The organism is Croceicoccus hydrothermalis, from assembly GCF_022378335.1.
In the GTDB taxonomy this organism is placed as follows: Bacteria; Pseudomonadota; Alphaproteobacteria; order Sphingomonadales; family Sphingomonadaceae; genus Croceicoccus; species Croceicoccus hydrothermalis.
The window spans coordinates 283,534-398,876 of record NZ_JAIQCI010000003.1 but is presented as its reverse complement, the minus strand read 5'-3'; the positions used below and the strand labels follow the sequence as shown (position 1 = coordinate 398,876).

At 65.7% G+C, this 115,343-nt stretch carries 98 protein-coding genes and 3 tRNA genes (2 of these 101 only partly in view); 47 read left to right on the top strand and 54 right to left on the bottom strand.

The features are described from left to right. Both gltB and K4G67_RS03935 read right to left on the bottom strand, forming a co-directional pair. A protein-coding gene (gltB, locus tag K4G67_RS03940; RefSeq protein WP_239805068.1) for a glutamate synthase large subunit crosses the window boundary here: on the bottom strand, positions 1 to 432 show its start. The gene continues 4,215 nt to the left of window position 1, outside the view; the window shows 432 of its 4,647 coding nt (coding positions 1-432); the start codon lies at positions 430 to 432; its stop codon lies beyond the left edge, outside the window. A 230-nt stretch (positions 433 to 662) separates the two neighbouring features. Then, positions 663 to 1,907 (bottom strand): polyhydroxyalkanoate depolymerase, encoded by a 1,245-nt coding sequence (locus tag K4G67_RS03935; RefSeq protein ID WP_239805067.1) that lies wholly within the window; start codon positions 1,905 to 1,907, stop codon positions 663 to 665. Positions 1,908 to 2,117: 210 nt separating this feature from the next. On the opposite strand from K4G67_RS03935, the gene K4G67_RS03930 reads away from it, so the two are divergent. The 8 genes from K4G67_RS03930 to ribA all read left to right on the top strand — a co-directional run bounded on the left by K4G67_RS03930 (position 2,118) and on the right by ribA (position 10,395). After that, positions 2,118 to 3,920: an ABC transporter transmembrane domain-containing protein gene (locus tag K4G67_RS03930; RefSeq protein ID WP_275588715.1), complete on the top strand. Its 1,803-nt coding sequence runs from the start codon at positions 2,118 to 2,120 to the stop codon at positions 3,918 to 3,920. A 160-nt stretch (positions 3,921 to 4,080) separates the two neighbouring features. Further along, on the top strand, positions 4,081 to 6,267 hold the full coding sequence (locus K4G67_RS03925; RefSeq protein WP_239805066.1) for a M13 family metallopeptidase: 2,187 nt from the start codon (positions 4,081 to 4,083) through the stop codon (positions 6,265 to 6,267). 171 nt (positions 6,268 to 6,438) lie between these two features. Then, positions 6,439 to 6,690, top strand: coding sequence for a GlsB/YeaQ/YmgE family stress response membrane protein (locus K4G67_RS03920; RefSeq protein ID WP_239805065.1), 252 nt, complete (start codon positions 6,439 to 6,441; stop codon positions 6,688 to 6,690). 105 nt (positions 6,691 to 6,795) lie between these two features. Continuing rightward, the gene (locus K4G67_RS03915) at positions 6,796 to 7,110 is read left to right on the top strand and encodes a hypothetical protein (RefSeq protein ID WP_202082727.1); all 315 of its coding nucleotides are present in this window, start codon (positions 6,796 to 6,798) and stop codon (positions 7,108 to 7,110) included. A 186-nt stretch (positions 7,111 to 7,296) separates the two neighbouring features. Continuing rightward, positions 7,297 to 7,464: a 50S ribosomal protein L33 gene (gene rpmG, locus K4G67_RS03910; protein ID WP_066764720.1), complete on the top strand. Its 168-nt coding sequence runs from the start codon at positions 7,297 to 7,299 to the stop codon at positions 7,462 to 7,464. 93 nt (positions 7,465 to 7,557) lie between these two features. Next, on the top strand, positions 7,558 to 8,214 hold the full coding sequence (locus K4G67_RS03905; protein ID WP_239805064.1) for a LolA family protein: 657 nt from the start codon (positions 7,558 to 7,560) through the stop codon (positions 8,212 to 8,214). A gap of 295 nt (positions 8,215 to 8,509) precedes the next feature. Beyond that, positions 8,510 to 9,304 (top strand): exodeoxyribonuclease III, encoded by a 795-nt coding sequence (xth, locus tag K4G67_RS03900; protein ID WP_239805063.1) that lies wholly within the window; start codon positions 8,510 to 8,512, stop codon positions 9,302 to 9,304. Positions 9,305 to 9,315: 11 nt separating this feature from the next. After that, positions 9,316 to 10,395: a GTP cyclohydrolase II gene (ribA, locus tag K4G67_RS03895; RefSeq protein ID WP_239805062.1), complete on the top strand. Its 1,080-nt coding sequence runs from the start codon at positions 9,316 to 9,318 to the stop codon at positions 10,393 to 10,395. Positions 10,396 to 10,401: 6 nt separating this feature from the next. On the opposite strand, the gene recQ is transcribed toward ribA, so the two are convergent. From recQ to K4G67_RS03870, 5 genes are read right to left on the bottom strand one after another with little or no spacing between them, the layout of a single operon-like run. Next, the gene (gene recQ / locus K4G67_RS03890; protein ID WP_239805061.1) at positions 10,402 to 12,183 is read right to left on the bottom strand and encodes a DNA helicase RecQ; all 1,782 of its coding nucleotides are present in this window, start codon (positions 12,181 to 12,183) and stop codon (positions 10,402 to 10,404) included. 5 nt (positions 12,184 to 12,188) lie between these two features. Next, positions 12,189 to 14,816, bottom strand: coding sequence for a methionine synthase (gene metH / locus K4G67_RS03885; RefSeq protein ID WP_239805060.1), 2,628 nt, complete (start codon positions 14,814 to 14,816; stop codon positions 12,189 to 12,191). 18 nt (positions 14,817 to 14,834) lie between these two features. Beyond that, a complete protein-coding gene (locus K4G67_RS03880; RefSeq protein ID WP_239805059.1) occupies positions 14,835 to 15,896 on the bottom strand; it encodes a homocysteine S-methyltransferase family protein in 1,062 nt (353 codons plus the stop codon). Continuing rightward, positions 15,893 to 16,840, bottom strand: coding sequence for a methylenetetrahydrofolate reductase [NAD(P)H] (gene metF / locus K4G67_RS03875; RefSeq protein WP_239805058.1), 948 nt, complete (start codon positions 16,838 to 16,840; stop codon positions 15,893 to 15,895). Before metF ends, K4G67_RS03880 begins: the two co-directional genes overlap by 4 nt. Then, positions 16,837 to 17,889: an ArsR/SmtB family transcription factor gene (locus K4G67_RS03870; protein WP_239805057.1), complete on the bottom strand. Its 1,053-nt coding sequence runs from the start codon at positions 17,887 to 17,889 to the stop codon at positions 16,837 to 16,839. The genes metF and K4G67_RS03870 overlap by 4 nt, the downstream gene beginning before the upstream one ends. A 108-nt stretch (positions 17,890 to 17,997) precedes the next feature. On the opposite strand from K4G67_RS03870, the gene K4G67_RS03865 reads away from it, so the two are divergent. Continuing rightward, positions 17,998 to 18,309 (top strand): hypothetical protein, encoded by a 312-nt coding sequence (locus K4G67_RS03865; protein ID WP_239805056.1) that lies wholly within the window; start codon positions 17,998 to 18,000, stop codon positions 18,307 to 18,309. Between the two features lie 10 nt (positions 18,310 to 18,319). Then, on the top strand, positions 18,320 to 18,526 hold the full coding sequence (locus tag K4G67_RS03860) for a hypothetical protein (protein WP_239805055.1): 207 nt from the start codon (positions 18,320 to 18,322) through the stop codon (positions 18,524 to 18,526). Here the strand turns inward: K4G67_RS03860 and arfB are convergent. The 8 genes from arfB to K4G67_RS03820 form a co-directional block, all read right to left on the bottom strand. Next, positions 18,523 to 18,939, bottom strand: coding sequence for an alternative ribosome rescue aminoacyl-tRNA hydrolase ArfB (gene arfB / locus K4G67_RS03855; RefSeq protein WP_202082746.1), 417 nt, complete (start codon positions 18,937 to 18,939; stop codon positions 18,523 to 18,525). The two genes, K4G67_RS03860 and arfB, sit on opposite strands and share 4 nt — an antisense overlap. Then, positions 18,936 to 19,634 (bottom strand): RluA family pseudouridine synthase, encoded by a 699-nt coding sequence (locus K4G67_RS03850; RefSeq protein ID WP_239805054.1) that lies wholly within the window; start codon positions 19,632 to 19,634, stop codon positions 18,936 to 18,938. The genes arfB and K4G67_RS03850 overlap by 4 nt, the downstream gene beginning before the upstream one ends. Further along, positions 19,631 to 20,842 carry a pyridoxal phosphate-dependent aminotransferase gene (locus K4G67_RS03845; RefSeq protein WP_239805053.1) on the bottom strand — a complete coding sequence of 404 codons (1,212 nt, stop codon included), beginning with the start codon at positions 20,840 to 20,842 and terminating at the stop codon, positions 19,631 to 19,633. Before K4G67_RS03845 ends, K4G67_RS03850 begins: the two co-directional genes overlap by 4 nt. Continuing rightward, positions 20,839 to 22,620, bottom strand: a complete 1,782-nt coding sequence (pabB, locus tag K4G67_RS03840; protein ID WP_239805052.1) for an aminodeoxychorismate synthase component I — start codon at positions 22,618 to 22,620, stop codon at positions 20,839 to 20,841. The genes K4G67_RS03845 and pabB overlap by 4 nt, the downstream gene beginning before the upstream one ends. Positions 22,621 to 22,675: 55 nt before the next feature. Next, complete coding sequence (locus tag K4G67_RS03835; RefSeq protein WP_239805051.1) at positions 22,676 to 24,100, bottom strand: sensor histidine kinase; 1,425 nt, start codon at positions 24,098 to 24,100, stop codon at positions 22,676 to 22,678. 4 nt (positions 24,101 to 24,104) lie between these two features. Beyond that, on the bottom strand, positions 24,105 to 24,842 hold the full coding sequence (locus tag K4G67_RS03830) for a response regulator (protein ID WP_239805050.1): 738 nt from the start codon (positions 24,840 to 24,842) through the stop codon (positions 24,105 to 24,107). Between the two features lie 39 nt (positions 24,843 to 24,881). Continuing rightward, on the bottom strand, positions 24,882 to 25,415 hold the full coding sequence (locus tag K4G67_RS03825; protein WP_239805049.1) for an EF-hand domain-containing protein: 534 nt from the start codon (positions 25,413 to 25,415) through the stop codon (positions 24,882 to 24,884). Between the two features lie 222 nt (positions 25,416 to 25,637). Next, entirely contained in the window at positions 25,638 to 27,452 is a 1,815-nt protein-coding gene (locus K4G67_RS03820) for an aminopeptidase P family protein (protein WP_239805048.1), read from the bottom strand. Positions 27,453 to 27,650: 198 nt separating this feature from the next. Between K4G67_RS03820 and K4G67_RS03815 the strand changes: the two genes are divergently transcribed. The 3 genes from K4G67_RS03815 to K4G67_RS03805 are packed head-to-tail and all read left to right on the top strand — an operon-like array spanning position 27,651 to position 30,660. Further along, complete coding sequence (locus tag K4G67_RS03815) at positions 27,651 to 29,744, top strand: S9 family peptidase (RefSeq protein ID WP_239805047.1); 2,094 nt, start codon at positions 27,651 to 27,653, stop codon at positions 29,742 to 29,744. Beyond that, positions 29,744 to 30,241 (top strand): DUF2939 domain-containing protein, encoded by a 498-nt coding sequence (locus tag K4G67_RS03810; protein WP_239805046.1) that lies wholly within the window; start codon positions 29,744 to 29,746, stop codon positions 30,239 to 30,241. Before K4G67_RS03815 ends, K4G67_RS03810 begins: the two co-directional genes overlap by 1 nt. After that, a complete protein-coding gene (locus K4G67_RS03805; protein ID WP_239805045.1) occupies positions 30,238 to 30,660 on the top strand; it encodes an acyl-CoA thioesterase in 423 nt (140 codons plus the stop codon). Before K4G67_RS03810 ends, K4G67_RS03805 begins: the two co-directional genes overlap by 4 nt. Here K4G67_RS03805 and K4G67_RS03800 read toward each other — a convergent pair. Then, positions 30,657 to 32,480, bottom strand: coding sequence for a GGDEF domain-containing protein (locus K4G67_RS03800; RefSeq protein WP_239805044.1), 1,824 nt, complete (start codon positions 32,478 to 32,480; stop codon positions 30,657 to 30,659). The two genes, K4G67_RS03805 and K4G67_RS03800, sit on opposite strands and share 4 nt — an antisense overlap. Before the next feature lie 71 nt (positions 32,481 to 32,551). Continuing rightward, entirely contained in the window at positions 32,552 to 33,667 is a 1,116-nt protein-coding gene (gene ald / locus K4G67_RS03795) for an alanine dehydrogenase (protein WP_239805043.1), read from the bottom strand. 140 nt (positions 33,668 to 33,807) lie between these two features. Between ald and K4G67_RS03790 the strand changes: the two genes are divergently transcribed. Further along, entirely contained in the window at positions 33,808 to 34,278 is a 471-nt protein-coding gene (locus tag K4G67_RS03790) for an Lrp/AsnC family transcriptional regulator (RefSeq protein ID WP_239805042.1), read from the top strand. Here K4G67_RS03790 and K4G67_RS03785 read toward each other — a convergent pair. Further along, positions 34,275 to 36,644, bottom strand: a complete 2,370-nt coding sequence (locus tag K4G67_RS03785; RefSeq protein ID WP_239805041.1) for a DNA translocase FtsK — start codon at positions 36,642 to 36,644, stop codon at positions 34,275 to 34,277. The genes K4G67_RS03790 and K4G67_RS03785 overlap by 4 nt on opposite strands. Before the next feature lie 67 nt (positions 36,645 to 36,711). After that, a complete protein-coding gene (locus K4G67_RS03780; protein ID WP_338026388.1) occupies positions 36,712 to 37,296 on the bottom strand; it encodes a thiamine phosphate synthase in 585 nt (194 codons plus the stop codon). A 40-nt stretch (positions 37,297 to 37,336) separates the two neighbouring features. Between K4G67_RS03780 and K4G67_RS03775 the strand changes: the two genes are divergently transcribed. Both K4G67_RS03775 and K4G67_RS03770 read left to right on the top strand, forming a co-directional pair. Continuing rightward, complete coding sequence (locus K4G67_RS03775; protein ID WP_239805039.1) at positions 37,337 to 37,990, top strand: YggS family pyridoxal phosphate-dependent enzyme; 654 nt, start codon at positions 37,337 to 37,339, stop codon at positions 37,988 to 37,990. A gap of 71 nt (positions 37,991 to 38,061) precedes the next feature. After that, positions 38,062 to 38,355: a GNAT family N-acetyltransferase gene (locus K4G67_RS03770; RefSeq protein ID WP_239805038.1), complete on the top strand. Its 294-nt coding sequence runs from the start codon at positions 38,062 to 38,064 to the stop codon at positions 38,353 to 38,355. Positions 38,356 to 38,428: 73 nt separating this feature from the next. On the opposite strand, the gene K4G67_RS03765 is transcribed toward K4G67_RS03770, so the two are convergent. Further along, positions 38,429 to 38,503: transfer RNA gene (locus tag K4G67_RS03765), tRNA-Thr, on the bottom strand. Positions 38,504 to 38,618: 115 nt separating this feature from the next. Between K4G67_RS03765 and K4G67_RS03760 the strand changes: the two genes are divergently transcribed. The 4 genes from K4G67_RS03760 to K4G67_RS03745 all read left to right on the top strand — a co-directional run bounded on the left by K4G67_RS03760 (position 38,619) and on the right by K4G67_RS03745 (position 42,442). Next, positions 38,619 to 38,807 carry a hypothetical protein gene (locus tag K4G67_RS03760; RefSeq protein ID WP_239805037.1) on the top strand — a complete coding sequence of 63 codons (189 nt, stop codon included), beginning with the start codon at positions 38,619 to 38,621 and terminating at the stop codon, positions 38,805 to 38,807. A gap of 88 nt (positions 38,808 to 38,895) precedes the next feature. Next, positions 38,896 to 40,797: a M1 family metallopeptidase gene (locus K4G67_RS03755; RefSeq protein ID WP_239805036.1), complete on the top strand. Its 1,902-nt coding sequence runs from the start codon at positions 38,896 to 38,898 to the stop codon at positions 40,795 to 40,797. Positions 40,798 to 40,916: 119 nt separating this feature from the next. Then, complete coding sequence (locus tag K4G67_RS03750) at positions 40,917 to 41,951, top strand: serine hydrolase (protein ID WP_239805035.1); 1,035 nt, start codon at positions 40,917 to 40,919, stop codon at positions 41,949 to 41,951. Beyond that, positions 41,948 to 42,442 (top strand): gluconokinase, encoded by a 495-nt coding sequence (locus K4G67_RS03745; RefSeq protein ID WP_239805034.1) that lies wholly within the window; start codon positions 41,948 to 41,950, stop codon positions 42,440 to 42,442. Before K4G67_RS03750 ends, K4G67_RS03745 begins: the two co-directional genes overlap by 4 nt. Positions 42,443 to 42,557: 115 nt before the next feature. Here the strand turns inward: K4G67_RS03745 and K4G67_RS03740 are convergent, their stop codons facing one another. Then, the gene (locus K4G67_RS03740) at positions 42,558 to 42,830 is read right to left on the bottom strand and encodes a hypothetical protein (RefSeq protein ID WP_239805033.1); all 273 of its coding nucleotides are present in this window, start codon (positions 42,828 to 42,830) and stop codon (positions 42,558 to 42,560) included. A gap of 265 nt (positions 42,831 to 43,095) precedes the next feature. Here K4G67_RS03740 and polA point away from each other — a divergent pair, with 265 nt between their 5' ends. The 3 genes from polA to K4G67_RS03725 are packed head-to-tail and all read left to right on the top strand — an operon-like array spanning position 43,096 to position 48,498. Continuing rightward, positions 43,096 to 45,978 carry a DNA polymerase I gene (polA, locus tag K4G67_RS03735; protein WP_239805032.1) on the top strand — a complete coding sequence of 961 codons (2,883 nt, stop codon included), beginning with the start codon at positions 43,096 to 43,098 and terminating at the stop codon, positions 45,976 to 45,978. 30 nt (positions 45,979 to 46,008) lie between these two features. Further along, entirely contained in the window at positions 46,009 to 47,325 is a 1,317-nt protein-coding gene (locus K4G67_RS03730; protein ID WP_239805031.1) for a sensor histidine kinase, read from the top strand. Positions 47,326 to 47,352: 27 nt separating this feature from the next. Further along, positions 47,353 to 48,498 carry a mechanosensitive ion channel family protein gene (locus tag K4G67_RS03725; RefSeq protein WP_239805030.1) on the top strand — a complete coding sequence of 382 codons (1,146 nt, stop codon included), beginning with the start codon at positions 47,353 to 47,355 and terminating at the stop codon, positions 48,496 to 48,498. A gap of 42 nt (positions 48,499 to 48,540) precedes the next feature. On the opposite strand, the gene K4G67_RS03720 is transcribed toward K4G67_RS03725, so the two are convergent. Both K4G67_RS03720 and K4G67_RS03715 read right to left on the bottom strand, forming a co-directional pair. Continuing rightward, positions 48,541 to 50,850 carry a CDC48 family AAA ATPase gene (locus K4G67_RS03720; protein WP_239805029.1) on the bottom strand — a complete coding sequence of 770 codons (2,310 nt, stop codon included), beginning with the start codon at positions 50,848 to 50,850 and terminating at the stop codon, positions 48,541 to 48,543. Between the two features lie 395 nt (positions 50,851 to 51,245). Beyond that, positions 51,246 to 51,707: a hypothetical protein gene (locus K4G67_RS03715; protein WP_239805028.1), complete on the bottom strand. Its 462-nt coding sequence runs from the start codon at positions 51,705 to 51,707 to the stop codon at positions 51,246 to 51,248. Positions 51,708 to 51,808: 101 nt separating this feature from the next. Between K4G67_RS03715 and K4G67_RS03710 the strand changes: the two genes are divergently transcribed. Genes K4G67_RS03710 through K4G67_RS03700 form a run of 3 tightly spaced genes read left to right on the top strand, consistent with a single transcriptional unit; the run spans position 51,809 to position 55,451 of the window. Further along, a complete protein-coding gene (locus K4G67_RS03710) occupies positions 51,809 to 53,548 on the top strand; it encodes a M28 family metallopeptidase (protein WP_420829983.1) in 1,740 nt (579 codons plus the stop codon). 11 nt (positions 53,549 to 53,559) lie between these two features. Continuing rightward, positions 53,560 to 54,549 (top strand): agmatine deiminase family protein, encoded by a 990-nt coding sequence (locus K4G67_RS03705; protein ID WP_239805027.1) that lies wholly within the window; start codon positions 53,560 to 53,562, stop codon positions 54,547 to 54,549. Positions 54,550 to 54,560: 11 nt separating this feature from the next. Beyond that, positions 54,561 to 55,451, top strand: coding sequence for an HpcH/HpaI aldolase/citrate lyase family protein (locus K4G67_RS03700; protein ID WP_239805026.1), 891 nt, complete (start codon positions 54,561 to 54,563; stop codon positions 55,449 to 55,451). Positions 55,452 to 55,479: 28 nt separating this feature from the next. On the opposite strand, the gene K4G67_RS03695 is transcribed toward K4G67_RS03700, so the two are convergent. From K4G67_RS03695 to K4G67_RS03665, 7 genes are all read right to left on the bottom strand, one after another. Beyond that, on the bottom strand, positions 55,480 to 56,019 hold the full coding sequence (locus tag K4G67_RS03695; RefSeq protein ID WP_239805025.1) for a hypothetical protein: 540 nt from the start codon (positions 56,017 to 56,019) through the stop codon (positions 55,480 to 55,482). Further along, complete coding sequence (locus tag K4G67_RS03690; RefSeq protein WP_239805099.1) at positions 56,012 to 58,552, bottom strand: HWE histidine kinase domain-containing protein; 2,541 nt, start codon at positions 58,550 to 58,552, stop codon at positions 56,012 to 56,014. Before K4G67_RS03690 ends, K4G67_RS03695 begins: the two co-directional genes overlap by 8 nt. 5 nt (positions 58,553 to 58,557) lie before the next feature. Further along, positions 58,558 to 59,241, bottom strand: coding sequence for a biliverdin-producing heme oxygenase (locus K4G67_RS03685; RefSeq protein WP_239805024.1), 684 nt, complete (start codon positions 59,239 to 59,241; stop codon positions 58,558 to 58,560). After that, on the bottom strand, positions 59,238 to 59,645 hold the full coding sequence (locus tag K4G67_RS03680) for a baeRF12 domain-containing protein (RefSeq protein ID WP_239805023.1): 408 nt from the start codon (positions 59,643 to 59,645) through the stop codon (positions 59,238 to 59,240). Before K4G67_RS03680 ends, K4G67_RS03685 begins: the two co-directional genes overlap by 4 nt. A 178-nt stretch (positions 59,646 to 59,823) precedes the next feature. Next, on the bottom strand, positions 59,824 to 61,488 hold the full coding sequence (gene groL, locus K4G67_RS03675; RefSeq protein WP_239805022.1) for a chaperonin GroEL: 1,665 nt from the start codon (positions 61,486 to 61,488) through the stop codon (positions 59,824 to 59,826). Between the two features lie 54 nt (positions 61,489 to 61,542). Next, positions 61,543 to 61,830 (bottom strand): co-chaperone GroES, encoded by a 288-nt coding sequence (gene groES / locus K4G67_RS03670; RefSeq protein ID WP_239805021.1) that lies wholly within the window; start codon positions 61,828 to 61,830, stop codon positions 61,543 to 61,545. A 188-nt stretch (positions 61,831 to 62,018) separates the two neighbouring features. Next, positions 62,019 to 63,404, bottom strand: a complete 1,386-nt coding sequence (locus tag K4G67_RS03665; RefSeq protein WP_239805020.1) for an MATE family efflux transporter — start codon at positions 63,402 to 63,404, stop codon at positions 62,019 to 62,021. Between the two features lie 159 nt (positions 63,405 to 63,563). Here K4G67_RS03665 and K4G67_RS03660 point away from each other — a divergent pair, with 159 nt between their 5' ends. Next, the gene (locus K4G67_RS03660) at positions 63,564 to 64,124 is read left to right on the top strand and encodes an acyloxyacyl hydrolase (protein WP_239805019.1); all 561 of its coding nucleotides are present in this window, start codon (positions 63,564 to 63,566) and stop codon (positions 64,122 to 64,124) included. A 30-nt stretch (positions 64,125 to 64,154) separates the two neighbouring features. Here the strand turns inward: K4G67_RS03660 and K4G67_RS03655 are convergent, their stop codons facing one another. The 4 genes from K4G67_RS03655 to K4G67_RS03640 all read right to left on the bottom strand — a co-directional run bounded on the left by K4G67_RS03655 (position 64,155) and on the right by K4G67_RS03640 (position 66,971). Next, positions 64,155 to 64,784 (bottom strand): glutathione S-transferase family protein, encoded by a 630-nt coding sequence (locus K4G67_RS03655; RefSeq protein WP_239805098.1) that lies wholly within the window; start codon positions 64,782 to 64,784, stop codon positions 64,155 to 64,157. Between the two features lie 217 nt (positions 64,785 to 65,001). Beyond that, positions 65,002 to 65,376: a 50S ribosomal protein L7/L12 gene (rplL, locus tag K4G67_RS03650; protein ID WP_202082810.1), complete on the bottom strand. Its 375-nt coding sequence runs from the start codon at positions 65,374 to 65,376 to the stop codon at positions 65,002 to 65,004. A 70-nt stretch (positions 65,377 to 65,446) separates the two neighbouring features. Next, entirely contained in the window at positions 65,447 to 65,962 is a 516-nt protein-coding gene (gene rplJ / locus K4G67_RS03645) for a 50S ribosomal protein L10 (RefSeq protein ID WP_202082812.1), read from the bottom strand. Between the two features lie 286 nt (positions 65,963 to 66,248). Further along, positions 66,249 to 66,971 carry a hypothetical protein gene (locus K4G67_RS03640; protein WP_239805018.1) on the bottom strand — a complete coding sequence of 241 codons (723 nt, stop codon included), beginning with the start codon at positions 66,969 to 66,971 and terminating at the stop codon, positions 66,249 to 66,251. Between the two features lie 368 nt (positions 66,972 to 67,339). On the opposite strand from K4G67_RS03640, the gene rpoB reads away from it, so the two are divergent. The 5 genes from rpoB to gltX all read left to right on the top strand — a co-directional run bounded on the left by rpoB (position 67,340) and on the right by gltX (position 78,204). Next, a complete protein-coding gene (rpoB, locus tag K4G67_RS03635; protein WP_239805017.1) occupies positions 67,340 to 71,545 on the top strand; it encodes a DNA-directed RNA polymerase subunit beta in 4,206 nt (1,401 codons plus the stop codon). Between the two features lie 99 nt (positions 71,546 to 71,644). Continuing rightward, on the top strand, positions 71,645 to 75,985 hold the full coding sequence (gene rpoC / locus K4G67_RS03630; protein WP_239805016.1) for a DNA-directed RNA polymerase subunit beta': 4,341 nt from the start codon (positions 71,645 to 71,647) through the stop codon (positions 75,983 to 75,985). A gap of 106 nt (positions 75,986 to 76,091) precedes the next feature. Next, entirely contained in the window at positions 76,092 to 76,343 is a 252-nt protein-coding gene (locus K4G67_RS03625; RefSeq protein WP_239805015.1) for a hypothetical protein, read from the top strand. 43 nt (positions 76,344 to 76,386) lie between these two features. Next, the gene (locus tag K4G67_RS03620) at positions 76,387 to 76,842 is read left to right on the top strand and encodes a hypothetical protein (protein WP_239805014.1); all 456 of its coding nucleotides are present in this window, start codon (positions 76,387 to 76,389) and stop codon (positions 76,840 to 76,842) included. A 27-nt stretch (positions 76,843 to 76,869) separates the two neighbouring features. Then, entirely contained in the window at positions 76,870 to 78,204 is a 1,335-nt protein-coding gene (gltX, locus tag K4G67_RS03615) for a glutamate--tRNA ligase (protein ID WP_239805013.1), read from the top strand. 15 nt (positions 78,205 to 78,219) lie between these two features. On the opposite strand, the gene K4G67_RS03610 is transcribed toward gltX, so the two are convergent. Continuing rightward, a complete protein-coding gene (locus K4G67_RS03610) occupies positions 78,220 to 80,961 on the bottom strand; it encodes a [protein-PII] uridylyltransferase (protein WP_239805012.1) in 2,742 nt (913 codons plus the stop codon). Between the two features lie 245 nt (positions 80,962 to 81,206). Here K4G67_RS03610 and lgt point away from each other — a divergent pair, with 245 nt between their 5' ends. The 10 genes from lgt (at position 81,207) to K4G67_RS03560 (ending at position 91,875) form a co-directional block, all read left to right on the top strand. Next, the gene (lgt, locus tag K4G67_RS03605) at positions 81,207 to 82,106 is read left to right on the top strand and encodes a prolipoprotein diacylglyceryl transferase (RefSeq protein ID WP_239805097.1); all 900 of its coding nucleotides are present in this window, start codon (positions 81,207 to 81,209) and stop codon (positions 82,104 to 82,106) included. A gap of 1 nt (position 82,107) precedes the next feature. Further along, positions 82,108 to 83,181, top strand: a complete 1,074-nt coding sequence (locus K4G67_RS03600; protein ID WP_239805011.1) for a class I SAM-dependent methyltransferase — start codon at positions 82,108 to 82,110, stop codon at positions 83,179 to 83,181. A 210-nt stretch (positions 83,182 to 83,391) separates the two neighbouring features. After that, entirely contained in the window at positions 83,392 to 83,976 is a 585-nt protein-coding gene (gene petA, locus K4G67_RS03595) for a ubiquinol-cytochrome c reductase iron-sulfur subunit (protein ID WP_239805010.1), read from the top strand. A 12-nt stretch (positions 83,977 to 83,988) separates the two neighbouring features. Continuing rightward, positions 83,989 to 85,311, top strand: a complete 1,323-nt coding sequence (locus K4G67_RS03590; RefSeq protein ID WP_239805009.1) for a cytochrome b — start codon at positions 83,989 to 83,991, stop codon at positions 85,309 to 85,311. Between the two features lie 30 nt (positions 85,312 to 85,341). Next, positions 85,342 to 86,196 carry a cytochrome c1 gene (locus K4G67_RS03585; RefSeq protein ID WP_239805008.1) on the top strand — a complete coding sequence of 285 codons (855 nt, stop codon included), beginning with the start codon at positions 85,342 to 85,344 and terminating at the stop codon, positions 86,194 to 86,196. 120 nt (positions 86,197 to 86,316) lie between these two features. Then, positions 86,317 to 87,042 carry a guanitoxin biosynthesis heme-dependent pre-guanitoxin N-hydroxylase GntA gene (gene gntA / locus K4G67_RS03580; RefSeq protein ID WP_239805007.1) on the top strand — a complete coding sequence of 242 codons (726 nt, stop codon included), beginning with the start codon at positions 86,317 to 86,319 and terminating at the stop codon, positions 87,040 to 87,042. Next, positions 87,039 to 87,629 carry a DUF1989 domain-containing protein gene (locus K4G67_RS03575; RefSeq protein ID WP_239805006.1) on the top strand — a complete coding sequence of 197 codons (591 nt, stop codon included), beginning with the start codon at positions 87,039 to 87,041 and terminating at the stop codon, positions 87,627 to 87,629. Before gntA ends, K4G67_RS03575 begins: the two co-directional genes overlap by 4 nt. A 48-nt stretch (positions 87,630 to 87,677) precedes the next feature. Then, complete coding sequence (locus K4G67_RS03570) at positions 87,678 to 89,762, top strand: TonB-dependent receptor plug domain-containing protein (RefSeq protein WP_239805005.1); 2,085 nt, start codon at positions 87,678 to 87,680, stop codon at positions 89,760 to 89,762. 100 nt (positions 89,763 to 89,862) lie between these two features. Then, positions 89,863 to 89,936, top strand: a tRNA-Gly gene (locus K4G67_RS03565). Positions 89,937 to 90,708: 772 nt separating this feature from the next. Continuing rightward, positions 90,709 to 91,875, top strand: coding sequence for a nucleotide sugar dehydrogenase (locus K4G67_RS03560; RefSeq protein ID WP_239805004.1), 1,167 nt, complete (start codon positions 90,709 to 90,711; stop codon positions 91,873 to 91,875). 8 nt (positions 91,876 to 91,883) lie between these two features. Here K4G67_RS03560 and acs read toward each other — a convergent pair whose 3' ends face one another. Further along, the gene (gene acs, locus K4G67_RS03555) at positions 91,884 to 93,848 is read right to left on the bottom strand and encodes an acetate--CoA ligase (protein WP_239805003.1); all 1,965 of its coding nucleotides are present in this window, start codon (positions 93,846 to 93,848) and stop codon (positions 91,884 to 91,886) included. Positions 93,849 to 93,960: 112 nt separating this feature from the next. Next, positions 93,961 to 94,035: transfer RNA gene (locus tag K4G67_RS03550), tRNA-Gly, on the bottom strand. A 180-nt stretch (positions 94,036 to 94,215) separates the two neighbouring features. Here K4G67_RS03550 and K4G67_RS03545 point away from each other — a divergent pair. Together K4G67_RS03545 and K4G67_RS03540 are read left to right on the top strand one after the other, a co-directional pair. After that, positions 94,216 to 95,136 (top strand): tetratricopeptide repeat protein, encoded by a 921-nt coding sequence (locus K4G67_RS03545; protein ID WP_239805002.1) that lies wholly within the window; start codon positions 94,216 to 94,218, stop codon positions 95,134 to 95,136. A 4-nt stretch (positions 95,137 to 95,140) separates the two neighbouring features. Next, on the top strand, positions 95,141 to 95,764 hold the full coding sequence (locus K4G67_RS03540; RefSeq protein WP_239805001.1) for an LON peptidase substrate-binding domain-containing protein: 624 nt from the start codon (positions 95,141 to 95,143) through the stop codon (positions 95,762 to 95,764). Between the two features lie 28 nt (positions 95,765 to 95,792). Here K4G67_RS03540 and K4G67_RS03535 read toward each other — a convergent pair whose 3' ends face one another. From K4G67_RS03535 to K4G67_RS03475, 13 genes are all read right to left on the bottom strand, one after another. Beyond that, complete coding sequence (locus K4G67_RS03535) at positions 95,793 to 96,413, bottom strand: MarC family protein (RefSeq protein ID WP_202082848.1); 621 nt, start codon at positions 96,411 to 96,413, stop codon at positions 95,793 to 95,795. A gap of 7 nt (positions 96,414 to 96,420) precedes the next feature. Next, entirely contained in the window at positions 96,421 to 97,152 is a 732-nt protein-coding gene (locus K4G67_RS03530; protein ID WP_239805000.1) for a Cif family virulence factor, read from the bottom strand. Further along, positions 97,152 to 98,036, bottom strand: a complete 885-nt coding sequence (gene folD, locus K4G67_RS03525; RefSeq protein ID WP_420829982.1) for a bifunctional methylenetetrahydrofolate dehydrogenase/methenyltetrahydrofolate cyclohydrolase FolD — start codon at positions 98,034 to 98,036, stop codon at positions 97,152 to 97,154. The genes K4G67_RS03530 and folD overlap by 1 nt, the downstream gene beginning before the upstream one ends. A gap of 4 nt (positions 98,037 to 98,040) precedes the next feature. After that, positions 98,041 to 98,334, bottom strand: a complete 294-nt coding sequence (locus K4G67_RS03520) for a YggT family protein (RefSeq protein ID WP_239804998.1) — start codon at positions 98,332 to 98,334, stop codon at positions 98,041 to 98,043. Positions 98,335 to 98,443: 109 nt separating this feature from the next. Beyond that, positions 98,444 to 98,962 (bottom strand): hypothetical protein, encoded by a 519-nt coding sequence (locus K4G67_RS03515; protein WP_239804997.1) that lies wholly within the window; start codon positions 98,960 to 98,962, stop codon positions 98,444 to 98,446. Next, positions 98,959 to 99,873: an acetylglutamate kinase gene (argB, locus tag K4G67_RS03510; RefSeq protein WP_202082857.1), complete on the bottom strand. Its 915-nt coding sequence runs from the start codon at positions 99,871 to 99,873 to the stop codon at positions 98,959 to 98,961. The genes K4G67_RS03515 and argB overlap by 4 nt, the downstream gene beginning before the upstream one ends. Before the next feature lie 36 nt (positions 99,874 to 99,909). Beyond that, entirely contained in the window at positions 99,910 to 100,890 is a 981-nt protein-coding gene (locus K4G67_RS03505; RefSeq protein WP_239804996.1) for a bile acid:sodium symporter family protein, read from the bottom strand. Between the two features lie 30 nt (positions 100,891 to 100,920). Next, entirely contained in the window at positions 100,921 to 103,707 is a 2,787-nt protein-coding gene (locus K4G67_RS03500) for a phosphoenolpyruvate carboxylase (RefSeq protein ID WP_239804995.1), read from the bottom strand. Further along, positions 103,704 to 104,318 (bottom strand): bifunctional 4-hydroxy-2-oxoglutarate aldolase/2-dehydro-3-deoxy-phosphogluconate aldolase, encoded by a 615-nt coding sequence (eda, locus tag K4G67_RS03495; protein WP_239804994.1) that lies wholly within the window; start codon positions 104,316 to 104,318, stop codon positions 103,704 to 103,706. Before eda ends, K4G67_RS03500 begins: the two co-directional genes overlap by 4 nt. Before the next feature lie 66 nt (positions 104,319 to 104,384). Then, on the bottom strand, positions 104,385 to 106,214 hold the full coding sequence (edd, locus tag K4G67_RS03490; protein ID WP_239804993.1) for a phosphogluconate dehydratase: 1,830 nt from the start codon (positions 106,212 to 106,214) through the stop codon (positions 104,385 to 104,387). Between the two features lie 126 nt (positions 106,215 to 106,340). Further along, the gene (gene zwf / locus K4G67_RS03485) at positions 106,341 to 107,813 is read right to left on the bottom strand and encodes a glucose-6-phosphate dehydrogenase (protein WP_239804992.1); all 1,473 of its coding nucleotides are present in this window, start codon (positions 107,811 to 107,813) and stop codon (positions 106,341 to 106,343) included. A gap of 105 nt (positions 107,814 to 107,918) precedes the next feature. Next, on the bottom strand, positions 107,919 to 108,719 hold the full coding sequence (locus K4G67_RS03480; protein WP_239804991.1) for a transglutaminase-like domain-containing protein: 801 nt from the start codon (positions 108,717 to 108,719) through the stop codon (positions 107,919 to 107,921). Positions 108,720 to 108,822: 103 nt separating this feature from the next. Continuing rightward, positions 108,823 to 110,196 (bottom strand): lipopolysaccharide biosynthesis protein, encoded by a 1,374-nt coding sequence (locus K4G67_RS03475; RefSeq protein WP_239804990.1) that lies wholly within the window; start codon positions 110,194 to 110,196, stop codon positions 108,823 to 108,825. Positions 110,197 to 110,357: 161 nt separating this feature from the next. On the opposite strand from K4G67_RS03475, the gene K4G67_RS03470 reads away from it, so the two are divergent. Further along, the gene (locus K4G67_RS03470) at positions 110,358 to 111,341 is read left to right on the top strand and encodes a diacylglycerol/lipid kinase family protein (RefSeq protein ID WP_239804989.1); all 984 of its coding nucleotides are present in this window, start codon (positions 110,358 to 110,360) and stop codon (positions 111,339 to 111,341) included. Continuing rightward, entirely contained in the window at positions 111,338 to 112,279 is a 942-nt protein-coding gene (locus K4G67_RS03465) for a hypothetical protein (RefSeq protein WP_239804988.1), read from the top strand. Before K4G67_RS03470 ends, K4G67_RS03465 begins: the two co-directional genes overlap by 4 nt. On the opposite strand, the gene K4G67_RS03460 is transcribed toward K4G67_RS03465, so the two are convergent. The 4 genes from K4G67_RS03460 to K4G67_RS03445 all read right to left on the bottom strand — a co-directional run bounded on the left by K4G67_RS03460 (position 112,252) and on the right by K4G67_RS03445 (position 115,041). Next, positions 112,252 to 112,677, bottom strand: a complete 426-nt coding sequence (locus K4G67_RS03460) for a hypothetical protein (protein WP_239804987.1) — start codon at positions 112,675 to 112,677, stop codon at positions 112,252 to 112,254. The genes K4G67_RS03465 and K4G67_RS03460 overlap by 28 nt on opposite strands. Before the next feature lie 48 nt (positions 112,678 to 112,725). Continuing rightward, positions 112,726 to 113,289, bottom strand: coding sequence for a DUF924 family protein (locus K4G67_RS03455; protein ID WP_239805096.1), 564 nt, complete (start codon positions 113,287 to 113,289; stop codon positions 112,726 to 112,728). Positions 113,290 to 113,300: 11 nt separating this feature from the next. After that, the gene (tldD, locus tag K4G67_RS03450) at positions 113,301 to 114,725 is read right to left on the bottom strand and encodes a metalloprotease TldD (RefSeq protein ID WP_239804986.1); all 1,425 of its coding nucleotides are present in this window, start codon (positions 114,723 to 114,725) and stop codon (positions 113,301 to 113,303) included. Positions 114,726 to 114,795: 70 nt separating this feature from the next. Then, positions 114,796 to 115,041, bottom strand: coding sequence for a zinc-finger domain-containing protein (locus tag K4G67_RS03445; protein ID WP_239804985.1), 246 nt, complete (start codon positions 115,039 to 115,041; stop codon positions 114,796 to 114,798). A 119-nt stretch (positions 115,042 to 115,160) separates the two neighbouring features. On the opposite strand from K4G67_RS03445, the gene K4G67_RS03440 reads away from it, so the two are divergent. Then, positions 115,161 to 115,343, top strand: the start of a protein-coding gene (locus K4G67_RS03440; protein ID WP_239804984.1) for an ABC transporter ATP-binding protein. It continues 756 nt past the right edge of the window; 183 of the gene's 939 nt are visible here — the first part of the coding sequence; it begins with the start codon at positions 115,161 to 115,163; its stop codon lies off the right edge, out of view.

The window sequence follows — 115,343 nt, the reverse complement described above, 5'->3', positions numbered from 1 at the left end:
CGGCATCTCCTCGAGCACCGTCTTGCCCAGCCCGTCGAGCGTGGTGGGCACATCGCGCCAGCCGATCAGCGTCTGGCCTTCCTTCGCGATGAACTTTTCGAAATTGGCGATGGTGAAATCACGGGACGGCTCGTCGCGCGGCAGGAAGCACATCGCAACCGCATATTGCCCGAGCGGCGGCAGCGTCAGCCCCGCCCCCTCGGCCCAGCGGCGATAGAGCGTATCGGGCATCTGGATTAGAAGACCCGCGCCATCGCCCAGCAGCGGGTCGGCCCCGACCGCACCGCGATGATCCAGGTTTTCCAGAATGGTCAGGCCCTGTTTAATGATCGCGTTCGATTTTTCGCCTTTGATATGAGCAACGAAGCCCACGCCACATGCGTCATGTTCGTTACGCGAATCGTAGAGGCCTTGAACCGGCGGAAAACCCATAGTCACCTATCCTGTCGGAACCCGGGCCTGATTGCCCGGAAATCAGGCGCAACAAACCGACCCGCCTCGAAAGGCAGCGAAAAGTTGCGCGTTCAGCCCCCTTTGGCGAAAGGAAACTGTTTTTGCAACTATCCGACGCGGGTTTTTCGGCAAGACGCGACGCATCTGCGGCAAATTTTTCGCAGATGCGGCACGATCTGCCGGGTGGCGCGCGTGCGAATCGCCGGGCGTCAGGCGACCGCCTTCAGCGATTTACGTCCGTTCGCGGCGATCCACTCCTCGACGATGGGCGCGATCTGGCCGCGCCATTTCGAGCCGTTGAAGATGCCGTAATGCCCGACGCCGGGATGCATGTGATACTTGCGCTTTTCCTCCGGCAGGTTGTTCACCATGTCGAGTGCGGCCTTCGTCTGGCCGATGCCGGAAATGTCGTCGCGCTCGCCCTCGATGCACAGGATGGCGGTGTCGGTGACCGCGTCGAAATCGATTCGCTCGCCCCGATGGGTAAGCAGGCCGCGCGGGAGCAGGTGTTCCTGAAACACGGCATCGACGGTCGAGATGTAGAATTCCGCCGTCATGTCGCACACCGACAGATATTCGTCGTAGAAATCCTTGGTCGCATCGGCGCTTTCGCCGTCGCCTGCCACCAGATGCTTGAACATGCCGTAATGGCTCATGATGTGGTTGCCGAGGTTCATCGACATGAAGCCGGCAAGCTGAAGAAAGCCGGGATAGACCTTGCGTCCGGCGCCCGCATACTGGGCCGGGACGGTCGCGATCAAATTCTGACGGAACCAGGCGAGCGGGCGTTTCGTCGCCATTTCGTTCACCTCGGTCACGCCTTCGCGGGTGTCGATGGGGCCGCCCATCATGGTCAGCGTGGCGGGGCGGGCGGGGTTGCCGTCCTTGGCCATGATCGCGGTCGCGGCAAAGGCGGGGACCGAAGGCTGACACACGGCCATGACATGGGTGCCCGGCCCGATATGTTCGAGGAATTCGATGACATAGTCGATATAATCGTCGAGATCGAAGCGCCCCTCCGACAATGGCACGAGCTTCGCATCGGTCCAGTCGGTGATATACACCTCGGCGCTTTCGATCATGCGTTCGACCGTCCCGCGCAGCAGCGTGGCGTAGTGCCCGCTCATCGGCGCGACGATGAGAAGTCTGGGCGCATCCTTGGGCAGCCCTTCGCGGCGGAACTGCTTCAGATTGCCGAACGGCTTGTGCAGCACGTCCGATTCGACGACCGGATAGTCCTTGCCGTCCACTTCCACGGTGTCGAGGCCGAATTCCGGTTTCCCGCGTGAGCGTGCGGCATGGGAAAACACCTCGAGCGCGCTGGCCGCGGACGGTCCGAAACCGTTATACCCCCAGGGATTGCGCGGATTTCCGAGCATTTGCGCCGCGACCGACGCGGCCGCGCTCGCCGAGGACAGAAAGGCGCGTTGCAGTTCGTAGAATTGATACAGCACCGTAAAAGTCTCCTGAAATTAAGCGGCGAGGGCGCGGGGAAAAGCAGCGCGCCTTCTCGATATTGCAATGCAGCACGGTCCATTTGGCTCCCGCAAGGGATATATACAAGTGTGCCGGGATGACGCGGCGATGATGCGCCGCCGCGCGCAACGAAAGAATAAGGCGCGCATACGGCTTCACCCGCCCTCCCGCTTGGGCTAGGGGGCGGCATGGCAAGCTCAAAGACCAGGGCCTCGCGCCTGCGTGGCGGTTCCACACCATCGAACGAACGTCCGCCGGCGGATACTCTGTCCCCGCTTTCGCTGCTGCTCGGCATGGCGCGGCAATATCCCGGCCGGCTCGCGGCCGCGATTGCCGCGCTGAGCGTGACGGCGGCGGCGACACTGGCTATCCCCTCGGGTTTCAAGCTGGTGATCGACCGCGGTTTTTCGGGCGATGGCGACATTGCGCGCTGGTTCGAATATCTGCTCGTCATCGTGGTGGTGCTGGCCATCGGCACGGCATTGCGCTTTTACTACGTGTCGTGGCTCGGCGAACGGATCGTCGCCGATCTGCGCGTGCGGGTGCAGGACAATCTGCTCTCGTTGCCGCCCAGCTTTTTCGAGGAAAACAGCCCGGCCGAGATTTCGTCGCGCATGACGTCGGACACCGCCATTATCGAGCAGGTCGTCGGCAGCACCGTATCGGTCGCGCTGCGCAACGTGCTCATGGCGGTGGGCGGCACGATCTATCTGTTCGCGCTGACGCCGGAACTGACGGCGGGATTGTTCATCCTCATCCCCATCGTCATCGTGCCGATCGTGTGGTTCGGGCGGCGGGTGCGCAATCTTTCCCGGTCGAGCCAGGACCGCATCGCCGATGTCGGCGCCATGGTGTCCGAAGTGCTGGGCGCGATGAAGATCGTGCAGGGATTCAACCAGGAAGACCGCGAACGCGCGCGTTTTGCCGGCGCCGTCGACCGCAGTTTCCAGACCGCGCGCCGCCGCATCATCATCCGTTCGATCATGACCGGCCTCGTGATCTTCCTCATCTTCACCGCGCTGACGCTGCTCATGTGGAAGGGCGCCTCCGACGTGGCGGCGGGGCGCATTACGGGCGGCACCATCGCCGCCTTCGTCATCACCGCCGGGCTGGTGGCGGGCGCGTTCGGCTCGCTGACCGAGGTGTACGGCAACCTTCTGCGCGCGGCGGGCGCGGCGCAGCGGCTGGGCGAATTGCTGGCCGCGCGTCCCGCCATCGCCGCGCCCGCCCGTCCGCAGGCGCTCCCCGATCCGCCGCGCGGAGCGATCGCGTTTCGCGACGTGACCTTCCGCTATCCCACCCGGCCCGATGCCGCCGCGCTCGAGGATTTCTCGCTCGTGGTGGAGCCGGGCGAGACGGTCGCCATCGTCGGCCCGTCGGGCGCGGGCAAGTCGACCCTGTTTCAGCTCGTCGCGCGCTTCTACGATCCGCAGGCAGGCAGCGTGCGCGTCGACGGGGTGGAGCTGACCCGTGCGAACCCGGCGGAGGTACGCCGCCGCATCGCGCTGGTCCCGCAGGAAAGTACGCTGTTTGCCGCCAGCGCGCGCGACAATCTGCGCTATGGCCGCTGGGATGCGAGCGATGCGGAGATTGCCGACGCGGTCGAGGCTGCCAATGCCGCGGAGTTCCTCGCCGCTCTGCCGCAGGGGCTGGACACGCAGCTGGGCGAGGGCGGCGCGCGCCTGTCCGGCGGTCAGCGGCAGCGCATCGCGATTGCCCGCGCGCTTTTGCGCGATGCGCCGATCCTGCTCCTCGACGAGGCGACGAGCGCACTCGATGCCGAGAGCGAGCGCCTGGTGCAGGGCGCGCTGGACGAGCTGATGCAGGGGCGCACGACGCTGGTCATCGCGCACCGGCTCGCCACCGTGCGCGCCGCCGACCGCATCATCGTCATGGACGGGGGCCGCATCGTCGAGGAAGGCACGCACGACAGCCTCAGCGCGTCGAGCGGGCTCTACGCCCATCTTGCCGGCCTGCAATTCGACAGTTGAGACCGGCAATTCAGCAGGCTTTCATTCCGCGCCTGTTAAAGGTAGCATTTGAAACCGGATTTCGCCGGCCGGCGCATCATGCGCCGCGTCCGGCACAGGGCGTTTGCCCAATGCAACGCAGGGCTTTCGCCCGATGAAAGAGGATCGAATCTTCATGAGAATGTCAAAACTCGCACTGTCCCTGTCCGCCGCCGCGGCCGCGCTGACCGCGCATGTGCCGGCGTTTGCCCACGGGACCGACGGCCACGACCATGCGAATGGCCACGGCGCCCACGCGCATGTCATGCAGGATGCCGCGACGGGCGAAGGGGCGGCCGACGATACGCCGACGATGAATTTCGGCAGCTGGGGCATCGACCCGAGCCAGATCGACACCACCATCGATCCGGGCGACGATTTCTACGCCTACATGAATCGCAAATGGATGCAGGCGAACACGATTCCCTCGGATCGTTCGCGCTTCGGCTCGTTCGACCTGCTCGCCGTGCAGGCGGAGAAGGACCTGCGCACGATCGTCACCGACATGGCGGCGCAGGGCGGCTCGCTCGACACGCCGGAGGGGCGCGTGGCGGCGGCCTATGCGGCCTATCTCGATACCGACACGATCAATGCGAAGGGGCTGGCGCCTGCGCGCCCCTATCTCGACGCGATCTATGGCGCGGGCGATCTTGCGGGGCTGATGCGGCTGTTCGGGACGCCGGGCTATCCCGCGCCGCTGGGCCTTGGTGTCACGACCGATTCCAAGAACCCGGATCAGTATATTCCCATCCTCGCCGTGGGCGGGCAGGGGCTTCCCGATCGCGATTACTACCTCAAGGATACCGAGAAGAACCTCGAAATCCGGGCGAAATATCGCGAATATCTGACCTTCCTCGCAAGCCAGCTTGGCTATGCGGACCCCGGCGCCACCGCCGATGCGGTCTATGCGCTGGAACGCCGGTTCGCGATGGCGGACTGGAACAATGCGTTGTCGCGCAACCGCAACCTGACCTATAACCGCCTGTCGCGCGACGAGTTGATGGCGCTGGCGGGCGATGCGCCGCTGGCCGCGATGCTGGATGCATCGGGCATCGACACGGATCAGTTCTGGGTCTATCACGTGACGCCCACGGCGGAGGAAATCGCGCAATACGGTCTCACCGATGCCGATCTGGCGAAACTTGGCGGCGGGGTGGAGCAGCAGCTCGAAATCCTGTCCGAAACCGACATGGCGACGTTGCAGGCATGGGCCGCGCTCCATCTCATCGACAATCGCGCCTCCGTCCTTCCCGAGGCGATCGACAATGCGAGCTTCGAATTCTACGGCAAGACGCTTCAGGGCACGCCCGAGCAGCAGGCCCGGTGGAAGCGCGCGCTGTCCGCGACCGAGGGGATGATGGGCGAGACGCTCGGCAAGGAATTCGTGTCGCGCCATTTCCCGCCGGAAAACAAGGCGAGCATGGACCAGCTCGTCGCCAACCTGCGCAAGGCGATGGCCGTCAATCTCGAAGATCTCGACTGGATGGGTGCCGAAACGCGCAAGGAAGCGGTGGCCAAGCTCAACGCCTTCACGCCCAAGATTGGTTACCCCGACGAATTCGAGACCTATGACGGCATGGACATCGTGAAGGGCGATGCATTTGCCAATGCGATGGCGTCGGATCGCTGGCACTGGAACGACATGGTGTCGAAGCTGGGGCAGCCGGTCGATCGCGGCGAATGGCACATGACGCCGCAGACGGTGAACGCCTATTACAACCCCACCATGAACGAAATCGTGTTCCCCGCCGCCATCCTGCAGCCGCCGTTCTTCAACGCGGGGGCCGCCGATGCGGTGAACTATGGCGCGATCGGCGCGGTCATCGGCCACGAAATGGGCCATGGCTTCGACGATCAGGGCGCAAAGTCGGATGGTGAGGGCGTGCTGCGCAACTGGTGGACCGAGAAGGATCTCGCCAATTTCGAGGCGCTGACCTCCTCGCTTACCGAGCAGTACAATGCGTTCTGCCCGTTCGACGATGGCGAAACCTGCGTGAACGGGAGCCTGACGCTGGGCGAGAATATCGGCGATCTGGGCGGGCTGAGCCTTGCCTATCGCGCGTACAAGATGTCGCTGGGCGGAAAGGACGCGCCGGTCATCGACGGGCTCACCGGGGATCAGCGGTTCTTCCTCGCCTGGGCGCAGGTGTGGCGCACGTTGATGCGGGAGGAAGCGGCCCGCACCCGCATGGCCACCGACCCGCACTCGCCGAATCAGTACCGGGTGAACGGCATCGTCCGCAATTTCGACGAATGGTACGAGGCGTTCGGCGTTACGGCGGAGGATGACCTTTATCTGGCGCCGGAGGAGCGCATCCGCATCTGGTAATCCGCGGTTGGGCGCGCGCGTCGTCAAACGTGCGCGCCCTTTGGCGGACATTTGCAAACGCCGTCCGGTTCGCGCCGGACGGCGTTTTTTGTGGGTTGGAGCACACCCGCAGGAACCATGGCGCGCCTTGCCCGGTTGTAGGAGACGAACGTACAATCGAAAGAAACGACGATGGGTATCATAATCGTGATCATCGTCGGTGCCATTCTCGGCTGGCTCGCCAGCATCGTCGTGCGCACCGGCGCCAAGCAGGACGCCGCCCTCAACATGATGGTGGGCGTATCGGGTGCATTGATTCCCGCGCTGCTGTTCGCCGGGCCGGACATCGTCACGCGGTTGACCGCGGCGACCCTGCTTCTGGCCGTGGTCGGGGCGCTGGTGCTGTTGTCGACGGTGTGCATCTTTCGCCACCATCCGGCGTGAGCCGGCTGAGCCGCGCCATCCGGCGCGGGTGGATCAGGAACCGAAACACCGCGCCCGCGCTATAGAGACAAAGCCCATCTCCCTATTTGCCCCGGAGCCTTTCCCATGACCACTACCCCCGCCCAGATCGCCACCGGCAAGCGCGACATGGAAGATGTCGTCGTCGGACGGTTTCGCTCGATGGGCGCCACCAACCCTGCCACCGCCGTCGATATCGTGCCGGCCGACCCGGTCGAGGCGGACCGTTTCGACCGGCTGCGTGCGCAGGGCGTGATTCGCGGGTCGGGCGGCGGCTTTTTCCTCGACGAATCGGCGCTCGCCGAATTGCGGACACAGCGCAAGGGCGCGCTTTACGGCGGGCTTGGCGGGGTGGCCGTGATCGGCGGATTGCTGACCTGGCTGCTGCGCCGCGGGCGTTGAGCCTTACCAAAGCTTGACTTATCGACCGGCCTGCCGCAAAGGCGCAGGCATTCGGGGCGGCGCTGAGATACAGTGCCGCCTCGCCTGCTTTATCCGACGCGAATCGGATGGCGGGGCATTTATCGAAGACCGAAACTGAGCGTATCCGGGCCGACCGGCGCGCGAAGCAATTTTTAGGATAGCGCCATGGCGAAGCCCGCAACCGTCAAGATCCGGCTGGTTTCCACCGCCGACACCGGCTTTTTCTACGTCACGAAGAAAAACCCGCGCAACATGACCGAAAAGATGGTTCAGCGTAAGTATGACCCGGTCGTGCGCAAGCATGTCGAGTTCAAGGAAGCCAAGATCAAGTGATCGCGGCTTTCCCGCAATAGTTGCGGGAACGCATGTCCTCTGCATGGTTTTCGGTTCACGGCGCGTTCAATGCCGCAATGTGAAAAGACCGATATGATGACCATGAAAACAAAACTCTCCGGGATCGCTCGTGCCATGGGTGCGGGCGCTCTCATGCTTTCGGTGCCTGCCACGGTTGCCGTGACCCCCGCGGTCGCCGCGACCGGCGATCTCGACCGGGCGGTGTCGGCCCTGCGCGCGATACAGACGATGCAGGCCGATTTCACGCAGGTGGGCCGCGGCGGACAGAGCGTCGGCGGGACGATGACCCTGAAACGTCCGGGCAAGATCCGGTTTCAGTATCAGAAGGGCGTCCCCATGCTGATCGTGTCGGACGGGTCGCGTCTGACCATGCTCGACTACGAAGTTCGCCAGAAGCAGGTGTGGCCCGTCGCCAACAGCCCGCTTGGCGCGCTGCTCGATCCCGGCAAGGATGTCGCGCGTTACGGGCAGATCATGCCGAGCGGCAATCCCAACGTCACCAGCGTCAAGGTGAAGGATCCCAAGCACCCCGAATATGGCGCGATCACGCTGATCTTTCGCAAGAAGTCGGGCGCGCCGGGCGGCATGGAGCTCGCCAGCTGGGTCGCGGTCGATGCGCAGAACAACGTGACGAAGGTGTTTCTCGACAATCACCGTTACGGCATGGCGGTTAGCGATTCGATGTTCCGGTACAAGGACGTCACCCCCGCCGCGCGCCGGGGCCGTTAAAAATAGGTCCGGAAACGGCGACAATCCGTGTCTCGCTGGCGCCGGGCCGAAAAGATCGGAATTTTTGTTCAGCAATCCGACAGCGAATTCCCCCTAGAACGGCAAAGACAAGACGGGCGGTCCACCGGGTTTCCCCCCTGTTGCCCAGGTCCGCCGGATCGTCTTGGCAAAGCGTGACGAACGCGAAAAGGAACCCTCGTCCCATTGCCCCCGGGACGAGGGTTTTTTGCTGTTTCCCGTCATTGTGCGGTCCTGTGAACTGGACATTGCGCGCGACCGCCCTATGGCCGTGCGCATGGTAAAGATCGCCACATGGAACATCAATTCGGTGCGCCTTCGCATCGACCAGGTCACCCGTTTCCTGAAGGAAGAGCAGCCCGACGTGCTGTGTCTTCAGGAGATCAAGGTCGCCGAGAATCTCTTCCCCCATGCCCCGTTCGAGGAATTGGGCTATACCCACCGTGCCGTGCATGGTCAGAAGGGCTATCACGGCGTCGCCACGATCAGCCGCCTGCCCTTGCGCGAATTGTCGCGCCACGACTGGCAGGACAATGGCGAGGCGCGCCATCTCGGCGTGGAGGTCGGCGGCGCGGCAAAGGGGATGCTGCTCGAAAATGTCTATATCCCGGCGGGCGGGGATGTCCCCGACCGGGCGGTGAACGACAAGTTCGGGCAGAAGCTCGATTTCCTCGAACGCATGGCGCGCTGGGCCGAAACGGTCGATCGGCCGAGCATGATCGTCGGCGATTTCAATATCGCACCGCTGGAACATGACGTGTGGAGCAGCAAGTCGCTGCAGAAGGTCGTGTCGCACACCCCGGTCGAGCGCGAGGCGCTGGCCCGGTTCAAGGATGCGCATGGATGGGTCGACATCGGGCGCGAGCATGTGCCGCACGATGAAAAAAGCTACAGCTGGTGGTCCTATCGCAATCGCGACTGGAAAAAATCGAACCGGGGCCGGCGGCTCGACCATATGTGGGCGTCCCCCGAACTGGCGAAGCAGGCGACCGGGCACGAGGTCCACCTGGCCTGCCGGGACTGGGAACGGCCGTCGGATCATATCCCGCTCGTCACCCGCTTCGAATTGTGAGAGCCTGAACCATGAACGGCACCGCGTCATCCCGGCGGGCGGGGCAGGCGATCGACGCATTGCGCCACGGCTGGCCGATCCGGATCGAGGACAGGGTCACGCTGCTGCCGGCCGAAACCGGCTATGATGCAGGGGCGACCTCCCGGCTGCTGCTGATCTCTGCGGCGCGGGCGGTCACGTTGAAACTCGCGAATCAGAAGGACGCGGCGGCGCCCGATGCGCCCGCGCTCATCCGCGCGGCGGAACCGTTCGCGCTGCGCGATGCGCGCGAGCTGGCCGACCCGGCGCGCGACCTCGCCAATCCGCTGGCCGGTCCGTTTCGGGCGCAGCCTCTGGATTGGGAGGAGATCGCGGTCGCGGCGATGACGCTGGCGCGGATCGCGGGCTTGCTGCCGGCTTTCATGGTGGATCCCGCGATCCCGGGCGAAGACCTGTGTGACGAGGCCGTGCCCGTGTCGCTCGCCGATCTCGTGCAGTTTCAGGACAGCGCCCGGCTCACCGTGCAGGCCCGCGCCGCCTTGCCGACCGAGGCGGCGGACCATGCCGAGATCGTGGCCTTTCGCGCGCCGGACGACCTGCGCGAACATGTCGCACTCGTCATCGGGCGGCAGGGGGACGGGCGCTTACCGCTCGTCCGGCTGCATTCCGAATGCCTGACCGGCGATGTGCTCGGAAGCCTGAAATGCGATTGCGGGCCGCAGCTCGATGCGTCGCTGGCCGCCATGGCGGAGGAGGCGGAAAAGGGCGGCTGGGGCATACTGCTCTACCTGCGGCAGGAAGGGCGCGGCATCGGGCTGATCAACAAGCTGCGCGCCTATCGGCTCCAGGATCAGGGGTTCGATACGGTCGATGCGAACAACCGGCTGGGCCTGCCGACGGAGGCCCGCGATTTTCCGGTCGCGGCGCGCATGCTGCACCTGCTGAACGTCGATGCGGTGCGCTTGATGACGAACAATCCGGCGAAGGTCGCGGCATTGGAGGAGGTCGGCGTCACCGTCACCGAACGCGTGCCGCACCAGTTGCCCGCCAATCCGCACAATGCCCGCTATCTCGATACGAAGCGCGACCGGACGGGGCACCTGCTGCGCTAGGCCGGTTTACTGGAACCGGCGGATCACGTTGAGAAAGGCGGTGCCATAGGCGTCGAGCTTTTTCGCACCCACGCCCGGCAATTGCGACAGTTCGCCCCGGTTGGCGGGTTTCAACCCGGCCATGTCGCGCAGCACCGAATCGTGGAACACCACATAAGGCGGCACGCCTGCCTCCTCGGCCAGTTCGCGGCGGAGCGTGCGCAATTCGTCGAACAGCGGATCGCCCACCGGGTTCAACGCCTGCCCTGCGCCGCGCGCCCGGCGGCCCCGCTCCCGTTTGGGCGGCAGCACGATTTCGAGCGTCTGCTCCCCTTTCAAAAACGGCCTTGCATCGGGGCCGAGCATCAGCCCGCCATGCTCGGTCGGCAGCAACGCGCCGCGCACCTGCAACGCGCGCTGTACGGGTTTCAGGAGCGCGGCTTCCTCCCCCTCGACAATGCCGAAGACCGAAAGGCTGTCATGCGCGTTCTGGCGGCTGCGGTCGCTGGACTGTCCGGTGAGTACGCTTTCGATATAGCCGCCGCCATACATTTGCCGCGTGCGCGCCACGGCGGACAGGTATTTCTGTGCCGTGACCGTCGCATCGACCGACTTGGGCGGGTTCAGGCAATTGTCGCAATTGCCGCAATGCTGCGCCGGGTTTTCACCGAAATGGCGCAGCAAGATCGCGCGGCGGCATCCCCCCGTTTCGACCAGCGCGCCCAGGGCCGACAGCCGCGCCCGCTCGCTTTGCCGGCGGGTTTCGTCGACCTCCATGATGCGTTGATTGGCGCGGGCGAAATCGTCGGCGCCCCAGAACAGATGCGCGGTGGACGGATCGCCGTCGCGCCCTGCGCGGCCGGTTTCCTGGTAATATCCCTCGATGCTCTTGGGAAGACCGGCATGGGCGACGAAGCGCACGTCGGGCTTGTCGATGCCCATGCCGAACGCGACGGTCGCGCACATCACCATGTTTTCCGACGCGACGAAGGCGGCCTGATTGCGGCTGCGCACCTCGGGCGGCATGCCGGCGTGATAGGCGCGCACCTCGCGCCCCGGCGTGGCCAACGATTGCGCCAGCCGTTCGGTCGCGGCGCGGGTCGGTGCATAGACGATGCCCGGTCCCGGCTCCGCGTTCAGCAATTGCTGCAACTGGCGCGTCAGGCTGTCGCGCGGCGTAATGTGATAGCGGATGTTGGGCCGGTCGAAGCCGGCGACGATCATGCCATCCTCGGCAATGCCGAGCTGGGCGAGAATATCCTCCTGCGTGTGTTCGTCCGCCGTCGCGGTCAGCGCAAGCCGCGGCACATCGCCGAATTCGTTCAGCAACGGGCGCAGCAAGCGGTAATCGGGCCGGAAATCATGGCCCCATTCCGATACGCAATGCGCCTCGTCAATGGCGAAGAGGCACACGCGTGCGCTGCGCAGCATGTCACGGAAATAGGGCTGGCTCGCACGTTCGGGCGCGACGTAAAGCAGGTCGAGCGCACCATCGCGAAACCGCGCGATGGTTTCGGCGCGATTGTCATCCGCGCTGGTCAGCGTGGCGGCCCGAATGCCGACCGCTTCGGCGCTGCGCAGCTGATCGTGCATCAGCGCGATGAGCGGGCTCACCACCACGCATGTGCCCTCCAGCATCATCGCGGGCAATTGATAGGTCAGCGACTTGCCCGCGCCCGTCGGCATCACGGCCAGCGTCGATTGCCCGGACAGGACGCGCGACACCACCGCCTCCTGCCGTCCGCGAAACGCGGAAAAGCCGAAGACGTCCTTCAATCGGGCAAGGGCATCGTCAATCGTATGCGGCAATGGGTTCAGTCCAGATTGGGGCGCAGCCAGCGTGTCGCGGTCTCCATATCGACGCCGCGCCGCCGCGCATAGTCTTCAAGCTGATCCGGGCCGACGCGGGCGACGCCGAAATACTGGCTCTCGGGATGGGCGAAGTAGAACCCCGACACGGCCGATGTCGGCAACATCGCCTGGCTTTCGGTCAAAGTGATGCCGGCATTTTCCTGCGCATTCAGAAGGTCGAATAATATCGGCTTCAGGCTATGGTCCGGACAGGCGGGATAGCCGGGCGCGGGACGGATGCCGCGATATTGCTCCTTGATCAGCGCCTCGTTCGTGAACTGCTCACCCGTCGCATAGCCCCAGAGCGTCGTGCGGACATGTTGATGCAGCCGTTCGGCAAACGCCTCGGCAAACCGGTCGGCCAGCGCTTTCAGGAGAATGTCGGAATAATCGTCATGGGCCGCCTTGAACCGGGCGGAATGTTCGTCGATCCCGTGGATACCGACCGCGAAACCGCCGATAAAATCGCCATCCTCGGCAATGAAATCGGCGAGGCAGAAATTCGCCCGGCCCTTGCCACCCGGCCCTTGCGACTTCTTCACCTGTTGGCGCAGGAACGGGAGGCGCGTGCCATCGTCGAGCAGCACATCGTCGCCATCGCGGCGGCAGGGCCAGATATTGCACACCCCCCGCGCGGTGAGCCAGCCTTCCTCGACAATGCGGCGCAGCATGGCCTGCGCATCGTCATACAGCGCGCTGGCGCTGTCGCCGACGATCTCGTCCTCCAGAATGGCGGGGAAATTGCCGGCCAGCTCCCATGCGCGAAAGAACGGGGTCCAGTCGAACGTTTCGATCAGGTCGGACAGGTCCCAATTGTCGAACACGTGGAGGCCGGGCCTTGCCGGCGCGGGCGGCTTTTGCCCCATGTCGGCGGCAAATCCGTTGGCGCGTGCCTCGGCAATGGGGAGGAGCGCGCTCTGCCCCTTGTTGGCGCGGGTCACGCGCACCGCCTCGTAATCGTCCGCGGTCTTTTTGACAAAGGGATCGCGCTGCGTATCGGACAGAAGCTGCGATGCGACGCCGACCGCGCGGCTGGCGTCGAGCACGTGGATCACCGGCCCGTCATAGGCATTGTCGATGCGCAATGCGGTATGCACCTTGCTCGTCGTCGCCCCGCCGATCAGCAGCGGCATGGTCATTTCGGCCCGCTGCATCTCCTCCGCCACCGTCACCATCTCGTCCAGCGAGGGGGTGATGAGGCCCGACAGCCCGATCATGTCCGCGCCGGTTTCCTGCGCCCTGGCGATGATGTCGGGCCAGGGCACCATGACGCCCATGTCGATCACTTCGTAGCCGTTGCATTGCAGGACCACGCCGACGATATTCTTGCCGATATCGTGCACGTCGCCCTTCACCGTCGCCATGATGATGCGGCCCTTCGCCTTGGCGCCTTCTTCCTTCTCCGCCTCGATAAAAGGGATGAGATGGGCGACCGCCTTCTTCATCACGCGGGCCGATTTGACGACCTGGGGCAGGAACATCTTGCCGCTGCCGAACAGATCGCCGACGACGTTCATGCCGTCCATCAACGGCCCCTCGATCACCTCGATCGGGCGGCCGCCGGCCTCGGCGGTGGAGCTACGCATTTCCTCCGTATCGTCGACGATATGTGCGTCGATCCCCTTGACCAGCGCATGTTCGAGCCGTTTCGCCACCGGCCAGCCGCGCCATTCCGCCGCCTGCTTCTCCGCCTCGGGCGATTTGCCCTTGTAGCTTTCGGCGAGCGCGATCAGCCGCTCGGTCGGCGTTTCCTCACCCCGGGCCGGGCGGTTGAGGATCACATCCTCGCACGCCTCGCGCAGGACGGGGTCGATCTGGTCATAGACGTCGAGCTGGCCCGCATTGACGATCGCCATGTCCATGCCCGCGGGGATCGCGTGATAGAGGAAGACCGAGTGCATCGCTCGGCGCACCGTCTCGTTCCCGCGAAAGCTGAAGGAGAGGTTCGACAATCCACCGCTGATGTGCACATGTGGGCAGGCGGCGACGATCTCGCGGGTCGCCTCGATGAAATCGACGCCGTAATTGTCATGCTCCTCGATCCCTGTCGCGACGGCAAACACGTTGGGATCGAAAATGATGTCCTCCGCCGGGAAACCGATCCCGGTCAGCAGGGCATAGGCGCGCTTGCAGATTTCGACCTTGCGCGCCTTCGTATCGGCCTGGCCTTTCTCGTCGAACGCCATGACGACGACCGCCGCGCCATAATCCATACAGATGCGCGCATGGGCGAGAAACGCCTCCTCGCCTTCCTTCATCGAGATGGAATTGACGATGGGCTTGCCGGATACGCATTTCAGCCCGGCCTCGATCACCTCGAACTTGGAGCTGTCGACCATGATCGGCACGCGCGCGATGTCGGGTTCCGCCGCGATCAGTTTGAGGAAGGTGGTCATCGCCTCCACCGCGTCGAGCAGGCCTTCGTCCATGTTGACGTCGATCACCTGCGCGCCGTTTTCGACCTGGCTGCGCGCGACCTCGACCGCGGCGGGATAATCGCCCGCCATGATCAGCTTCTTGAACCGGGCCGAGCCTGTGACATTGGTGCGCTCGCCAATGTTGACGAAACGCGCGCTATTGCTGTTTGACATGTGTTTTCCGCTCGTGGCTCAACCGGCCATCACAAAGGGTTGGAGGCCCGCAAGCCGCATTTTCGTTTCGGGCGTGGGGCGTGTGCGCGGCGTCAGGCCTGCAACCGCCTTCGCCATGGCGGCGATATGCTCGGGACTGGACCCGCAACACCCGCCCAGCACGTTCACCTGCCCGCCATCCGCCCATTCGCGGACGAGGGCGGCGGTCGTGTCGGGCATCTCGTCATATTCGCCAAGCTCGTTCGGCAGGCCCGCATTGGGATAGACCATGATGAGCGTATCGGCGATCTGCGACAATGTCTTCACATGCGGGCGAAGCTGCGTCGCGCCAAAGCTGCAATTCAGCCCGACGGTGAGCGGCCGGGCATGGCGCACCGCGTACCAGAACGCCTCCACCGTATGGCCCGAAAGATTGCGCCCCGAAAGATCGGTCAGCGTCATCGACAGCATGATCGGGATTTCGCGGCTAAGTTTCCGCTCCACCTCGCGCACGGCCATGATCCCGGCCTTGGCGTTCAACGTGTCGAAGATCGTCTCGATCAGGATGAAATCCGCATTCCCGTCGATCAGTGCCTCGACCTGCTGCGCGTAGACAGCGGTGAGATAGTCGAAATCGATCTCCCGAAAACCGGGGTCGTTGACGTCGGGCGACAGGGACAATGTCTTGTTCGTCGGGCCGATCGCGCCGGCGACGAAACGAGGGCGTCCGTCGGCGGCGGCGAATTCGTCCGCGACCCGGCGGGCCAGCATCGCGCTTTGCCGGTTGATTTCGTCGACGAGGTGTTCCGCCGCGTAATCGGCCTGGCTGATGGTGTTCGCGCTGAACGTGTTGGTGCAGGCGATGTCGGCGCCCGCCTCGAAATAGGCGCGGTGGATCGATTCGGGCACGTCGGGGCGGGTGAGGGCGAGGATGTCGTTATTGCCCTTCGCATCCTTCGCGAGGGCGAGATCGCCCATGTAATCCGCCTCGACCAGCTTGCGGTTCTGAATCTGCGTGCCGAAGGCGCCGTCGGTGATGAGGATACGCTTGGCCGCCTCGGCCTCGAAGCTTTTACGGGCGGCGGAGGGGGTGATGCTCATGCGGCCTGCTCCTCCTGCTCGGCAGCGACCGGGCGGCGGCCCAGCAGGTGGCAGATGGAGTAGGACAGGTCCGCACGGTTCAAGGTGTAGAAATGGAAATCGCGCACGCCGCCTGCGTAAAGCCTGCGGCAGAATTCCGCCGCCAGCGTCGCGGCGACCAGCTTGCGCGCGCCGGGCCGTTCGTCCAGCCCTTCGAACAATCCGTCCATCCACGCCGGGATCTGCGCCCCGCACTGCGCGGCGAACTTGCGCGTCTGCGCCACGTTCGACACCGGCAATATGCCGGGGACCAGCGGCGCATCGACGCCGTCCGCCGCGAGCCGGTCCCGGAAATCGAGGAAGCATTCGGGCCGGAAGAAGAATTGCGTGATCGCCCGGTCGGCGCCGGCGTCCAGCTTGCGCTTCAGATTGTCGATATCGCTTTGCGCACTCTGCGCCTCGGGATGGGTCTCGGGGTAGGCGGCGACCGAAATCTCGAACGGGGCGATGGCCTTCAATCCGGCGACGAGATCGGCCGCGCCGGCATAGCCGCCGGGATGCGGTTCGAACCGCCCGCCCGGCGTCGTCGGATCACCGCGCAGCGCGACGATATGACGCACGCCCGCCTCCCAATATTGTTCGGCGACGCGGCGAATGTCGTCCTTGCTCGCCTCCACGCAGGTCAGATGCGCGGCGGCGGGGATGCGCGCCTCCCGGATGATGCGTTCGACCGTCGCATGGGTACGTTCGCGCGTCGATCCGCCCGCGCCATAGGTGACCGACACGAATTCGGGCGTCAGCGGGGCCAGCTTTTCCACCGCGTCCCACAGCTGCGCCTCCATCTTCTCGCTCTTCGGGGGAAAGAATTCGAAGGACACGCCAATATCGCCGGGCAGGCTGGCGAACAGGGGCACGCCATCGGCGGTGATGCAATCGGCAGGGGATGCGGAAACGGGATCGGTCATCGGGACATGGCCTTCGCTGAAAAATCGGAGGTCGGGGTCATCAGGGGCATATCATCGCGAAGCCCCGTCCAGATGCGGACGGTGAGCTCCTTGCCCGGAAGGGTACTGTCGGCCGCAGGGGTATAGCCCGCATGCGTCAAGAGCTGGTGCATCTGCGTATCCGTAAAGCCGAGCCGGGCATGGGCATGGCTTTCGCGCAATTCCTCGTGCCGGTGGGCGGCGAAATCGACGATGGCGATACGCCCGCCGGGCCGGGTGACGCGCGCCGCCTCGGCCAGGACATCCTCCGGCGCTTGCGCATAATGCAGGACGAGATGGAACAAGACCGTGTCGAACCGCGCATCGGGAAAAGGCAGCGCGCGAAAATCCCCCTGCAGCAGGGTCAGTCGCGCCGGGGAAAGATTTTGCAGCCGCGTCCGGGCGAGGCGCAGCATCTCCGGGCTCTTGTCGATGCCTGCGACATGGGCGGCGGCGGGCGCGAACAATTCGGCCATGCGCCCGGTGCCCGTGCCGACGTCGAGCAATTCGCCCAGGCTCGCCCCGTCGCCGGATGCGGCATCGTCCCTGGCGCCGACGCGCAGCAAGCGGGCGAGTTCCGCCTCCACCTCCCGTTCCGCAATGTGCAGGCTGCGCAGCGAATCCCATTCCTCGGCATGACGCTCGAAATAGCGGGCGGCGCTGGCCTCGCGCGCGGTGCGGATCGTGTCGAGGCGTTGGCGGTCGGCTGCGCATTCGGCGGCAAACGCGCTATCCTCGCGCTCCGCCGCGGCGAGGAGCCGGTCCGCCGCCGCGCGCATCGCCGCCGATTCGCCGCGCGCCGCATCGAGCGGATCGTGCAGGCGGCTGCGCAAGAAGACCCAGCTTCCCTCCTTGCGCTTTTCGGCGAGGCCGGCCTCGGTCAATATGCGGACATGGCGCGAAATGCGCGGCTGGCTTTGATCCAGCACCTCGGCCAGCTCGCCCACCGCAAGCTCCATGCGCGACAACAGCCGCAGCAGCCGCAGCCGCGTCGGATCGTCGAGTGCGCGAAGAAGATCGCCGATGGTCATGGCGTCATCATATAAAGGAAGCTTTATATGTTTGCAACGATTGCGGAGACTCAGCGCGCGCATTAGGGGAATTGCGTCACAACCCCCTATCCGTGAAGGATCGAACCCATGAAGAAACTTGTTCTTTTCGCCGGCGTAGCAAGCTTCGCCCTGTCCGCCTGCGGATCGACCGACGATGCCGACGCGCCTGCCGAGGCCGACAATGTCGAGATGCCCGCCGACGAGGTCATGATGGAGCCCGGCATGGGCGAGGATCCCGCCGTCAATCCCGCGATGGCCGACGACATGGCCGGCCCCGAACCGCGCGAGACCCCCGAAACGGTCGAAACCCCCGCCGCCGAAGCCGTCGCCGACGATGCCGCCATGGCCGCCGACGACCTGACCGCCGCGATGAACGAGGATGCGCAGGACGCACAGTAAGGTCCGCGCCATGCGACGCATCCTGCCCGCCGTGACGATCGCCGCGATGCTGGCATCGTGCGGCGGGCAGGACACCACCCCCGATCCCGCCCCGCCGCAGGACGAGGCCGCGTTCCTCGCCGATGCGGCGGCGATGCTGCCCGCCGACGAAACGCAGGATGCCCCGCCCGCCGACCCCGCCTCGGCCGATGAAACCGGCCTCGACGCGCCGGACTAGTCCCAGCCGGTGACGCGCCCGCGTTTCTCCTTGACCGCTCCGCGTTCCTTCTTCTTCTTCAATCGCTGCACCTTGCCGATGCGGTTCACGCGGGTCTTCGCGCGCGTCTTGGGCTGCCGGCGTGCCTCTTCGAGCAAATCGGTCAGCCTCTGGCGCGCATCGCTGCGGTTGGCGTCCTGCGTGCGGTGACGGCGCGCATCGATGAGCAGGTCGCCCGACTGCGTCAGACGGCTTCCCGCCAATTGCTTCAACCGGTGAAAGATCGGCGGCGGCAGGCCGAGCGCATAGATGTTGACCCGCAACTGCACCGCGGTCGCGACCTTGTTCACGTTCTGCCCGCCCGGCCCCGACGCCGTGACGAAGCGTTCCTCGGCCAAAGCGTGGGCGCGGTCGATGATCGATCCGCCGGTCACTCGGCCTCTCGCCGCGCCTCGTCGCGGGGGGGCGGTCCCGGATCGTCAAAGCCAAGATCCGCGAAGGCGCGCGGGAAGGGCGCGCGTGCCGCGATGGCGGGCTTGTTATCGCGCGGCACGGACAGCGCGGCGGCATGCAGCATCGTGCGGCGCGCGCGGGCGTCCGGCCGTCCATAGACCGGATCGCCGAGCAATGCCGCGCCCAGCCCGTGTTGTGCGTGGATGCGGATCTGATGGGTGCGGCCGGTCTCGGGCCGGAACTCGACCAGGCTCAGCCCGTCGCGCACCGCGATCCGGCGCCACCGGGTCAGCGCGGGCTTCCCCTTCTTCGCCGCGATCATGCGCCAGCCGTCCTTCTCGCTGCTGACCTTGCTCAGCGACAGGGCGATCTCGCCCTCCGCCTCGGCCAGTTCGGTGCTCACGATGCCGAGATAGGTCTTCTCCACGATCCGTTCCTCGAACGCGCGGGACAGCCGTTTCAGCGCCTTGGGATTGCGGGCGAGCAGCAGGCAGCCCGACGTATCGGTGTCGAGCCTGTGCACCGGCACCGGTTCCCGCGCGAAGCCCAGCGTCAGCGCGCCGAGCCGGTCCGCGAGCGAGGGCGCGCCATTGCGCGGCCGGTCCACCGGCAGCCCCGCCGGCTTGTCGATGATCAGCGCCTCGGCATCCTCAAACAGGATGGGAATGTCGGTCATAATGCGGCCACGGCCCTTTCCATGCGGGTGAGCGCCTCTGTGAGGCTGTCATCGTCGGCGGCGAAGCTGACCCGGAACCCCTGTATCCCGCAATGCGCCCCGCCAAATGCCGAGGCCGCCACCACCGCGACCCCATGTTCGAGCATGTGCAACGCCAGCGCATTGTCATCGGCGCAACCCTCGCCGATGAGCGGCGCGGCATCGACGAAGCAGTAAAACGCTCCGTCCGGCACCGGGGTCGACAGGCCGGGAATCGCATTGATCGCCTCCACCACCCGGTCGCGCCGCGCCCGGAAAATCGCGCGCCAGTCGGACAGGAAATCCTGCGGCCCTTCGAATGCGGCGACGGCGCCGGCCTGGCTGATCGAGCAGGGATTGCCGCTGCTGTGCGACTGGAGCCGTTCCATCGCACGGATCAGCCAGCCCGGCCCGGTCGCGACGCCGATGCGAAAGCCGGTCATCGCGTGGCTTTTCGACACGCCCGACACGGTGAGGATGCGGTCCGCCAGATCGGGGCGCAGCGCCGCGAGCGCCGCATGCGGCGTATCGCCATAGCGCAGCGGCGCGTAAATATCGTCGCTCATCACCATGATACGCGCGTGCCGGTCCAGCACGTCGGCCAGCGCGCGAAGATCGTCCGCCGTGTACACCGCGCCCGTCGGATTGCCGGGGCTGTTGAGCAGGAGCCAGCGTGTCGCCGGCGTGATCGCGTTCGCAAGCTGCTCTGCCGAAATGCGGAAACCGTCCGCGGCGGTGGTCGGCAACGGCACCACATTTGCGCCCGCGAACCGCGCGATTTCGGGATAGCTCACCCACCATGGCGCGGGAATGAGCACCTCGTCACCCGGATCGATCGTGGCGAGCAGCGCGTGGAAGATCGCCTGTTTCCCGCCCGCGCTCACCGTGACGTCGGCGGGCGTCGCGGCAATGCCGAGATCGCGCGTGAAATGCAGCGCGGCGGCCCGCTTCATCGCCGCGGTGCCGCCGACCGGCGTATATTTGGTGGCGCCTTGATCCAGCGCATCCTTCACCGCCTCCACCACATGGGCCGGGGTAGCGAAATCGGGCTCCCCCACGGAGAGCGACACGATGTCGCGCCCCTCGGACCGCATTGCGGTGGCGCGGTCGGTCATCGCGGTGGTCTGTGACGGGGCGATGCGCGCCAATGCGGCGGAGATCCGGTCCGCCGAACCCTGCGCCTGCGTCATATCAACCGCGCCCGCATCATGCCGCGAAGGGCGTTGCCAATGTGAAAACCGTGCTTCAGATCGTCGAGCGTCAATTCCGCCTCCCGTGCCACCCCTTCGTCGAGCAGTTTCTGCCGCATGACCCCCGGCAAAAGCCCGAGCGATGCAGGCGGGGTCAGCCATGCACCATCGCTTTCAACAAAGATATTGGTGAAGCTCCCCTCGGTCACGCGCCCGTCATGCCGGACGAGGACCGCCTCCTCCGCGCCGAGACCCGCCGCCGCGAACCGCGCCGCATCGTAGAAATCGCGCAGGCTGGTCTTGTACGACAGGCGCCAGTCATCCGCCTCCACCGGCAAGTCGTGGGGCATGCAGGGCACCGGCTGCGTCAGCGGGTCGGGCATGGCGCCCCCCTCCAGCGTCCAGGATCCGTCCTGCGCCAGCATCACGCGCAAACGCGCCGGTTCGCGGTGGGTAAAGCAGAACGCCTGAATGTCGTTGCGAATGGCATGGCGGTCGCAGGCAAAGCCGAGCGCATGCGCACTCTGCTTCAACCGTTCGAGATGGCGTTCGACCATCGGCACACCGATCAGCGGATCGAAATGCATCGTCTCGATCAGGTGGAAAGGCGCCAGATCCGCCGACGCGAAACGCCCCTTCACCAGGCATTCGTCCCATTCGGCCCGCGCGTCGGACCCCGCGGTAATCGCCGAGCCCACGCCCAATATCGCATCGCCGCCGGAATCGAGGCGCAAGGTGCGGATCGCCACGTTGAACGCGGCATCGCCATCGGGGTCGAGCCGCCCGACGGCCCCGCAATACACGCCCCGCGCCGCGTCCTCCTCCCGGTGGATCAGCTCCATCGCGCGGATCTTCGGCGCGCCGGTGATCGAGCCGCAGGGCATGAGCGCGCGCAACACGTCGCCGGCATCGCGGCCCGGCGCCAGGTCCGCGGTGATCGTCGTCACCATCTGATGCACGGTCGGGTAGGTTTCTATGGCGAAGGGGGCGGCGACCCGCACGCTGCCCGGCACGGCGACGCGGCTGATGTCGTTGCGCATCAGGTCGGTGATCATCAGGTTTTCGGCCCGGTCCTTTCCGCTTTGGAAAAGTGCATCGGCGAGCGCGCTGTCCTCCACCGGTGTGGCGCCGCGCGGGCGGGTGCCCTTCATCGGTTTCATCGTGACGGTGCCGTCGATGACCGCAAAGAACAGCTCGGGCGAGAAGGACAGCGTCCAGTCGGTGCCGTCGAACACGATGCCGCCGTGCCCCGCCGCCGCGCGCCCCCGGATCGCGGCATAGATAGCGAGCGGATCGCCGCGCCAGCGCCCCGACAGCGGAAAGGTCAGATTCGCCTGATAGATATCGCCGGCCTCGATCGCGTCGCGCAGCGCGGCGAAACGGCGGGCGTATTCGTCGAATTTGCACGTAGGGCGAAGCGGCGAGAGATGCGTCGGCGGCAATTCGTTTTCCGCAATGCGCGCCGCCAGCCATTGCGGCACGTCGCCCGCAGAAATCGTGTCGCAGCCCTCAAACGAAGCGAGCCAAACAAGCGGCGCATCACCTGCGCGGGTAAGCGGCGCCAGCCGCGGTTCGAGCGCGAGCCCGGCATCGTAGGCGATCTGGCCTGCGACATGGTGCCCGGCGGCAAGCGCCTCGCGCGCGGCGGCAAGCGCCGGTGCGACCTCGTCCCCGCGCCGCGCGACGAACGTCGTCCGCGGCCCGCGATAGAGCCGCGCCGGAGCGGGATTTTCCGCCAGCGGACGCGCATCGTCGAGAAGGATGAAAGCTTCGCTCATGCCGCCCCTGCATGGCGGCTGTCGCTGCGGGCGGCAAGGGCGAAGCGCTCGCGGCCTACACCGGCAGCGACAATTCCGCGCACAAACCCGTCGCCCCGCCATCATCCGCGTCGCGGTTGGCGAGGATGAGCGTGCCCCCGTGCTGCTCCGCGATCGCGCGGGCCAGCGTCAGGCCGAGGCCCGCGCCGCCGGTGCCGCGATTGCGCGACGGATCACCCCGCGCGAACGGCTCCATCATCGCGGAAATCTGGCCGTCGGGAATGCCCGGTCCCCGGTCCATGACGCGCACGATGGCGCGATTGCCGCGCCGTTCCACCGACACGTCGGCGCCGCCGGCATAGCGCACCGCATTCCCGATCAGATTGCGCAGCGCCCGGCGCAGCCATGTCGCGCGCAGCGGGAGCACGATACGCTGCGTCTCGCCCAGCTCGACCGGGTCGCCCATGTCCTCGAACTCTTCCACGACCGATACGACGAGGGCGGACAATTCCGTCGTTTCGAGCGGGTCGGACGGCCGCCCCACCCGGGCGAGCGACAGGATGTCGTCAAGCGTGCGCACGATATCCTCGATCGTGGCGGCCATGCGGGCGCGCTCGTCCTCGTCCTCCACCGATTCGATGCGGACGCGCAGCGCGGCGAGCGGCGTCTTCAGATCGTGGCCGATCGCGCCCAGCATCACGTTCTTTTCATCGAGAAGCGCGCCGATCCGCTGCTCCATCCGGTTATGCGCGATGATCAGCCGGCGCGTGTCGGTCGGGCCGGCGGGCTGCACCCGCGCGTCGGCCGACATCGCGGGGTCGCGCGAAAAATCCTCGACCCTGCCCGTCAACGCCTTCAACGGTCCGGTAATCCGGCGCAGCAGCAATGCGATCGCGCCGACCAGCACGATATAGGTCAGCACCGTCTGTAACAGCAGCAGGCGCACGAAACGCCCGGTGCGCGCAGGCGGAAGATCGCGCGCCACGATCCAGTGGCTGGCACCTGCGGGGCGCATCGCGGCGACGATCACCTGCGACCGGTCGGGCGGCGGGGAGGCGCCGAACCGGCGGCGAAGGAAATTCTGCGCCGGGGGGTCGTCGGCGAGCGGACGTTCGAAGACATCGAGCGCGGTAAAGGCAATGCCCTGCTCGCTCAGCACCTGCGCGAGGCGCTCCTGCAGATTGCCGCGCATGCGGTCCTGCGACGTGCGCGGCGAAACATTGGCCGAAACGAGCCCCATGGAGCGGCGCCCGCCTCTGCCCCGCATGCCGTGCATCGCATCGCGGCGCCCGACGCGCGCGTCGAACGCCTGCGCCCCGATCAGGCGGAAGGCCAGCGTGTGAGCGATCGAATTGTCGGCCCGCGCAACCTCCGCGCGGTAGATGATGACCGCACTGATCGCCTGACCCAAAAGCAGCGCGAGCGCGACCGCGAGCAGCATCTGCCCCTGCAGGCTGCGCGGCAATATCCGGCGCGACAGGATGGACAGCCGGCGGCGCAAGCGTTCAGCCGGATGCCGCGCGCGTTACGTCGGCGGCCAGCATGTAGCCGCCGCCCCGCACGGTCAGGATGAGCTGCGGATCGGAGCGGTCGATTTCGATCTTGCGGCGCAGGCGGCTGATGGCATTGTCGACGGCGCGGTCGAACAGATGCGCCTCGCGCCCCTGCACCATGTCGAGCAGGCGATCGCGGTCGATCACCTGTCGCGGGCGGTCGCAAAACGCCTTGAGCAGGCGGAATTCGGCCGAGGAAATCGCCACCACCGCCCCTTCGGGATCGAGCAGCCGCCGCTTGAGCGGATCGAGCCGCCACCCCTCGAAACAATAATCCGCCTCGGTTCCCGCCGGTGTCTCCGCCCGGCTCGCCCGGCGCAGGACCGAGCGGATGCGCGCGACGAGCTCGCGCGGCTCGAACGGTTTCACCACGTAATCGTCGGCCCCGATTTCGAGGCCCACGATGCGATCGGTCGCCTCCCCCCGCGCGGTGAGGAGGATGACCGGCACGCGCTGCGTCTCGACGAGATGGCGGGTGAGCGAAAGCCCGTCCTCCCCCGGCATCATGATGTCGAGCAGGACGAGATCGGCCGCCTCGGATTTCAGCATGGTACGCGCGGCGGCGGCGCTTTCGGCCTGCCGCACGGCGAAACCCTGCTTGGTCAGGTATTGGCAAAGCGGCGTGCGCAACGCCTCCTCGTCATCGACGACGAGGATCCGGTCGGGCACGGTTTCGGGCGCGTCGGCCATCAGCCGCCGCGCCCGGATCGGTATGCGGGATGTTTTGCGTCAGCCTGCATCGCCGCTCCGCTGCCGGTGCATGGCGCGCATCGCGTCACGGGCGGCCTTTCGCTCCGCTGCGGTGACGGTGCCGTCGCCATTCGCATCCATGCGGGTGAAATGGCTCTTTGCCGCGGCGCGCATTTCGGCGCGGGTGATCGCATCGTCGCCATCGGCATCGGCCATTTTCATCATGCCCAGACCCCTGCCGGCGCCGCGATGCGCCATCGGTCCGCGCTCTTCGCGCTGGCCGCGTGCGGCGAATTCGGTGCGGCTGATCTGCCCGTCATTGTCGGTGTCGAGCCGGTCGAACATGGCGTCCTGGCGGGCCTGCCGGTCGGCGGCGTCGATCGTGCCGTCGCCATTGCGGTCCATCCGGTCGAACAGGGCGAGCGCACGCGCCTCCGCCGTGGCGAGCGTCATGGGTTCCATCGCGGGACGGTCGCGGTCCTGCGGCGCGGCGCGGGCGATATCGGGGGCGGCGACGGCCACGGTGCCAAGGCCGATGACGGCGATACCCGCGGCAAGAACGGTCTTTTTCATGGTCGGTCCATCCACTTGCAAAAAGGGTGAAGCCGCGGCCAGCGCATCGGGCCTTGGGGGAGGGGACATCAGGGGAAAACCCGAATGATGCGCCGTCCGCGACTTCGTGAAACCCTTATAGCGGCCCGCCTGTCGCAGGATTATGCCAGAAGCGGTAAGAATTGTCGCAACGGGTATCAGGGGCCGGCCCGCGTTCATCTGCGCGCAAGGACCGTCGCCCGGTCACCCCTCCAGAGGCGCGCATTGCGCCGCGACCCAAGCCAGATCGCCCGCATCGTCCATCACCGATTTCGCGATTTCCAGCGTGCGGGCATGGTAATCGTCCACCCATTGCCGCTCCGCCTCGGTCAGCATGGCGACATCTATGAGCCGCCGGTCGATCGGCACGAAGGTCAGCGTCTCGAACCCCAACACGTCGAGTTCGGCGCCGGGCACGTCCTTTTTCACCGTCAGGATCAGGTTCTCGATCCGGATGCCGTATTCGCCCGCCTTGTAATAGCCCGGCTCGTTCGAGAGGATCATGCCGGCATGCAGTTCCTGCGCCGTGCCGGCCTGCCCGCCGCCGGGCTTTGCAATGCGCTGCGGCCCTTCGTGCACGCCGAGATAGCTGCCGACGCCGTGGCCGGTGCCATGCGCGTAATCGACGCCCGCCTGCCACAGATATTGCCGCGCGAACCCGTCGAGCTGGCCGCCCGTGGTGCCTTGCGGAAACAGCGCGGTGTCGATGGCGATATGCCCTTTCAGCACGCGGGTGAAACGGTCGCGCACCTCCTCATGCGGGGCGTCCGGCCCGACCCAGATGGTGCGGGTGATGTCGGTGGTGCCGCCCGGATATTGCCCGCCGCTGTCGACGAGATAGACGCTGTTCGGCTCCAGCTTGCGGTTGCTCTCCGCATTCACGCGGTAATGCGGGCTGGCGCCGTTCGGCCCGGCGCCCGATATGGTGTCGAAGCTGGTATCGCGCAGGTCGCCGCTCTGCGCGCGTTCGTTATAGAGCCTGTCCACCGCGGCAAGCTCGTCGATGTCGCCCTTTGGCGCCTCTTCGTCGAGCCATTTGAGGAAGCGGGACACCGCCCGCGTATCGCGGGCCTGCGCCTCGCGGTGGCCCTTCACCTCGGCGGCGTTCTTGATCGCCTTGGGCAGCATGATCGGATCGGTGAGCGTGACGGGCGTGGCGCCGGCAATCTCCAGCACGTCATAAATTGCCGCGACCCCGCTGTCGGGATCGACCGCGACACGCTTGCCGCCAAGCTCGTTGAGCCCGGCCTCGATCTCGTCGCGGCCGCGCAGCGTGACCTGATTGCCGAGATGTTCGCGCAGGTCACCATCGACCTTTTCGGGCGCGACGAACCATTGCGCGGTCCCGTCGTCGGCGACGATGACATAGGACAGCGCGACCGGCGTGTGGCTGACATCCGCGCCGCGTATGTTGAGCAGCCATGCAATGGAATCGAGCGCGCCGATCACCGCGGCATCGCAGCGGTTTTCCTTCAGCCAGCGGGCGACGGCCTCGCGCTTGTTCGCGCTGGTCTCGCCGGCAAGGTCGTTGGCGTAGGGCTGTGCCTTGGCCGGGGACGGTTCGGGCCGGTCCTGCCACACCGCGTCGATCGGATTGCTGTCGAGCGGGACGAGCTCGGCGCCGACCGTCTCCAGAGCCTTTTGCGTATCGACAACCCAGCCGCGCGCATGCAGCCAGGGATCGAAGCCGATGCGCGCACCCTTCGCGACATTCTTCGCCAGCCATTGCCCGTGGCTGGTCGCCGGCACGTTTTCATAGTCCCAGAACTTGCCATCGACCTGTTCGCGCACCTGGAGCGTATAGCGCCCGTCAACGAACATCGCGGCCTTGTCGCGCAGCACGATGGCGCTGCCCGCGCTTCCGCCGAACCCGGTGAGCCAAGCGAGCCGCTGGGCATAATCGCCGACATATTCGCTCATGTGCTCATCGCTGATCGGCACGACGAAGCCGTCGAGATCGCGGCGTTTCAATTCCTCGCGCAGGGCGGAGAGGCGGGCTTCGTGGGTGTGCATCAACATGGGCGTTACCTTGCAGTCGGAATATCGGGCCGAAGTTCAATCGGCGGTTTAATCGGCGGGCGCGCTTGCAGGGGCAGGGGCGCGACCATAGATGCCCAACATAGACACGCCGGCCCGCGCTTTAAAGCGCAGTCGGCACGCCGCCTGTGCGTATGAACGTCGCACTGGGCCGGATACCGCCATTGGAAAGGCATTTTCTTGACCGACACGACCCCCGCGACGCAGCCCCCCATCGCCCGGAAACAGGACGATCGCACGACCCATCACGGCATCGCGATCACCGATGAATATGCCTGGCTGCGCGATGCCGGCTATCCCAAGGTGGAGAACGCGGACATCCTCGCGCATCTCAACGAAGAGAACCGCTGGTTCGAAACGCGCATGAAACCGCATGAAACGCTGGTCGAGGATCTGTTCAGGGAGATGCGCGCCCGGATCAAGGAAGCCGACGCCTCCGTCCCGCAGAAGGATGGCGAGTGGTACTACTGGATCGAATATCTCGACGGCGCGGAATACAAGCAATGGTGGCGCAAGCCCGCCGCTGGCGGCCGCGATGGCGAGGAGGGCAAGCAGCTCATCCTCGACGAGGCGGCCCTGGCCGAGGGGCACGAATATTTCAGCCTCGGCGCCTTTTCGGTGAGCGCGGACGGCACGATGCTCGCCTATGCGACCGATACCGACGGGTCGGAACGCTATGAGGCGCGGTTCCGCGATCTTTCCACCGGCGCCGATCTGCCCGATGTCATTCCCGGCACGCTGGGGTCGCTGGTCTGGGTGAAGGGCGACAGTGGCATCGTCTATTCGCTGGCCAATGAAAACTGGCGCACGGACAATGCGCGGCTCCATTGGCTGGGCCGGCCGGTCGCGGAGGATACCGAGCTGTTCCACGAGGATGACGAGGGGTTTCGCGTCGGTTCGGGCCTTTCCGCCACCGAGGAATGGCTGATCATTGCGACGAGCGATCATGAAACGAGCGAGGCGTGGATCGTGCCCGCCGACGATCCGGAGGCCGAACCCGTGCTGATCCGCGCGCGGGAGAAAGGCGTCGAATATGATGTCGACATGCGCGGCGACACGATTTTCATCCACACCAACGACACCCACGAAAATTTCCGCCTCGCCACCGCGCCGCTGTCCGGTCCGGCCGCATGGACCACGCGGATCGAGGGGTCGGACGATTTCTACCTGACCGGTTTTGAACTGTTCCGCGATTTCTATGTGATCGAGGGGCGCCGCGACGGTCTCGACCAGATCGAGATCCGCTCCTACGACGATCCGGCGGATGTGCGGCCCATCGCCTTTCCCGAGGCCAGCTTCGTCGCCAGCCTCGGCAACAATCCCGAATATGCCGTCGATACGCTCCGCCTGTCGTATAATTCGATGGTCACGCCGGGCACCGCCTATGATTATCACCTGGCCGACCGCCGGCTGGAGGTGTTGAAGGTGCAGGAGATCCCGTCGGGCTACGATCCCTCGCAATATCGCACCGAACGCGTGACGATCACCGCGCGTGACGGGACGGAGGTTCCCGTTTCGCTCGTGATGCGAGCCGATACGCCGAAGGACGGTTCGGCCCCGCTGCATCTCTATGGCTATGGTGCCTATGGCATCGCGATCCCGCCCGGTTTTTCGACCACGCGGCTCAGCCTCGTCGATCGCGGCTTCATCTATGCCATCGCGCATATTCGCGGCGGCGACGATCTGGGCCGGCGCTGGTATCTCGATGGAAAGCTGGAGCGGCGGACCAATGCGTTTACCGATTTCGTCGATGCGGCGAACGGGCTGATCGACCTCGGCTATACGCGCAAGGGCCGGGTGACCGCATCGGGCGGGTCGGCGGGCGGCGAGCTCATGGGCGCCGTCGTCAACACCGATCCCGACATCTGGGGCGCGGTGGTGGCGCATGTGCCATTCGTCGACGTACTCAACACCATGCTCGATGCGTCCCTGCCGCTCACGCCCGGCGAGTGGCCCGAATGGGGCAACCCGATCGAGGACAAGGCCGCCTTCGAACTCATCCGCAGCTACAGCCCCTATGACAATGTCACGGCACAGAATTACCCGCCGATGCTCGTCACCGCCGGGCTGAACGACCCGCGCGTGACATACTGGGAGCCGGCGAAATGGGTCGCCCGCCTGCGCGACCGCAAGACGGATGACAATGAACTCCTGCTCAAGGTCAACATGGGCGCGGGGCACGGCGGCAAGTCGGGCCGGTTCGATTCGCTGCGCGAGGTGGCGGAGGAATTCGCCTTCATCCTGTGGCAGATGGGCATGACGAAGGCGGCGTGATGCGAAAACTTCTCGCCTTGCTGTTGGTCGCGGGGGTGCTGCTGGGCGGCTGGTACTATGCCTCGCCCCGCTATGCGCTGTACCGGCTGGAGCAGGCCGCGCGCGACGGCGATGCCGCCGCGTTGGAGGAGCAGGTCGATTTCGCCGCGCTGCGCGGCTCGCTCGTAAGCGAGCTCGATGAAGAGATCGATGCACGTGGGGGATCGCCGCTCGAACGGCTGGGCGCAAGGATCGCCGGCGTGGCGGCGGGGCCGGTGGTGGACCGGCTGGTCACGCCGGAGGGTGTTGCCCGGCTCCTGCGCGAAGGGCGCGCCGGCCCGGTCGCGATGCGTCCAGAGCGCGGCGGCGATGGCCGCGAGGCGGAAGCGCCCAACCTGCGCATTCTTCGCCGCGGTCTCGACGAATTTCGCGTGACCGGGGCGGCAACGCAGGGTGCGCCGGCGCTGATCTTTGCGCGGGATGGGCTGGGATGGACGCTGGTCGGGGTGGATCTATGAGCCGTTTTACCATGCGCTTTACCGCGCGGGCCGAACATATCGACATCATGGGCCATGTGAACAATGCCGTGTGGCTGCAATGGGTGCAGGACATCGCGGGCGCGCACTGGCACGAAATCGCCACGGCGGAGGAGAACGCGGCGGCGATCTGGCTCGTGACGCGGCACGAGATCGACTATCGCGGCAATATTGCACAAGGGGAGAGCGTCATCGCCGAAACCTGGGTGCCGGATCGCCCCGCCGGTGCGCGGTTCGATCGCATGGTGGCATTCCGGCGCGAGGCGGACGACGATGCCGCAGGCGGACGGGCGCGGCCCATCGTGTCGGCGCGCTCGACCTGGGCCATGCTGGACCGCGAAACGCGCCGCCCCATGCGCGTGCCGGCCACGCTCGCGGACCGGGTGCTGACGGCGGATTAGGCGCCGGTCGGGCCGTTGTCCTCCGCGCGGCGCCCGCGACTTGTCTGCGGATTGCGGCGATCCGCCGTGCGGCCGGGCGCCGAGAAGAATTGCATGCGTTCGCTGATCATCCGGTCGCGACCGCTGTTCTTCGCTTCGTACAAAAGCCGGTCGGCGTGGGCGTAGAGCTGCCGCATGCTCGTCCTCGTGCCCGGCGGCGTATCGACCAGTCCCATGCTCGCGGTGACGACGAGGTCGATGCCGGGCATCTGATTGGCGACGCGGATGGGAATGGCGCTGCGGATGCGTTCGCAGCGTTCCTGCATCGCATTGCCCCGCACGAGCAGGACGAATTCCTCGCCCCCCATGCGGAAGGGAAGGGCCTCGTCGTCGCTGCTCAACACCTTGGCGACTTCCTGCAGGACGCGATCGCCGGCGGAATGGCCGAAGCGGTCATTGACCTGCTTGAAGAAATCGAGGTCCAGCACCGCGAGGCCGGTAAATCCCTCGGCCCTGAGTTCGGCGAATTTCTGCTCCAGCGCGCGGCGGTTGAAGATCCCGGTGAGCGCATCGCGGTCGACGAGGCCGGACAGCATTTCGAGCCGGGAGCGGGCCTGGTCGTGATCGCGGCGCAGGATGTCGAAACGATCGACCACGCCCAGCGACGTCATCAGCACCTCGAACGCGAGGGTCAGGAAAAACAGCTGCCCGACCCATGGCGGGCTTTCGGAAAGGCCGACGCCCTTGGCGATGCGTTCGAGGCCGAGCAGCAGCAACGGGGTCCAGCCGATGATCTGAAACCACACCGCGCGCGAACCGCGGCGGCGCGCCTGCATCATGGCGGCGACGTAAACGAAGGTGAGGGGGAGGAACCCCGCGCTGAACATGGTGAGCGAAAAGGTGCGGAACATGGGCAGCGGCAGCAGGATCGTGCCCAGCACGGCAAACGTGGTCCACCCCGTGACGACGAGCGCGCGGCGCATGCCGGGGCCGAGCATGCCGGGCTCCAGAAAGCGGACCGTGAATTGCGTGCCGAGAAACGCGGCGGTCAGGAAGCTGAACGGGTAGAGGAACAACAGCACATGGATATTGGGCGTGAGGAGATAATTGCCGAGCCCGCTCGCGATCTTGATGTAGATCAGCATGCTGATGACGGCGGCACTGTGCCAGATGATGAAGGTCTTACGCAGCACGCGGTAGAACGCGAGATTGTAGATCAGCGGCACGAGCATCAGCCCGCACAGAAACGCCATCAGCAGCATGGACCCACGGCCCCGGCCGAGCGACATCGCGCCGTCGTTTTGCGCCTGTTCCAGCATCGCGTCGGATGCGATGGCCCGGTTCCACGGTTTGGTGACCGTCACGATCAAGGCGTCCGCGCCGCGCAGATCGGGCAGCGGAAGGGCAAAATTCGGCCCGTTCACGAACATGTCGATATCATCGAGCGTGTAGCGCGCAACCTCCTTCGTCCTATCGCCGTGCCGCACCGCCATCGACAGCGTATCGAAACGGGCGACGTGGCTGACGAAATGGGTGGCATGCGCCGCGGCGGCGAGGTCGTCCGAATCGAACAATATCCGGACCGGCCCGGTGACCGACCCGTGACCGACGGGTTCGCATAGCCATTCGCCCCCGTTGGTACGGGCCGTGCCGGGACCGCCCCCATCGGGACTGCCTACGCCGGGACTGGCCGCCCCGGCATCGACCGGACCGAATGCAAAACACGAAGCCCTCACCGAATCCACCGGGAGCGGATGCGCCAGCGCGAGACCCACGACGCCGATCCCGCCGGTTACCGCAGCGAGAAACGCAGAGAGAACGAATATCAGCCGAATCGACATCGGACGGGCGTATAGGACAAATTTACAGCCTTCGAGTTAACGCATTCCCCGAAAAGACCGTTAGCGGGGGATCAGCCGATAGCCTGTGAAACCGGCAAATATTCGTATCCCAGTTCTTCGGCCACGGCGCGATAGGTAACATGTCCATTATGGACGTTAATACCCTGCGCGAGATGCGGATCGGCCTTTGCCGCGGCTTTCCACCCGTCCCGCGCGATGGCGAGCGCATGGGGCAGCGTCACGTTGTTCAGCGCATAGGTGCTGGTCCGGGCGACCGCGCCGGGCATGTTCGCGACGCAGTAATGCACGATGCCGTCCACGATATAGGTCGGGTCGTCATGGGTGGTGGCATGGCTGGTTTCGAAACAGCCGCCCTGGTCGATGGCGACGTCGACGAGCACCGCGCCCGTCTTCATCGACGACAGCATGTCGCGCGTGACAAGCTTGGGCGCCGCCGCGCCGGGGATCAGCACGGCGCCGATGACGAGATCCGCCTCGCACACCGATTCGAACAGGTTCGCCTTGTTCGAAAAACGGGTCTTGGCCCGGCTTTCGAAATGATTGCCCAGCCGTTCGAGCTGCTCCGGGCTGCGGTCGAGGATGGTGACGTCGGCGCCAAGGCCGACCGCCATCTGCGCCGCGTTGAAGCCGACGACCCCGCCGCCGATTACCGCGACCTTCCCCGGCATAACGCCCGGCACCCCGCCGAGCAGCGTGCCGCGCCCGCCGTGCCGCTTTTCAAGCGCGGTGGCGCCGGCCTGGATCGACATGCGGCCGGCGACCTGGCTCATGGGTTTGAGCAGGGGGAGCTGTCCGTTCGGCCCCGTCACGGTTTCATAGGCGATGGCGGTCACGCCCGACTTGACCAGATCGGCGGTCTGCGCCGCGTCGGGCGCGAGGTGCAGATAGGTATAAAGAATCTGGTCGCCGTGCAGCTTTGCGCGTTCTTCCGCCTGCGGTTCCTTGACCTTCACCACCATGTCGCATTCGGCGAAGATCGGATCCGGTCCGTCCACGATCTTTGCGCCCGCATCGACATATTGGCGGTCGTCCGCGCCAATGCCGTTGCCCGCCCCTGTTTCGACCCAAACCTCGTGGCCCGCGGTGACGAGTTCGTGCACGCTCTCGGGCGTCAGGCCGACGCGATATTCGTGGTTCTTGATTTCGCGGGGGGTGCCGATGCGCATGGAGGGTGTCCTGTCGATGAATTGTCCTGTCCGGCCATCATACGCGGCATGGGGCGTAATGTTTCGCCTATTTCGCCTTGCTACACGGCATGAAGTGGGAATAATTCCCGTTCGGAATACAAAATACGGGAAGATCATGCATGGACCGCCACGATGTTGCCTTGATCGAAGCGCTGCAACGCGATTCATCGCGGCCCATCGCGCAGCTTGCCGAAACGCTCGGCCTCTCCGCCTCGGCATGTCACCGGCGGATCCGTGCGCTCGAATCGAGGGGGTTGATCGCGGGCTATATCGCGCGGGTGAATCCGCACGCGCTCGGCCTCGCGATCGAGGCGTTCGTCGAAATCACGCTGGTCAGCCAGAGCCGCGAGACGATGGACCGGTTCGAGACGGCCGTGGGCGATTTCGACGATATTCTCGAATGCCATCTGATGAGCGGCGCGCATGATTACCAGCTGCGCGTGGCGGCGGCCGATCTTTCCCAATACGACCGGATCCACCGCGAATGCCTGTCACGCCTGCCGGGCGTGTCGTCGATGCGGTCGAGCTTCTCCATCCGCCGGATCAAGCGGATGCGCGCCTATCCGGTCCCGGACGGGGCGGGCGGTTAAAGCACCTGCCCGTCCTTGTCGCGGTAGATTTCGCGGCGGCCGACATGGTTCGCCGGCCCGACCAGGCCGTCCTTCTCCATCCGCTCGACCCATTTGGACGCGGTGTTGTAGCCGACGCCCATCTGCCGCTGGATCCAGCTGGCGGAGACTTTCTGGGCCTCGAACACCATCTGGCACACCTGCATGTATTTGCGGTCGTCGGGATTGTCCGCCGCCCCGTCGAGATCGTCGAAGCTGAATCCGCCGCCGTCCTCCGGCTCCTCGGTGACCGAATCGACATATTCCGGCGCCCCCTGCGCGCGCCAATGATCGGCGACCGCCTCGACCTCCTCGTCCGATACGAACGGGCCGTGCACACGGGTCAGCGGTTTGGAGCTCGCCTTGTACAGCATGTCGCCCTTGCCGAGCAGCTGTTCCGCGCCCTGATCGCCGAGGATCGTGCGGCTGTCGATGCGGCTGGTGACGTGGAACGAGATGCGGGTCGGCATGTTCGCCTTGATCACGCCGGTGATGACGTCGACCGAGGGGCGCTGCGTCGCCATGATGAGATGGATGCCCGCCGCGCGCGATTTCTGGGACAGGCGCTGGATCAGCACCTCGATCTCCTTGCCCACCGTGATCATGAGATCGGCAAGCTCGTCCACGATCAGCACGATCTGCGGCAGCACCTCGTAATCGAGCTGCTCTTCCTCGAACAGTTCCTCGCCCGTTTCGGGGTCGAAGCCGGTCTGCACCCTGCGGCCGAGCGGCTTGCCCTTGGCGGCGGCGGCCTTCACCCGTTCGTTGAAGCTGGTGAGGTTGCGCGCGCCGATGCTGCTCATCATGCGATACCGGCGCTCCATCTCCTCCACCGCCCATTTCAGGGCGCGGACCGATTTGGCAGGCTCGGTGACGACGGGCGACAAAAGATGCGGAATATCGTCGTAGCTTTTGAGCTCCAGCACCTTCGGATCGATCAGGATGAGCCGGCATTCGGCGGGCGTCAGGCGATAGAGCAGCGAGAGCAGGATGCAGTTCAGCCCCACCGACTTGCCAGAACCGGTCGTGCCCGCGACCAGAAGATGCGGCATCGCGGCGAGGTCGGCGACGATGGGTTCGCCCGCGATATCCTTGCCCAGAATGATCGGCAGCATGCCCGAATGGTCGGCAAAGGCGGCGCTGGTGATCAATTCGCGAAAGGCGACCATCTGCCGGTCCGCATTGGGAAGCTCGATCCCCATGACGGTCTTGCCCGGAATGGGCGACACGCGGGCGGAAATCGCGCTCATGTTCCGGGCGATGTCGTCGGCGAGGCCGATGACGCGCGCGGCCTTCACGCCGGGGGCGGGTTCCAGCTCGTACATGGTGACGACGGGGCCGGTGCGCACGGCGGTGATCTCGCCCTTCACCTTGAAATCGTCGAGCACGTTTTCGAGCAGGCGGGCGTTGCGCTCCAACGCCATCTTGTCGAGCTTTGGCGCGCTATGCTCCGGCGGTTCGGCGAGGAGTTCGGGGCTGGGGAGCGCGAAATTGCTGTTGAAGAAATCGCCCTGGCTCGGCCGGGTGCGTATCTCGGCGGGTTTGGGCGGCGCGGTGGGGTCGGAGATTTCGGGCGCGCGGCGGGGCGGGCGCGGCGCGGCGTCGGCCTCGTCACCGGCGAAATCATCGTCGCCCGACGGGGCGGCGGGCGCGGCGCGGCGGCGCTCGGCCTTCGGTTCGGGCGCGGTATCCTCGCGCGGCGCATTGTCGCGCGCGGGGCGCAGGCGGTGCAGCATCGCGGGCAGCGTCATCAGCCCGCGCCAGTCGATCGCGAACACCCGCCCGGCAAGGACCACCCCCGCCGCGAGCGCCGCAATCGCCAGCGCCAGGATGATCCACCCCGCATAGGCCGCCCCGGCCAGCCCCGCGACCCCGGTGATCAGCATCGCGCCGCCCAGCCCAGCGATCCCGCCCATCCCCGCAGGAAGCCCGCCGACGGGATTGTCGAACACCAGCGCCATCACGGCCGACAGCAACACCATCGACAGCAGCAAAAGGCCGAGCGGCCGCCACCAGCGCGGGCGCGCGCCATCATCATCGGGGTCCGCCAATTGCCACAGCCGCCGCGCGAACACGTAGAGCAGCGGCAGCAGCAGCGCCGCGACCGGCCCGAACAGTACGAGCAGCCGTTCCGCGGCCAAGGCACCGGCCTGCCCCATCCAGTTGGCGACATCGGCGCCCGCCGCCGTGCTGGGCGAGGGGTCGGTCTGGCTATAGCTGAGCAGCGCGAGCGCCAGAAACAGCGCGAGCGCGAAGAGCGCGGCGGCCCCTGCCATTTCCAGAGTGCGGCTTACGCTGCGCTGCCATGCCGCGCGCCAGTCGGGCGCGCCCCGTGCCGTGGTCGCCATGCGGCCCCCCATTGAACGAACGATCGAACGATATCGCCGCGATTATGCGCCGCGCCGGGACTCCGCGTCAAGAAAGCGGCGCCTCCTTGCGACGAATGTGCAAAACTCGCCCCGCGGCCTGTCCGCTCAGCCCGTCGATCGCGGCCCAGCCATGCGGGACGAGCCGGCCCGCCCGCGCCGCCGTCATCCCGCCCAGGAACGCGACCGGCATCGCCGCCCGGCGCGCCAGCAACATCGCCCGCGCCGGACCAAGCGTTGCGCCGCCCGGATGCGAGCGGGTGGCGAACACGGTCGACACGAAAACCATGTCCACGCCCGCCCGCCGCGCCATGCCCAGTTCGCGCAGCGAATGCACCGTCGCCAGCCGAAGCAGGCCTTGTGCCGGGCGCAGGGCCGACGGCGGCCCGTACATCGCATCCGCCCCCCACGCCCGCGCCAGCGCCGCATCGCCCGACAGCGCCGCGACATGTCCCCGCGTGCGTGCCAGCTTCTGCAACACGCCGAACCGCCGCCGACGTTCTTCGGGTGCGAGATGATAGTGCCGGAACACGAACCCGCTGCCGCGCGGCAGGCGGCGCAGGCTGTCGGCCAATGCCGCATCGTTGCGCGCATCGGACAGCAGCCAGACGCGCGGCAGTATCCCGCGTTGCAAAGGGTTTCGCCATGTCACCCATCCGCTATAGCATTGCGGCATGACGACACCACTCACCGAAACGAAAGCGCGCATCGCCGCCGCCGCCGAACTGTCCCGCCGAAAGCCGGACGATGTCACGCTCATCGCCGTGTCCAAGACGCATCCCGTCGATGCGATCCGCCCGCTCCTTGACGCAGGCCACCGGGTGTTCGGCGAAAACCGGGTGCAGGAAGCGGCGGAGAAATGGGAGGTGCTGCGCCGCGAATACGATGGCGTGGAACTGCACCTCGTCGGGCAGTTGCAGTCGAAGAAGGCGGACGATGCCGTCGCGGTTTTCGACATGATCCATTCGCTCGACCGGGAAAGCCTCGTGAAGGCGCTGGGCAAGGCGATGGCAAAGGCGGAGCGCGAGGTGCCCTGTTTCGTGCAGGTGAACATCGGCGACGAGGATCAGAAGGGCGGCTGCGCGATTGCCGACCTGCCGGCGCTTCTCGCCATGGCGCGGGACGAAGGCGTGCCGGTCGCAGGGTTGATGTGTCTCCCGCCGCAGGGGATCGAACCGGCGCCGTTCTTTGCGCTGCTGGCCAGGCTGGCACAGGATCACGGGCTCGATGCGCTGTCCATGGGGATGAGCGCGGATTTCGAGACGGCCGTGACGCTGGGCGCGACGCATGTGCGGGTGGGGACCGCATTGTTCGGGGCGCGCGACTGAGCGGCGCGGCACAGGCCAAGCTGGAACGCTGCCCCGCCCGGTCGGTTAATCGGGCAAAGGAGCTTTGCACCATGGCCAATACCACGATTACCCACCACCCGGCCCCCGATGGCGGCGAATATCACGCCGCGGTCGAAGGCGCCGACGCGATCGGGCGCCTGACCTACAAGATGCGCGGGGAGGATGTGCGCGTCGCCGATCACACGCTGGTCCCCCCGGCGATCGGCGGGCAGGGGGTTGCCGCAAGGCTTGTCGAGGCGCTGATCACCGATGCGCAGGAGGAGAATTTCCGAATCGTGCCGCAATGCAGCTATGTCGAGGCGGCCTTTCGCAAGCACCCGGAGTGGAGCGATCTGCGCGCCTGATTCGCGAAACGTGCAATTCAGCCTGCTCCCAAGGGGCGGCCGTTTTGCCGACGATTTGCGATTCGGGGGGAAATGGTGCTGCTGGGGAGGATTGAACTCCCGACCTCGTCATTACCAATGACGCGCTCTACCACTGAGCTACAGCAGCACATACCGACTGCCGGGCCTTGTGTCCGCCCGGTGTCGAGGGCGCGCTATTGGCGGGCGGCCGCGTCATTGTCAAGGCGCTTGCGATACGCGGGCATGCTTGCCATCACAGGGGCATGAACGATGTTCCCGGTTCCGATCGCCAAAATGCCGAAGCCGAACCCCGGCCCGATACAAATTCGCGGGAGGCCGCCACGCTGTCGCGAGAGGAACGCCTCGCCGCGCAATTGCGGGCGAATCTGCGGCGCAGAAAGGCGCAATCGCGCGCCATCGACGCATCGAAGCCGCAGACGCCGCCGGACTGACCGTGCCGTGCGCGCCGCTGGCGTTATCGTTCAGCTTTTCAACATGCGGGATGCTTTAATTGCAGCGCCCATGATTTCAGGAAATTCAATGATCCGTAAAGCAACGCTTGCCCTTTCCGTCGCCGCCATCGCGATGGTGCCCGCCCTTTCCGCCCATGCACAGGACCGGCAGGCGCCCGCCCCCGTGCTGACCACGCCGGAGGCGCAGGATGCGTGGACCTATGCCGAACCGGCCGAGGCGCGGGTGAGCCATGTCTCGCTCGACCTCGTCACCGATTTCGACAATCGCCGCATTTACGGCACCGCGACGCTGGACATTACCGCCGCCGACGATGCCGATACGCTGGTGCTCGACGATGCGGGTTTGCAGATTCGCGCCGTGACCGATGGCGACGGGCAGGCATTGCCCTACGAACTCGGCGCGGCAAAGAATGTCGACGCCATGGGCGAGGCGCTGGGCCGTCCGCTCACCATCGCGATCGGCGATGCGCGGCAGGTGCGGATCGACTATGTGTCCGCGCCCGATGCAAGCGCGCTCCAATGGCTCCCGCCCGAGGCCACCGCAGGCGGCGAGAAGCCGTTCCTCTTCAGCCAGGGCCAGCCGATCAGCAACCGCAGCTGGATCCCGACGCAGGACAGCCCCGGCATCCGGCAAAGCTGGGACGCGCGCATCACGGTGCCAGAGGGGCTCGTGCCCGTGATGAGCGGCGTTCGGCAGGCCGAGGACATGCACGAATGGGGCAATGGCTGGACCAGCTATCGCTTTGTCATGGACAACCCGGTGCCGCCCTATCTCATCGCGCTGGCGGTGGGCGATCTTACCCATCGCGATCTCGGCCCACGGTCGGGCGTGTGGGCGGAGCCGTCGATGGTGGATGCCGCGGCCGAGGAATTCGGCGATGTCGAGGCGATGATCGACGCGGCGGAGGATCTTTACGGGCCGTATCGCTGGGGCCGGTACGACATGCTGCTGCTGCCGCCGTCCTTCCCCTATGGGGGCATGGAAAACCCGGTGATGACGTTCCTGACGCCGACGCTGCTGACCGGCGACCGGTCGAATACCGATGTCGTCGCGCACGAGCTGGCGCATAGCTGGTCGGGCAATCTGGTCACCAATGCGAGCTGGCGCGACAGCTGGCTCAACGAAGGGTTCACCACCTATTTCGAAAACCGCATCATGGAATCGCTCTATGGTGCGGAACGGGCGGCGATGTATGCCGATCTCGACTGGGGCGCGATGATCGCGGATATCGAGGATGCGGGCGGCATGGATGCGCCCTCGACCCGCCTGCATGGCGAACCGGGCGAAACCGCCGGGCAGCTCGATTATTTCAAGGGCAGCACCTTCCTGCGCACCGTGGAAAAGGCGGTGGGGCGTGACCGTTTCGACGCCTGGCTGCGGTCCTATTTCGACCGCTTCGCGTTTCAGCCGCAGACGAGCGCGGGATTGATCGCGGACATGCGCGCCAATCTTTTGACCGACGCGGAATTCGCGGCCATCGGGGTCGAGGACTGGATCTACGGGCCCGGCCTTCCCGACAATGCGCTGCATCCCGAATCGGAAACATTGAAAGCCGTCGATGCGCAGCTTGCCGCATTCAACGCGGGCGGGCCGGCCTCCGCGGTCGACACCGAAGGCTGGGCGACGCAGCAATGGCTGCGCTTCCTGCGCGGGATCGACCGCACACAGGATGCCGCTCGCCTTGCCGAGCTCGATGAGGCTTTGAACCTTTCGAACAGCGGCAATGCCTATGTGCAATCGGCGTGGTTCGAACTGGCCATCGCCAACCGTTACGAACCGGCGGTGCCGGCGATGCGCGCGTTCCTCGACAATGTGGGGCGGATGCTGCTCATCCGGCCGATCTATGCCGGGCTGGTGGAGCAGGGCGATTGGGGCATGGAAATCGCGCGCTCCGCCTTTGCGCAATCGCGGTCCGGCTATCACCCCATCGCCGCCAATATGGTGGAGGGGATCCTGGCCTCCGAATGACGGCATGAAACGGGCGCGGCGGGGGCTTTACCATTTCGCCGGGCCCGTTAATCTTTGGGCGCGTTAATCTTTGGCCCCGTTAATCTTTGGCCAACGCTCACCATGCTATCGGGGAAGACATGCTGGGACTGAACCTTACGAACATCCGGCGGACGGCGATATCCGCATTTGCCGCAATGGGCCTTGGCGCCGCCGGTCTCGCGATGACCGCCGGCGCCGCGCAGGCGCAGAGCTTCGAGGAATTCTTGAAGAGCGAGAACGGCGCCGTTCTCGACGGGCGCGAACGGGTCCGCGACGTGCCGCCCGCACTGCGTCAGGCGCTCTTTGCCGTGGCGCAGCCGGACAATGGCCGCATCGGTGTCGCCGCACTCGATCTCAACACCGGGGCGGAGGTTTCCATCCTGGGTGAGCAGGCCTTTCCCATGGCCAGCACGTCGAAAATCGCGATCGCGGCGACGTTCCTCGCCGGTGTGGATGCCGGGCGTTACAGCCTTCAGCATAAATACCCGTTGATGATCCCGGTCGCGTCGAAGGCATTCTCGACGCCCGTCGCCCCGGTGAAGCCGGGCATGATGCTTACCGCGCAAAGCCTGATCGAGCTGATGATCACGCGCAGCGACAACACCGCGACCGATGCGATGCTGGCCGCGGTCGGCGGGCCGAAGGCGGTGACCGCCTGGCTGCGCAGCGCCGGCATCGATCGGCAGCGTATCGACCGCGACATCGCGACGCTGGTGCGCGACGATGGCGAGTTCGATCCGGCATTGGTGGTGGATGAGCGCGACAGCACGCCGCCCGCCGAAATGGTCGAGCTTATCGCCGGACTGTATCAGGGCAAATGGCTCAGCCCCAAAAGCCGCGACGTGGTGATCGGCGCGATGACGCGCACCGTGACCGGGCGCAGCCGGATCAAGGCGGGTCTGCCCTCCGGCGTGGAATTCGGGCACAAGACCGGCACGCTCAACAATACGGCCAGCGATGTCGGTTTTGTCGAAATGCCGGACGGGCGCGTGATCGTCATGGCGATCTACGTCACCGGGCAGGGCGGCCGGGCACAGCGCAGCCAGAAGATCGCGTCCATCGCGCGCACCCTCTACAACGGATTTGCCCAAAATCGCTATGCCGGGAACGAGGCGGGCCGACGCGCCCCTTGATCCACCTGTGCATCATGGGGCCGAGCGGTTGCGGCAAGTCCACGCTCGGCCGCGCGCTTGCCGGCAGGCTTGCGGTCCCTTTCATCGAGGGGGACGATCTGCACGGGCCGGCCAATGTCGCGAAAATGGCGGCGGGTCACCCGCTCGACGATGCGGATCGGATGCCGTGGCTCCGCGCGCTGGGGCTTGCGCTCGCGGCGTCGGATGGCGCGGTGGCCAGCTGTTCCGCGCTCAAACGTGAATATCGGGACGGGTTGCGGGCGGCTTGCCCGGATGTGCGGTTCGTCCTGCCAGAGCTGACCATGGCGCAATTGCATGCGCGGATGACCGGGCGCGCGGGGCATTTCATGCCGCCGGCGCTACTGGCCGATCAATGTGCGGTGCTGGAACGGCCCGATGCGGACGAGAACGCGATCCTGGTCAAGGGCGACATGCCGGTGGAGCGGCAGGTCGAGGCCGTCCTCCGCGCGCTCGGCTTGGACCCGGAATAGGGCGCGAACAGACCGTAATCGTGCGATAGGGGCGGTGCGTGACCGGAATGCAGGCACGAAAAAGGGCGCGAGGGATATCCCTCGCGCCCCAATTCTTTACGCGAATGCGTAAGGATTAGTCGGCCTGCGCTTCGGCAACCGTCTCGTCCTGCATGTCGGCTTCGGCTTCGGCAGCAGCCTGATCGACGTCGGTGGCGACATCTTCAGCCATCATTTCGGTCTCGGTGCCCAGCTCTTCCATCTCGGCGCCAGCGGCGTCCATGTTGGCTTCGGTGTCAGCAGCCATCGAGTCAGCGGTCATTTCCGCGTTCTCTTCCGTGCCTTCCGAGCAAGCGGTCAGGGTCAGAGCGGAACCGGCGATGGCAGCGGCGAGAATGATCTTACGCATAGATATGCATCCTTATTTCGTTGAACATGGGCCGCAATGGCGGACCGCATGCGAACCGACCTTCACGGGCGGGCTCTGCAACCGTAAATAAGGGCGAAAATAAGGCAGCGCAAGCGATATTTCACGAGACGCCAGATTTTCTTAACCCCACAATGTGACGGGAATAGGGCGAGCCGTCATTTTTCGCACAGGGCGCGCGCCGCCCGGCAATGCGGTTCGCCAAGAATGGATGACCTTGCCCGCGCCCGGTGCTACTCGGGCGGGCATGAACGATCTTTCCCAAAGGGCCGGCGATGACGCGGCGGGCCGCAAACCGCATCTCTACCTTGTCGATGGCTCGGCCTATATCTTTCGCGCCTATCACCGTCTGCCGCCGCTGACCAATCCGGAGGGCACGCCGGTGGGTGCGGTCTATGGCTATACCACCATGCTGTGGAAGCTGGCGCAGGATCTCGACGAGGCGGACGGGCCGACCCATCTGGCCGTGATTCTCGACAAGGCGTCGCATTCGTTCCGCAACGATCTCTATCCCGATTACAAGGCGCATCGCCCGCCCCCGCCGGAGGATCTGAAGCCGCAATTCCCGCTCATCCGTGATGCCACGCGGGCCTTTTCGCTCGCCTGTATCGAGGAGGACGATCTGGAGGCGGACGACCTCATCGCATCCTATGCCCGCGGGGCGACGCGGCGGGGCTGGGACGTGACGATCGTGTCGTCGGACAAGGATCTGATGCAGCTTGTCGGCGCGTGTTCCGACGCGGACGACGGCGTGGAGGGCGGATGCATCGACATGCTCGACACGATGAAGAACGCGCGAATCGAAACCGCCGAGGTGGTCGAGAAATTCGGCGTGCCGCCCGAAAAGCTGGGCGATGTGCTCGCGTTGATGGGCGATGCGGTCGACAATATTCCCGGCGTGAAGGGGATCGGGCCGAAAACCGCCGAGAAGCTGATCAACGAATATGGCGACCTCGAAAGCGTGCTGGCCGCCGCGCCGGACATGAAGAAGTCCAAGATGCGCGAAAACCTGATCGAGCATAGCGAGATGGCGCGCCTGTCACGCCGTCTCGTGGCTTTGCGGGAGGATTGCGACCTGCCAACGCCGATCGAGGATTTCGCGCTTAACGGCATTCCGCCCGAACCGCTGGCGCAATTTCTCGAAACCCACGGCTTTCACAGCCTGCTGAAACGGCTGGGCAACGGGGCGGGGAGCCCGTCGCGCCCGACCGATCTCAACCCGGCGAAACCGCAGACCGCGGGCGAGAAAGCCGGTACGCGCCAGCCGCTCGCCGACATGCCGAAGCCCGATCTCGACAGCTACGAATGCGTGCAGAGCGTCGACCGGCTCGACGCGTGGATCGAGCGTGCCTTTGCCGCGCGCGCCGTCGCCATCGATACGGAAACCAGCGCGCTCGACGCAATGCGGGCGGAGTTGACGGGGATCAGCCTGGCGCTGGGCCCCAATGATGCATGCTACATCCCGCTCGGCCACGGCAGCGACGACATGTTCGAGGAACGGCCCGAGCAGATCGGCCGCGAGGTGGCGCTCGACCGGTTGCGCCCACTGCTGATCAGCGATGCAGTGCTGAAAATCGGGCAGAACATCAAATATGATCTCAACGTGCTGGCGCGGCACGGGGTTGAGGTCGCGCCCATCGACGACACGATGATCCTGTCCTTCGCGCTGGATGCCGGGCGTGGCGGGGGCGGGATCGGCAATGCGCATGGGATGGATTCGCTGTCCGAAACGCATCTCGGTCACACGACGCTGACGTTCAAGGACATCTGCGGCACGGGGAAGAAGCAGATCCCCTTCGGCGCCGTCCCGCTGGACAAGGCGACGCGCTATGCCGCCGAGGATGCCGACGTGACATGGCGCCTGCAACGCGTGTTGCGCCACCGTCTGGCCGATGAGGGCGGCACGAAAATCTACGAGAACGTCGATCGCCCGCTCGTCCCCGTGGTCGCCGCGATGGAGCGCGAGGGCGTCAAGGTGGACCGGGCCGAACTCGCCGCCATGTCGGAGGAATTCGCCGGCCAGATGGCCACGTTCGAGGCGCAGATCCACACGCTCGCCGGCGAGGAATTCGCCGTGGGCAGCCCGAAACAGCTGGGCGAGATCCTGTTCGACAAGATGGGTTTGAAGGGCGGGAAAAAGGGCAAGAGCGGGCAATATTCCACGGATCAGTCGGTGCTGGAATCGCTGGCCGGCGAGGGGGTCGAGATGGCCGCGCGCGTGCTCGACTGGCGGCAATTGTCGAAATTGCGTTCCACCTATACCGAGGCGCTGCAACAGGCGATCAACCCCGACACCGGGCGCGTGCATACCAGCTACAGCCTCGTCGGTGCGCAGACCGGGCGGCTGTCGTCGACCGATCCCAATTTGCAGAACATCCCCATCCGCACCGAAACCGGCCGCCGCATCCGGGATGCCTTCGTCGCGGAGGAGGGGCATGTCCTGCTCGCAGCCGATTACAGCCAGATTGAATTGCGCCTCGCCGCGCATATGGCCGACGTGCCCGCGTTGAAGGAAGCCTTTGCCCAAGGGCAGGACATCCACAGCCGCACGGCGGAGGAGATGTTCGGGACCGTCGACCGCGACACGCGCGCACGGGCCAAGACGATCAATTTCGCCATCCTCTACGGCATATCGCGCTGGGGCCTGGCCGGGCGGCTCGGCGTCGGACAGGACGAGGCGCAGGAGATGATCGACACCTATTTCGAACGCTTTCCGGGTATTCAGCGCTATATCGTCCACACGCTGGAGCAAGTGAGGGCGCGCGGCTATTCCGAGACATTGTTCGGGCGCAAGACGTGGTTCCCGCGAATCAATTCCAAGAACCAGGCCGAACGTTCGGGAAGCGAGCGCGCCGCCATCAACGCCCCGATACAGGGGACCAGCGCCGACATCATCAAGCGCGCGATGGTGCGAATGATGCCGGCGCTGCGCGAGGCGGGCCTGCCGCATGTGCGCATGCTGCTTCAGGTGCACGACGAGCTGGTCTTCGAGTTGCCCGAAGGCGACGTGGCCGCCGCCGCGCCCGTGATCGAGCGGGTCATGGCCGAGGCGGCGGGGCCGTCGGTCACGCTGGACGTGCCGCTGGGAGTGGATATAGGATCGGGAACGAGCTGGGGTGCCGCGCATTGACCTGCCCCGCGGGTGAAGGAGAGGGAAGCCATGACCGAGCTGGCCGTCCCGGCGCAACATAGCGACGCGCTCCTCTCGCCACGCGCGGGGAAGATCGCATCGCGCGTGGTGTTTTTGCTTGTTGCAATCGGGTTGATAGGCTCGCTCTTCCTCGTGTGGAACACGATCACGAGCGAGCGCGAGGAACGCGCGCAGGCCGAACGCACAATGCAGGTAATGGGCGCGCTGCGCGATCTCGACCGGGCGGCGCTCAACGCCGAAACGGGGCAGCGCGGCTATTTCATCACGCTCGACCGGGATTACCTCGCATCCTACGAAATGGGGCGGGCGCTCTATCCCCGCGCGCTGCGCAGATTGAAACGGCTGGTCCGTGCCGAAGGCAATGCGGAACAACGCGCCCTGCTCGCCCGGATCGACGCGCATGGCACGGCGAAGTTCGCCGAGCTCGACGAGACGGTCGGCATGATCCGCGACGGCCGCATTCTCGATGCGCAGCAGGTCATACTCTCGAAAGAGGGGATGCAGGAGATGAAAGCGCTCCGCCAGGCACTCAGCGAGATGGAGGCGAGTGAGCAGGCCATTCTTTCGCAGGCGACCGACGAGGCCGCCATCAACGAAAATCGCGTGCTGCCCCTGTTGTCCGCGCTGATGCTGGGGATCGTGGCGGCATTGGTGCTCGGCTTTGCGCAGTCGATCCGCGCGGCGCAGAGCGAGGAGCGCGCCTCGCGCGCGGAGGAACTGGCCGAGGCGAAGGACCGCGCCGACCTGCTCGCGCACGAGCTGAATCACCGGGTCAAGAATTTGTTCGCGGTCATTCTCGCCATCGTGCAGATGAGCGCGCGCGGCCAGACCGGCGCGCAGCAGACGGCGGAGATCATCGCCGCCCGCATCCGCGCCCTGCTCGACGCGCATGAGGCAACGCAGGGCGGCGACGATAGCGAGGCGGAGCTCGTCACGTTGATCGAGAAGGTGCTGGCCCCTTATCGCTCCGACGAAAATCCGGTGGATGTCACCGGCCCGCCGGTGCGGCTGACCATGCGACAGGCGACGCCGATCGGGCTCGTCCTGCACGAACTTGCCACCAATGCGGTCAAATATGGCGCCTGGTCGCAGGAGGGCGGGCGGATCGAGATCGCCTGGTCCCTGGACGACACGGGCGCGGGTGCCGACACGCGCGAACTGCATCTCAAATGGCGCGAAATCTGTCCGCAACCCGCCGAACCGGGCGAGCGGCGCGGTTTCGGCAGCATGCTGATGGAGAGCAGCGCCCGCCAGCTCGACGGCACGATCGAACGTCATTTCGACGAACGCGGCGCAGAGGTGAACATGCGTATCCCGCACGGCTGAACCCCTATATTGCATCGCAGCAAAGTCATGCGTAGCATCGCGCACATGGACTTCGAAACCATGCGCGCACCGTTTGAGAACCTGCCTCCCCATGTCGTCGAATGGGGGCTGGACATCATCCTGCTGGTGCTGGCGGTGGCGGGCGTGCTGGCGCTCCACCGGCTGGCGTTCGGCCTGCTTGGCAAGGTGGTCCGCTCCAGCCGGAGCGCTGCCGACAATCTCGTGCTCGAAAAAATGCGCAAGCCGACGCGCTACGCCGCGGTCGCGGTGGCGCTGGTATTCGTCGCGGGGGAAATTCCCGAACTCGCGCTTTTGTGGGAGGCGATCGCGGGGTTCGTGTTGCCCGCCTTGCTCGGCTGGATTGCGCTGTCGCTGTTTCATGCGCTGATCGCCGCGATGATCATGCGCACCGATATTTCGGTGGAAGACAATCTGAGTGCGCGGCGCCGACGCACGCGATTGCAGATTTTTTCGCGGCTGGGCACTGCGCTCATCGTGTTCATCACGGCGGGGCTGGTGCTGTTGTCGATTCCGGTGGTGCGGGACATTGGCGTGACGCTGGTCGCGTCGGCGGGCCTTGCCGGGCTGGCCGTGGGCGCGGCGGCGCAACCGGCGTTGAAATCACTGATCGGGGGGCTGCAACTCGCCCTGACAGAGCCGATCCGCATTGGCGATGCCGTCATCATCGGCGGCGAGTGGGGCTGGATCGAAGAGATCCGCACGACTTACGTGGTGGTGAAGGTGTGGGACGAAAGGCGGCTCGTGGTGCCGACATCCAAGTTCCTCGACGAGATTTTTCAGAACTGGACCAAGACCACCTCCCAATTGCTGGGCACGGTAATGTTCTACGTCGATCCGATGACGAAACTCGATCCGATCCGCGAAAAATTCATGGAACTGATCGAAAGCAATGCCCGATGGGACAAGCGGGTGCGGCATATGCAGGTGACCGAACTGACCCGCGACGCGATCGAGGTGCGGTTTTTGATGACGGCGAAGGATTCGCCGACCCTGTTCGACCTGCGCTGCGACATACGTGAGGCGCTGATACAATGGATCGCCGCCGAAATACCCGATGCGATCGTGCGCAACCGCCTGCTCGCCGCCGAGCCGTTGCGTATCGAAGGCGCCAGCGGCCCGCCCTCTGCCGCGGCGATGCCCTCGGCAGGATAGGGCGAAGGGGCAGTCGCGAACGACCACCCCTCACGCGCTGCCTCAATCCTCGTGCTTGTTTTCCCGGGTCGAGGTCAGCATGCCGGGAGAGATGAAACCGATGGGTCCGGTTTCCGCCGCGCGCCGTTTCAATTCGCCGCGCATCTTGGCGTATTCCTGCTCCATCTTCTGCGTCACCGTGGCGCGCGAATCCTTCAACGCCTCCCGGAAATCCTCCATCTCGACGATACGAACATCGCCCCCGTCGCGGCGGATCGCGTTAAGACCGGCCCGGCGCACCACATCCTCCAGATCGGCGCCGGTGAAACGCTCGGTTTCTCCCGCCACATGGGCGAGGTCGACATCATCGGCCAAAGGCATGTTCGCCGTGTGGATCTTGAGGATATGGAGGCGTCCCTCCTCGCTCGGCGCGCCGACATAGACCAGCTCGTCGAAACGGCCGGGACGCAGCAGCGCCGGATCGACCAGCGTTGGGCGATTGGTGGCACCGATGACGACGACCGACTGCAATTCCTCCAGCCCGTCCATTTCGGCAAGAATGGTGTTGACCACCCGGCTCGTCACCTGCGGTTCGCTGCCGCCGGATCCGCGTGCGGGCACGAGGCTGTCGATCTCGTCGATGAACACGACGCACGGGGCGACCTGCCGCGCGCGGGCGAAGAGCCGGCTGATCTGTTGCTCGCTTTCGCCGAACCATTTGGAGAGCAGGTCCGACGATTTCATCGAGATGAAATTCGCCTCCGCTTCCTTCGCGACGGCCTTGGCCAACAAGGTCTTGCCGGTGCCGGGCGGGCCGTAAAGGAGGAATCCCTGCGCCGGCCGGATGCCGAGCTGTTTGAACGCCTGCGGATTTTTGAGCGGTAGTTCCACGCCTTCGCGCAGTTTTTCCGTCGCTTCGTCCACGCCGCCGATGTCGGCCCATCCCACGGTGGGCGCCTGCACCATCACTTCGCGCATGGCGGATGGCTGCACGCGTTTGAGCGCATTGGAAAAATCGCGGCGCTCCACCGACAGATTGTCCAGCACTTCGGGCGGGATGGTCCGCGCGTCGAGATCGAGCTTGGGCATGATGCGGCGCACCGCCTCGATCGCGGCTTCGCGCGCCAGGGCGGCGAGATCGGCCCCGACAAAACCATGGGTCGTGCGGGCAAGTTCCTTGAGATCGACATCCTCGGCCAGCGGCATGCCGCGGGTGTGAATGACGATGATCTCCTCCCGCCCGGTCTGATCCGGCACGCCGACGATGATTTCCCGGTCGAACCGGCCGGGGCGGCGCAGCGCCTCGTCCAGCGCATCGGGGCGATTGGTGGCCGCGATCACGACGAGATTGGAGCGCGCCTCCAACCCGTCCATCAGCGTCAGCAATTGCGCGACAAGCCGCTTTTCCGCCTCGCCCGGCGTGTTGTTCCGCTTGGGTGCGATGGAATCCAGTTCATCGATAAAGACGATGGCGGGCGCGTTCTTCTGCGCCTCCTCGAACACCTGGCGGAGGCGCTTCTCGCTCTCGCCATAGGCGGAACCCATGATTTCCGGGCCGTTGATGGTGAAGAAATTCGCATCGCTTTCATTGGCGACCGCGCGGGCAAGGCGCGTCTTGCCCGTGCCCGGCGGACCGTGCAGCAACACCCCCTTGGGCGGATCGACGCCGAGACGCGTGAACAGTTCGGGGTAGCGCAGCGGCAGTTCGACCATTTCGCGCAGCTGGCGAATGGTTTCCTCCATCCCGCCGACATCGTCGTAATTGACCTCGGCGCGGCCATCGCGCGGCATCTCGAACTCGGCTTTCAGCTCGACCTCGGTATTTTCGTCGATATGCACGATTCCCTTGGGCGTCGTGCTGACGACCGTGAGACGGATCTGCGTGAGCGCAAAGGCAGGCGCGTTGAACATGCGCGCGATTTCGGGCGGCATGTCCTTCACCCGCTTCTGTCCGCGCGTCGCGACAAGATCGCCCGCGACGAGCGGCCGACCGAAGAAATTGCGCTTCAACGCCTGTCCCGGTCCCTGAAGCCGCATTTCCTTTTGCGCAGGCGCGAACACCACGCGGGTGGCGGGGCGCGATTCGGCTTTCTTGACCACGACATGCTCGCCCGACCCGGCCTCGGCATTGCCGCGTTCGAGCCCGTCGAGGCGGATGACGTTCAGCCCCTCATCCTCGGGGTAGGGTTGCAGAGCGCGCGCCGGCGTCGTCCGCTTGCCCGTGATTTCGATGATGTCGCCCTCTGTCACGCCAAGCGCGGCCATCGCGTCGCGCGGGATGCGGGCGATGCCGTGGCCCGATTCCTCCTGCCGTGCCGCTGCGACCTGTAATTTCACTTCGCGGGAATCGGTGCCCGCGTCTGCATCCGCCATGAAAGGCTCCTTGTCGTTGAGGGCGCATCGCGCAACGCATCGCCCATGACCCGTTTCGGGTGTCAAAGGATCAGATGGGGATGGGTTCCGCCCTTGCAATCCGCACGAGCGAGGAATCGCGTTCGGGAAATACGCCACGGGGCCAGCTATGGCGCGGCCGCATATCGGGACAAAAAAAGGCCCGGACGGACATGCCGACCGGGCCATGAAGTTTTGGGAGAGGATGCCTGTAAGGCCATTTCGAGATAGGCTAGCGGCATTCTTTGTGCAAATGCGAAATGATCCAGCAGTGTTGCAAATTATGCATACGCCAACAAAAGCAAGGTATTACACCGGAAGGGAGGCTCGTATGGTTCTGCGGCCTTCGCCAGAGCGATATGGATTGCTGCACTGCGTCAAAGGCTGTCGGTGGGGCGCGCGCACCCGGTCATGGATTCGCCATCGCGCTCGAAGGTGACGCTATAGGGGTATTCGCGGTCGGACAGCCCGTCGGTGCAGGGTTCGATACGGCCGGAAAGCGTGAAGGGCACGTCGCCGATCATACCGCTCAATTCTATCGAATCGCGTTGATCGGCGGGGGAAATTTGCTTCGCGTCCACGGTGACGCCCTCCTGATCCTCCGGCGTCATGTACCGCAGCCGCCCGTCCGTCACATGCGCCGCCCAATAGGGATCGGTGCCGATCGCGCGAAAGTTCCGGGTAAAGATCGTGGCGCTTTCGTCCGAAGGGGTCTGCGCCGGATCGGCGGCGGCGGCGGCTGGCGCGGTGGCCGCCTCTTCCGGTGCGGAGCAGGCGAAGAGCAGGGACGCGGCGATTGCGGCGAGGATCGCGATCTGGCGCGGGGCGATGGCTTTCATGACACAGGTTATAGCACCGGGTATGGCGGGGCGCGACATGCTTGCCCGGTGCGGCACGCTCTGCCACTCTTGGCCGAAGATGTATGAGGATCGGTATCGACATGGCAATGATTTCGCGGACAAACTTCGGGCACAAGGCATGGGCACGATTTGGCCTGCGGGCCGGGCAATGGGCGGCCACGACCGCGCTTGCCGCCTCGCTCGCCGCCTGCGCCACGATGGGGCGCGGATCGCCCCCCGCCATGGCCGGCAACGGCACCCCCGAAATCCCGATCGACACGATGAAGGAGGTCACGCGCACCCTCTCCAGCGACGCATTCGAAGGGCGGGCCCCCGGCACGGAGGGGGAGCGCAAGACCATCGCGCTTTTGAAGGAACGCTTTGCCGCGGCGGGCCTGCAACCGGGCAATAACGGCAGCTGGGTTCAAAAAGTGCCGCTCATCGAAATGACGGGCGCCGATTATTCGCCCATGATTGTGAAGGGCGGCGGGCAGGCCATCCGGCTTGCCCCCGGCGACGATTACGTGGCGGTCAGTTACCGCGTGACCCCCGAAACGCGGATCGAGGATAGCGAGATCGTGTTCGTGGGATACGGCATCAACGCGCCCGAAAAGGGGTGGAACGATTATGCCGGCATCGACATGACCGGCAAGACCGCGCTGATCCTCGTCAACGATCCCGATTATGATGCGGATACGCTCGACGGGCCGTTCGGCGGGCGGGCGATGACCTATTACGGGCGCTGGACCTATAAATTCGAGGAAGCCGCGCGGCAGGGCGCGACCGCCGCGCTCATCGTGCACGACACGTTCCCGGCGGCCTATGGCTGGAACGTGGTCCAATCGAGCTGGACCGGTGCGCAAGCCTATGCGCAGACCGCCGACGACGGCGCGAGCCAGACCCGGGCGAACGGCTGGGTCCAGAAGCCCATGGCGGAGCGGATCATGACCATGGCGGGGCAGGATCTCGCCGCCATGACCGCCGCGGCCAAGCGCAAGGGCTTTGCCGCCGTGCCGCTCGGCGTCACGACCAGCTTCGGTTTCGACAGCGCGATCCGGCGCTTCGAATCGAACAATGTCATCGGCGTCCTTCCGGGAAGCGAGCGCCCGGACGAGGTCGTGCTCTATACCGCGCACTGGGACCATCTGGGCCGGTGCAAGGCGGATGAAACGGGCGACGACATCTGCAACGGCGCGATCGACAATGCCACCGGCACCGCCGCGCTCGTCGCACTGGCCGAGGCGCATGTGAAGGCGGGGGCGCCCGAACGCTCCATCGCCTTCGTCGCGGTCACGGCGGAGGAATCGGGCCTTCTGGGGAGCGAATATTACGCGGCGAATCCGGTCTTCCCGCTCGACCAGACGGTGGGCGGGGTGAACATGGATGCGCTGTCGCTGGCGGGCCCTGCGAATGATGTGGTGGTCGTGGGCGGGGGCAAGTCCGAGCTCGATGCGTATCTGGACGATGCGCTCGGCGAACTGGGCCGGACGGCGACGCCCGAACCCACCCCGGAAAAGGGCTATTACTATCGCTCCGACCATTTCAGCCTCGCAAAGCGCGGTGTGCCGATGTTCTACGTCGAATCGGGCGAGGACCTGATTGAGGGTGGCACCGCGGCGGGGGCGGCGGCCGCGGCCGATTATACCGAGAACCGGTATCACGGGCCGCAGGACGAATATGATCCCGACTGGAACTGGGACGGGGCGGAGCAGGATCTGCGCCTGTTCTACCGGCTCGGTCGGTCGCTGGCGAATACCGGCGCGTGGCCGAACTGGCTCGACGGGGACGAGTTTCGCCGCATCCGCGATGAAAGCTGCGCCGCGTCGGATACCGGTTGCTGAGCCACGCCGCGATGAGGGATGACACGCACCGGATGCCGCCCGAATGGCATACGCAGGACTGGTTGTGGATCGGCTTTCCCCATGATGCGGGGGAGTGGCCGGCCGCTTTCGCCCGCGCGCAGGAGGAAATCGCCGCCTTCGCCAATGCCGTGGCCGAAAGCGGGCAGGCGGTGCGCCTGCTCGTCCGCGACGCGGCGAACGAAGCGCGCGCGCGCAGCCTGGTGTCCGGCGCCGTTACGCTGGAGCGGCGCGAATATGGCGATATATGGCTGCGCGATACGGGGCCGCTCATCGTGTCGGACGGTGCGGGCGGGCGCGGCGCGCGGCGGTTCGGCTTCGATGGCTGGGGCGGGAAATATCGGATGGCGGGCGACGAAACCGTCGGCGCGGAGCTTGCGCGCGACGCCGGGATGGAGCCGGTTGTGGCCGACTGGATCCTGGAGGGAGGGGCCATCGACACCGACGGCACCGGGCTTGTCGTCACGACGGAGCAATGCCTGCTCAACCCCAATCGCAATCCGCAATTGTCGCGCGGTGACATAGAGGACCGGCTGAACCGCGACCTCGGTTTCGAGCGTGTGCTCTGGCTCGGTGACGGGCTGCTGAACGATCATACCGATGGGCATGTGGACAATCTGGCCCGCTTTGTCGCGCCGGGGCGGCTGGCCTTGCCCGTGCCGACGGGGGCAGACGATCCCAATCGCGCGATTTACGAGGATGCGCGGGACCGCGCCCGCGCCTTCGGGCTGGACATTGCCGACGTCCCGTCGCCGGGTCTGATCAGCGACGGCGATTTCGTCGAACCGGCCAGCTACATGAATTTCTGCGTCACCACCCATCTGGTCGTCGTGCCGACCTTCGGCAGCGTCCATGATGCCGACGGGGTGGCCGCGGTTGCCGCGCTGTTCCCGGATCGCGCGACGGTCGGCCTTCCGGGCGGCGCGGTCCTTTCGGGCGGCGGTGGTTTCCACTGCGCCAGCCAGCAGATGCCCACCCCATGACGGATATGCCCATGCCACGCCCGGTTCGATCCATGCTGTTCGTGCCCGCGGACAGCGAGAAGAAGATTGCCAAATCGCAATCGGTGGGTGCCGACGCGATCATCCTCGATCTTGAGGATTCGGTTGCGCCCGCGCGCAAGGATACGGCCCGCGCGATGGCGGCCGAAGTGCTGCGCGATGCGCGCGGCGGCGGTGCGGCGGTCTGGGTGCGCATCAATCCGTTCGACAGCGAACACGCGCTCGCCGATCTGGCCGCCGTGGTGCGGGGCGGGCCGGCGGGCATCATGTTGCCCAAGGCCGCGGGGCCGGACGACCTGGTCCGCCTGTCCCATTGCCTCGACGTGCTGGAGCTTCGCGATTCGCTGGCGCCGGGCGCGATCCGGACCCTGCCGGTGGCGACGGAAACGGCGGGGGCTGCGCTGCGTCTTCCGCTCTATGCGGAGCGGGTCGTGCCGCGTCTCTTCGGGCTGACCTGGGGGGCGGAGGATTTGAGCGCGGATCTCGGTGCGGCGGGCAATCGCGGCGATGACGGGCGGCTGGCGCTGACCTATCGGACCGTGCGGGCGATGATGCTCCTTGCGGCGAAGGCAGCAGGAGTCGCCGCGATCGATGCGATCTGGCCCGATTTTCGCGATCTGGAAGGTTTGCGGGCCGATTCGCTTTCCTCCCGGCGTGAGGGGTTTGCGGGCCGGATGGCGATCCATCCCGCGCAGGTGGAACCGATCAACGAGGCCTACAGCCCGTCTGCCGACGAAATCTCCCATGCCGAGGCGGTCGTGGCAGCCTTCGATGCGGAGCCGGATGCCGGGGTCGTCGCGCTCGATGGAAAGATGCTCGACATGCCGCATCTGAAACAGGCGCGGCATATCATCGCCATGCGGGACGCCTTCGGACCGCGATAGGCGGTGCGCACGCCCCCCTTGTTAAGGATCAGTCGAACTGACGCCCGTGCAATTGCGGATTGCGCGCGACCACGCGGTTGAGCCACGCCCTGGGCTTGCGCAGGAGGCTGGACGGGTAGTCCACGTCGGCGCCCACGATCCGCGCGATCGCACCGACGAAATGGATGCAATTGCGGCGGTTGAGGTCGTATCCGTCGCCCTCGATATTGCGCCACGCATCGACTTCGCGGCGGATGCGCCAATAGGTCGCATCGTCGACCGTGATGGAGATATGCCGGTTCGTCTCCTCGACATATTTCTGCTTCTCGACATAGATCATATGCTCGACCGGCCCGCGCAGGACAGCCGGCGTGACCGATCTTGCGGTAAAGCCGTAATTCTCGTTGATCCGCTCCCCCGTGGCGTCGAGCGTGCCTTCCATGACGACGAAGGTGTGTGGATAGCGCCCGAAGAGCACCGATCCGTCGAAACTTTGAAAATGGACCGTCACCGCCGCGAACGCCGGAAAGGCGAACGTGGTGAAAAAGACGGCGAATGCCGCCGCCCATGCGCGGCGCAGTCTATTCATCGTTGGAGCCAAGCTGTGCGAATCCCTGCAATATCTGATCGGCGGCATAGGGTTTGACGACCATTGGAACGCCGCGAAACTCGACCGGCACCGTGTCCTCGCCGCCGTAACCCGACGCAAAGATGAAGGGAATCTTCGCATCGCGCAAGCGTTCGGCCGTCGGCGTGCTCGTTTCGCGGCCGAGGTTGAAGTCCAGCATGGCGATGTCGATGCCATCCGCCTCGATCGCGCGCAACGCGGCCTTGTTGCTCGCGGCGAGGACGACCTCGCTTGCGCCGAGGTCGATGAGCTTGTCCTCCGCGTCGAGCGCGATCAGCGCGCTATCCTCGACCAGGAGGATACGCTTGCCCGCGATATTCGCCCTGCCCGCATCGCTGGAATAGGACGGTCGCGCCGGACCCTGGCGCGAGGGTTCGGCATTGTCGACGTAGCGGGCGGGAATGCGGAACTGCGCCTCCAGCCCGGCGGTGCGATAATGCACCTCGGCGTCGCCGCCGAGCTCGTGCGGAATCGAATCGCAAATGATGGTCGTGCCGAAACCGCGCCGTTTGGGCGGCATGACCGCCGGCCCGCCCTTTTCGACCCAGTCGACAAGCAGCGCGCCGTCATCCTCGATCCGCCATTCGACGCACACCTTGCCGCTGTCGCTCAACGCGCCATATTTCGTCGAATTGGTGGTCAACTCGTGCACGACGAGCGCCATGACCGTGAATCCGTCCGGCGTGATCGTCACCTCCGGGCCGACCATCTCGATACGCTCCGCCTGCCCGTGGAGATAGGCCGAGGCCTCCGTCGTGATCAGGTCGCGCAAATGGGCCGGACCCCACTGATCCGCGGTCAGCTGATCGTGCGCACGGGCGAGCGACTGAATCCGCGAATCGAGCGTGCGGGTGAAGCTGTGAATATCGTCCGCCTCGCGCCCGGTCTGCCCGACGAGCGCGCGGATAAGCGCGAGGATATTGCGCACCCGGTGGTTGAGTTCGGCGATGAGCAGGTTCTTCTGCTCGCCCGCCTGCCGGCGTTCCTCGCTCGCCGCTTCGGTGAGGCGGAGCACGACTTCCAGCAATGTCGTGCGCAGCGAATTGGCGATGCGGATCTGCGCCGGGGTGAACGGGCGCGCCTCGCCCCGGACCAGTTCGGACCATTCCTCGAAACTCTTGCGCGGGGTGAGGCGTGGGCCGTTGGGTCCGTATTCGACGCTTTTTTCCGCATTGCCGGCCCAGCGGACCGAGCGCAGCTGCTCCGCCCGGAACATCACGACATAGTCCCGCGGCCGGCGCGAGATCGGCACGGCGAGCATGCCGGCCGCGCGCCCTTCGTATTCGCGCGCCTCGTCGAGGATTTCGGAAATGCGCGTGGTGGTGATCACCTCGCTCTTGGAATTCTGGTTGAGTGCGCCGATCAGCTGCCTGAACTGCTCCTCGCTCGGTGTCATCCCGCTTATCGAGACTTCGCCGTCGACCATCACGCCGACACCATCGGCGGGGATCGCGTCCAGCATGATCTCGCCGATCCAGTCGGCGTCGTAAAGCCGGTCATTGTCGCGCGCGGCGGCGGACATCAACCGGTTGGAAACCTTGCGGGCCTCGTCCTCATACGCCATTTCCTCGGCGCGCAGCTTGCGTTCAAGGACGAGGGAGAACATCAGCCCGAACAGCTCGGCGGCGCTGCGTTCGGCAAAGCTGGGCAGGCGCGGTTCGTGATGGTGACAGGCGAACAGGCCCCATAGCCTGCCGTCGACGATGATCGAGATCGACAGCGAGGCGGACACGCCCATGTTCTTGAGATATTCGATGTGGATCGGCGACACCGCACGCAGCAGCGACAGCGAAAGATCGACCGCTGGTTGATCGCGCGGTTCGATGGCGACGGACGGCTCGTTCACGTCGCAGATGATCCGGAACGTGTTGCGCACGTAAAGGCGGCGGGCCTGTTGCGGGATGTCGGTCGCCGGGAAATTCAGCCCCATGAAGCTGTCGATCCCGTTTTCGAGCGCCTCGGCCACGACCTCGCCGCTGCCGCTTTCGGCAAAGCGGTACACCATGACCCGGTCGAAACCGGTCAGCATCCGGCACTGCCGCGCGCCATCGCGCAGCAGGGCGTTGAGCGTCGGCGCCCCGTCGATCCGCTGAATCATGCTGCGCACGGTGGAGGAGACTTCGAGCTCGTCGCCTGTTGCCGGTTCGCATTCGATGATGAGCTGGTCGCCGGAGAAGTGCACGGCGACGTCGAACTTGCGGTCATCCTCGCGCAGTTGCAGCGAGAAGATGCGCTCCACCGCGTCCTCGGTGCGCAGCATCACGACCCGGCGGCGAATCTGCTTGATCGCGAAGGGCATGAAGATGTCGGTCAGCGTTTCGCCGATGAGCGCGTCCGTATCCTTGCCGAGGAAGGGAGCGGTGTTGGCGGCGCGCTGCACGATCCAGTCGGCGCTGGTCGCGAGGAGGAATCCGAAGGGCTGAATCGCCCCCAGGATGTGGATCGGTTCGCGGTCGCAATTGGTAAGATCGACCTCGGCCAGATCCATAGTCATCTCATTCAAGAAAGGTCCTCCGACAGGGCCTGCGCGGCTCGCCGAAAATGTTGAAATGTTTCTATAGCAGAATCAGACGCTTCGTCCAACCAATCCGGCCCATGCTGCGACGCTTCGGCATCGAACGCGTCGCAGAACGCGCGCCAGCGGGCGCCGTGGTCGACAGGCGGCGAAAGGTAGCGCGTCGGCAGCCCGTCCGGAACCTGCCGGACGAGCAATTGCCCGCCCAGCCGCGAGCCTTCGATGACATATTGCACGCCCCATGCCGCGGCGCCGCGCGCATCCGACGCGATGATCGGCATGGGCAGGAACGCGCCCAGCGCGGCAAGATCGTCGGCCAGCTGCGGAAAGCGCGGCGTCCATTGCGGCCAACCGCGCCCCGTCACCGCCAGTTCCAGCCCCGGCAACGCCATCGCATGCGCGGCGAGGAAGGCGCGGTAATGCTCCTCCCGCGAAAGGTCGAACGGGGCAAAGGCCGCCTCGGTCGCCTCGTGCTGCGCCATGGTGCGGTCGCGCAGGGCGAAACGGGCGGGCCGGTGCTCGCCCTGCGCGTCCGGGCTGTCCTTTTCCTCTGGCGCATCGCGACGCGTGGCGAGGGGCTTGCCCTTGCTGCCAAGCGGGCGGGGGCGATAGACGGCATAGCCTATCGCGGGCAGATCGAGCCGCATGGTGTCGTCTTTCTGGGTCAAGCGGAAAGGAGCGTCTTCTCGATGCGCTCCGTCGTTTCGCCGGTCAGCGTCTTGGCTTCCTCGCCAATGATGATCGCCTCCAGCGATTTGTGATAATGGCGGCGCATCTCGCCGAGCGTCTTGGGATCGGCGGCAATGGCCAGCGTCTCGATCGTCTTGTCGAGCGCGGCGCGGTTCAGCCAGTCGGCAACGGCGGCGGCATGGGCCAGCTCGTTGAGATCGGTCGCGCCGGTGCGCTGCCCGGCGTCGTCCTGATGCTTGACCCCGGCGCTGAAATTGGTCGGGTCGAGATCGGGCTTCGCCTGCTCGCTGAGCTTGGGCTCGTCGGGCGAGCCATCATTGCGCATCAGCACGAAACGAGTCCCGTCGACAATGGCAAGATGAGCTTTGTGAGGAAGGCGCATATTCTTGAATTCCGGTGTTCGTGTTCTGTCTTCTACTGTGCCAACGCGCGAAAGCCGCTTCGGGTCCGGGCCCGGCGCTCTGAATGCGGGTCGCTCCTGCGCAAGGAAAAGGGGCCGGAAGGCGAATGCCCCCGGCCCCCGTTCGCAACGTCGCGTGGACGGTGCGGAATGGCAGGCTTTAGAAGCCGCCCATGCCGCCCATGCCGCCCATGCCGCCCATGCCGCCCATGTCGGGCATGCCGCCGCCGGCAGCGGCCTTGTCCTCGGGCGTGTCGGCAATGGCTGCCTCGGTGGTGATGAGCAGGCCGGCCACCGATGCCGCATCCTGAAGCGCGGTGCGCACGACCTTGGTCGGGTCGATCACGCCGGCCTGGACCAGGTTTTCATAGGTGTCGGTCGCGGCGTTGAAGCCCTGCGTCTCGTCGTTTTCGCGCAGGAGGTTGCCCGAAACCACGGCGCCGTCGTGACCGGCGTTGGTCGCGATCTGACGCACGGGGGCGAGGATCGCCTGACGCACGATGTCGATGCCGCGGGTCTGGTCGTCGTTCTCGCCCTTGAGCCCTTCGAGAGCCTTCGTGGCGTAGAGCAGCGCGGTACCGCCGCCCGGGACGATGCCTTCCTCGACCGCGGCGCGGGTGGCGTGGAGCGCGTCGTCGACACGGTCCTTGCGTTCCTTCACCTCGACCTCGGATGCGCCGCCGACCTTGATGACCGCAACACCGCCGGCGAGCTTCGCCAGACGTTCCTGCAGCTTTTCACGGTCGTAATCGCTCGACGTGGATTCGATCTGCGCGCGGATCTGCTCGACCCGTGCCTTGATCGACGCTTCGTCGCCTTCGCCATCGACGATGGTGGTGTTGTCCTTGTCGATGGTGACGCGCTTGGCGCTGCCCAGCATGTTGAGCGTGACGTTCTCAAGCTTGATGCCCAGATCCTCGGACACCATCTCGCCATTGGTCAGCGTGGCGATGTCGCCCAGCATGGCCTTGCGGCGATCGCCGAAGCCCGGTGCCTTGACGGCCGCGACCTTGAGCCCGCCGCGCAGCTTGTTGACGACCAGCGTCGCGAGCGCTTCGCCCTCGATGTCCTCGGCGATGATGAGGAGGGGACGCCCCGCCTGCACGACCGCTTCGAGAATGGGGAGCATCGCCTGCAGGTTCGACAGCTTCTTCTCGAAGATGAGGATGTAGGGATTGTCCAGCTCGACCGTCATCTTGTCGGGGTTGGTGATGAAGTACGGCGACAGGTAGCCGCGATCGAACTGCATGCCTTCGACGACATCGAGTTCGAATTCGAGACCCTTGGCCTCCTCGACGGTGATGACGCCTTCCTTGCCGACCTTGTCCATGGCTTCGGCGATCTTCTCGCCGACTTCACGGTCGCCATTGGCGGAGATGACGCCGACCTGGGCGATCTCGCTCGACCCCGAAACGTCCTTCGAACGGTTCTTGAGGTTTTCGGTGACCTTGCCGACCGCGGTGTCGATGCCGCGCTTCAGGTCCATCGGGTTCATGCCCGCTGCGACCGACTTCATGCCTTCGCGCACGATGGCCTGCGCCAGCACGGTGGCGGTGGTGGTGCCGTCGCCGGCCAGATCGTTGGTCTTGGAGGCGACCTCCTTGATCATCTGCGCGCCCATGTTCTCGAACTTGTCCTTGAGTTCGATTTCCTTGGCGACGGTGACGCCGTCCTTGGTGATGCGCGGCGCGCCAAAGCTCTTGTCGATGACGACATTGCGGCCCTTGGGGCCCAGCGTGACCTTGACGGCGTTGGCGAGCGTGTCGACGCCCTTGACGATGCGTTCGCGTGCATCACGCGAGAATTTCACATCCTTGGCTGCCATGAGATTATCTCCTCTTGGGAATTATGATGGGGTGCAGGAAAGCGGCGGCGTGGATCAGCCGATCACGCCCAGAACGTCGCTTTCCTTCATGATGAGCAGGTCTTCGCCGTCGACCTTGACCTCGGTGCCCGACCATTTGCCGAACAATACGCGGTCGCCTGCCTTCAGGTCCATCGGCGTGACGGTGCCGTTTTCCGAACGCGCGCCCGAACCGACGGAGACGACTTCGCCCTCGCTCGGCTTTTCCTTGGCGCTGTCGGGGATGATGATGCCGCCGGCGGTCTTTTCGTCGGCTTCGATGCGACGGACCAGAACGCGGTCGTGCAGCGGACGGAATGCCATAGTTGTGCCCTCTTCCATTATGGATGAAACATGGATTGGCACTCTGTTATGCTGAGTGCCAGTGCGGCGCATATGGTTCGGACGACGGCACGCGTCAAGGGACGAGAACAGGCAAATTTTCACAAATTGCAGCCGGCCCGACGCAGGCCACGTCTCGTCACGCCCGGCCCCGATTTCCGGGCGATTTTTCAGCCCGCCGCCGGTCGATCGAGGATGAGCCGGTCGCGCGCATGCCAGCGCCACAGCATCATAACGCCCGTCACCGAAAGCCCGACCGCCAGCCCGATCCACACCCCCGTGCCCCGCAGCGACGTGTGAAAGCCCAGCACCCATGCCGTCCCGAACCCGAATGGCCAGTACCCGATGAGCGCGAACAGGAACGGAACGCGCGTATCGGCCAGCCCGCGCAAGAGCCCCGCGCCCATCGCCTGATATCCGTCGGCAAGCTGAAACGCGGCGGCCACCGCCATGTATCCGATGGCGAGCGTCACGATGCCCGCATTCGCCGGATCGTTCACGTCGATATAGGCGGAGAGCAGCAGCCGCGGGATGGTCAGCATGGCCAGCACGAACACCGCCGCAAACCCGGTGACGAGGATCAGTCCCGCCCATCCGGCCAGCGCGATCCCGCCGCGATTGTCCCGCCCGTGATGCAGGCCAACGCGGATCGTGGCGGCCTGCGAGATGCCGAACGGCACCTGGAACGCGAGCGCCGCAATTTGAAGCGCGACCGTATGCGCCGCCAGCTCCAGCTCGCCCAGTGCGCCCATGAGGAACGCGGCGCTCGAAAACAGGCCCGCCTCCGCCATGGTGATCGCCGCGATGGGCAGCCCGATCCGCCAGATGTCGAGCAGGCGCACGACGTCCGCCCGCCACAGACGCCCGAACAAATAATAGCGCCGCATGCGCCGGTCCGTCTGGATGATGAGGACATAGGCGATGAGCGTGGCGAGCGCGGTGATGACGCTGGCCAGCGCCGCGCCGCGCAGGCCGAGTTCCGGAAAGCCCCAGTTCCCGAAGATCAGCAGCCAGTTGCCCAGCCCGTTCACGAACAAGGCAAACACCGTCACCCATGTCGCGATCGCCGCACGGCCCAGCGTCGACACGAAAATGCGCAGCACCGCGGCCGCCACCGCGGGCACCGCGCCGAACGCCACCACGGTGAGATATTCGCCAGCAAACGCCGTGACCGCCGCCGGTTGCCCGGTGACGCGCATGATCGGCTGTCCCGCAAAGGACAGCGCCATGATGAACAGCCCCGCAAGCGCCGCCACCCAGAGCGCCATGCGGATCGAACGGCGCACCTCGCGCACCGCGTGCCGCCCCCGGCCCAGCGCCGACGCCGCCAGTGGCGCGACCGCCCCGACAAGCCCCATCGCGCACCACAGCGACAGCCCATAAATGCTGGTCGACAAGGTGATGGCGGCGAGCTGTTCGGTGCCGAGCCGGGCGACGAAGATCACGTCGATGGCATAGACGGCCATCTGCAACAGATTCGCCGCGGCCAGCGGCGCGGCGAGCCGGGTCGATTCGCGCAATTCGTCGCGCATGGGAGGGGAGAGCAGTGCGGCCATGGATGCGCGCCGCCTATGGCAAAGCGCCGCCGAGCGAAAGGGGGGCGTTTCCCCCATCCCGCTCTTTCCGCCACGCCGGGCCGTTTCAGCACGACGCGAGCATATGGTCGCCTCGGATAGTCAGACAGGCGAAAGCATTGCCGATCTAGGGAGACATGCATGAATATCGCCCGCAACATTCCAACAGCCTTCGTGCGCCGCACCGCCCTCGCGCTCGCGGCACTGACCGCGGCGCAGCCCGCCATGGCGCAGGAACTCTACGCCGGGGTGTACGCCCATGCGGTCGACACGCCCTTCACCCTCGAAACGGGGGAGGGCGGGGTCGATATCGCCGGTGGATACCGTTTCGCGCGCGAAGAGGTCCTGTCCTTCATCGGGAGCCCGTCGCCCTATGTCGTGGCGTCGGTCAATCTCGATGGCGACACCAGCTTTGCCGGCGGCGGGCTGAGCTGGAAGATTGGCAAGGGGCCGGTATACGTGCGGCCCGGCATTGGCCTCGTCGTGCACGATGGACCGGAACGCCGGGTGCGGGCCGATGGCCGGCGGCTCGATCTCGGCAGTAGGGTGCTGTTCGAGCCGGAGATCGCGGTCGGCACGCAACTCAATGCCGCGCTCTCGATCGAGGCGAGCTGGATGCATGTCAGCCATGCCCGCCTTTTCGACGGGGAGCAGAACCCCGGCCTCGACATGATCGGCGCCCGGCTCAACTGGCGGATCTAGGCGCGCCGCGTTCCCTTTGGGCGCAGGGCTTCAGGCGTAAGCGTAAGGGCCGCCCTTCTGAAGCGCGGTGCGATAGGCCGGCCGGGCATGGATCTTGTCCAGCCATGCCATCGTATGCGGCCGGCCATTGTCGAGCCCCGCCCGCGATGCCGCCGCCTCCAGCGGGAAGCTCATCATGATGTCGGCGCCGGTGATCTCCTCGCCCGCGAACCAGGGCGATTTGCCCAGCTCATCCTCGATATAGTCGAGATGCACGTCGATCATCGGCTGCAGCCGCTTCATCGCGATCTTGCCCATGATCGGGATTTTCGACACCACCAGCTTCAGGAACAGCGGCGGCATCAGCGACCCCTCGGCATAATGCATCCAGAAGCGGTATCGCAGGCGCTGATCCTCATCCGCCGGGGCGCCCAGCCGGCCATCCGCCTTTTCGATCAGATATTCGACGATCGCGCCGGTCTCTGCGATCGTGCGGCCATTGTCTGCATCGGTGATGACCGGCGATTTGCCGAGCGGGTGCACCTTTTTAAGCGCACGGGGGGCGAGCATCGTTTTCGGATCGCGCTCGTATCGCGCGATGTCATAGGCGAGGCCGAGCTCCTCCAGCATCCAGAGGATGCGCTGCGAACGCGAGTTTTCGAGATGGTGCACGGTAATCATCGGCTCTTCCGCTTTGCGGCCCGTTTTCGGCCCTTTGCCCATGGGGTAACCGGTTTGGCGCCGCGCGTCACCCGCAATTGACGTATGCGTGAGCGGCCGGGTGCGTGATCCGTCGCGCGCATTGCCCGCAAAACCGCGCACGAAAAAGGGCGACCTCTTGCGAGGCCGCCCTTTCCCTTGGTGATCCGGTGAAGGATCGATCCGTAAGCGGTGAGGCTTACTTCAGCTCGACGGTGCCGCCGGCTTCCTCGATCTTCTTCTTGATCTCTTCGGCTTCCGCCTTGTTCACGCCTTCCTTGATGGGCTTGGGCGCGCCTTCGACGAGACCCTTGGCATCCGCGAGGCCCAGGCCGGTGATGGCGCGGACTTCCTTGATGACCTGGATCTTCTTGCCGCCGTCGCCGGTCAGGATGACGTCGAATTCGTCCTTCTCTTCGGCGGCCGGGGCGTCGCCACCGGCGGCGGGGCCGGCAACCGCAACGGCGGCAGCGGCGGAAACGCCCCATGCGTCTTCAAGAGCGGTCGCCAGTTCGGCGGCTTCGAGGACGGTCAGCTTCGACAGTTCGTCGACGAGATTCTGGATATCGGCCATTTCAAATCACTCCAATTTTCATCTGTCGCCGGGCCGGGGCCGCGGCGCATTATACGGTTTCGAAAACGTCTTACGCGGCGTCCTTGGCGGCATAGGCGCCGAACACGCGGGCGAGCTTCGCCGCCGGCGCATTGGCCAGCTGGGCGATCTTCGTCGCCGGGGCATTGACCAGCCCAACAAGCTTTGCACGCAGTTCGTCGAGGCTCGGCATCGAGGCCAGCGACCTCACGCCTGCTTCGTCGAGAACCTGCGAACCCATCGAACCGCCGACGATCTCCAACTTGTCGTTGGTCTTGGCGAACTCGACGGCGACCTTTGCCGCCGCAACCGGATCGACCGAGGTCGCCAGCGCGGTGGGGCCGGTCAGGTAATCGGCGATACCGGTATAATCGGTATCCTCGATGGCCCGCTTGGCAAGACGGTTCTTCGCCACCTGATAGGTTGCGCCCGCTTCGCGCATCTTCTGCCGCAGGTCGGTCGACTGTGCGACCGTGAGGCCGAGATTGCGGGTGACGACCACCACGCCCACCTCGTTGAAGGTTGCGTTGAGCTGCGCGACCGCATCGGTTTTTTGCGAACGATCCATGCTTACTCCTTCACAATGGCCGCGACCGGGCAAACCCGAATACGCGACCGGCTACGTTTGTCCGCATCGCCGAAACGACGCGGGCGAGTCCGTTGAGGGGGGAAGGAGCGCGCCGAAGCGCGAAATGGCGCTTTCGAAAAGGAAAGGCCGAAAGAAACTCTTTTCCCCGTCTAGGCCGGAAATTAAGAGGGGAACCCTCACCAGCTGTCTCGGACGGATGAACGGCGATACCCGGGTTGCGGGCGCGTCGCTCTGCCGCCGCCCTCTAACGATCCGGCGGCCGATGTCAAGCCGCATGCGCACGGCCATCGAGCGGGCCGGGCCGGATCGCCACGACATAGACCACGGCCGCCAGCACCGGCGTCAACCAGCCCACGATCAGCGCATCGGCGATCAGCAACGCCCATTTGCCGAGCGATCCGGCAATGAACGCCGCCCCGATCCCCAGCGCATAATGCACCCCCATCAACGGCAGGATCGCCAGCATCGAAAACCCCACCGCGAACACGAAATGCGGGAGCATCGTGCGGATCGAGGCCACCGGCGCAATCCAGATGCCGAGCGGCGCCCCCGCGACGAATCGCGAGGCCAGCGGCGCGAAGATCAGCGAAAAGACGAAGAGACCGGTCCCCACCGGCGTATCGGCGGTGGACACGAACAATCCCAGCACGGCAAGGAGCATCTGCAGGCCGAGGACGGCGGCAAACAGGCGGATGGCGCGCGGCTCCAGCGTGCGGGCCGCCCGCGCATCGCGCCCGCCGGCCAGGAAACGGATAACGCAATAGGTCGAGAGGTTGAGCGCGAACACTTTCACGAAGGCGAGGCCGACCGGCAGGGCATCGTCCTTCATCGTGCGGAAACGCGCCATGCTGTCATACAGGCCAGACTGCATTTCGGCGGCATGCTGAACCATTTCCGCCGCGACGGGGATGAGAGCGAGCAACGGGCAGGCGGCGACAAACGCGAGGCTTTCGCGATGCGCGAAGCGAAAGCCCTCGATGAAACGCATGGCCACTCTCCCGAATGCCCGCCATTCGCCGGGCGGCGGGTGTATGAGTTTGCGCCGCGGCATAGTCAATCGGAGCGCGGTTGCGGCTTTGACAGGGCGGCGGCGTTGGCCTATAGGAGCCGCTGTCCGCACGCTTCGAGCAAGGCGGCCCTTGCGCGGGGGCCGGCCCGGGATGGAGGCGGCGGGACATCTGCATCGACGCGGCGGCTGCAAGCCGGGGAAACGCCAAAGGGCGCGTTCCCTGAGGTTTTGCGGCCATTCGTCGTTTGCGGATATCTTTCCCGTGCATCGAAAATTCCGACCGGTCGCACGGCATATTGCCCTGGCGCGACTCGGCTAAACTCGAAGCGACAAAGGCACGATCCTTCATGGCGACTCAGGCTTCTTCCCCGAACGGGGCGGCGAATGGCGACATCCGTCCGACCGCGAAAAAGCGCATCCGCAAGATCTTCGGCGACATCCACGAAGTCGTGGAAATGCCGAACCTGATCGAGGTGCAGCGCGAAAGCTACGAACAGTTCCTGCGGTCCGACCCGTCGATCGATTATGTCTCGGGCCTTGAAAAGACGCTGCGTTCGGTGTTCCCGATCCGCGATTTTGCCGGCACCGCGGAGCTGGACTTCGTGCATTACGAACTCGAGCCGCCCAAGTACGACGTGACCGAATGCCGCCAGCGCGGCATCACCTATGCCGCGCCGATGAAGGTGACGCTGCGCCTCATCGTGTTCGAGGTGGACCCCGATACCGAGGCGCGCAGCGTACTCGATATCAAGGAGCAGGACGTGTACATGGGCGACATGCCGCTCATGACCGGCAACGGCACGTTCTTCATCAACGGGACCGAGCGTGTCATCGTGTCGCAGATGCACCGTTCGCCGGGCGTATTGTTCGACCATGACCGCGGCAAGACCCACAGCTCGGGCAAATATCTGTTTGCCGCGCGCGTCATTCCCTACCGCGGCTCGTGGCTCGATTTCGAATTCGACGCGAAGGATGTCGTCAATGTCCGCATCGACCGCAAGCGCAAGCTTCCGGTGTCCTCGCTGCTCTACGCACTCGGCATGGATGCGGAGGAAATCCTCCATCATTTCTACGACACCGTGACCTGGCAGCGCGGCAGCAGCGACGTCGAGGGTGGCGGCTGGAAAATTCCGTTCGTCGCCGAAAACTGGCGCGGGCAGAAGCCGGCCTTCGACATCGTCGATGCCAGCAGCGGCGAGGTCGTGTTCCCCGCCGGACAGAAGATCAGCCCGCGCGGCGCCAACAAGGCGGCGAAGGACGGCCTGACGCATCTGCTCATCCCGACCGAGGAAATCTTCGGCCGCTATGCCGCCAATGACATGATCGACGAGGGCACCGGCCGCATCTGGATCGAGGCGGGCGAGGAAGTCAGCCCCGAGAATCTCGAGGTGCTGGACGCAGCCGGCGTCGACCGGCTCGAACTGCTCGACATCGACCACGTCAACACCGGCCCGTGGATCCGCAACACCATGCAGGTCGACAAGGCCGAGAACCGCGACATGGGGCTCGAGGCGATCTACAAGGTGATGCGCCCCGGCGAGCCGCCGACGAAGGAAACCGCCGAAGCGCTGTTCGAAGGGCTGTTCTTCGACGGCGAGCGCTATGACCTGTCGGCCGTGGGTCGCGTCAAGCTCAACATGCGTCTCGGCCTCGATGCCGAGGATACGATCACGACGCTGCGCCGCGAGGATATCCTCGCCGTGGTGAAGGAGCTCGTCGACCTGAAGGACGGCAAGGGCGAAGTCGACGACATCGACAACCTCGCCAACCGCCGCGTGCGTTCGGTGGGCGAACTGCTCGAGAACCAGTACCGCGTCGGCCTGCTGCGCATGGAACGCGCGGTGAAGGAGCGCATGTCGAGCGTCGATGTGTCCACCGTGATGCCGAACGACCTCATCAATGCGAAGCCGGCCGTGGCCGCGGTGCGCGAATTCTTCGGCTCGTCGCAGTTGTCGCAGTTCATGGATCAGACCAACCCGCTCTCCGAAGTGACGCACAAGCGTCGCGTGTCGGCGCTCGGGCCCGGCGGTCTGACGCGCGAACGCGCAGGCTTCGAAGTGCGCGACGTTCACCCGACCCACTATGGCCGCATCTGCCCGATCGAAACGCCCGAAGGTCCGAACATCGGCCTGATCAACTCGCTCTCGACCTTTGCGCGGGTGAACAAGTACGGCTTCATCGAGACGCCCTACCGCAAGGTCGTCGACGGCAAGGTCACCGGTGAGGTGCAGTACCTGTCGGCGATGGAGGAGCAGAAGAACACCGTCGCGCAGGCATCGGCCGAGCTGAGCAGCGAAGGCACGTTCGTCGAGGAGCTCGTCTCCGCCCGTCAGAACGGCGAATTCGTGATGAGCCCGAACGAGCAGGTCACGCTCATGGACGTGTCACCGAAACAGCTCGTTTCGGTCGCGGCATCGCTCATCCCGTTCCTGGAAAACGATGACGCCAACCGCGCGCTCATGGGCTCCAACATGCAGCGTCAGGCCGTGCCGCTGGTCAAGGCCGAGGCGCCGTTCGTCGGCACCGGCATGGAAGAGACCGTGGCCCGCGATTCGGGCGCGGCCATCGCGGCGACCCGCGGCGGCATCGTCGATCAGGTCGACGCGACCCGTATCGTCATCCGCGCGCAGGGCGATGTGGAGGCCGGGCAGTCCGGCGTCGACATCTACACGCTGCAGAAGTTCCAGCGTTCGAACCAGGACACCTGCATCAATCAGCGTCCGCTGGTGAAGGTGGGCGAGGTCGTGCAGACCGGCGACATCATCGCCGACGGTCCCTCAACCGATCTTGGCGAGCTGGCGCTGGGCCGCAACAGTCTCGTCGCGTTCATGCCCTGGAACGGATATAACTACGAGGATTCGATCCTGATCTCCGAACGCATCGTGAAGGACGACGTGTTCACCTCGATCCATATCGAGGAATTCGAGGTCATGGCCCGCGATACGAAGCTCGGGCCAGAGGACATTACGCGCGACATTCCCAACGTCGGCGAGGAAGCGCTGCGCAGCCTCGACGAGGCGGGCATCGTCTATATCGGCGCCGAAGTGCATCCGGGCGACATTCTGGTCGGCAAGATCACGCCCAAGGGCGAAAGCCCGATGACGCCGGAGGAAAAGCTGCTCCGAGCGATCTTCGGCGAAAAGGCGAGCGACGTGCGCGATACCTCGCTCAAGCTGCCGCCGGGCGTTGCCGGCACCGTGGTCGAGGTGCGCGTGTTCAACCGCCACGGCATCGAGATCGACGACCGTACCCGCGCGATCCAGAACGAGGAAATCGAACGCCTCGCCAAGGACCGCGAGGACGAGCGTGCGATCCTCAACCGCGCGACCTACAATCGCCTGCGCGACATGCTCATCGGCCAGACCGCTTCGGCAGCGCCCAAGGGCGTGAAGAAGGGGCAGGAGATCACCGAAGAGCTGCTGGACGAGGTGGAACGCCACGACTGGTTCAAGTTCGCGGTGGCCGACGATGGCCGTCAGGCACAGCTGGAGGCGATCAAGGGGCAGTACGACGACAGCGTCAAGGCGATCAACGCCAAGTTCGAGGACCGCAAGGAAAAGCTCGAACGCGGTGACGAGCTGGCGCCCGGCGTGCTCAAGATGGTCAAGGTCTTCGTCGCGGTGAAGCGCAAGCTGCAGCCGGGCGACAAGATGGCCGGCCGTCACGGCAACAAGGGCGTCATCAGCCGCATCCTGCCGCAGGAGGACATGCCCTTCCTCGAAGATGGGACGCCGGTCGATATCGTGCTCAACCCGCTGGGCGTGCCGAGCCGCATGAACGTCGGGCAGATCTTCGAGACCCACCTCGGCATGGCCGCGCGCGGTCTGGGGCAGCAGATTACCGCTGCGCTCAACGACTGGCGCGAGGCCAATCCCGATATCGAGGCGTCCGAGCCGCCCTCCGCCGTGGTGGAGAAGCTCAAGGACGTCTATGGCGAGCAGTACCATGACGATATCGAGAACCGGACGACGGCCGAAGTGGTCGAGCTGGCATCCAATCTGAAGAACGGTGTCCCGATGGGCACGCCGGTCTTCGACGGCGCGCGCGAAGGCGACGTGACCGCGATGCTGGAAAAGGCGGGGCTGCCGGGTTCGGGCCAGGTCACGCTCTATGACGGGCGGACGGGCGATGCCTTCGACCGGCAGGTGACGGTGGGCTATATCTACATGCTCAAGCTGCACCACCTCGTCGATGACAAGATTCACGCGCGGTCCATCGGCCCCTACAGCCTCGTCACGCAGCAGCCGCTGGGTGGTAAGGCGCAGTTCGGCGGCCAGCGTTTCGGCGAAATGGAGGTCTGGGCGCTGCAGGCGTATGGCGCGGCCTATACGCTCCAGGAAATGCTGACAGTGAAATCGGACGACGTGGTCGGACGCACCAAGGTCTACGAGGCGATCGTCAAGGGCGACGACACGTTCGAGGCCGGCATTCCCGAAAGCTTCAACGTGCTGGTCAAGGAAATGCGGTCGCTGGGTCTCAACGTCGAACTGTCCTCGCTCAACGAAGGCGGGGATGACGAGGACGACGACGGCCTGTCGATCGCGGCGGAGTAAAAGCGCGGTGCGATACGGGGCGGGTCGGCGGACCTGCCCCAAGGCGCCCCGAACCTTATCGCTGCCGCCACGGATTTTTCCCCTCAAGGGATTTGAAACATGAACGAACTGACAAAATTCGCCAATCCGGTCGCCAAGACCGAGACCTTCGACCAGATTCAGATCGGTCTGGCCTCGCCCGAACGCATCCGTTCGTGGTCCTTCGGCGAGATCAAGAAGCCGGAAACCATCAACTACCGCACGTTCAAGCCCGAACGCGACGGCCTCTTCTGCGCCCGCATCTTCGGTCCGGTGAAGGATTACGAGTGCCTGTGCGGCAAGTACAAGCGCATGAAGTACAAGGGCGTCGTCTGCGAGAAGTGCGGCGTCGAGGTGACGGTGACCAAGGTCCGCCGCGAGCGCATGGGCCATATCGAACTGGCCGCGCCGGTCGCGCATATCTGGTTCCTGAAATCGCTGCCCTCGCGCATCGGCCTGCTGCTCGACATGCAGCTGAAGCAGCTGGAACGCGTGCTGTATTTCGAAAGCTATATCGTTGTCGAACCCGGCCTGACGCCGCTCGAAAAGTTCCAGCTGCTGACCGAGGATGAACTCCTCGACGCGCAGGACGAATATGGCGAGGACGCGTTCAGCGCCGACATCGGTGCCGCCGCGGTCAAGACCATGCTGATGGAGCTCGACCTCGAACAGGAACGCGCCGATCTCATGGAAGAGCTGCGCACGACGAAGTCCGAGCTGAAGCCGAAGAAGATCATCAAGCGGCTGAAGGTCGTGGAAAGCTTCATCGATTCGGGCAACCGCCCCGAATGGATGATCCTTGAGGTCGTGCCCGTCATTCCGCCCGAACTGCGCCCGCTGGTGCCGCTCGACGGGGGGCGGTTCGCGACGTCGGACATGAACGACCTGTATCGCCGGGTCATCAACCGCAACAACCGCCTGAAGCGGCTCATCGAACTGCGCGCGCCGGACATCATCGTCCGCAATGAAAAGCGCATGTTGCAGGAAGCGGTCGACGCGTTGTTCGACAATGGCCGCCGCGGCCGCGTGATCACGGGTGCGAACAAGCGTCCTTTGAAATCGCTGTCCGACATGCTCAAGGGCAAGCAGGGCCGCTTCCGTCAGAACCTGCTCGGCAAGCGCGTCGACTATTCGGGCCGTTCGGTCATCGTGACCGGGCCGGAGCTCAAGCTGCATCAGTGCGGCCTGCCCAAGAAGATGGCGCTCGAGCTGTTCAAGCCGTTCATCTACGCCCGCCTCGACGCCAAGGGTCTGTCCATGACGCTGAAGCAGGCGAAGAAATGGGTGGAGAAGGAGCGCAAGGAAGTCTGGGACATCCTCGACGAGGTGATCCGCGAGCATCCCGTGCTGCTGAACCGCGCGCCGACGCTTCACCGCCTCGGCATTCAGGCGTTCGAACCCGTGCTGATTGAAGGCAAGGCGATCCAGCTGCACCCGCTCGTCTGCTCGGCCTTCAATGCCGACTTCGACGGTGACCAGATGGCCGTGCACGTGCCGCTTTCGCTGGAAGCCCAGCTTGAGGCGCGCGTGCTGATGATGTCGACCAACAACATCCTCAGCCCCGCCAACGGCAAGCCGATCATCGTGCCGTCGCAGGACATGGTGCTCGGCCTCTATTACCTGTCCATGGACCGCGAAGGCGAGCCGGGCGAGGGCATGAAGTTTGCCGACATGGCCGAGGTGCATCAGGCGCTTCAGGTGAAGGCGGTGACGCTGCACACCAAGATCGAGGCCCGCGTTCCGCAGACCGACGAGAAGGGCAAGCAGTACATGAAGCGGGTGGAAACCACGCCCGGCCGCATGCTCATCGGCGAGTGCCTGCCCAAGAAGCACACCGTCCCGTTCGAGGTCGTCAACCGCCTTCTCACCAAGAAGGAAATCGGCGACGTCATCGATCAGGTCTATCGCCACACTGGGCAAAAGGACACGGTGCTGTTCGCCGACGCCATCATGACGCTCGGTTTCTCCAACGCGTTCAAGGCCGGCATCTCGTTCGGCAAGGACGACATGATCATTCCCGAGACCAAGGAAGGCATGATCGAGGAGACCAAGGCGCAGGTCGCCGAATACGAGCAGCAGTACCAGGACGGCCTGATCACCTGGCAGGAAAAGTACAACAAGGCGATCGACGCCTGGTCGCAGTGCGGCGACAAGGTCGCGGCCGAGATGATGGATCGAATCAAGGCCACGCCCAAGGACGAGAACGGGCGCGAGGCGCAGATCAACTCGATCTACATGATGTCGCACTCCGGCGCGCGTGGTTCGCCGGCACAGATGAAGCAGCTTGCCGGCATGCGCGGCCTCATGGCCAAGCCGTCGGGCGAGATCATCGAGACGCCGATCATCTCGAACTTCAAGGAAGGCCTGACCGTCCTCGAATACTTCAACTCCACCCACGGCGCCCGCAAGGGTCTGGCCGATACGGCGTTGAAGACGGCGAACTCGGGCTATCTCACGCGCCGTCTCGTCGATGTGTCGCAGGATTGCGTCATCGTCGAGGAAGACTGCAAGACCGAGAAGGCGCTCGAAATGCGCGCGATCATTCAGGGCGGTTCCACGATCGCCTCGCTGGGTGAACGTATCCTGGGCCGTACGCTGGCCGAGGATCTCGTCAATGCGAAGACGAACGAGGTCATCGTCAAGAAGGGCACGTTGATCGACGAGCCGATGGTGACCGAGATCGAGGCCGCCGAAGTGCAGGTCGCCAAGATCCGCTCGCCTCTCGTCTGCGAGGCGCAGATGGGCGTGTGCGGCACGTGCTATGGCCGTGATCTTGCGCGTGGTACACCGGTGAACATTGGCGAGGCTGTCGGCGTCATCGCCGCGCAGTCCATTGGCGAGCCGGGCACGCAGCTGACCATGCGCACGTTCCACATCGGCGGCGCGGCGCAGCTCAACGAAACCAGCCATCTCGAGGCGGTTTCGGCCGGCACCGTGCATCACCGCGACATGCCGTCCATCGTGGACAAGCGCGGCAAGCGCCTGTCGCTTGCCCGCAGCGGCGAAATCGTCGTCATCGATGCCGAAGGGCGCGAGCGCGAAATGCACCGCGTACCTTATGGTACCACGCTGATGCACGAGGACGGCGCCAAGGTGGAGCAGGGCGACCGCCTTGCCGAATGGGATCCGTTCACGCTTCCCATCATCACCGAGCAGTCGGGCGTGGTGAAGTTCCAGGATCTCGTCGACGGCAAGACCATGGCCGAGCAGGTCGACGACGCGACGGGCATCGCCCAGCGCGTGGTCACCGAATATCGCGCCCAGGGCCGGTCGAAGAAGGAGGACATGCGTCCGCGCCTGACGCTGCTCGGCGAAGGGTCGGACGAGACGGAGGCCGCGCGCTACATGCTGGCGCCGGGCACCTCGCTCTCGGTCGATGACGGGCAGCAGGTGGAGGCAGGCGACATCCTCGCCCGCGCCAGCCGCGAAGCCGCCAAGACCCGCGACATCACCGGCGGTCTGCCGCGCGTTGCCGAATTGTTCGAGGCCCGCAAGCCGAAGGACAATTCGATCATTGCCAAGATCGCGGGCCGCATCGAGTTCGTCCGCGACTACAAGGCGAAGCGCAAGATCGCCATCGTTCCGGAGGAGGGCGATCCGGTCGAATACCTGATCCCCAAGACCCGCGTGATCGACGTGCAGGAAGGCGATTTCGTCAAGAAGGGCGACAACCTGATTTCCGGTTCGCCCGACCCGCATGACATCCTGGAGGTTCTCGGCATCGAGCCTCTGGCCGAATATCTCGTCAACGAGATTCAGGAAGTCTATCGCTTGCAGGGCGTGAAGATCAACGACAAGCACATCGAGGTGATCGTTCGCCAGATGCTGCAGAAGGTCGAGATCACCAATGGCGGCGACACCACGCTGCTTCCGGGCGAGCAGGTCGATTACGAGGAAATGCTCGAGTACAACGCCAAGCTGACCAAGAATCAGGCCAAGGCCGAGGGCAAGCCGATCCTTCTCGGCATCACCAAGGCCTCGTTGCAGACGCGTTCGTTCATCTCGGCCGCTTCGTTCCAGGAAACCACCCGCGTGCTGACACAGGCGGCGGTCGAGGGGAAGAAGGACTCGCTGATCGGGCTGAAGGAAAACGTGATCGTGGGCCGTCTCATCCCCGCCGGCACCGGCGCGGGCATGAACCGGATGCGCGTTGCGGCCACCAGCCGCGATGTCGCCCTGCGCGCACAGTATCGCAAGATGCAGGAAGCGCTGGTCGCAGCGGAAACCGCCGCCGAGGAACACGAGGCCGAGCTGGCCCAGACCGAGGATGCGGCGATCGGTGACGATCCGCTCGCCACGGTCGAGGGTGAGACCCACGGCACCGACGCGGATGCAGGCGACTACCTCAATGTCGAGGAAGCCGACCACGACGGCACGGTGTCCGAGGCCGAGCTGGACGAGAAGGAAGACGACGCGGAATAATCCCCGCGCCCGTTCCTGAAACACGAGACCCCCGTCGGCCCGTCCGGCGGGGGTTTCGTTTTGCCCGCATCTTGCCAAGCCATGTTCCGCCTCCAAGATAGGAGGGATGGAACGATACACGATAGACGACATTCCCGGCGATCAGCCCGCCACGATGATCGACCTCGAAGGGCGCACGCCGATCATCGGGGTGATCTACGAATGCGCGAAGCATTACGCGCTCTACAAACCGCATGCGCGCGAAAATGCCCGGATCCTGCTGACGAAGCCGGTGTTTCGCGAAGGGCGCGCGACGCGGACCTGGATTCTGGAACCGGACGAGATCGGCAGCCTTGCGGAGCGGTTGTTGCAGGATTGATGCGGTGCGGGGAGGGCGGTTGCGGACCCGGTGGTCGCGTGCGATGCCTCTCTTGCTGGCGGCCGCGATCGGCGCGTGCGGTCCCGGCGCAGGCGAGACGAACGGCGGCGGAGGCGACTCGATCCGCACGAGCGAAGCAGTCCCGACGCTCGCCGGACATTGGCGCATTGCGGCGATCGACGGCCGCGCGGTCGCGTCCGGAGCCGTCATGGTGGGCGATGGTGCGAGCATTGGCTGGGGCCCGGCCTGCGCGGGTTATGCGTGGGGCTATGTCGTATCGGGCCATCGTTTTCGGACGCAGCGCCGCGCTTCCCCGCCCATCGCGGCCGCGGACCCTCGTCCGGGGGTGCCCGCGCCTCACCCATGCCCGATCGGCATTCCCCCCGGCGTGGTGGATGCCGCAAACGTGCTCGACGCAGCGCGCAGAATCGAGCCGTCGGGAACAGACGCCGTGCGGATTTCCGGCGGTGGGCATACGGTCACGCTCCGCTCGCAATAAGAAGCGAACGGCGCTAACGCAGCGGCCATGACCACGATCACCCGTTTCGCCCCCTCGCCGACCGGCCGGCTGCATGTGGGCAATATTCGTACCGCCCTGCACAATTTCCTGCTGGCCAAGAAGGACGGCGGGCGTTTCCTGCTGCGCATCGACGACACCGATGCGCAGCGTTCGGAGGAACGCCACGTCGATGCCATCCGCGCCGATCTTGCCTGGCTCGGCCTCGTTCCCGATGGCGAGGCACGGCAGTCGCAGCGGCTGGAGATATACGAGGCGGCGTTCGAACGGCTCCGTGCCGAGGGGCGCATCTACGCCGCCTATGAAACGGCGCAGGAACTGGAGCTCAAGCGCAAGATCCTGCTCGGCCGCGGGCTTCCGCCGATCTACGACCGCGCCGCGCTCGACCTTACGCAGAAGGACCATGCCGATTATGCGGCGAAGGGCATCGCCCCGCACTGGCGGTTCCGGCTCGATCACGACGCGCCGATCGCGTGGGACGACGCGGTTCGCGGGGCGCAGCATTTCGACCCCGCTGCCCTGTCCGACCCGGTGATTCGCCGTGCCGACGGATCCTGGCTCTATATGTTGCCGAGCGCGGTGGACGACGTCGAAATGGGCATTACCGACGTGCTGCGCGGGGAGGATCACGTGTCGAATACCGCGGTGCAGGTGCAGATGTTTTCCGCGTTGGGCGCCGCGCCGCCGCGTTTCGCGCATGAGGCGCTGCTCACCGGGGCGGAGGGCAAGCTGTCGAAGCGCCTGGGTTCGACCGGGGTGGACGACATGCGCGAGGAGGGCGTGGAACCCGAAGCGTTGCTGTCCGTGCTGGCACGCATCGGCACGTCGCAGCCGGTCATTGCGATGCGTTCGCTCGACGCGATGGCGGCGGGCTTCGACCTAGCCACGTTCGGCCGTGCCCCTGCCCGTTTCGACGAGGCGGAAATGATGCGCATCAATGCGCAGCTCCTGCACGAAACGGACTATGCCGCCATCGCCCATCGCCTGCCGACGGGAATGGACGAGGCCGCATGGGCCGCGATCCGCCCGAACCTCCAAACGCTGAACGATGCAGGGGATTGGTGGCAGGTCGTGACAGGGGCGGTGCCCGCACCCGATCTCGATTCCGAAGATCGTGCCTTTATCGCCGCAGCGGCGCAGGACGCGCAGGGAATCGAATGGGGCGAGGATGCGTGGAAGACGCTCACCGGCAGGCTGAAGGCCGCGACCGGGCGCAAGGGCAAGGCGCTGTTCCTGCCGCTCCGCCTCGCGCTCACCGGGCGGGGGCACGGGCCGGACATGGCCGCGCTGCTCCCGCTGATCGGGCAGGAGCGGGCGCTGGACCGGTTGCGCGCGGCGGGTTGAACCGGGGCGCCCGCGCTAGCCCGCGGCCTCCTCCGTCGCCTCCACCGCCTCGAGCAGCCGTTTTTCGAGCGCGTCCAGCCGCGCCTTCGCCGTGATCTTGTCGCCGAGCAGGTCGGTGACGTAGAACGTATCGGCCGCGCGCTCCCCGTAATGGGTGACATGCGCGGAATTGATGAGCAGCTTCGCCTCGAACATGGCGCGGGCGAGCCGGTTGAGCAGGGCCGGGCGGTCGCGGGCGTTCACCTCCACCACGGTAAAGCGATTCGATGCGTCATTGTCGAAGGTCACGCGCGGCTGCACCTCGAACGCATCGGCGCGCGGGCGCGACATGGGCCGCGCGGCGAGCTGCGGCACCAGCTTCACCTTGTTGGCGAGCGTGTCGCGGATCGACTGGGTCAGCCGGGCGATCTGCGATTCCTCGCGAAACGGCCGGCACATCGGATCCTGCACCAGGAAATTGTCCACCGCGCGCCCGTTGCGATTGGTGTGGATGCGCGCGTCGATGATGTTCCCGCCGGCCAGGTGGATGCCGCCGGCGATGCGCGAAAACAGGCCCGGATGGTCGGGCGTGACGACCGTGACCATGGTGGCGCCGCGCTCTTCCCAGTAATGGCATTCGATGGAGAGCTGATCCTCGCCCATCGCGTCCATCTGGCGCAGGTTGCGGGCAATCACCTCCTCGCTCTCCGCGATCCAGTACGATTCGTGCATCGCCGCGCCGACCGTGTCGACCAGCTCCGCATCGTCGGCGAGCAATTCGCGGGCGGCGTCCTTGCGCGTCTCGATCTTGTGCGTGCGCCCGTTCGACTTGAAGCCGAGGCGCAGGCGTTCCTCCGCCGCGAAGAACAATTCGCCGAGCAATTGTCCTTTCCAGCTGTTCCAGACGCCCGGTCCCACCGCGCCGATGTCCACCACGGTCAGCACGAGCAATTGCCGCAGCCGTTCGAGCGATTGCACCTCGGTGACGAAATCGTGGATCGTCTTCGGGTCGGACAGGTCGCGCTTGAACGCGGTCGCGCTCATCAGCAAATGATAGCGAACGAGCCAGGACACGAGCCCCGTCTCCTCCGCACTCAGCCCCAGGCGCGGGCCGACCTTCTTCGCGATTTCCGCGCCCAGCACCGAATGATCGCCGCCGCGCCCCTTGGCAATATCGTGCAGGAGCGTGGCGACATAAAGCGCGCGGCGATGCTGAAGCTTGGGAATGATCGCGGTGGAAACGGGATGCGCCTCCTCCACCTCTCCGCTCTCGATTTCGGCGAGCTTTCCGATGGCGCGGATCGTGTGTTCGTCGACGGTGTAATGGTGGTACATGTCGAACTGCATCTGTGCGACGACGCGGCCGAATTCGGGCATGATGCGCCCGAACACGCCGGCCTCGTTCATCCAGCGCAGCGCGAGTTCGGGATTGTCCTCGCTCGACAACAGATCGAGGAACAGCGCATTGGCGCGCTTGTCGCGGCGGATCTTGCCGGTGATCAGCCCCGAATCGCGATCGGCCATGCGCATCGCGTCGGGATGGACCTCCACCCCCTCCTTGTTGGCGAGGGTGAAGATCTCGACCAGGCGCACCGGGTCTTCGGCAAAGAAATCGTCGTCCGGCACGGTGATGCGCCCGCCCGCGATGACGAAGCCGCGAACCTTGCGCCGCTTTTCGGTCAGCTTCGCCATGAGCCTTGCCGACTGGCTCTTCGCGAACTGCTCCTCCATCTGGGCGAGGAATACGCCGGTCAGCCCGCCGACGCGCTTTGCCTGCAGGAAATAGTAATGCATGAAGCGTTCGACCGCGCTCTTGCCCGGACGGTCGGCGAAATTCATGCGGGCGGCGACCTCGCGTTGCAGGTCGAAGGTCAGCCTGTCCTCCTCGCGCCCGGTGATCGTGTGCAGATGGCAGCGCACCGCCCAGAAGAAATTCTCCGCCCGGCGAAAGGCGCGGAATTCGGCCGGGGTGAGAAGGCCCGCATCGACCAGCTCGCGCGGTTCGCGGACCTGGTGGATATATTTCCCGATCCAGTAGAGCGTGTGCAGGTCGCGCAGGCCGCCCTTGCCCTCCTTCACATTGGGCTCCACGACATAGCGGCTGTCGCCCATGCGCTTGTGCCGCGCCTCGCGCTCGGCCAGTTTTTCCGACACGAACTGACGCTCCGACCCGGTCACCACGTCGTTCCAGAACCGCTGCTTCGCGACATCGTAAAGCGCCTGCTCCCCCCACAGGAAGCGCCCTTCGAGCAGGGCGGTGCGGATGGTCAGGTCCTGTTTCGCCAAGCGGACCATGTCGTCGATCGACCGGCTCGAATGGCCGACCTGCAGCCCCAGATCCCACAGGTAATAGAGCATCGCCTCGATCACCTGTTCGCACCAGGGCGTGTTGCGCATGGGGGTGAGGAACGCGATGTCGACGTCCGATTGCGGCGCCATTTCGCCGCGCCCGTACCCGCCGACCGCCATGATGGCGAGATGCTCGCCCTTGCTCCGGTTGGCGGCGGGATAGACATGGGTGATGACGTGGTCGTGGATGATGCGCACGATCTGATCGACGAGGAAAGCCTGCGCCGCGGCGGCCTTGTGCCCGGCAGATGGCTCCGTCTCCAGCCGCCGCGCGATTTCGGCCCGCCCGTCCGACAGCGCCGAGCGCAGCAGCGCGATGAGCGGCTGCCGGTCGAGCGTGTCCATGTCGTCGATCAGCGCGTCGAGTTTCGCCACGACGCGGCGGCGGTCGATGATGCGGCGCTGGCTGGGTATCGGGCTGCGGGCCAAGTGTGTTTCCTCGTGCACGAATGGGGCGGGGCGGACAGTCCTGTCCGGGCACATGTGCGGTTTATCCGGGCACGGATTAACATATCGGTGCGACAGGGGCGAGTTTCCACCCGCCTCGTGCCACGCTGCGCAAATGGGGCGCCAAGCGGCCTATCATCATGGCCCGCGCTGTGCCAAAAGCCGCGCGGCAGGGGCGCCCACAGCGGCGCGGCCGCCACGATTCAAAGAAGGAAACCGCCGTGCCCGTGTTGCAGATATTGGCCAGCGCCGCGAACGATGCGCCGATCTACTGGGAAAATCTCGGCCTGCGTCCGGGCATCGAACTCGGCTGGTTTACCCTGCGCTGGTATTCGCTGGCCTATCTTGCGGGGATTCTCGTCGGGTACTGGCATCTGTCCCGCATGCTGAAGGCGCCGGGCGCGCCCATGGCGCAGCGCCATGCGGAGGATCTGTTCTTCTGGTGTACGCTCGGCATTATCGTGGGCGGCAGGCTCGGCTATGCGGCGTTTTACGACCCCTCGCTCTGGACCGGCTGGACGAGCGGGGAAACGGTGAGCTGGGACCTGCTGCGCCTGTGGGACGGTGGGATGAGCTTTCACGGCGGGGTGGCCGGCGTGCTGGCCGCGATCGCCTGGGTCAGCCACCGCGGACAGCTTCAATTCCTGCGCGTGTGCGACTATATCGCGGTCAACGTGCCCTTCGGCATGATGTTCGGGCGGCTGGCGAATTTCGTGAACGGCGAGTTGTGGGGCCGACCCGCCGACGTGCCGTGGGCGATGGTCTTTCCCCGCGCCGGGCCGCTCCCCCGCCATCCGAGCCAGCTTTACGAAGCGGGCCTCGAAGGGTTGCTGCTCATTCTCGTGATGCTTGCGCTGTTCTGGATGACGCGGGCGCGCTGGCGGCCGGGATTGCTCGTCGGGACGTTTACCGCCGGCATCGCCTTTGCCCGGTTTATCGTGGAATTCTTCCGCGAACCCGATGCGCAGCTTGCCGAATTCGCCGCCGAAACGGGGCTTTCCATGGGGCAATGGCTGACCCTGCCGCTGATCGCGATCGGGCTGTTCTTCGTGGTGCGGGCCTTGCGCAAGCCTGCGCTTGGCCAGCAGCCCGACGCGCGCCGGGATGCCGCCGCCGGGGCGGTTTGAGATGAGCGACAACGCAAATGGCGGCGACCTCACGGCGGGGCTCAGGCGGTTGATCCGCGCGCACGGGCCGATTCCCGTGGCGCAATACATGGCGGAGGCGAACGCGCATTATTATGCGCATCGCGATCCGCTCGGCACCGCGGGCGATTTCATCACCGCGCCGGAAATCAGCCAGATGTTCGGCGAGATGATCGGCGGCTGGATCGCCGACCTCACCATCCGGGCCGAAGCGCGGGATTTCGCCTATGTCGAGCTTGGGCCGGGGCGCGGCACGCTGGCGCGCGATGCGTTGCGCGTGATCCGGGCGGCGGGGCTTTCGCCGACGGTTCACCTTGTCGAGGCGTCGCCGGTTTTGCGCGAAAAGCAGGCCGAGCTTGTGCCCGATGCACAGTTTCACGAGGATGTCGCCGCGCTGCCGACGGACCGGCCCGTGATCGTCGTGGCCAATGAATTTTTCGACGCGCTCCCCGTGCGGCAACTGGTGCGCACGGGGCGGGCGTGGCGCGAACGCATGGTGGGGCTGGACGGCGATGCGTTCGTCACGCTGGCGGGCGACAGGCCGATGGATGCCGCCGTGCCGGCGCGTCATGATGATGCGGAGGAGGGCACGCTGATCGAGACGAATCCTGCTGCCGCCGCGATTCTCGGCGATCTTGCGAACACGATTGCCGAGGCCGGCGGCGCGATGCTCACCATCGATTACGGCCATCTCGCACCCCGGACCGGCTCCACGCTTCAGGCCGTGCGCGCGCATGAAAAGGTGGATGTGCTCGATGCGCCGGGGACCGCGGACATCACCGCGCATGTCGATTTTCCCGCGCTGATCGAAACGGCGGAGCGGGCGGGATGCATCCTCCACGGCACGGCGAGCCAGGGCGCGTTCCTGATGGCGCTCGGCATGGGGCAGCGCGCGCAGGCGCTGGCCGAGGCGAATCCGCACGCGCGTGACAGCCTGATGTCAGCGTTGGAGCGGTTGACGGCACCGGATGCGATGGGCGATCTTTTCAAGGTGATGGCCTTTGGCGCGCCCGGATGGCCCGAAGGGGCGGGGGTGCGGCGGGCCACACCGGCATGATGCGGGTGCGAACAACGCAAATTCGCGCGTGGAAAACCTATTGGAAAATTCGCGCGTCCTGTCTATGAGGCGCCCCATGACGGCGACGGGCCGAATGCGTGTGCATGCGGCCCCACCTGTCACAGGGGGACGTTCCGACAGCCTTCCGATCCACGAATTTTCTTATGTCCGGCGCGCTTGCCGGACGTTCAGAGCAGGGCAGAGTCAGGCATGGCAGACGCGACCGTCGAACATTCCGAACCGGTGACCGCAAAGGTCGAAGGCGACGGAGAAAACGGCGTACGCCGCCGCGATTTCATCGAGATCGCCGCGGTCAGTTTCGGCGGGGTCGGCGCGCTTGCCGTTCTCTATCCGCTCATCAGCCAGATGGCGCCGTCGGCGGACGTGCTTGCCGAATCCTCGACCGAGGTCGATCTTTCCGCGATCGAACCGGGGCAAGCGATCAAGGCCGTGTTCCGCAAGCAGCCGTTGTTCGTGCGCAATCTCCTTCCGGCCGAAATCGCGGAGGCGGAGGCCGTCGACGCGTCTTCGCTGCGCGATCCCGAAACGCTGGAGGACCGCACCGCGGACGGGCATCTCAACTGGCTCATCACCATGGGCGTGTGCACCCATCTGGGCTGCGTGCCGCTCGGCGCGGGCGAGGGTGAGAACAAGGGCGAGTTCGGCGGATATTTCTGCCCCTGCCACGGTTCGCACTACGACACCGCCGGCCGCATCCGCAAAGGCCCCGCCCCCCTGAACCTCGTCGTGCCGGAGTATGAATTTACGTCCGACACCACGGTTGTCATCGGCTGAGGATAGGACACCATGAGTTTTCCCTGGGCAAAGCAGTATCAGCCGAAGACCGGACTGACTCGCTGGATCGACGAGAAGCTGCCGGTTCCGCGCCTCGTCTATAACGCCGTGGGCGCCGGCTATCCGGTGCCGCGCAACCTCAACTATTTCTGGAATTTCGGCGTGCTCGCCGGGTTCTGTCTCATGCTGCAGATCATCACCGGCGTCGTGCTGGCGATGCATTACGGCGCCAATGCGCTGGTGGCGTTCGATTCGGTCGAACACATCATGCGCGACGTCAACTGGGGCTGGATGCTGCGTTATGCGCATGCCAACGGCGCATCCTTCTTCTTCATCGTCGTCTATATCCACATTTTCCGCGGCCTGTTCTTCAGCTCGTACAAGGCGCCGCGCGAGATGATCTGGCTCCTCGGCGTGGTCATCTTCCTGTTGATGATGGCGACCGCCTTCATGGGCTACGTCCTTCCCTGGGGGCAGATGTCCTTCTGGGGCGCGAAGGTGATTACCGGGCTTTTCGGCGCGATCCCGCTTGTCGGCGAGCCGTTGCAGATCTGGCTGCTGGGTGGTTTCGCGCCTGACAATGCCGCGCTCAACCGCTTCTTCTCGCTGCACTTCATGCTGCCCTTCGTGATCGCGGGCGTCGTGATCCTGCACATCTGGGCGCTGCATATTCCCGGCTCGTCCAACCCGACCGGCGTCGAGGTCAAGACCGAGAGCGACACCGTGCCGTTCCACCCCTATTACACGGCGAAGGACGGCTTCGGCCTCGCGGTGTTCCTGGTGCTTTACACGGCGTTCGTGTTCTTCCTGCCGAACTACCTCGGCCATCCGGACAACTACATCCCGGCGAACCCGCTCTCGACGCCGGCGCACATCGTGCCCGAATGGTATTTCTGGCCGTTCTACGCCATTCTTCGCGCCTTCACGCAGGATTTCCTGTTCATGCCGGCGAAGCTGATGGGCGTGATCGCGATGTTCGCCTCGATCCTGGTGTGGTTCTTCCTGCCCTGGCTGGACAAGTCGCCCGTGCGGTCGGGTCTCTATCGCCCGCTGTTCAAGAAGTTCTTCTGGTTCGGCCTCATCCCCTGCATGGCGGTGCTGTTCTACTGCGGCGGTGCGCCGGCGGAGGAACCCTTCGTCATGTTGAGCCAGATCGCGGCGACCTATTACTTCGCCCATTTCCTGATCATCCTGCCGATCGTGTCGATGATCGAGAAGCCCAAGGCCCTGCCGCATTCCATCACCGAGGCGGTGCTGGGAGAGAAGGCGGGCGCGGACGATGCCGTGCCGCTTGGTGCCTCGGGCGATGGTGCCCACCGTCCGGCGACGGCCTGATCCGAACGAGAGAAGAGAAAGACGCGTAACATGGCCCGCATCATCGGTATCCTCGTCGGCGCAGGTTTCTGCATCGTCCTGCTCTACAGCTTCATCGTCGGCGCCTACACCTGGGCGACGGACGATGCGGAGGAAACGGCAGAGCATGTCTTCCACCTGCATCCGCGCGATGCGGAGCTGCAGAGCGCCGGCTGGTTCGGCACCTTCGACGAGCAGCAGCTTCAGCGCGGCTACAAGGTCTACAAGGAAGTCTGCTCGGCCTGTCACTCGCTCCGGCTGGTGTCGTTCCGTAATCTGGAGGCGCTGGGCTATTCCGAGGCGCAGGTGAAGGCCGAGGCCGCCGCCTGGCAGGTGCCCGGCATCGATCCGACCACGGGTGAGGCGACCACGCGTCCTGCGCTGCCGACCGATTACTTCCCGTCGCCCTATCCCAACGACGTGGCGGCGCGTGCGGCGAACAACAATGCGGTTCCGCCCGATCTTTCGCTCATCACCAAGGCGCGGCATGACGGCTCGAACTACGTCTATTCGCTGCTGACCGGCTATCGCGATCCGGCGACCTTCTCCGTCGATGGCGAGAGTCTGGCCGAGGAGTTCCCCGATTTCGCGACGCCGAGCGGGCTGCATTTCAACCCGTATTTCCCGAACCTCAACCTCGCCATGGCACCGCCGTTGACGAGCGAGGGGCAGGTGACGTTCGACGACGGTTCGCCGGCAACGATCGACGACATGGCGCGCGACGTGTCCGCATTCCTGACCTGGACCGCGGAGCCCAAGCTGGAGCAGCGGCATCAGACCGGGTGGCCTGTCGTGCTGTTCCTGATCTTCGCCTCGGTCCTTGCCTACATGGCGTATCAGAACGTGTGGCGCGACAAGAAGCACTGATCCTTCGCGCTGTATCCGATTCGAAAGAGGCCGTCCGGGCGACCGGGCGGCCTTTTCGCATGGCGGGCCGATGGAACGCGGAACGTTCTGGCACGTTGAACAATTTCCACCCGGCAAGACATGGACCAGTCGATGTTTGAAAACGCAAAGGCGTCGGACGGTGCCATCGCAGAATCGTTCGAGGCATTCGTAAAAGATCAGGAATTCCCGTGCGTCGGCGCGAAATCTGCGCTCGCCAGGGGGTGTCTGAAAGTGCTCGTCGCCCGCTCGATCGAAAGCGGATGGGACGATCTTCGCATTCACGAGGCCTTGCTCGCATGGGCGTGGGATTATCGCGCCGACCGCGAAACCAATGACCGCCCGGCGTTCCGCTCGCTCGCTGTCATTTTCCGCGATGTGCCCACCCTTTCGGAGCAGGGTTTCGAGCGCACGCTGTGGTCGCGGATTCAGTCGCTCTCGGACAAGGATGCCTGGCGCGGGCAGGATCACGACCATTCGGTCAGCGCGGACCCCGACGATCCGCATTTCTCGCTCAGCTTTGGCGGCGAGGCGTTTTTTATCGTCGGCCTGCATCCGGCGGCCAGCCGGCCCGCACGGCGGTTTTCGCACCCCACCATGGTGTTCAACCTCCATGATCAGTTCGAGCAGCTGCGCGAGCAGGGCCGCTACGAAACCATGCGGGAGACCATCATCGAACGCGACATCGCGCTTGCCGGCTCGGCCAATCCGATGCTGTCGCGCCACGGGCAGAGCAGCGAGGCGCGGCAATATTCCGGGCGCGAGGTTGCCGCCGACTGGGAATGCCCGTTCTCACGTCCAGACCGGCCCGACGTGTCCATCGTATGACCGGCGCCGTGACCCGCATTCCCCCGCGCAGCGGCACGGGGTTTCGCCTGCGTGCCGGGCAATTGCTGACCGTGCTCGACCCGGAGGGGCAGCAGGTTTCGGACTTGCTGGCCTATAACGCGCATGACGTGGCGGAGGTCGTATCGTCGGGCCGGACGCTCGATTATGCCGAAACGATCCGGCTCACCACCGGGCACGCGCTCTATTCGAATCGGTCGAATGTCATGCTCGAGATCGAGGAGGATACGGTTGGGCTGCACGATTTCCTGCTCACCCCGTGCAGCACGGCGACCTTCGCGCATTTCTACAAGGACAAGCCCGTGCATCGCGGCTGTTTCGGCAATCTCGCAGAGGCGCTGCGCCCGTTCGGGATCAGGGAGGACGACATCCCCATCGCGTTCAACTGCTTCATGAACGTGCCGGTCGATGGGGAAACGGGGCGCCTGCGCGTGCTCCCGCCGACCAGCAGGCCGGGCGATTACATCGCCTTTCGCGCGAAGATGGACCTGATCATCGGGATGACGGCCTGTTCCGCCTATGACAGCAATGGCGGAAGCTTTCGCCCGATCGATTACCGGATCAATTGAACCCGCTTTGGCTTGCGCATCATGCCGCGCGTGGCGCACAGGCGGGGCATGACCATTTTGCGTAAAGCCCTGCTCCTTCGCTCCACCATCTGCGCCGCGGTGATGGCCTTGTCGCCGGGGGGTGAGCAGGCGTGGGCGCAAACCGCCGCACCGGGCGCGCCGCCCCCGCGTGCGGACGTCCCCCCGCGCGCGGATATCATCGTGACCGGGCGCGGACTGGAGCCGACGCCGGGCGAAACCGCCTATGATACCGTGGTGCTGGACCGCGAGGCGCTGGATCGTGCCGCGTCGGGCCGGATCGAGGATGTGCTTCAAGGCGTCGCGGGGTTTCAGCAGTTCCGCCGCTCCGACAGCCGCGCCGCCAACCCTTCGGCTCAGGGGGCGACGCTGCGCGCGCTCGGCGGCAATGCCACGAGCCGGAGCCTGGTCCTGCTCGATGGTATTCCGCAGGCCAATCCGTTCTTCGGCTATATCCCCTATAGCGCGCTTCCGCCCGAACGGCTGTCGCGCGTGACGGTGGTGCGTGGCGGCGGATCGGGCGCGTTCGGCGCCGGCGCGGTGGCGGGCACGATCGCCCTCGAAAGCGCAGGGATCGAGGATAAAGGTTCGCTGCGCGCAGGGGCATTCGTGAACGACCGCGGCGGGAGCGAAATCTACGCCGGCGCCTCCCCCCGGCTCGGCGCCGGTTTCGTCGACATGTCGGGCCGGTGGGACAGGGGGCCGGGGTTTTTCACCACGCCCGTCGCCGATCGCGTGCCGGCAAGCGCCCGGGCGGCCTATGACAGCTGGTCGCTGGCGCTGCGCGGGGTCGCGCCGGTCAGCCCGGATGTCGAGATGCAGATGCGCATCGCCGCCTTCGACGATGCACGCACGCTCCGCTTCGATGGCGCCGACAGCCGCTCGCAGGGGCAGGATTTCAGCCTGCGTTTCATCGGTACCGGGGCGTGGCGTTTCGATGCGCTGGGTTACGTGCAATTGCGCGATTTTTCCAATGTGGTGATCTCGTCCTCGCGCTTCACCCGCGTGCTGGATCAGCGTGCGACGCCGTCGACCGGGCTTGGCGGAAAGCTGGAACTGCGCCCGCCGCTCGGCATGTCGCACACGCTTCGCATCGGGACCGATCTTCGCATCGCGGACGGTGAGCTGCGCGAGGATGCGTATAGCGCCTTCACCGGGGCGCAGACCGCGCGGAGGAGCGCCGGGGGGCGCAATACCGATCTCGGCTTTTATGTGGAGGATGACTGGCGGCTCGGGCGGCTTGTCCTGACCGCGGGGGCGCGGGTGGACCGTTACCGGATCGCGGACGGATTCTATACCGAACGCGACGGCGCCAATGCGCTCACCATCGATGCGCGCTATCCCACCCGCGCGGGTTGGCAGGAATCGTTGCGTGGCGGGGCGGGTTTCGATGCGGGCGGCGGCCTGAAACTGCGCGCCGCGGCCTATAGCGGGTTGCGGCTGCCCACGTTGAACGAACTTTACCGGCCCTTCGTCGTGTTCCCGGTCGTGACCGAGGCGAATGCCGAGCTTCGCAATGAAAGGCTGAAAGGGTTCGAAGGCGGTTTCGATCTGCGCAAGGGAGTGCCGGGCCGGTCCTGGGCCGTGTCGCTGACGGCGTTCGACAACCGGCTCGAAAACGCGGTGACCAATGTCACCATCGGCGACAATCTGCGCCAGCGCCGCAATATCGATGCCATCGTGGCACGCGGGCTCGAACTCACCGCGCAGGCGGGGATCGAAATCGTGTCGCTCGCGCTGTCGGCGGCATGGACCGATGCGCAGAACGAGGCGAGCGGGGCCGGTGCCGCGCTCGACGGTCTCCGCCCCGCGCAGACGCCGAAATTCGCGGCCAGCGCGACGACAGGCGTGACCCCTGTGCGCGGCGTCGAATTGTCGGCCACGCTGCGGCACGAAGGCGCGCGATTCGAGGATGACCGCAACACCGACATCCTGCCTGCGGCAACGACGCTCGACGCGTTCGCATCGGTGGCGCTTTCCGACCGGTTCCGCCTCGTGCTGCGCGGCGAAAACCTCTTCGATGAGGAGATCGTCACGCGGGCGCAGGACGGGCGCGTCGATCTGGGCACGCCGCGAACGCTATGGGTGGGGCTGCGCACCGAATTTCCGCGCTGATCGACGGGCACAGGCACGGTTCGGCGCATGTCGCGGCGCATTCGTGCAACTCACAGTTGACGAAGCCTGCCAAACGGTGGCAAGCCTCCGCATCGAGCGGGCGGGTATAGCTTAGTGGTAAAGCCCCAGCCTTCCAAGCTGGTTATGCGGGTTCGATTCCCGCTACCCGCTCCACCAATTCATATTCGCAGAATTAGCCACGTTCCGGATGCACCCGTCTGTATCACGGGGCCGAGGAACGAGCTCCCGGGCGAAGGTCGATCGCGTTACGCGCCGTTGATGCAGGCGGTCCGCGGCATCGTTGTGACCGGCCCGAGGCGCGTGGCAACAAAGGGTTCGTCGAACCGCGCGCAGTGCCCGATCATCACGGCATCTGCGGAATCTCTACGCCGTTGGTCAAACCACCGTCGCGATCGGTATCGGGAAGACCGGTGCTTGGGGCAAGCGCTACTGAGCGGATGGTGGGGGTGGTGGCGTTCCATGGGCAGAATGGCAGGGCTCGGTATGCGGCGAGCGGTTTCACGGTTCGGAGATCAACATGACGGGATCGTCGCGCTTTCGTAACACGCAGAAGCAATCCGTGCCCGCGCTCTCCCCGCACGCGGGAGCTGGGGAAACCAGCCGCCGTCATCCCCATGGGGCCAGCCTCGCAGGTCATATCGGCGCGTGCCGGGTCGCGGCAGATCGGTAATGACAGCGGTACAGCATAGAGGGGGCCAGCCGACCAGGCCATTATCGTCTGGCACGAAGCATCCTGCCCCGTGCCAGGTTTTCGCACGGACCGCCGCGCGCCGGCGGCCCTTGGTATCGACGCACCCGGCGTGCGTTCCGCTGCTGCCCGATGGCCTTGACGCGCGCGGCCTGTTACCGGATTGGGGCGGGCGGCGGCAATGCGGAGATCCGGGCGGTTCGATCACGCCGCGCGCATCAGGGTTGAGGATGATTGATGAAGATTGCGGTTTTCGGCCTCGGCTATGTCGGCCTGTCCAATGCGATCCTGCTGGCGCAGCACAATGCGGTGGTCGCCACCGATATTTCGGCAGAGCGCGTCGAGATGCTGAACGCGCGGCGCTCGCCGATCGTGGACCCGCGGATCGAGGAGTTTCTGGCGCGCCGTGCGCTCGACCTCACCGCGACATGCGACGCGAAGGAAGCCTTGCGCGGGGCGGATTTCGTGGTGATCGCCACGCCCACCAATTACGATCCCGAAACGGGAAAGTTCGATACCTCCTCCGTCGAGCAGGTCATCGCGCAGGCGACCCGCACCAATCCCGATGCGACCATCGTCATCAAATCGACGATCCCCGTCGGCTTCGTCGATGACGTGCGCGACCGGCTGCTCGCGCCGCAGGTGATCTTCAGCCCGGAATTCCTGCGCGAAGGCAGCGCGCTCCACGACAATCTCAACCCGTCGCGCATCATCGTCGGCGAACGGTCGGAACGGGCGCGCGTCTTTGCCGACCTGCTCGTTCAGGGTGCGGAAAAGACCGGCATCCCCGTCCTGTTCACCGATGCGCGCGAGGCGGAGGCGATCAAATTGTTCGCCAACACCTATCTCGCCATGCGGGTGGCGTTCTTCAACGAGCTGGACAGCTATGCGCTGGCGGGCGGGATGGATTCGCGGCAGATCATCGAAGGCGTCGGGCTCGACCCCCGGATCGGCGACCATTACAACAATCCCAGCTTCGGCTACGGCGGCTATTGCCTGCCCAAGGACACGAAGCAATTGCTCGCCAACTATACCGACGTGCCGCAAAACCTCATCCGCGCCATTGTCGAGGCGAATCGCACGCGCAAGGATTTCCTCGCCGAACAGATTCTCGCGCGCGAACCGGAACGGGTCGGCATTTTCCGCCTCATCATGAAGGCGGGATCGGACAATTTCCGCCATTCCTCGATCCAGGGGATCATGAAGCGGATCAAGGCGAAGGGCATCGAGGTCGTGATCTACGAACCCGCCTTCGAAGGCACCGAATTCTTCGGCGCGCGCGTGATGACCGACCTTTCCGCGTTCAAGGCGCAATGCGACGTCATCGTCGCGAACCGGCAATCGGCGGAATTGTCCGATGTCGCGGGCAAGGTCTTTACCCGCGACCTGTTCGGATCGGACTGAGCGCGGGTTCAGCCTTCCCGGTTGCCGCGCCCCGCAATCAGATCGTCGACCAGCGACGGATCGGCGAGCGTGGACGTATCGCCGAGCGCGCCGAAATCGTTCTCCGCGATCTTGCGCAGGATGCGGCGCATGATCTTCCCGCTGCGGGTCTTGGGCAGGGCGGGGGCGAACTGAATATGGTCGGGCGTCGCGATCGGCCCGATCTCCCGGCGGACATGGGCGCGCAATTCGGCGACGAGGGCATCGTCCTCCGTCACGCCCGCATTGGTGGTGACATAGCAATAGATGCCCTGTCCCTTGATGTCGTGCGGGTATCCGACGACCGCGGCCTCCGCGACCGTGTCGTGCAGGACCAGCGCGCTTTCCACCTCGGCCGTGCCCATGCGGTGGCCCGATACGTTGATGACGTCATCGACGCGCCCGGTGATCCAGTAATAATCGTCCGCGTCGCGGCGGCACCCGTCACCGGTGAAATATTTGCCGCGATAGGTGCTGAAATAAGTCTGGATGAAACGGTCGTGGTCGCCGTAAACGGTGCGCGCCTGTCCGGGCCAGCTCTGCGTGATGCACAGATTGCCTTCGGTCGCGCCCTCGAGGACTGCGCCCTCGTTATCGACGAGTTGCGGGGCCACGCCGAAGAACGGCTTGCCCGCGCTGCCCGGCTTCATCGCGTGGGCGCCGGGCAGGGTGGTGATCATGATGCCGCCCGTCTCCGTCTGCCACCAGGTGTCGACGATGGGCGCCTCGCCATGGCCGACATGGTCGTGATACCACCGCCATGCTTCGGGATTGATCGGCTCGCCCACGCTGCCGAGCAGGCGGAGCGAGGTGAGGTCGTGCTTCTCCACATATCCGGCTCCCTCGCGCATCAACGCGCGGATCGCCGTCGGCGCGGTGTAGAAGATGTTCACGCCGTGCTTGTCCACGATTTGCCAGAACCGGTCGTGATCGGGATGGTTCGGAACCCCTTCGAACATCAGCGCCGTCGCCCCGTTGAGCAGCGGGCCATAGACGATATAGCTGTGCCCCGTGACCCAGCCGATGTCGGCGGTGCACCAGTACACCTCGCCCGGCCGGTAATCGAAGACGTAGCGGAACGTGGTTTCGGTCCACACGGCATAGCCGCCGGTGGTGTGGACGACGCCCTTGGGCTTTCCGGTCGAGCCGGAGGTGTAGAGGATGAACAGCGGGTCTTCCGCCGCCATCGGTTCGCACGGGCATTCATCGTCCAGCCCGGCGGAATAATCGTGGTACCAGTGATCGCGCCCGTCGCGCATCGCGACATCGCCGCCGGTGTGCCGGATGACGAGCACGCCGCGCACCGAAACCTTTTCGAGCGCCGCATCGACATTGGCCTTCAGCGGGATCGTCTTGCCCCCGCGCAGCCCTTCGTCCGCGGTGATGACCCACTCGCTTTCGCAATCCTCGATCCGGCCGGCGATGGCGTCGGGCGAAAACCCGCCGAACACCACCGAATGCACTGCCCCGATCCGCGCGCAGGCCAGCATCGCGACCGCGCCCTCGACGATCATCGGCATGTAGATCGTCACCCGGTCGCCCTTGCTCACGCCCATTTTGAGGAGCGTATTGGCAAACAGGATGATCTCGCCCTGCAATTCGGCGTAGGTCAGGCGGCGCACCGCCCCGTCAATCGCATCCGGCTCGAAAATCAGCGCGACATCGTCGCCGCGCCCGGCCTCGACATGGCGATCAACCGCATTGTAGCAGATATTGAGCCGGCCATCCTCGAACCAGCGAATATCGACCGGGTCGAAGCTGGCGCCGCAACCCCTGGCCGGCGTGTCGATCCAGTCGATCCGCGCCGCCTGCTCCAGCCAGAACCCATCGGGATCGGACAGCGACCGCGCGTGCATCTCGGCATAGGCCGCCGCGTCGCAGGCCGTGCCCAAGCGCGCAGCCGATGGAACCGGAACGATCGCATCGTCCGCGTCGGCTTTGGGGGCATCGGTCATGGCGGGCATCCTCCTCGTGTGTATCCTGGCAGCGATACATGACGCCACCGCGCAGCCGCGTAAAGAGGCGGCGCGACGAATACGCGCAACATGACGAAGGATGTATGAGAAATGGAGCGGGCGAAGGGATTCGAACCCTCGACCCCAACCTTGGCAAGGTTGTGCTCTACCCCTGAGCTACGCCCGCTCGAACGCCTGCGCCGGAAAGTCGATGCCCTTCCGACCGGGGTGAGGCGCGCAGTTAGCACCGGTTCGATACCCCTGCAACCGGAAAATGACATCGCCGCGCAATTAATGCTCAGGCTTTAAAAGAGCGCCACGTCATCCCACATTATGCCACAACGAACACGCGACAGGAGAATGCACCTTGGCGACCCCCGGCCTGAATATCGAAGAGCAAAAAGCGGTGGACCGGTTCCGCACCAATGTCGTCGAACCCTCGATGCACAGCCTCGTCATCCTGGATTTCTGGGCCGAATGGTGCGGGCCGTGCAAGGCGCTGGCCCCGATGCTCGAAAAGGTCGCCGCCGAATATGCGGACAAGGGCGTCGTGCTGGCCAAGCTCAACGTCGACGAGGAACAGTTCATCGCCTCGCAATTCCAGGTGCGGTCGATCCCCACCGTCTATGCCATGTTTCAAGGGCAGCCGGTGGCCGATCTCACCAGCGCGCGCACCGAATCGCAGCTGAAGCAGATGCTCGACCAGATCTTGCAGCAATTGCCGGTGCAGCCGGGCGGCGCGCCGGCAGAGCAGCCGGAGCAGGATCTCGGCCCGCTTATCGCGATGGGTGAAAACGCGCTCAACGGCGGCGATGCCGAACGCGCGATGGGCATTTTCGCGCAGATCGTGGAGATGAAGCCCGACAATGCGAGCGCGCAGGCCGGGCTCATCCGCGCGATGATCGAGGCCGGCCATCTCGACGAGGCCGAGGCCGCACTCGCGCAGATCGACGAGGAAACGGCAAAGGACCCGGCGATCGAGCGCGCGCAATCCGCGCTGCAACTGGCCAAGGACGCGCCCGATACGGCGGAGCTGGACAATTTCCGCAAGGCTGCGGCCGAACGGCCCGCCGACATGGATGCGCAATTCGCCTTTGCCAATGCCGCCTTTGCCGCGGGCGAGCGCGACGAGGCGGCGGACACGCTGCTGCGCATGATCGAGAGCGACCGCGAATGGAACGAGGGCGCCGCGCGCACGAAGCTGCTGCAGATTTTCGAGGCAGTCGGGCTGGAAGATCCGTGGGTTGCGGCGACGCGGCGGCGGCTTTCCACCCTGCTGTTCGGATAAGCGCATGCGGTCCGACATGGAAACGGCGCGCATCTCGATCTTTCCGCTTGCGGGCGGGATCCTGTTTCCGGGTCTGCAACTGCCGCTGCATATTTTCGAGAAACGCTATCGCGCGCTCGTCACCGATGCGCTGGCGCGGGACCGGCTGATCGGGATGGTGCAGCCGCAGGGCCCGGGCGAGGGCGCGCCGCTGTTCGAGATTGGCTGTCTTGGCCGGATCGGCGAGGTGGAGGCGCTCGACGACGGGCGCTTCAACATCGTGCTGGAGGGCGTGTCGCGCTTTCGCATCATGCGCGAATTGTCCGTGCAGACGGAGTTTCGCCAGGTGGAGGCCCGCCTGCTCGACAATGGCGCATCCGATTCGCTGATGCCCGCCGAACGCGCCGCCTTCGAAAGCGAGGCGCAGGCCTTTGCCGAGATGCAGGGCTATGCCGTGGAGTGGGAGGAGGTTTCCCGCCTCGACGATGAAACGCTGATCAACGGGGTGGCGCAAGTGGCGCCCTTTGACGGCGCGGCGAAGCAGGCCCTGCTGGAGGCGGACGGCATTCGCGAACGTTGCGACCTGTTGATACAGCTCATGCAATTCTACGCGTTTCGCGGCGACGAGGACAGCGCCACGATGCAGTGACGGTCGGCAACAAGGGCCGCCGCCCGGCCTAGAAGAAGCTTCCGCGCAGGCCGTTGATCACGAATTGCGCCGCGAGCGCGGCAAGCAACACGCCGAGCAGGCGCGTGATGATCGCCTCGATCCGCGTGCCCAGCACCCGCATGATGGGACGCGCCGCCAGCAATGCGGCCAAGCTCAGCCCCATGACCGCGACCAGCGCGCCGAGCACGGCGATCGTCTGCTCGATCCCTTCGGACCGCGCCATCAACAGCATCACCGATGCGATCGCGCCCGGCCCGGCAAGCATCGGCATCGCCATCGGAAAGACCGAGACATCCTCGTGCGCGGGGTCGGCGATGACCTTTTCGGCGCGCTCCTCCCGCCGTTCGGTGCGCTTTTCAAACACCATGTCGAGAGCGATCAGGAACAGCATCAGCCCGCCGGCGATCCGGAACGAATCAAGCTCGATATGCAGCGCGCCAAGCAGGGCCTCCCCGAACAGCGCGAAGACGAGCAGGATCGCGAGCGCGATGGCGCAGGCGCGGATCGCCATGGAGCGCACCGCCTCCGGCGTGGCCTTCGCAACGAGCCCGGCATAGATCGGCGCGCAGCCGGGCGGGTCGATCACCACGAACAGGGTGACGAAGGCGGATACGAACAATTCTGTCACGTCTGGCTCACTGCTCTCTTGCGATGCCGGCGCCCGGCGGGGGCACCGTCTGATGCAGGACGCGGACGAATTCTTCCCCGTCGAACACATCGACCGTCACGATGCGGCCGCCCCACGGATCGACCCGCCCGCCCCAGCGCAGCGTGCCATCATCCGACGCGCCGCCGAACCAGTCGCCCTCCACCGGGGCGACGGTGTTCAGCGCGATGGGTGGCAACCAGTCGCGATCCGGGCATTGCGCGACATGCGCGTCGAGCGCCTCCCCGGTGCGGACGCGCCCCTTCGTGGTGTCGCCATGGTTCATGACATAGCGATAGGAGCCGTCGCGCTGACGCTTCCAGACGGTGGTGAACCACCCCCGCGTCCCGTCCCAGCGTTGCCAGCCCCCTTCGGTCACGGCGATGGACCCGTCGCAGCTGGTCCACAATTCGCGCGGGCGCCAATCGGCGGCCTGGGGCGGATTGGGGCGGTCGCGAAGCCATTCGCGCGCGCCCACCCGGCCCGGCACGAACAGGATCGCATCATCGGCGGCATAGTCGCGAAACGCCGTCCACTGCCCCTGTTCGCGGGCGGCGCGGGCAAAGGCGATCTCAGTCGCGGCGACGGCGCCCGGCTCCGCAATGGGGGGCAGCGCCATGAACGCCGCATCGTCGGCGCGGGTGGATGCGGCCCCGCCGCCCGGCCCCGCGCAGGCAGACAGCGCCGCTGCGGCGAGCATGGCGAGGCCGATGCCCCGCATCACAGCGCCGCGCGGTCCATGCCCTCGCGCCGGCACGCGGCGTCGAGCGTATTGTGCAGAAGGCACGCGATCGTCATCGGGCCGACCCCGCCCGGAACCGGGGTGATGGCGCCCGCGACATCCTTGGCAGAAGCGAAATCGACATCCCCGACGAGGCGCGTCTTGCCCTCTTCTTCGCCCGGCACGCGATTGATGCCGACGTCGATGACGGTCGCGCCGGGCTTCAGCCAGTCGCCCTTCACCATTTCGGGGCGGCCCACCGCGGCCACCACGATATCGGCGCCGCGCACCGTTTCGGGAAGGTCGCGCGTGCGGCTGTGCGCAATGGTCACGGTGCAGCTTTCGCGCAGGAGCAATTGCGCCATCGGCTTGCCCACGATGTTGGAGCGTCCGATCACCACGGCGGATTTGCCCGAAAGATCGCCCAGCACATCCCTGAGCAGCATCAGGCAGCCGAGCGGCGTGCACGCGACGAACCCGGGCAGGCCCGTCAGCAGGCGGCCCGCGCTCGCGGTGGTGAAACCGTCGACGTCCTTGTCCGGGTCGATCGCCTGGATGACCGCATTCTCGTCCATGCCTTTGGGGAGCGGCAATTGCACCAGGATGCCGTCGACACTTTCATCGCCGTTCAATTGCGCCACGAGGCTGAGGAGGTCGGCCTCGGCCGTATCGGCGGGAAGGCGATGTTCAAAACTTTCCATGCCCGCGGCGATGCACGCCTTGTGCTTCGACCGGACATAGACCTGGCTCGCCGCATCCTCGCCGACGAGAACGACGGCGAGGCCGGGTTTGCGGCCCGTCTTCGCGGTAAATCCGGCGGTTTCGCCCGCGATCCGCTCGCGCAGCGAGGCGGCGAATGCCTTTCCGTCGATCAGCGTGGCCATCGGGTCAATACCCCGACGCGGCAAGATTGTTGAGCACGATCTGCAGGATCTGCAACCCGATGAGCAGGACCAGCGGGCTGAAATCGATGGCGCCGGTGCTGGGCATGATCCGCCGGATCGGGCGCAGGATCGGATCGAGCAGGGCCGTCACCGCGCTGTAGATCGCGGCGACGAACTGGTTCGAGGTGTTGACCACGTTGAACGAGATCAGCAGCGACAGCACGAATTGCGCAATCACGAGAAACACGATGACCGAGACCAGCAGGTCGACGATCTGTATGAGGGTCAGCAGCAGCACGGCGGCAATATCCTTGGGCTCGATGGCGGTCGGGGAACGGGCCTCGTCTAGCCGAGAAGACGGCGTCGCATCAACTCCGCAATACCCCTGCGTCGTGCAGGGCGGGGCCTTAGTTGTCGAACTTGATGCTCTCGATCCGCCAGCTCAGCTGTCCGGAATCGGCGCCCGGCACGTCATTGACCCTGCGCAGGGTCATCGTGCCCGCCAGCGTCTGATCCGTCTGATCGACGCCGCGGCCCGCGATTTTTACCGGGACCTGGTAATAGGACGAGCCCGCCGCCCCCTCGGCCCGGCCTTCGCCGAAGGTCACGGTAATATCGCTCAGATTGGACCAGCGCGGCGCGGTGCCGCCGCCGCGCACGTCGCTGCGCCAGGCGCGCCGTGCGGCCTCGCGCTCGTTCGCCTCGACCGCCTGTTGCCAGTAATCGAGCAGCGCCTGCGGATCGGTTTCGTCCGGGCCGGGCAGATCGGCGTTGAATGCCGTGTGGGTCGGGGTCGGCGTGGGGGTCGGCGTCGGCGTCGGTGCGGGCGCGGCGCTTTCCTGCACCGGCGTCGGGTCCGTTCCCCCGTCGCAGGCCGACAGGGCGAGCGCACAAAGCGCGAGGAAAGTAGCGTTTTTCACCATCATTGCGCTCTTATAAGCGTACCCGCGCCCTTTTCGGTAAAAATTTCGAGCAACATGCCATGCGGCACCCGCCCGTCGAGCACGACGGCCGCCTCGCACCCGGCCTCGACCGCCTGCACGCAGGTCTGAAGCTTGGGGATCATGCCGCCTGAAATCGTGCCGTCATCCTCGAGCCGGTCGATGTCCTGCGGCGTGAGATCGGTGAGCAACGCGCCGTCCTTGTCCATCACGCCCGCCACATCGGTCAGCAGGAACAGCCTCGCCGCGCCCATCGCCGCCGCGACCGCGCCCGCCATCGTATCGGCATTGATGTTGTAGGTATGCCCCTCGCGATCCGCCCCAATGGGCGCGATCACCGGGATCAGCCCCGACGACACGGCCGTCTCGATGATCCGCGTGTCGAGATGTTCGGGCTCGCCCACGAAGCCCAGATCCACGGCCTGCTCGATATTGCTGTCGGGACGCTTGCGGGTGCGGGTCACCTTGCGCGCGGTGACCATGCCGCCATCCTTGCCCGAAATGCCGAGCGCGCGGCCCCCCGCGCCATGGATCCAGCCGACCAGCTCCTTGTTGATCGCGCCCGAAAGCACCATTTCGGCGACCTGCGCGGTTTCCTTGTCCGTCACGCGCAGCCCGTCGACAAAGCTCGATTCCACGCCCAGCTTTTTCAGCATGGCGCCGATCTGCGGACCCCCGCCGTGCACGACCACGACATTGATGCCCACCGCGCCCAGCAATACGACATCCTCGGCAAAATCGCGTGCCGCCTCGGGATCGCCCATCGCATGGCCCCCATATTTGATGACGAAGGTGCGCCCGGCATATCGCTTCATATAGGGAAGCGCCTCGACAAGGATTTCCGCCTTGGCGAGCATGGTGTTCGTGTCGAGAGGGCTGTTTGCGGGTTCGGTCATGTCGGGGATGGGCTTTGCACCACCGGATGCGGCGAATCAATCGGCCTTTTGCGCGGGCGGCTGGCCCATGCGCGATGCGTAACGGCGGGCAAGCCAGGCGCAGGCGATCAATTGCACCTGGTGAAACACCATGAGCGGGAGGATGATGAAACCCACCGTGGCCGCGGGAAACAGCACGCCTGCAATGGGCACGCCGGCGGCGAGGCTTTTCTTCGACCCGCAGAATTGCACGACGATGCGATCCTCCCGCGCGAAACCGAGCCAGCCCGATCCGACCCACGATATGACGAGCACGACCAGCAGCAGCACGACCGACAGCCCAAGGATCAGCGCAATCTCGCCCGGCCCGGTGCGTTGCCACAACCCCTCCACCACCGCGGCGCCGAACGCGGCATAGACCACCATCAGGATCGCCCCCCGGTCCGCATAGGAAACGAGCCGCTTGCGCCCCTCGATCCAGGTGCCGATCCACGGGCGCATCGCGTGGCCGATGGCAAAGGGCGCGACGAGTTGCAGGGCGATGGTCACCGCCGCCACGCCCGACACATGCGCGCCGCCGTCCCCCCCGATCAGCACGGTCACCAGCAACGGCGTCACCACCACGCCGAGCAGGTTCGACAGCGCCGCCGCGCATACCGCGCCCGCGACATTGCCGCCGGCGATCGCGGTAAAGGCGACGCTGCTCTGCACCGTGGACGGCGCGGCGGACAGGAACAGCACGCCTGTTGCCAGATCAGGGTCGATCGCGGGCAGCGCGGCCAGTGCAAGACCGAGCAGCGGAAACACCGCGAATGTCATGGCCAGCACGGTGAGATGCAGCCGCCAATGCGTGACGCCCCGCACGATCGCGGCGCGCGACAGTTTCGCGCCGTGGAGGAAGAACAGGAACACGATGGCCGCATCGGCAACGAACGCCACGACGGGCGCCGCCCAACCGCGCGCGGGCAGGACCGATGCGATCCCCACGGTCAGCAGCAGCCCGACCACGAAGGGATCGGGGCGGAAACGCGCCCACATGCCCTGTGCCTCCGCCCCCTTTGCCGATCCCTACCCGTGCGCGCCGAATTCGTTGGCGATCGCCGTCCCGATGCGCAGGACGAGCGCGTAGGCCTGCTCGATCGGTTCGATATAGTCGCGGTGGATCGCGCGGTAGCCGCCGTCGCCGCCGTCGGGATATTCGCTCGGCGCGTCAACGTCGAAATCGTCGATGGACGGGAAGGTGACGGGAAACGCGCGCCGCATCTGTGCCAGCGCATCCTCGATCCGGAGCGTGAACACCATTTCGAGCACGTCCTCGCGGCTGATGTCGTTCGACCGGCTGAAGGCCGGCATCTGCACCGCGCGCAGGAACATGTGCTGCAACAAGGCCAGCCGGATCGCCTGCAATACGCCGATGGTGCGGCGCTTGTGCTCCCGGTCGGAGAGCGGCATGCCCCACTCCTCCTTCGCGCCGGGCATCGCCTCCAGCAGCCGGTGAAAATGCAGCGCATCGACGCGCAGCCGCGAGGCCAGCCGCCGGAACACGCCCGTGCGGTCATCCTTGGTCAGCATTTCGGCAAGGTCGAGACATGCATCGGTCAGATGCGTTTCCGTGCCACGATAGGGGCGGCTGGCCCAGTAGGCGGAGTTGAACAATTCGCCGAAGGCCGCGACGGTCTTGATGCTGGCGAGCGCATCCGAACTGCGCACGAGGCGGAGCAATTGCTGTCCGCGCTCGCTTTCGCTGAGCAGGTTGGCGATTTCCTCGCGATTGGCGTCGGCGGCGGTGCCGAAACCCGCGATGATGTTCACCGGATAGCCCAGTTGCTGCAGAATCGCATTGTGCGGAATCGCGCGGATCTGGCGCAGGCTCATCTCGCGGTCCGCGGACAGGTCGGACTGCCGCCGCGACCGGCGCGACCCCGTGTCGTTGAGCAGGCCGAGGCCAAAGGCCGTGATCGCGCGCGAATAGGTCCGGCTGATCAAATGGTTGTGCTGCACCCGCCGGATCGCGCGGTAGAAATCGAGGGAAAGGTCCGTCCGCCTGTAGAACATGTCGGTCGGCACGTCGGGATCGGCGGTGTTGGGCGGATTGTCCGCCATGCGCGCCAGCGTGGCGAGCGCGAGTTCTGGCGTGCCGAACCACATGTAGCCATCGCCCCCCTGGAAACTCACTTCCGGCTCCAGCCGGATCGCGCGCCGCACGAACCGCCGCCGCGCCCATGGCGACAATGGCCATTCCAGCCTGTCCTTCATCGAGGCGGGATGCGCCCCGCGGCCCATCCCCTCGCCATGGGTGTTGAAGATCAGCGCGGCCACCTCGTTCAGCCCGTTGGCGTCCATCGCCTCGGCCAGCCGCCCCTGCAGCCGTTCGATGGCGAGGCTTGCCGGGATCTGCCCCACGAAACGGCCGGCGTCGGAAAACCCGGTCTGGATCGCGATGCGCCCCCGGCGGCGGGCATATGTCTGGAACACCTCCTCGGCGAGGAGCGCATCGAGGAAGCGCCCCCCATGTTCGAGCGCGGCCTCCGTCTCGAACAAAGGCGAGACATCGACCTTGTCCTCCACCCCGAACAATCGCGCGAAATAGAGCGCGGCAAGCACGGTCTGCGGCTGCTCGCATTCCGCGATCAACATGCGGATCGGCGCATCGGCGTCGATATGCGTGAGGATTTGCTGCATCGCGAGGAACTGGCGGATGGCCGTCGATGCCTCGATCCCCAGCGCGGCGAAATTGCTCTGAAGCGGGGTCAGCTCCTCGATCGCGGTGCGGATCGCGCTCAGCGCCGCCTGGCTCGACAGGTCGAGGCGGTTTTGCGGATCGACGCGGCGGCGGATCGCGTTCTTCAATTGCGAAGCGTTCACCCGGAAATGAATGTGCCCCATGCCGAGCCCGTCGGCCCGCATCGCCGCCACGGTGGTCAGCAGCGTGGTCGCCGTGTCGTCATCGGCATCCTGCGCACGCCCTTCGAGCCCGGCGATGATCGGTTCCAGCGTGGTGATCTTCGCATCATCATCCGCGGTCAGCGAATTGGCCGCGTGCGACAGCGCGGCGGGGTCGGACATGTCCTTCCCGAACAAGACCGCCATGCGCGAGGTATGGTCGGCCGCGGCGGCAAGCTTGCCCGCAATGTCGGGCGCGGCGGCGGACAGCATCCCGGCATAGCCCGCGAGCCGCTCCGCCTTTTCCTGAAGCCGGTAGCGGATCGACGTGTTCCACCCGATATCGGTGCGGCCGTCCATGTCGTAGCCGACCCATGTCGCCAGCCGCAGCGGCACGGGTTTGAGCGTGCGCCAATCCTCGGGCCAGCGATCGCGCGCGGTTTCGAACATGTGGCGCACGACGCGGTCGCGGGCGCCCTGCGCGCGTTCGATGGCGCGCATGGCGGCATCGTGTTCGGAATCCAGCGTGATCTGCACCCGTTCGTGCGGGGCGGTGCACACCTGGTCGCCGTCGACGTCGCCCTTGCTCGCCGCCTCGGTCACGGCATTCGCCTGCGCCGGGGTGAGGAGGAAGGTCGGGTGCGCGGTGAACACCACATGCATGAGCGGCGTGCCGAACCGCGCCGCGTAATCGGCGAATGTCTCACCCTCGCGCGGGTCGAAGCTGGCGAGATTGGCGTCGGTCGCGATCGGTTCGAGCATGCGGTGCAGCTTGTGCGCGCGCGCCTGCATCCCCTCGCACTCGAGCGCGGAGACCAGCCTGTCCAGCTCGCGAAGATCGGTTTCGCCCGATTCGAGGTCGCGGCTGAATTCCAGGCCGAGCTGAAACACCGGGTTGAACATCGGCGTTTCGCGCGTGCGCTGATGCAGTTCGCGCAGCCGTTCGTGCAGTTTCTCGATCTTCGGGCTCATGCGCCGAGCTCCGCGGCCTTTTGGGCGAGCGCCACGATCTTGCCCTTGTCCGGCGCACCCTTGGGCGCGACCCAGCTACCGCCGACGCACAGGATCTGCGGATGGGCGAGCCATTCGGGCGCGGTTTCGGCCGAAATCCCGCCGGTGGGGCAGAAGGCGACGGTGCCGAACGGCCCGGCGATCGCTTTCAAAGCAGGCAGGCCGCCATTCGCTTCGGCCGGGAAGAATTTGAAATGGGTGAGGCCCATGTCCATGCCGCGCATGATGTCGGAGGCATTGGCCGTGCCGGGGAGGAAGGGAATGCCGCTCGCGATCGCGGCCTTGCCCAGCGGCTGTGTCAGGCCGGGCGAGATCACGAATTCGGCGCCCGCCTTTTCCACCGCCGCCAGGTCGCGCTCGTTGAGTACGGTGCCCGCACCCACGATGGCGCCGTCGACGCTCTTCATCGCGCGAATCGCGTCGAGCGCGCAATCGGTGCGCAATGTGACCTCAAGGCACGGCAGCCCCCCTTCGACCAGCGCTTCGGCCAGCGGGATGGCATGGTCGATATGCTCGACGACCAGCACGGGGATCACCGGCGCCTTTGTCATGATGTCGCGGATCTGGGTCATGGTCGTGGCTCCTGTGTAGGGCAGTCATATAGGCCCGGCGGCATCGCCCGGCGGCAAGGTGAGGCGTCAGAGCCCGGCGTGGGCGAGGATGGCGGAGGCGCCCTTTTCCGCGCCATCGGCACCGGCGCGCATCATGGCGAACAATTCGCGGCCCACGCCCATCGCCGGCTCGGGGGCGGGGGCAGGGGTGCGCGCGGACAGGTCGGCACTGGTGGACAATGTGCCCGATGCCGCATCGACGCGCACGATATCGCCATCCTGCAACAGCGAGAGCGGCCCGGCATTGCCCGCGGCATCGGGCAGCGCCTCCGGCGTGCAGTGGATGGCGGCGGGCACCTTGCCCGATGCGCCGGACATGCGCCCGTCGGTGACGAGCGCCACGTTGAAGCCGCGATCCTGCAACACGCCGAGCGCCGGGGTCAGCTTGTGCAATTCGGGCATGCCATTGGCACGCGGCCCCTGGAACCGGACGACGACGACGACATCGCGTTCCAGCTCGCCATCCTTGAACGCCTTCGTGACGGCTTCCTGCGTGTGGAAGACGCGGCAGGGCGCCTCCACGGTCCAGCGTTCGCGTTTCACCGCGCTGGTCTTGATCGTCGCACGGCCCAGATTGCCGGTGAGCAGGCGCATGCCGCCATCGGGCTGAAACGGGTCGGTCGCGGGTTTGAGCATTTCGTCGTCGCCCGATTGCGCGGGCGCGGGGTGCCAGACCAGCGCGTCCCCCTCCATCGACGGTTCGCTCGCATAATCGCGCAGGCTGTCGCCGCCCACGGTGCGGATGTCCTCATGCGCGAGCCCGTTGTCGAGCAGTTCGCGAATGACATAGCCCATGCCGCCCGCCGCGTGGAAATGGTTCACGTCGCCCTGCCCGTTGGGGTAGACGCGCGCGATGAGCGGGACCGCCTTCGACAATTCGTCGATGTCCTGCCAGTCAATGATGACCCCGGCGGCGCGGGCAAAGGCGGGGATGTGCAGCACGTGATTGGTCGATCCGCCGGTCGCCAGCAGGCCGGCGACCGCGTTGACGATCGCCTTTTCATCGACGCATTCGGCGAGCGGGCGCGGATCGTCGCCCTTGGTCGAGATTTTCGCGAGCCGGTGCACCGCCGCACGGGTCAGCTGCGTGCGCAATTGCGTGCCGGGCGTGACGAAGGCGGCCGCCGGCATGTGCAGGCCCATCATCTCCATCATCATCTGGTTCGAATTGGCGGTGCCGTAAAACGTGCAGGTGCCCGGCGAATGGTAGGACGCGTTTTCCGACGCCAGCAACTCGTCCCGCCCGACCTTGCCCTCTGCGTAAAGCTGGCGCGTCTTCTGCTTCTGGCTGTTGGTGATTCCGCTCGGCATCGGGCCGGAGGGGACGAGGATGCAGGCCAGATGCCCGAACCGCAGCGCGCCGATGAGCAGGCCCGGCACGATCTTGTCGCAAATGCCGAGCAGCGCCATGCCGTCATACATTTCATGGCTCAACGCGACGGCGGTCGACAATGCGATGGTGTCGCGCGAAAACAGCGACAATTCCATGCCGTCCTGCCCCTGCGTCACGCCGTCGCACATGGCCGGCGTGCCGCCCGCGACCTGCGCCGTGGCGCCGACTTCGCGTGCGAAAAGCTTCATCTGTTCCGGGTACCGGCCATAGGGCTGATGCGCGGACAGCATGTCGTTATACGCGGTCACGATGGCGAGATTGGGCCGGGCCGCATCGGCGACGCCGCCCTTGTCATTGCCCATGCCGGCCATCGCGTGGGCGAGGTTGGAGCAGGCGACCTGGCTGCGGTCGGGGGTGCGGTCGCCCTCGCGGCGCATCAGGTCGAGATAGCGTTGCCGGCTCTCCCTGCTGTTGGCGATGATCCGGTCGGTCACGCGGGCGACGGCGGGGTTCAGATCTGCCATGGGCCTCTTTCTTCAATCAGGGGGGCGCAGGCCTTTATCGCCTGCGCCTTCGCTTTTAATGCAACACGCGTGGATCGGTGCCCCGAAAGGCGCCGGCGCCCCGCGCTTTATTCGTATGCGTGCGCTCTATTCATGCCAGGTCACGCCGTCCCGTTCGGCCAGCGCGATCGCGGCGGACGGGCCATAGCTTCCCGCGGTATAGGTCTTGGGCGAAATATCATGTTCGTCCCAGGTGGCGCGGATCGCATCGATCCAGTCCCACTGCGCCTCCACCTCGTCGCGGCGCACGAACAAGGTCTGATCCCCCTCGACGAGATCGAGGAGCAGCCGTTCGTATGCGATGCGCCGTTCCGGCCCCGCGAACGCATCGGGCATCGTGATGTCGAGCGGGACCGAACGCAGGCGCAAGCCTTCGCGGTCGAGGCCCGGCACCTTCGCCATGAGCGAGAGACGGATGTTTTCCTTCGGCTGGATCCCGATGACGAGCGTGTTCGGCTGCGTCCGCGCACCGCGTCCGGCGAAGATGGAAAACGGAACGTCCCGGAATTTCACGATGATCTCGGTCGTGCGTTCGGGCATGCGCTTGCCCGTGCGCAGGTAGAAGGGCACCCCCTTCCAGCGCCAGTTGTCGACATGCGCCTTGATCGCGACGAAGGTCTCCGTATCGGAATCCTGGCCCAGCTCCTCGTCATAGCCGGGGACCGCCTTGCCCGCGATGGCGCCGGCGCGATATTGCCCGCGCACGGTTTCATCGCGCGCGACCCGGCGCAGCGAACGCAGCACCTTCACCTTTTCATCGCGGATCGGGGTCGCATCGAAACTCGTCGGCGGTTCCATCGCCACGAGCGCGAGCAATTGCAGCATGTGGTTCTGCACCATGTCGCGCAGCGCGCCCGCCCCGTCGTAGAACCCGACCCGCCCTTCGAGGCCCACGGTTTCGGCGACGGTAATCTGCACATGGTCGATATGCGCCGCATTCCACAGCGGTTCGAACAGGATATTGGCAAAGCGCAGCGCGAGCAGATTCTGCACCGTTTCCTTGCCGAGATAATGGTCGATGCGGAAAATGCGGTGTTCGGGAAAGGCCGCGGCGACCGCGTCGTTGATCTGACACGAGGTGGCAAGATCGGTGCCGAGCGGTTTTTCAAGGCCGATGCGCACATTGCCCGACGCAAGGCCATTGGCCTGCAGCCCCGCGATCGTCGGTTCGAACAGGAAAGGCGCGGTCGACAGGAAGATCGAAAGCCCGCGATTGTCGCCCGTGTCGACGCCGCCGACCTTCTTTGCCAGCACGTCGAACCCTTCGGGCGTCGACGCGTCGAGCGCCTGGTAACTCAGCTTTTCAAGGAACGGCTCGATCTTCACGGCGCGCCCGGCGGGCAGGAACCGGGTCAGCGCATCGCGCGCGAATTCGCGGAAACCGTCGTCGTCATATTCGGAGCGCGCGGTGCAGATGATGCGAATATCGTCGGGCAGCAGCCCATCGGAATCGAGCGCACAGAGCGAGGGCAGCAGCATGCGTTGCGCCAGGTCGCCCGTCGCGCCGAACAGGAGCAGCTTGTTGGCCGTGAAATGCGGTGCGGCTGCCGTTGCGGTCATAAAAGCGAGATACCCCCTTGTGTCGCGGGCCGTTGCGGCCTCCCCCGCGGTTGTTAGCAGGTGCGGCGCGCGGTGCAAGCGCCGCCCGCGCCGATCTGTCCCGGCTTATCCGCGCGTGACCGAAATGCGCTTGTCCTGCATTTGCGCGATGCCATAGCTGGTGAGGAAGCTGACGTCGGCGGCATCGCGCCCGACGCCGATCTTCACGATCTCGCCCGCGGTCGCCATGCGCGTCGCATCCACGAGATGCCAGGCACCCGACCCCGGCTCCCCCGTTTCATCGGCCAGGAACACCTCGGCGACGGCGTGGAAATCCTGCGGCGTGACATCGGGGGCATAGCAGCTGACGAAGCGGGCCGGGATCGCGGACGCGCGCGCCATGGTGCACACGACATGCGCATAATCGCGGCAGATCCCCTGCCGCTCGACAAAGCTGTCGAGCGCGGTCGTGGTCGCGTTGCTGCTGCCGGGGACGTAGCTGAAATTGTCGGCGACCCACTGCACCATCGCATTGATCCGCGCGCCGCCGGACAATTCGCCGAACTCCGCCTCGACAAAGGACTGGAACCGGTCGGCCGGGCAATAGCGCGAATCGAACAGATAGGGCACGGTCGCGCCCGGCAACTGATGCGGGGGAAGCTGGTTCAGCGCGTCCAGATCCACCAGGTGCCGGTCGATGTCGGCGGTGATCCGGTAATCGGCGGTAAAGTCCCCTTCGCAGCGCAGCCAAGCGCGCGTGCCGATGGCATCCTCGCCCGAAATATGCGCCTCGTGCTCGCTCGCGCTGGTGGTGAGGCCGGGGCCGGACAGGGCCTGCTCGGGAATGGCGGCGGCCTCCATCTGCAACAGCAAATCGGTCGGTTCCTCGAAACGATAGGCGATATGCGCGTCGACATGGATGATCATCGGGGGCTCGGGCTCTCTTTGAAAAGGGGGACGCGCGCCAAGGGCACGCTATGGGGTTAACGCGGGGCGGGGGCAAACTATCCGGGCAAAATGTCCGGGCGGGTCATTCGTGCGCGTCGGGATCGGGCGGCAGATCGCTGCCCGCGTGCGCCGGTGCAGACCCCGCATCCCGGCCCGGCCCGCGCCAGACCGCGATCACGCGCAGGACAAGCGCCGCCACCGTCGAGACGAGCACCGACCACGCAATGCCGAGCGGGCCGTAGCGTTCCAGCGACACCGCAATCCCGACGAGCATGATCGCGAGCGTCGCCAGCCGGATCACGACCAGCTGCCGCGTGCGGTCCGTCGCGAGGAGCAGCGGGTCGATCGACACGCTGCCCACCTCCAGCGCCGCGGAAATGCCGAGCAGCAGCAGCAGGGGATAGGCGGGCAGGTACTCCGCCCCGCTCATCAACAGGATGAGCGGCTTGCCCAGGAACACGAGCGCCACCGCGATCACCGCCGCGGCCAGCCCCGCCGCCGCGCTCGTCCGTTTCAGCACGTGGGCGATTTCGCGCCGCGAGAGATCGCGGTCGGCATAGGCGTGGCTGCGCGCCATTTCGGTGAAGATCGCGCGGCTCAGCATCTGGCTGACCTTGGTCATCGAATTGGAAAGCTGCGCCGCGAGCCGGTAATAACCCGCCGCTGCCGCCGCCCCGAAACTGCCCAGCAGAAGGATCGGCGCCTGCGAGATCAGCGTCGTCACGGTGAGGTTGATGTTCGAGGCGAACAGGAACCGCCACAATCCGGGGAAATTGCGGTGGATGCGAAACGGGTTGGTCAACCGTATCCGCCGCACGATGCCCGGCGCATGGCGATAGGCCAGCGCCCAGTAGGCGACCGACGTGGCCAGCTCCGACGCCATCCATGCGAGGATGAAGCCGTCGATGCTCGGCGCGAAGGCGAGCGCGAGAAGTGCACCGATCATGCGCACCACCGGCATCGCCGTTTCCGCCGCCGCGCCCGCCCCGAACCGGTCGAGCATCCGCAGCAGCCCCGTCGGCGTCGAATACAGCCCCAGCAGGAGCACCGCGGTATAGATCGCGCCCCAAAGCTGCACCACAGGTTCCCAGCCCAAAAGATCGCCGAGCCCGAAACAGATCATCGGCCCCGCGACCAGCCCGATGGCCGAGGTCACCAGATCCACCGTCAGCGTCGCACCCAGCAGCCGGCCGAGCCGGCCATCCTCGTGCGTTTCGCCATATCCATGCCCGAACTTCACCACGCCCTGCCAGCTGTCGAAGGTGATGAACCGCTTGATGAACTGCGCGATGGTGAGCACGAGTGCGAACACGCCGAAGCCCGACGGGCCGAGCGTGCGCGTCACGATGGCGAGGTAGAACAGCGAGAGCACCGCGCCCACGCCCTTGCCCGACAACAGCCAGCCGGAATTTTTCGCCACGCGCAGGAGCGGGGACGTACCGGACCCGGATGCCATCAATCTGCGGAGCATTGCGAATGCCATGCGCGCCCCTATCCCGGCGGGGCGGAAAATGCCCAGCCTTTTTTCGCCCGCGCACGCACCCGCCTTTTTCCGCCCGCGCGCGCAATGCGTTTGCAGGGGTGATTTGCGCATCGCTTGCCGCTATGGCGCGCAGGGTGAACGCCCGCCATCCCATCGAACCCGCCGCCGATCCGCGCAAGGGCCGGATCGTCGTCGTGTGCAATCCGCGCAGCCACCGCATCCGCGCGCGCGGGCTGGCCGTGCCCGACGGGGTGCGCGTCGTCGACCCGCGCACGCGCGGCGACCTGCATGCGATCCTCGCGGAACTCGCGCGCAGCGACGTGTCGCTTGTGGTCATTGCGGGAGGCGACGGGACCATTCGCGACGTGTTGTCCTGCGGCGGATCGCTATGGGCATCGGGGGGCGGGCCGGCGGTCGCCATCCTGCCCAAGGGCAAGACCAATGCGCTCGCCATGGATCTTGGCATTCCGCGCGACTGGGAAACGGCCGATGCGATCCGCGCCTGGCATGACGGGCGCGGCGCCATTCGCACACCGATCGAGGTGGTCCGCGACGACGCATCGCCTGGGCGCGAGCCGGTGCGCGGGTTCCTGTTTGGCGCAGGGGCCTTCGTCGATGCGACCGACATGGCGCAGACGACGCATCGCCTGGGCGCGTTCAACAACCTCGCCGTGGCGCTGTCGACGGCGGGCACGGTCGCGCGCGTGGCGTTCGGGGGCGACAATTCCCCTTCGCGCGCGGGGAAGCGGATGCGAATCCACTATGGCGAGGGTGCGGAACCCATGCACGGTGCCGCCCTCCACAGCGATGCGATGCGCTTCATCATGCTGGCGACGACGATGCACCGCATGCCGATGGGCGTGCGCCCGTTCGGCGATCCGCGCGGGGGCTTGAAGACGCTCGTCGTGGATGCGCCGCCGCGCCGTTTCATGCGGAATTTCGCCGCCATCGTGCGCGGCAGCACGGCGGAGCGGCTGGAACGTGACGGCATGCACCGGGTCGATGCCAGGAGCATGGAAATCGATCTCGACGGGGGCTTCATCCTCGATGGGGAGCGTTTCGATCCGGGTCGCTATACCTTGCGCGAAGGCGCACCGATCCGGTTCGTCACGCCGTGAGTGCGGATCGCGCCGATCTCGCCGCGCGGGTTGCGGCGGGGCTGCGTGCGCCGGTGCGCGATGAAATTCGTGCGTTCGCCGCATGTCTGGCCCGTCGCTACGATGCGCGCGCGGTGCTGTTCTACGGGTCGAATTTGCGGAGCGGGTCGCTCGACGGGGTGCTCGATTTCTACGTGCTGACCGCCGGGGGACGTGAACGCGGGTTGTGGCCGCGCGTCGCCTATCACGAATATGTCCATGCGGGGGAGGAGATGCGCGCCAAGGTCGCGGTGATGACGCTCGCCACCTTTGCCCATGCCGCCACCGGGCGCCATGTCGATACGACGATCTGGGCGCGCTTCGTGCAGCCGGTCGCACTTGCCTGGACAGATGGGGAGGATGCCCGCGATGCGGTGCGCGGGGCGATCGGCGATGCGGTGATCACCGCCGCGACGGTCGCCGCCGCGCTCGGCCCCGACGAAGGGACGGAGCGCGATTACTGGCAGGCGTTGTTCGCCGCCACCTACCGGGCCGAACTGCGGGTGGAAAAGCCCGGGCGCGAGCAGCAGATCCTCGATTTCGGGGCGGATCATTTCGACGGGCTGATGATTGCCGGGTGGACGGCGGCGGGGATCGCCCATGACCGGCGCGGCGCCATCCTGCACCCGCACCTGTCCGAAGCGATGGGCGATGAAACGCGCGCACGCTGGCACCGGCGGCGGCGGATGGGCAAGCCGCTCAATATCGTGCGGCTGTTGCGCGCGGCCACCACCTTCGATGGGGGCGCGCGCTATCTTGCGTGGAAAGTGCACCGGCACAGCGGGATCACCGTGCCGCTCACTCCCTTTCGCGAACGGCACCCGCTGCTATGTGCGCCGGTGCTCGTCGCGGGATATTGGCGCGAACGGCGCCGGATGCGCCGCGCCGCGGATCAGCCTTCGTCCTCGACCCGTTCATAGGGGACGAATTCGCCGAGGAACACGACGCCGCGCATGAAGCCGGTCTGATCGACCATGCGGATGGTATCGACGCTGCACAGCTGGTTCAGCACCGTATCGGTGACCATGATGTCATTGTCGTCGAGCGCCTCCAGCCCGCTTTTCGGGCGGTTGACGTAAAGCCTGCTGCCGACCTCCCACACGATCGCGGTTTCGTCGTAGATCGTCGTGCGCTGATTGCGGTAATTGGGAATGCAGCGGACGGGTTCGCCCGCGACGCGCCCTTCCAGCTTTTCGGCAAGCTTGGCCTCGGCTTTCGCGTTGACGCGGTCCTGCAGGGTTTCGTCGGTGGCGGCCATGGCTGGCGCGGAAAGCAGAGCGCCCGCGGCCATGGCGACGGTCAGTGTCTTCTTGAACATATCTCGCTCCTTCGTTTCGCAACCCTTACGCGATTCGGTGTTAACCATTCATGACGGGCGGCCCCTACCAATCGTTTCCCGCCGCGATGGCACGCCGTTCCGCCGCGCTGCTTTGCCGGCCCAGCACGTCATTGCGATGGGAAACCGGCAGAAGCGCGCGATCATGCGGTAATGCGCGCGGGCGAAGGACAGCACCTCGCGATCCCCGAGCCGCGCGAACAGGCGGAGGGAGCGGCATTGATCCGCGATGGCTTCGCTGTGCATCAGCGGCATGAGGATGAATTGCCGTTCCGCCGTGGTCAGCCCCCGGTCCCAGCCGCGCCGCAGCATGCCATCGGTAATCGCGCGGGCGAGCGCATCGGTCGCAAAGGCGCGCGGATCGTCGCGGAAAAGGTTGCGCGGCACCTGATCGAACAGGAGAATGGCCGCGCGCGCGATGTCGGGCGTGCGCAGAAACGCATGCGCCGGCTGCCCCCTCAACATCGCCCATTCGCGGGCAAAGCCCCGCCGCAGCAGGGCATCGACGCTCTCGCCGCCCCCGAACCAGTCGCCCGGCGACAGCACGCCGAACCACACATGCAGCATGTCCGCCGCCCACGGCCGGGGTATCATCGCCACCGGCCCTATCCCGTGCCGCCCACGGTCAGCCCCTCGACCAGCAAGGTCGGCTGTCCGACGCCGGCGGGCACGCTCTGCCCGCCCTTGCCACATACGCCGACCCCTTCGTCGAGCGCGAGATCGTTGCCGATTCCCTTCACCTGGGTGAGCACGGTCGGCCCGTCGCCGATCAGCGTCGCGCCCTTGATCGGCGCGCCGAGCTTGCCGTTTTCGACCTTGTACGCCTCGGTGCAGGAGAACACGAACTTGCCCGACACGATGTCGACCTGCCCGCCGCCGAAGCTTTTGGCGTAGATCCCGTCCTTCATCCCTGCCAGCATTTCGGCCGGATCGTCATTGCCGCCCTTCATGAAGGTGTTGGTCATGCGCGGCATGGGCGCGTGGGCGTAATTCTGGCGGCGGCCATTGCCGGTGGGTTCCACACCCATCAACCGGGCATTGAGCCGATCGTGGATGTAGCCCTTCAATATGCCATCCTCGATCAGCACGGTTTCGCGCGTGGGCGTACCCTCGTCATCGATGGTGAGCGAGCCGCGCCGCCCCGGCATCGACCCATCGTCCACCACCGTCACGCCGGGGGCGGCGACACGCTCGCCGATCCGCCCGGAAAAGGCGGAGGTGCCCTTGCGGTTGAAATCCCCTTCGAGGCCATGCCCGACCGCCTCGTGCAGCAACACGCCCGGCCATCCGGGGCCGAGCAGCACCGCGCATTTGCCCGCCGGCGCCGCCACGCTTTCCATGTTGACCAGCGCCTGGTGCAGCGCCTCGTCGATGGCGCGGTTCCATGTCGGCGGTTCGAACAGATCGTCGTAGAGACGGCGCCCGCCAATGCCGAAGCTGCCGGTTTCGCGGCGTCCGTTCTGTTCCGCCACGATCGAGACGTTGAGCCGGACGAGCGGGCGGATGTCGTTCGCCACGAAGCCGTCGGCGCGCACGATCTCGACCACCGACCAGCTCGCCGCCAGCGATGCGGTCACCTGGCAGACGCGCGGATCGCGCGCACGCGCCGCGGCATCGATGGTTTCGAGCAGGCGCACCTTGTCCGCAAACGCAATCCCGTCGAGCGGGCTTTCATCGGTGTAGAGATGGCGGTTGGTGCCGATCGGCGGCGGGGCGGGGCGGCCCGTCGTGGCATCGAGCAGCGACAGCGTTTCACCCGCGCGGCGAATCGCATCGGCGCTGATCTCGTTCGCGTGGGCGAAACCGGTCGTCTCCCCCGATATGCCGCGCAGGCCAAAGCCGGCCTCCCGCGAATAATCGGCGGTGCGCAGGCGCCCGTCGTCGAAGGCCAGCGCCTCCGACGCGGTGAATTGCAGGAACAGCTCCCCATCGTCGCAATCGCGCAATGTTTCGCGCGCGAGCATCTGCGCGCCATCGGGGTCGAGCAGGCCGGGTTTGTAAAGGAACGAGCGGGGATCGGTTGATGTCATCCCGCCGATATAGGGGGCGAGGCGGCGTTACGCCAGACGGGGCGGAACGGATGCGGACATGCGGTGCCGGTCAGGCGACGGCGGCATCGCCCGGTTCGGGAAGGTCGCCTGCACTCAGCTCGTCGATCCCGCGTTCCGCAGGGCCGCCCTTCAAAACGAAGCGGCGATCGCAATAGCCGCATTCGACATAGCCCTTCTCGTCAATTTCCATCCACACGCGCGGATGGCCGAGCGCCGCGCCGGTGCGGATATCGGTCGCGCCGTCGCATTTGACGCGGCGCGTGTCGGTATAGACGGTTTCGGGCGGCTGGATCATGGTTCATGCGATTAGCAACGCAATTTCCCGGCGGCAAGATGGATTGCGCGCCGCGTCTGCCGATACTGTCCGCATCCACCCCCTTGTCTCGCCGCGCACTTGCGCGCATGAGGCGATGCGTGACCGATACCGCCGCCATATCCATCCGCAATCTCACCAAACGCTATGCCCCCGCCGGACCGGGCGAGGAGGGCAAGCTTGCGTTGAACGATGTCAGCTTCGACGTGCCGCAGGGCGGGATTTTCGGCCTGCTCGGCCCCAATGGCGCGGGCAAGTCGACCTTGATCAATATCCTCGCCGGG

Bases quoted from the DNA above. Each gene is read 5' to 3' on its own strand.
- K4G67_RS03930 (WP_275588715.1), top strand. From the start codon at position 2,118: ATGGCAAGCTCAAAGACCAGGGCCTCGCGCCTGCGTGGCGGTTCCACA.
- K4G67_RS03925 (WP_239805066.1), top strand. From the start codon at position 4,081: ATGTCAAAACTCGCACTGTCCCTGTCCGCCGCCGCGGCCGCGCTGACC.
- K4G67_RS03920 (WP_239805065.1), top strand. From the start codon at position 6,439: ATGGGTATCATAATCGTGATCATCGTCGGTGCCATTCTCGGCTGGCTC.
- K4G67_RS03915 (WP_202082727.1), top strand. From the start codon at position 6,796: ATGACCACTACCCCCGCCCAGATCGCCACCGGCAAGCGCGACATGGAA.
- rpmG (WP_066764720.1), top strand. From the start codon at position 7,297: ATGGCGAAGCCCGCAACCGTCAAGATCCGGCTGGTTTCCACCGCCGAC.
- K4G67_RS03905 (WP_239805064.1), top strand. From the start codon at position 7,558: ATGATGACCATGAAAACAAAACTCTCCGGGATCGCTCGTGCCATGGGT.
- xth (WP_239805063.1), top strand. From the start codon at position 8,510: ATGGTAAAGATCGCCACATGGAACATCAATTCGGTGCGCCTTCGCATC.
- ribA (WP_239805062.1), top strand. From the start codon at position 9,316: ATGAACGGCACCGCGTCATCCCGGCGGGCGGGGCAGGCGATCGACGCA.
- metH (WP_239805060.1), bottom strand. From the start codon at position 14,816: ATGTCAAACAGCAATAGCGCGCGTTTCGTCAACATTGGCGAGCGCACC.
- K4G67_RS03880 (WP_239805059.1), bottom strand. From the start codon at position 15,896: ATGAGCATCACCCCCTCCGCCGCCCGTAAAAGCTTCGAGGCCGAGGCG.
- metF (WP_239805058.1), bottom strand. From the start codon at position 16,840: ATGACCGATCCCGTTTCCGCATCCCCTGCCGATTGCATCACCGCCGAT.
- K4G67_RS03870 (WP_239805057.1), bottom strand. From the start codon at position 17,889: ATGACCATCGGCGATCTTCTTCGCGCACTCGACGATCCGACGCGGCTG.
- K4G67_RS03865 (WP_239805056.1), top strand. From the start codon at position 17,998: ATGAAGAAACTTGTTCTTTTCGCCGGCGTAGCAAGCTTCGCCCTGTCC.
- K4G67_RS03860 (WP_239805055.1), top strand. From the start codon at position 18,320: ATGCGACGCATCCTGCCCGCCGTGACGATCGCCGCGATGCTGGCATCG.
- K4G67_RS03850 (WP_239805054.1), bottom strand. From the start codon at position 19,634: ATGACCGACATTCCCATCCTGTTTGAGGATGCCGAGGCGCTGATCATC.
- K4G67_RS03845 (WP_239805053.1), bottom strand. From the start codon at position 20,842: ATGACGCAGGCGCAGGGTTCGGCGGACCGGATCTCCGCCGCATTGGCG.
- pabB (WP_239805052.1), bottom strand. From the start codon at position 22,620: ATGAGCGAAGCTTTCATCCTTCTCGACGATGCGCGTCCGCTGGCGGAA.
- K4G67_RS03830 (WP_239805050.1), bottom strand. From the start codon at position 24,842: ATGGCCGACGCGCCCGAAACCGTGCCCGACCGGATCCTCGTCGTCGAT.
- K4G67_RS03825 (WP_239805049.1), bottom strand. From the start codon at position 25,415: ATGAAAAAGACCGTTCTTGCCGCGGGTATCGCCGTCATCGGCCTTGGC.
- K4G67_RS03820 (WP_239805048.1), bottom strand. From the start codon at position 27,452: ATGTTGATGCACACCCACGAAGCCCGCCTCTCCGCCCTGCGCGAGGAA.
- K4G67_RS03810 (WP_239805046.1), top strand. From the start codon at position 29,744: ATGCGAAAACTTCTCGCCTTGCTGTTGGTCGCGGGGGTGCTGCTGGGC.
- K4G67_RS03805 (WP_239805045.1), top strand. From the start codon at position 30,238: ATGAGCCGTTTTACCATGCGCTTTACCGCGCGGGCCGAACATATCGAC.
- K4G67_RS03800 (WP_239805044.1), bottom strand. From the start codon at position 32,480: ATGTCGATTCGGCTGATATTCGTTCTCTCTGCGTTTCTCGCTGCGGTA.
- ald (WP_239805043.1), bottom strand. From the start codon at position 33,667: ATGCGCATCGGCACCCCCCGCGAAATCAAGAACCACGAATATCGCGTC.
- K4G67_RS03790 (WP_239805042.1), top strand. From the start codon at position 33,808: ATGGACCGCCACGATGTTGCCTTGATCGAAGCGCTGCAACGCGATTCA.
- K4G67_RS03785 (WP_239805041.1), bottom strand. From the start codon at position 36,644: ATGGCGACCACGGCACGGGGCGCGCCCGACTGGCGCGCGGCATGGCAG.
- K4G67_RS03775 (WP_239805039.1), top strand. From the start codon at position 37,337: ATGACGACACCACTCACCGAAACGAAAGCGCGCATCGCCGCCGCCGCC.
- K4G67_RS03770 (WP_239805038.1), top strand. From the start codon at position 38,062: ATGGCCAATACCACGATTACCCACCACCCGGCCCCCGATGGCGGCGAA.
- K4G67_RS03760 (WP_239805037.1), top strand. From the start codon at position 38,619: ATGAACGATGTTCCCGGTTCCGATCGCCAAAATGCCGAAGCCGAACCC.
- K4G67_RS03755 (WP_239805036.1), top strand. From the start codon at position 38,896: ATGATCCGTAAAGCAACGCTTGCCCTTTCCGTCGCCGCCATCGCGATG.
- K4G67_RS03750 (WP_239805035.1), top strand. From the start codon at position 40,917: ATGCTGGGACTGAACCTTACGAACATCCGGCGGACGGCGATATCCGCA.
- K4G67_RS03740 (WP_239805033.1), bottom strand. From the start codon at position 42,830: ATGCGTAAGATCATTCTCGCCGCTGCCATCGCCGGTTCCGCTCTGACC.
- polA (WP_239805032.1), top strand. From the start codon at position 43,096: ATGAACGATCTTTCCCAAAGGGCCGGCGATGACGCGGCGGGCCGCAAA.
- K4G67_RS03730 (WP_239805031.1), top strand. From the start codon at position 46,009: ATGACCGAGCTGGCCGTCCCGGCGCAACATAGCGACGCGCTCCTCTCG.
- K4G67_RS03725 (WP_239805030.1), top strand. From the start codon at position 47,353: ATGCGTAGCATCGCGCACATGGACTTCGAAACCATGCGCGCACCGTTT.
- K4G67_RS03720 (WP_239805029.1), bottom strand. From the start codon at position 50,850: ATGGCGGATGCAGACGCGGGCACCGATTCCCGCGAAGTGAAATTACAG.
- K4G67_RS03715 (WP_239805028.1), bottom strand. From the start codon at position 51,707: ATGAAAGCCATCGCCCCGCGCCAGATCGCGATCCTCGCCGCAATCGCC.
- K4G67_RS03710 (WP_420829983.1), top strand. From the start codon at position 51,809: ATGGCAATGATTTCGCGGACAAACTTCGGGCACAAGGCATGGGCACGA.
- K4G67_RS03705 (WP_239805027.1), top strand. From the start codon at position 53,560: ATGAGGGATGACACGCACCGGATGCCGCCCGAATGGCATACGCAGGAC.
- K4G67_RS03700 (WP_239805026.1), top strand. From the start codon at position 54,561: ATGCCACGCCCGGTTCGATCCATGCTGTTCGTGCCCGCGGACAGCGAG.
- K4G67_RS03695 (WP_239805025.1), bottom strand. From the start codon at position 56,019: ATGAATAGACTGCGCCGCGCATGGGCGGCGGCATTCGCCGTCTTTTTC.
- K4G67_RS03690 (WP_239805099.1), bottom strand. From the start codon at position 58,552: ATGACTATGGATCTGGCCGAGGTCGATCTTACCAATTGCGACCGCGAA.
- K4G67_RS03680 (WP_239805023.1), bottom strand. From the start codon at position 59,645: ATGCGCCTTCCTCACAAAGCTCATCTTGCCATTGTCGACGGGACTCGT.
- groL (WP_239805022.1), bottom strand. From the start codon at position 61,488: ATGGCAGCCAAGGATGTGAAATTCTCGCGTGATGCACGCGAACGCATC.
- groES (WP_239805021.1), bottom strand. From the start codon at position 61,830: ATGGCATTCCGTCCGCTGCACGACCGCGTTCTGGTCCGTCGCATCGAA.
- K4G67_RS03665 (WP_239805020.1), bottom strand. From the start codon at position 63,404: ATGGCCGCACTGCTCTCCCCTCCCATGCGCGACGAATTGCGCGAATCG.
- K4G67_RS03660 (WP_239805019.1), top strand. From the start codon at position 63,564: ATGAATATCGCCCGCAACATTCCAACAGCCTTCGTGCGCCGCACCGCC.
- K4G67_RS03655 (WP_239805098.1), bottom strand. From the start codon at position 64,784: ATGATTACCGTGCACCATCTCGAAAACTCGCGTTCGCAGCGCATCCTC.
- rplL (WP_202082810.1), bottom strand. From the start codon at position 65,376: ATGGCCGATATCCAGAATCTCGTCGACGAACTGTCGAAGCTGACCGTC.
- rplJ (WP_202082812.1), bottom strand. From the start codon at position 65,962: ATGGATCGTTCGCAAAAAACCGATGCGGTCGCGCAGCTCAACGCAACC.
- K4G67_RS03640 (WP_239805018.1), bottom strand. From the start codon at position 66,971: ATGCGTTTCATCGAGGGCTTTCGCTTCGCGCATCGCGAAAGCCTCGCG.
- rpoB (WP_239805017.1), top strand. From the start codon at position 67,340: ATGGCGACTCAGGCTTCTTCCCCGAACGGGGCGGCGAATGGCGACATC.
- rpoC (WP_239805016.1), top strand. From the start codon at position 71,645: ATGAACGAACTGACAAAATTCGCCAATCCGGTCGCCAAGACCGAGACC.
- K4G67_RS03625 (WP_239805015.1), top strand. From the start codon at position 76,092: ATGGAACGATACACGATAGACGACATTCCCGGCGATCAGCCCGCCACG.
- K4G67_RS03620 (WP_239805014.1), top strand. From the start codon at position 76,387: ATGCCTCTCTTGCTGGCGGCCGCGATCGGCGCGTGCGGTCCCGGCGCA.
- gltX (WP_239805013.1), top strand. From the start codon at position 76,870: ATGACCACGATCACCCGTTTCGCCCCCTCGCCGACCGGCCGGCTGCAT.
- K4G67_RS03600 (WP_239805011.1), top strand. From the start codon at position 82,108: ATGAGCGACAACGCAAATGGCGGCGACCTCACGGCGGGGCTCAGGCGG.
- petA (WP_239805010.1), top strand. From the start codon at position 83,392: ATGGCAGACGCGACCGTCGAACATTCCGAACCGGTGACCGCAAAGGTC.
- K4G67_RS03590 (WP_239805009.1), top strand. From the start codon at position 83,989: ATGAGTTTTCCCTGGGCAAAGCAGTATCAGCCGAAGACCGGACTGACT.
- K4G67_RS03585 (WP_239805008.1), top strand. From the start codon at position 85,342: ATGGCCCGCATCATCGGTATCCTCGTCGGCGCAGGTTTCTGCATCGTC.
- gntA (WP_239805007.1), top strand. From the start codon at position 86,317: ATGGACCAGTCGATGTTTGAAAACGCAAAGGCGTCGGACGGTGCCATC.
- K4G67_RS03575 (WP_239805006.1), top strand. From the start codon at position 87,039: ATGACCGGCGCCGTGACCCGCATTCCCCCGCGCAGCGGCACGGGGTTT.
- K4G67_RS03570 (WP_239805005.1), top strand. From the start codon at position 87,678: ATGACCATTTTGCGTAAAGCCCTGCTCCTTCGCTCCACCATCTGCGCC.
- K4G67_RS03560 (WP_239805004.1), top strand. From the start codon at position 90,709: ATGAAGATTGCGGTTTTCGGCCTCGGCTATGTCGGCCTGTCCAATGCG.
- acs (WP_239805003.1), bottom strand. From the start codon at position 93,848: ATGACCGATGCCCCCAAAGCCGACGCGGACGATGCGATCGTTCCGGTT.
- K4G67_RS03540 (WP_239805001.1), top strand. From the start codon at position 95,141: ATGCGGTCCGACATGGAAACGGCGCGCATCTCGATCTTTCCGCTTGCG.
- K4G67_RS03530 (WP_239805000.1), bottom strand. From the start codon at position 97,152: ATGCGGGGCATCGGCCTCGCCATGCTCGCCGCAGCGGCGCTGTCTGCC.
- folD (WP_420829982.1), bottom strand. From the start codon at position 98,036: ATGGCCACGCTGATCGACGGAAAGGCATTCGCCGCCTCGCTGCGCGAG.
- K4G67_RS03515 (WP_239804997.1), bottom strand. From the start codon at position 98,962: ATGATGGTGAAAAACGCTACTTTCCTCGCGCTTTGTGCGCTCGCCCTG.
- argB (WP_202082857.1), bottom strand. From the start codon at position 99,873: ATGACCGAACCCGCAAACAGCCCTCTCGACACGAACACCATGCTCGCC.
- K4G67_RS03505 (WP_239804996.1), bottom strand. From the start codon at position 100,890: ATGTGGGCGCGTTTCCGCCCCGATCCCTTCGTGGTCGGGCTGCTGCTG.
- K4G67_RS03500 (WP_239804995.1), bottom strand. From the start codon at position 103,707: ATGAGCCCGAAGATCGAGAAACTGCACGAACGGCTGCGCGAACTGCAT.
- eda (WP_239804994.1), bottom strand. From the start codon at position 104,318: ATGACCCAGATCCGCGACATCATGACAAAGGCGCCGGTGATCCCCGTG.
- edd (WP_239804993.1), bottom strand. From the start codon at position 106,214: ATGGCAGATCTGAACCCCGCCGTCGCCCGCGTGACCGACCGGATCATC.
- zwf (WP_239804992.1), bottom strand. From the start codon at position 107,813: ATGACCGCAACGGCAGCCGCACCGCATTTCACGGCCAACAAGCTGCTC.
- K4G67_RS03480 (WP_239804991.1), bottom strand. From the start codon at position 108,719: ATGATCATCCATGTCGACGCGCATATCGCCTATCGTTTCGAGGAACCG.
- K4G67_RS03475 (WP_239804990.1), bottom strand. From the start codon at position 110,196: ATGGCATCCGGGTCCGGTACGTCCCCGCTCCTGCGCGTGGCGAAAAAT.
- K4G67_RS03460 (WP_239804987.1), bottom strand. From the start codon at position 112,677: ATGTTCAAGAAGACACTGACCGTCGCCATGGCCGCGGGCGCTCTGCTT.
- K4G67_RS03455 (WP_239805096.1), bottom strand. From the start codon at position 113,289: ATGATACCCCGGCCGTGGGCGGCGGACATGCTGCATGTGTGGTTCGGC.
- tldD (WP_239804986.1), bottom strand. From the start codon at position 114,725: ATGACATCAACCGATCCCCGCTCGTTCCTTTACAAACCCGGCCTGCTC.
- K4G67_RS03445 (WP_239804985.1), bottom strand. From the start codon at position 115,041: ATGATCCAGCCGCCCGAAACCGTCTATACCGACACGCGCCGCGTCAAA.